Origin of the sequence: Nocardia sp. NPDC050408 (assembly GCF_044458905.1) — a bacterium.
Lineage (GTDB): Bacteria > Actinomycetota > Actinomycetes > Mycobacteriales > Mycobacteriaceae > Nocardia.
Genome location: NZ_JBITIL010000003.1, coordinates 355,159 through 470,501 on the forward strand (window position 1 = coordinate 355,159; position 115,343 = coordinate 470,501).

Here is a 115,343-nt window from a genome sequence, read left to right on the forward strand (position 1 = left end):
CCGACGGCCACTGGGTGGAGCAATATTCCAAGCTCACCCGTACCCGTATTGATCTGATCAACCCCGACGGCACGGTGATCGAGGCGGACGCTCCGCTCGATGAGGTCGTTCAGAAATTCCACGAAGCTACCGGGCTCTAGTGAGGTGATTTCACCGACTTTCAGTCGGTTCGGCGGTTTTCGAAATAGGTGAGGTCGAATGCGGCTACTGGACCAGCCACTGTCAGTCTGTCGTCGTGCCGGCGTCCAGACGGAGGTGGGCGGCGCGGAGGGTCAGGTAGTCGCGTTCGGGGGTACTGGTGGTGTGGTTGGCGGCGGAGGTGTAGCAGGTGATGGCGGCGGCGAAATCGCTTGCCATTTCGTATAGATGCCCGCGGACGGCGTCGAGGCGGTGGTTGCCCGCGAGTTGGTCTTCGAGGGTGTCGGCGAGTTCGAGTCCGGCGGCGGGGCCGTGCACCATGGCGGTGGCGACGGCGCGGTTGAGGGTGACCATCGGGTTCTTCGAGATGCGTTCGATCATGTTGTACAGGGCCAGGATTCGACGCCAGTCGGTGTCCTCGGCACGCAGCGCCTGCGCGTGCAGTACGGCGATCGTGGCCTGGATCTGGTAGGGGCCGGTGAGGCCCGAGGCGAGGGTGCTGGTCGTCAAGGTGATGCCCTCGGTGATCAGCTTGCGGTCCCACAGTGCGCGGTTCTGTTCGGCGAGCGGAATCAATTCACCGTGCGCTCCGGTGCGTGCGGCGCGCCGGGAGTCGGTGAGCAACATGAGCGCGAGCAGCCCGGTGACTTCGGTGTCGTCGGGCAGCAGTCGATGGATCGACTTGGTCAGGCGGATCGCCTCGTTCGAGAGGTCGGTCCGCTGTAGGTCGGGTCCCGCTGTGGTGGTGTGCCCCTCGTTGAAGATCAGGTACAGCACATGCAGCACCGCATCGAGCCGCTCATGCCATTGCGCATCACCGGGCCGGGCGAACGGGCGGTCGAGGGTGGCCAGTTTCTTCTTCGCACGCGTAATCCGTTGCGCCATGGTCGCTTCCGGCAGCAGGAAGGCATTGGCGATCTCTGCTGTGCCGAGCCCGCCGACCGCACGCAATGTCAGCGCGATGGCACTAGCGGAGGACAGGGCCGGATGGCAGCAGAGGAAGAACATGGCAAGCGTATCGTCACGATCGACGGCCTCGGCATCGGGCACATCGCGCTCGAAAACCGTTGTCTCCCTATGTCGCCGGGCCACCTCGGCGCGCACCACATCGGCCATTCGCCGCTGCGCGACCTGGGTCAACCACGCTCGCGGATTATCCGGCAACCCATCGGCGGGCCATTGGGTCGCCGCCGCGAGCATCGCCTCCTGTAGCGCGTCCTCGGCGGTGTCGAAATCGCCGAATCGGCGTACCAACGTGCCGAGGACCTGCGGCGCGAGTTCGCGCAACAGTTCCTCGATGGGCAGCGCTTCGTGCATGGGTAACTATTGTTCGGTCGCCGGGGCACCCATCACCGCGCGCACCTCGATGTACTCACCGATCGGCTTACCGCCGGGGCCGGGGCCCGCCGAAGCCTGTGCGGCGATCTCCAGCGCACGTTCCGGACTTTCCACATCGACAAGCCAATATCCGGCCAGGAATTCCTTGGTCTCCGGGAACGGTCCATCGGTGACAACCGGCGCCGATCGTCCGTCCGAACTGACCAGTCGTGCCTCGTCCGGCCCGGCCAGGCCCTGCGCATCGACCAGTTCACCGGTCTTGGCCAGCTCCGCGCCGAGCGCCCGCTGGAAGTCTATATGCGCCTTGATCTCCTCCGGCGTCCACTCGGTGATCGGGACGTCGCAGCTGGCGGCGGGCCCATAGGTCTTGAGCAGCATGTACTTCATTTCCGGTCTCCTAGCCTGCGGTGCGCCCGAGCGGCGCGCTCGCGATGAGGTCGGAGCTGGATGCGCCGATTCGACGCAACCTTGATAGTGATCTGCATCACAGCGATGTCGAGGTGTCGGCGAGCCGTTCCGGATCGACCTGCTGGCCGATCAACTCCTTGATCCGGTCGGTCACATCCCAGACGTTCACATTCATCCCCGCCAGCACCCGGTTCTCGGCATCGAGCCAGAACGCGACGAACTCGCGCTTCGCCATATCACCGCGCACGACCACCTGCGCGTACTCACCGGTGGCGGCATATCCGGTGTACTCCATGCCCAGGTCGTATTGGTCGGTGAAGAAGTACGGAAGGCGTTCGTAGGAAGCCGACTTGCCGAGCATGGTCTGCGCCGCGACGGCGGGCTGATTGAGCGCATTCGCCCAGTGCTCCACCCGAATTCGACGCCCGAGCACCGGATGCTGCGCGTCGGCGATATCGCCGACCGCCACGATGTCCGGGTCACTGGTGGCCAGGCTCGCGTCGACGAGTACGCCGCCGTCGGTCGCGAGACCTGCGTTGGCGGCCAGTTCGATATTCGGTCGCGCGCCGATCGCGACGAGTACCGCATCGCCCTCGATCACGGTGCCGTCGGCGAGTCGGACGCCGCTCGCCAGATCCACCCCGCCCTGACCAGCGGTGATTGCCCCGGCCTGATGAGTGGTGATCGCCTCGACCTGGGCTCCGAATCGCAGGTCGACGCCGTGGTCGCGGTGCAGATCCGCGAAGACCCGACCCATCTCGGGTCCGAGCGCCGCCAGCAGCGGCAGTTCGGCGGATTCGACAATGGTGACCTCGACCTGGGCGGCGCGCGCGGCCGAGGCGACCTCGAGCCCGATCCAGCCCGCCCCGATGATGACCAGCCGCCGGGCCGAGCCGAACAGCTCGATCAGACTGTCGGAGTCGCCGATGGTGCGCAGCGTGTACACCTCCCGCGCATCCATGCCCGGAATCGGCAGGCGGCGCGGTGTCGAGCCGGTCGCGAGTGCGAGCTTGTCGTAGCCGAGTGTCGAACCATCGGGCAGCGTCACGGTTTTCGCGCTCGGATCGATCGCGCCGACTTCGGTGCCGAGCCGGACGTCGATATGGTGATCGCGGTACCACTGGCCCGGGTCGACGGTGAATTCCTCCAGCGATTTCTTACCGGCCAGATGTTCCTTGGACAACGGTGGTCGCTCGTAGGGCAGGTAGTTCTCGGCGCTGATCAGCGTGACGGTTCCGGGGAAATCGTTGGCGCGCAGTGCTTCCGCCAGTTTGGCCGCGGCCAACCCGCCGCCGACGATGACGAAATGCTGATCGGAGGTCATAACGGACTCCTTTTCGGGAGGGAACCGGACGCCTGCGTGTCACCCTACTGGGACCAGAGGCCACCTTTGGAGAAAATCGGGCCTCCGGTCCGGGAACGAATCGCGCGCCCGTGTGGTTGGCCACGGATAGTGGCGCGGCGAATCCGTGCGTTACGAGCGTGCGATGGAGAGGAACTGGTCTGTGAGCGAGACGACCACCAAGAACGTTGCCGATTTCTGGTTCGACCCGCTGTGCCCCTGGTGTTGGATCACCTCCCGCTGGATCCTCGAGGTCGAGCAGGTCCGCGATATAGAGGCCCGGTTCCACGTCATGAGCCTGTCGGTGCTGAACGAAGGCAAGGAGGGGCTGCCGCCGCAGTACGAGGAGCTGCTCGCTACCGGCTGGGGCCCGGTCCGGGTCGCCATCGCCGCCGCGAAGGAGCACGGTGACAAGGTGCTCTCCCCGCTCTACACCGCGATGGGCACCCGCATCCACAACCGTCGCGAGGAGTACTCGCGCGAGTCCCGCAAGGAATCCCTCGCCGCGGTGATCGCGGATTCGCTCGCCGAGGTGGGCCTGCCCGCCGAACTCGCCGCGGCCGCCGAGGGCACCGAATTCGACGAGGCGCTGCGCAAGAGCCATCACGCCGGCATGGATAAGGTCGGTCCGGATGTCGGTACCCCGACCATCCATATCAATGGCAATGCCTTCTTCGGTCCGGTGCTGTCGCGGATTCCGCGCGGTGAGGAGGCCGGGAAGCTGTGGGATGCGGCGGTCACCTTGGCCGACTACCCGCACTTCTTCGAGTTGAAGCGGACCAGGACCGAGGATCCGTCCTTCGACTGAACGCGGACCTACGGCACGGGTTTCGGCGGCAATGCCGGAACCTCGCCGTAGCTGCTCGGATACGGACCGGCCGGTGGCGCACCGGCCGGTCGGCGCGGTCGCCAGAACAGCTTGCCGTGCCTGCTGCGGTCCCGCAGTGCCCACATCCGCCAGGTCAGCACTGGATGCGAGGACATGGCATTGCTGATCCAGACGAAGAAGCCCTTCTCCACCGCGGCCCGGTCGGCCATTTCGTCGAAGCCGACGAGTTTGTTCAGATACTTACCCGCGGCGAGGGTGCCCATGGCCCTAGGTGCGCCGCCATGCCGGTTGCAGTAGCCGTGGTTGTCGGCGGTGTACTCCTGGGACCGGATCAGCGAGCTGCCGATGATCGGCAGTGACGGCGCCACGAACATGCCGAGCTGACGCCAGTACGAGGTGTGCCCGGCCGCGATATGTCCGACCTCGTGACCGATGATGAAGGCGAGCGCCTCGGGTTCGCGTGCGGCGCCGCCGATTTCGAATAGATCACTGTAGACCGCGACATAGCGCCGAAACCCGTGACCGGAGGCGAAGGCATTGATCTGGCCGTTGCCGAGCACGACGTAGGCATCCGGCACTTTGGCCATCCCGAATCGGGCCGCCGCCTCGACCACCAGCTGGTAGCCCTCCGGAAACTGGGTCGGCGACATCTTGACGCCATTGACTCGCATGGACGCGTAGCTCATACCGCGCAGGAACCACACCACGATCGGCGCGAAGACCAGGATGACCAGGTAGATATTCGGCTGCTTCCCATCCAGCACGAGATCGATGCACGCCGCCAGCGCGATCAGCATCGCGAGCGTGGTGATCACACAGACCACGACGAGCAGCGGAATCTCCCATGGGTGCCGTGCGGGCATGCCGTACGGGGACAGGCCGCGCGGCTGCCGCTGCGGGGGCGTACCGGGTGGGACCGGAGCCACACCGTAGGGACCTTGGGCGTATGTCGTCGGACCGTATTGGGGTGTCGGGTAGGGCGAACCGGGATAGGGCTGGGGTGTCGTTGGGTACTGGGGTGTCGACGGGTACTGCGATGTCGATGGGTACTGGGGCGAATCGTGCTGGGCGGAAACGTGCCCGGCCGAGGTGGCGGTCGCGTCCTGAGCCTGCGCCCACCCGCCCAATGCGGGATAGGGGTCGGCGGGTTGGCCCGCCTGCTGGGGCGGCTTGGATTCGGGCGGCTGCATGCTGAGAACTCTATTCATTTGCCGGGGACGGGGTTCGGCGCCGTTGGCGTTGCGGACACCAGGGGTGGCGCATCTGTCGATTCGCCGCGGCCCCTAACAGTGTTAATCGCGGTGGCGCGGCGTCGCATGTCCCCTCTCGCGGCACTGCGAAACACGCCTGACACAATCGCAGCCATGCGCGTATACCTGGGTGCCGACCATGCCGGTTTCGAACTGAAGAATCACGTCAAGGCCCATCTGGAGCAGGCGGGCCACGAGGTCGTCGACTGCGGCGCCCTCGAATACGACGCACTCGACGACTACCCCGCTTTCTGCATCGAGGCGGCCCGTCGCACCGTCGCCGATCCGGGCAGCCTGGGGCTGGTCTTCGGCGGCAGCGGCAACGGTGAGCAGATCGCCGCGAACAAGGTGCCCGGCGCCCGCTGCGCGCTGGCCTGGAGCGTGGAGACCGCGCAGCTGGCCCGCGAGCACAACAATGCCCAGCTGATCGGCATCGGCGGCCGCATGCACTCCACCGAGGAGGCGCTGGCGATCGTGGACGCGTTCGTCTCGACCAAATGGTCCGAGGAGCCGCGCCACCAGCGCCGCATCGACATCCTGGCCGAGTACGAGAAGACCGGTGTGGCACCGGCGGTTCCGGCCAACTGAGCGCGTAATCCGTCGTCGCGCAAGGTAGGCCGAGCGGCGATGCGAGGCAGACCGGATAGGATCTCTACTTTCGATGCCTGAGGGCTATGCGCTGCACCGGCTTGCGCGGCTGTGGCAATCGCGCTTCGCGAGCAGTGTGGTGTGCGTTTCGAACTCGCGGCAGGGGGTCGCCGCCCCTGCCGCGCGCATCGGCGGACCGGAGAGGATTTCGAGCTTCGATGCCTGAAGGGCACACGCTGCATCGGCTCGCCCGACTACATCAGCGGCGCTTCGGCGGGGGTGTGGTGCGGGTTTCCAGCCCGCAGGGCAAGTTCGCCGCCGGGGCCGCGCGGGTCGACGGTCAGGTGCTCATCAAGACCGAGGCATGGGGCAAACACCTTCTGCACCACTACGAGTCGGGTCTGGTCGTACATGTGCACCTCAGCCTGTACGGGGTGTTCACCGAGGTGCCGCTGCCGATGGGGGAGCCGGTCGGGCAGGTGCGGATGCGGATCGTCGGTGACGCGTCGGCCGATGATCGCCTGTACGGCACCGATTTACGCGGCCCGACCGCCTGCGAGGTGTACACCCGTGCGGAGGTGGCGGCGCTGACCGAGCGGCTCGGCCCGGATCCGCTGCGCCGCGGCGCCGATCCCGAACGGGCCTGGCGCAGAATTCATCGCTCGCGCAGGCCCATCGGCGCACTACTGATGGACCAGCAGGTGCTCGCCGGTGTCGGCAATGTGTATCGCGCGGAACTACTATTCCGGCACGGCATTTCGCCACACCGACCGGGCACCGCGCTGACCGCCGACGAGTGGGACGCGATGTGGACCGACCTGGTCGCGCTGATGCGGGTGGGCGTGCGGGTCGGCAAGATGGTGGTCGTCCGCCCCGAACACGACCACGGCGAACCGTCCTACGCGGCCGACCGCCCACGCACCTATGTCTACCGCCGCGCCGGCGCGCCCTGCCGCCTCTGCGGCACGTCGGTCGCACACAGCGTGCTGGAGGGCCGAAACCTCTTCTGGTGCCCCACCTGCCAGGCCAGCTGACAGGTCTGCTCTACCGGAAGTAGCGGTGCACCATCTGGGCGATGCATACCGGTTTGTCGGCGCCTTCGCGTTCCATGACCGCGTCGACGGTGACTTGGACCGCGCCGTCGCCGAGGTCGGTGGCGTCGGCGAGGGTGGCGCTGAGGCGGACCTTCGAGCCCGCGGGGACGGGGGATGGGAAGCGGACCTTGTTGAGGCCGTAATTGATTGCCATCCCACGGTTTTCGATGACGAGGATTTCCGACCAGAGTGGAATGAGTAGCGACAGGGTCAGGTAGCCGTGGGCGATGGTGCTGCCGAAGGGGCCGGTTTTCGAGCGTTCGACATCGACGTGGATCCACTGCTCGTCGTGGGTCGCTTCGGCGAACATGTCGATATCGCGTTGTGGGATCTCGAGCCAGTCGCTGGTGCCCAGGTCGGTGCCGATGAGGTCGAGTAGGTCGGTGGGGTTGTCGACGGTGGTCGCCATGTGGCGCGCTCCTTCGGTTGTTGCGGATTTACGGTGTCGGCCTGCGCATTTGGCGAGCGTCGTCGCGGAGCAGTAGGCGTTGGAGCTTGCCGAGGGCGTTGCGCGGCAGCTGCTCGCGGAAGATGAAATATTTCGGGATTTTGTATCGGGCGAGGTTTGCCTCGAGATGGGTGCGAATCGCGTCTTCATCGATGACGTGACCGGCGCGGACGACAATGTACGCCAATCCGACCTCACCCCAACGCTCGTCCGGCACGGCGACCACAGCGCAGTCGTCGACGCCCTCCAGACCCGCGATGGCTGCTTCGACCTCGGCGGGGTAGATGTTCTCGCCACCGGAGATGATCATGTCTTTGACGCGGTCGACAATGTGCGACCAGCCGTCATCGTCGATGCGGACGATATCGCCGGTGCGGAACCAGCCGTCGATGAATGCCTCTTCGGTGGCGTCGGGTCGATTCCAGTATCCGGCAAAGACATTGGGGCCCTTGACGAGTAGTTCGCCCTGGCCGGGTCCTTCGATGATCTCGCCGGACGGGGTGAGCAGCGCGACATCGGTGAAAAAGTGCGGAACACCCGCGGATACCGGATGCGCGTCGGCGCCGTGGCGCAGTGCCATGAGCACGCCGGGCGCCGCCTCGGTCATGCCGTAGCCCTGTAGGGCCTGGATGCCGCGGGCCAGCCACGCCTTGGCTACATGTTCGAGGACGGGGGAGCCACCGAAGGCGATACAGCGGACGCTCGACAGATCGGTGGTCTCCCATTCCGGCGCTTCGCACAGCATTTTCAACATGGTCGGGGCGAGCGGGAAAACCGTGGCCCGGCAGCGCTCGATGGTGGCGAGGAACTCACTGGGATCGAATTTCGGTATGACAACGACGGTTCCGCCCGCGTACAGGGTGGGCAGTGTGATCTGCCCCAGGCCGAGTACGTGGAACAGCGGCGCGGAACACAAGCTGACATCGTCGCGGCCGAGACTGAAATGAGCGAACTGGTTGAGGGTGTTCCAGACGATATTGCTGTGAGTGAGCACAGCGCCCTTGGGGCGGCCGGTGGTGCCGGAGGTGTAGAGGATCAATGCGGGATCGTCGAGTCCGACCGCGTTGGCGGGCGGTGTTCGGCCGGTGTGCTCGATGATCGCGTTCTCGTACTGCTCGCCCAGGTGCAGCAGTTGGGCATTGGCGGAGCTTCGTGCGAGCGCATCGATGCCGGTGTCGGCACCGGTGACGAACACCGTGGGGTCGGCATCGTCGAGCAGACCGGCGATCTCAGCCGCCGCCAGCCGAGTATTGAGTGCGACGAAGATGGCTCCGAGATGCATTGTGGCGAAAAGCGTTTCGAAGGTCGCGATATCGTTGTGCCCGAGGTAGGCGACCCGGTCGCCCGGCCCGACGCCGAAGTCGGCGAAGGCTGCGGCGAGAGCATCCACGCGATCGGCGAGGGTGGCGTAGTCGACGCGGCGGTCCTCCTGGATCAAAGCGATGGCATGGGGCTCCATCCGGGCGCGCCGACGCGGCCACGAGCCTATTCCCTGATCCATCATCTCGACCTCAATCCCAGTGCGGTGATGGCGTTCTCACGCAGGATCAGCGGCCGGACCTCGTCCTTGATATCGAGTTGCTCGAAGTCCTTCATCCACCGATCCGGTGAGATGAGCGGAAAGTCCGAGCCGAACAACACCTTTCGTTTGAGCAGGCTGTTGGCGTACTTGACCAGTTGCGGCGGAAAGTATTTCGGTGACCACCCGGACAGATCGATATAGACATTGGGTTTGTGGGTGGCCACGGCCAACGCTTCGTCCTGCCAGGGAAACGACGGGTGCGCGATGATGATCGTCAGATCCGGAAAGTCGACGGCCACATCGTCGAGCAGCATCGGATTGGAGTATTTGAGCCGGATGCCGCCGCCACCGGGGAGCCCCGATCCGATTCCGGTCTGGCCGGAGTGGAACAGGGCGGGCACCCCGAGTTCGCTGATGGTCTCGTAGAGCGGGTAGACCGCACGATCGTCGGGCCGGAAAGCCTGCACGCTCGGATGGAATTTGAAGCCGCGGACCCCGTGCTCGACGACCAGTCGCCGGGCTTCGGCCAGCCCCGCCTTTCCTCTGGCCGGATCGATACTGGCGAACGGGATGAGGACGTCGCTGTGTGCGGCGGCAGCGGTGGCGATGTCTTCATTGCTGATCCGCCGGTGGCCCAGTGCGGCTTCGGCGTCGACGGTGAATACCACCGCGGCCATGCGGCGCTGCCGATAGTAGGCGGCCATCTCGTCGATGGTGGGCGGTCCCGACTCGGCGCCGAAGTAGGCGTCGGCACCCGCCCGGAGCTGGTCCGGTAGCGAATAGTGGCCGCAGCCATCGGTTTCGGCGTGTGTGTGCACGTCGATCGCGACGAGTTGGTCGAGATCCAGACTCATGACAGCTGCGGCGCGGTGGTCGGGATCTTCGGCAGCGGGATGCCGTAGGTTTCGAGCTGCTCACCGATCGAGGAGTCGAATGCCTCGGCGATCGCGTCGGCGGTCCAGCCGCCGTCGAGGAAGGCACTGCGGATTTCGCTCGGATGCGACCAGAGCGACAGCCGGTCGCCGCCGATGCCTACGCATTGGCCGGTGATATGGGCGGACGCCTCGGAGGCCAGGAAAACCACCAGTCCGGCGACGTCCTCCGGAGTGCCGAAGGAGGCGGCGCGGCGCACTACCGACGGGATCGGCTCCCCATTCTTCATTCCCTCGACGTAGGGAGCGAGGAAAGGAATGGTTTCGGTCATCGCGGTCGCCGCATTCGGGATGATCGCGTTTACCGTGACTCCCGCCTTCGCACATTCCATCGCCCACGTACGCGCCATTGCCGCGATACCGGCTTTGGCTGCCGCATAGTTGGTTTGACCGAAATTGCCGCGTTGACCGGCCGGGGATCCGGCGAGCACGACCCGCCCGCCGTGACCGGCCTGACGGAAGTGCTTGACCGCTTCCCGAACACAGGTGAAGGTGCCGCGCAGATGGACGTGGATGACGGCGTCGAAGTCGTCGTCGGACATATTCCACAGCACTTTGTCGCGCAGGATGCCCGCATTGGTCACCATCGCATCCAGTCGCCCGAACGCGTCGACGGCCGCCGCGACGAGTGTTTGCGCGGCCTCGGTGGTGCCGACCGCGACCGGTACCCCGAGTGCTCGACCGCCCGCTTCGGCGATTTCGGCGGCGGCCTTCTCAGCGCGGTCGGCGGCCACGTCGTTGACCACGACCGCCGCGCCCGCGGCGGCCAAAGCCTTGGCGTAGGCGAGGCCGAGACCTTGGCCGCTGCCGGTGACGATGGCGACTTTGCCGGTGAGATCCATATGCAGTGCTCCTTATCGGTGAGCGTCAGAAGATGAGGACGGGTTTGATCGTCTTGCCGGAGGTCATATCCGCCACGGCTTGCCCGATATCGTCGAACAGGTACCGGGTGATCAGCCTGTCGATCGGGAGCCGCCCGTTGCGCACCAGCGACACCAAAGCCGGTATGACAGTGTGAGTTTCGTTGTCGCCCAGGGTGAGTCCGACGACCCTTCGGCCTGGCAGCATGGCGTTGACGTCGAGCGCCACCTCGGCACCGAACGGTGGGGCGCCGACAATGACCAGCGTGCCGCGTGCGGCAAGGACATCCGCGCCGGTGCGCAGTACGGCGGTACTGCCGGTGGTTTCCACAACGGCGTCCGCGCCACCGGTGATCTCGGTGATCGCCGCGGCGACATCGGTCGTCGTCGCATCGATGATGTGCGTGGCGCCGAGTTCCCAGGCCAGTTCGAGGCGTTCGGCGACCTGGTCGACGGCGATGATCGTCGTGGCCGGTGACAGCGTGGCCGCCATGATCGCGGACAATCCGACCGCACCGGCACCGAGTACGACAATGCTCGATCCCGGGCGCGGCTGCACGACATTCCAGATCGCGCCGACACCGGTCTGGACGCCGCACCCGAGCGGGGCAATCGTTTCCAGCGGTACGTCGGGGTCGACGACGATCATGCTGCGCTCGTCGACGAGCGCGAGTCGGCTGAACGACGACTGCCCGAAGAAATGCCCGCCCAGGGGTGTGTCATTGCGGGTGATGGTGTGGCTGTCGTCCGCTCGCGCACCGCCGATCAGGTTGAGCGGCAACCAGGTTGCGCAATAGGCAGGGTGTCCGTCGCGACAGTTCGCGCATGCTCCGCACGACGTGAACGACAGCAGTACGTGATCGCCGGGTACGACGCCGGTGACATCGGATCCGACGCGTTCGACAATGCCCGCGCCTTCGTGACCGAGGACGCCGGGGAGCGGAAACGGCAGCCCACCGCTGGCGACGCCGAGGTCGGTGTGGCAGACACCGGCAGCGACCATGCGCACGATCGCCTCGTGCGGTCGTGGTTCATCGAGTTCGATCGGGGTGAGGGTGAAAGGCGCACCGCCGGATTCGACGACGGCTGCCCGAGTGGTGGTGGTCATGATGGGGGTCCTTGCGGATTCAATCGAGGGCGATGACAACGGATTTGACCTTGGTGTAGGACGCAAGGGCCTCCGGTCCGTATTCGCGTCCGAAGCCGGAGTCCTTGACACCGCCGAACGGCATGGCCGGGTCGAGCATGGCCCAGTCGTTGACCCAGACGATTCCGGCCTGCAATTTGTCGGCGACGCGGTGCGCGCGGGCGAGATCGCTGGTGTGCAGGCCGGACGCGAGTCCGTAGCGCGTGCCGTTGGCCAGCGCGACCGCTTCGTCCTCGGTATCGAATGCCTGCACCGTGAGCACCGGTCCGAAGATTTCTTCCTGCACTACCCGGGAATCGTTGGCGAGGTCCGCGATCACGGTTGGCTTGTAGTAATACCCGCCGTCCAGCTCGAGGCGTTCGCCGCCGCACACCACCCGGCCGCCCTCCCGGCGGGCCAGCGCGACATATTCCTCGACCTTCGTGACATGCCGTCGCGCGGCCATCGGTCCCACCACGGTCGCCGGATCACGGGGGTCGCCGACAGGTACGCCCGCGACGGCTTCGGCGAGGATGCCGACGATGGTCTCGTAGAGTGGCCGCGCGACCAGCAGTCGGGGACCGCCCATGCAGAACTGCCCGGTATTGAAGACGAAACCCTTGATGATCGCGCCGATTGCCTTCTCGATATCGGCGTCGGCGAACACGATGTGCGCGGCATTGCCGCCGAGTTCCATGGTCACCGGCTTCAAGGCCGCACCCGCCGCGCTCGCCGCGCGCCGACCGATCTCGGTGGATCCGGTGAACGCGATCTTGTCGACACCTGGGTGCTCGAGCAGTGCCGCACCGACGACCGGCCCTGGGCCGGTGATCACATTGACCACCCCCGATGGCACACCGGCCCGTTCGAACAGTGTCGCCATGAACAGCGCGCTGAGCGGCGTTTCCTCGGCCGGTTTGTGGACGATGGAATTGCCCGCGGCGAGCGCGGGCGCGATTTTGGAGGTCGACAGGATCAGCGGAAAGTTGAACGGAGTAATGGCGGCGACCACACCGAGTGGGTCGCGGCGGGTGTAGGCGAAGGCGGGCAGCGGCGTGCGGCGGGTGGCGCCGTCGATGGTCTGGGCGAGCGCGGCGCAGTACTCGTATTGTTCGATGGTGGTCGCGACGTCCACCGATCGGCACAGGGTGACGGGCTTGCCGACATCGAGACTTTCCAGTCGGACCAGCTCGTCGGCGTTTTCGCGCACCAGCTCGGCGATCCGGAGCAGGATGCGCGCCCGTTCCCGACCGCTGCGGGCCGCCCATTCGGCACCGGTGAATGCCGCGCGCGCGGCGTTCACCGCGTCGTCGACATCGCTGCGGTCGGCCTCGGCGACGGTGCCGATGACCTGACCGGTCGACGGGTCGTCGACATCGCTGCGGCCACCCGATGCGGAGTTGCGCCATTTGCCGTCGATGAACAGCTGTCCGTCGATTTTGTCGTTCGTGCTCATGCTTCCTTGGTCCCGTCCCGACGATTCGGCCGCTCGGCCGAGATGCGCCTGCTCTTATCAACAGGAAACCTGATGGTTTAAGTGATGTCAGCCACTATTCGCCACTAACAGGATTCCTGTCAATGGTCTATCCTCGATTTCGCCGAACATCTCGGTTCGGCGCCCGTGACGACGCAGCGGTGAGGAGAATGCTGGTGACGATTTCGGAGGCGAAGCCGACCGTAAGCCGACTGCCGGGCAGTCAGACCTCGCTGCTGTACGCGGTGAAAAGGGTCGAGCTGGCGGTGCGGGCGCGCTTGGACGAGCTGTTGCGCCCGATCGGGATCACCACATTGCAGTACACCGCGCTGACCGTGCTCGAGCGGCACGATGGCTTACCGGCCGCGCAGCTGGCGCGGGATTCGTTCGTCACGGCACAGTCGGTCGCGGATGTGGTCCGCGCGCTGGAAAGTCGTGGACTCATTGCGCGCGAACGCAACTCACGCAATCGGCGCGAGCTGCTGATCCACCTCACCGAGGCGGGGCGGCGGTTGCTTGCCGATGTCGCCGACGAGGTCGACGCGGTGGAACAGCAGATGATCAGCGGTATGACGGCCGAGCAGGCCGACGATTTCCGCTCGGCGTTGGTCCGGGCTTGGCATGCGCTGTCCTGACAGGCCTCCGCAATGACCCAGTCGTCGGTCCTGGCCCGCGCACTGGTTCTGCTGGAGGCGTTCGATAACGCCCACCCGGTGTTGAAGCTGTCGGAACTCGCCGAGCGCACCGGTCTTCCGCAGACGACGGTCTACCGCCACGTCGTCGATCTCGTGCAGTGGGGTGCGCTGGATCGCGCCGCGAGTGGCGGATATCAGATCGGTCTGCGCATGGTGGAGATCGCCTCCTACTGTCCGCGCGCCAGGCCGATCCGTGATGTCGCGCTGCCGTTCATGGAGGACCTGTACGAGGCGACGCACCAGAATGTGCAGCTGGCGGTCCGTGATGGCACCGAAGTGGTCTATGTCGAATTCCTCGCCGGCCGCGACGCCGTATTCGTGCGCACACGTGTGGGCGCACGCTGGCCGATGCACGCGACCGGCGTCGGGCTGGCCATCCTGGCCTACGCTCCCGCCGAGGTTGTGGCCAAGATCGCCGACCGGCCGCTGGCGGTATTCACCACGAAGACGATCAGTACGCCCGAGGTGCTGCGGCGGGCACTGGCCGAGGTGCGCCGCACCGGGGTCGCGATCAGCGATGGACAGGTGACCCTCGACGGATATTCCGTCGCCGCACCGATTTTCGGTTCGGACGGCCAGGTCGCGGCGGCGCTGTCGATTGTCGTACCGGCCGGGGATGCCCGCCGGGGCATGTGGGCTCCGGCGGTGCGCACCGCGGCCCACGGCATCACCCGGCAGTTGGGTGGCGGGCGCTGACTTCCGTTCGACGGAAGTGTGTCTTGGCTCACGCATCGCGCGGCCCACACGATGGACCGCACAGCCCGCCCGGGGGATCACATTCAGGAGCATTCCGATGAGCCCGACAACCGCAATTGTCCGCAACCAGTGGTATGTGGCCGCCTACGGTCAGGAGATCGGTCGCGACTTGTTCGCGCGCACCATCTGCAACGAGCCACTGGTGTTCTACCGGACCGAGGACGGCGCGGTGGCGGCACTATCCGACCGCTGCATCCACCGCCGCTACCCGCTGTCGCAGTCGCGGCTGGTCGGTGACCGTGTCGTCTGCGGCTATCACGGCTTCACCTACGACCGCACCGGCAGCTGTGTCGCGGTGCCCGCGCAGACCCGCATTCCCCGCAGCGCCCGAGTCGCCTCTTACCCTGTGGTGGAACAGGATTCGTTCGTCTGGGTGTGGATCGGCGACCGCGAGTCGGCCGACCCGGGGGCGATACCGCGCGCACCGTGGCTGGTACAGGACGGCTGGACCACTATCCGCGGCCTGGAGACCATCCGGGCCAGGCATGCGCTGCTGATGGACAATCTGATGGACCTGTCCCACGAAACCTATTTGCACGGCGGCTATATCGGCACCCCAGAGGTCGCGGAGACGCCGATCACCACCGAGGTCGACCAGGCCGCCGGTGTGGTGCGGGTGAGCCGGCACATGGACGATGCCGAATGCCCGCCTTTCTATGCCAATTCGACCGGCATCGCCGGGCGCATCACCCGCTGGCAGGACATCGAGTTCCAGCCACCGTGCCTGTACCGGCTGCACAGTCGCGTCGCGCCGCAGGGCCACTATCCACCCGACGGCTATCTGCCCGGTCACGGCGCCGACGCCGATCTCGGCGCGTTCCACACCGAAATCGTGTACGCCCTCACTCCGGAAACCGCGCATTCGGTACACGACTTCTGGATGGTGGCAAGGGATTTCGCGATCGACGACCAGGACGTGACCGATTACCTGCACAAGAGCAATCACACCGTGGTCATGCAGGACGTGGTGGCGCTGAACCTGGTCGAGGAGGTCATCGCCGCGGAGGAACGCGCCGGAGGCGCCTACCAGGAGCTGTCGATCAATATCGACACCGGCGCGCTGGCGGCACGTCGGCTCATCGCCGAGCTCGCCCGGACCGAAACGACCCGAGCATGACCGCCTGTCACCGCGTGCAGTGGTACCCGGGCAGCGATCAACTATTCGGTCGATGCCATTGCGGTGCAACCCATATCGCCGATGACCCGATCGAGATCTGGCAGTGGTTGCTCGCCCACCCCGACGGTCATCACACCCGCGTTGCCGATCCGCAGCCCATGACTCTGATCGGAACCGGAGCATGACCGCCGAACCGGAATTCGCCGTCACCGTCGCCGACCGCCGCACCCTCGCCGACGGCATCGTCGAACTCACCCTCTCCGTAACCGAGGGGCACGTCCCGAAATGGCAACCGGGCGCACACATCGACCTGATTCTGCGCCCGGACCTGGTGCGCCAGTATTCGCTGTGCGGCGATCCCGACGACCACGACCGATTGACGGTCGCGGTCCTACGTGAGCCGAACAGCCGTGGTGGATCGGCCTACGTCCACGACCGGCTGACCGTGGGCGAGCGCGTGCGAATCCGAAGCCCCCGCAACAACTTCCCGCTTCGAGACGCGCAGCGCTATCGGTTCATCGCCGGTGGTGTCGGTATCACACCGCTGCTGCCGATGATCCGCACTGTCGCGGCCCGCGGCGGCGAATGGAGCCTGCATTACGGCGGCCGTACCCGCGCGAGCATGGCCTACCTACCCGAACTGTCGGCGCTCGGGCCGATCGAGGTGTGGCCGCAGAGCGAGACCGGCCCGCTCGATCTCGACGCCATCCTGTCCAATCCGGATCCGGGAACCCTGGTGTATTGCTGCGGCCCGGAGTCACTGCTGTCGGCCGTCGAAAGCCGCTGTGCCGCAATCTGGCCCGCCGATGCCCTGCACCTCGAGCGGTTCGCACCGAAGCCGACCGAAGTTACTGTCGATTCCGCCTTCGATGTCGAATGCGCGCAATCCGGTGTCACCGTGCACATCCCGGCGAACACCTCCATCCTCGACGCTGTCGAACAGGCCGGCATCGCGGTCTTGTCCTCCTGTCGCGAAGGCACCTGCGGCACCTGCGAGACCGTTGTCCTGGACGGTATTCCGGACCATCGCGACAGCATCCTCACCCCACAGGACACCGACGTGATGATGATCTGCCGCTCACGCGCCCACACCCCGCTTCTCGTCCTGGACATCTAGTCCGACTATCGAAAGGTTCCCGTTATGCCCGTCGTCAGAGTCTCAGATACTGATGTCCACTACTCCGTGGCCGGTGCCGGACCAGCATTGGTCCTCGTCCATGGCACCAGCATGAGTGCCGAATCCAATTTCGGGCACCTCATCGCCGGGTTCAGCGACCGCAACACCGTTGTCACACCCGACTACGCGGGCAGCGGCGGTACCACTGCACCCGAGGGCCGACTGACCCTTGACCTGCTGGTCCAGCAGATCATCGCGGCCATCGAGGACTCCTCGACCGGCCAGGTCGACCTGGTGGGTTTCTCCCTCGGCGCGGTTGTCGCGGCAGCGGTCGCGGGACGGCGTCCAGATCTGGTGCGCAGCCTCGTCCTGGTGGCGGGTTGGGCGGTGACCGAGGATCCCCGGCAACTGCTCGTCTTGCACGGCTGGGCGGCGTCGCTGGAGGCCGGTCCGGAAATGGCCTCCGCATTCGGTCCGCTGCTGGCGTTCAGCCCGGCGTTCCTGAGCGGACTCGGCCACGCGGGTCTGGCGCAATTGCGCGCCACGAAACCCGAACCGGGAACGCTGCGGCAGATCGAGGTGAACCTCGAAGTGGACATCCGGGACGAGCTCAGTCGTATCGCCGCACCGACGTTGGTGATCGGATGCACCCAGGACCAGCTGGTGCCGGTCACCCATGCCCGCGACCTGCATGCCGCGATCCCGAACAGTCGATACGCCGAAATCGATAGCGGCCATGTGGTGTTCTTCGAGAAGCCAGCCGAACTCGTGTCGCTTGTACAAGGTTTCCTGCACCCGGCCAGCTGACTGGACCGGCCCTCTGGGGGTGACCAGAGGGCCGGTATCGGATCAGCCTGCGACGGCCTTGATTTCGGGTTTATCGGAGTCGGCGAGGGCGAAGCGGCGTCCGCCCGCGGTCTTCGCCGAATACATCGCGCGATCGGCGCTACGCAGCAGATCGGTGAAATCACAGGAGTCGCCCGGCGGACAGTAGGCGGTGCCGACACTGGCCGAGACCGGCACCGGACCGGCCGTCGTCCACACCGGATCCTTCAGCGCGGCCACGATCTGACCTGCGATTTCGCCGACGGTCTTGTGCAACGGGTTGGTGGCGAGCACGAATTCGTCACCGCCGTAACGGCAAATGACCGTATCCGGCGGGCAGATCTCGCGCAGTCTGCGGGCCAGTTCGACGAGCACCTCGTCGCCGACGGCATGTCCGTAGTTGTCGTTGATCTGCTTGAACCGGTCCAGGTCGATCAGCAGCAGGCCGACGCCGCGGTTCGGGTCGGCCGTCATCAGCCGCACCTTGTCCTGCAGCAGCGTCCGGTTGGCCAGATCGGTCAGCGCGTCATGGGTGGCTTCGTGCCGCAGCCGATGCTGCAGCGCGGCGATCTCCTGCACCCGCAACGACACCGCGGCCGAAATGTGTTGCTCCTGCTGGGCCAGCGCCCGCTCCTGCAGCGCCTGGGCATAGCTGTCGATGGCCTGACTGGCCACCAGCGGCCAGCGCGTGGCGACCAGCGACCCGGGCGCCCCCGCCGGGAAGCCGAGCAGCCAGCGGGTGGCCTGGGCCAGCATTCTGGTCCGTTCGAACGGAGCCTCGACCAGCCGCGCCCCCAAATCCCGCGCCGCGGGCACCGGGAAGGGCTCGGACCTGGCCAGCAAAAGTAGCCGCCCGATGATCTCGACCAATACCGGCTGCAACTGTTGTGGTGACGCGTGTGATCCCGGTTCCGCGCAGACCGCACGCGCCCACGCGCCTGCCATCTGCGCTACCGGTGGTTCGACATCCGCAGACATCGCACTCACCCGCCACGGGTGATGTCGGTACCCGGGTGCCCTGTTCCCACACAGGTGCCGGCGTCACCCCGATCGTTCCCACTGCTACGCGGTTGTGTCCACCTCACTTGGTGCACGCTCACCGCCCCCTTTCCAGATACCCCCGTCCGGCAAAAAGGATCCTAGCAAGCCACTCGGCACTGAAAAACGCCGTTTTATAACGAGTTATCGGTCCCTCGCGAATGGCGATCGGGTATGTCATCGCTGTCGCACCGCCGGCGTTACACATCAATTTTGTTCGCCGGGAAGTCGCGGACCGACACGCCGACAGCATGCCGAAAGGGATGTTTCCGGCTCAGTGATAGCGATCGGCTACCGTCGACGGCGGGGATTCGGCGGACAGCGGCCGCGCTGAGCGCTTTAATGGGGGCTGATTGGCGTTTCCGCCGCCCGATTCGGTACAGTCGGTTCGCACACGACATCGTGGCGATCCCATCAGATGTCGTATGCCTGCGGGTGTAGTTCAATGGTAGAACCTCAGCCTTCCAAGCTGATGGTGCGGGTTCGATTCCCGTCACCCGCTCCACGCAGGATTCATCCTCGTCGGCACCGTCTTTCGCCGCGAGGCCACGGGGTGTAGCGCAGCTTGGTAGCGCATCCGCTTTGGGAGCGGAGGGTCGCAGGTTCAAATCCTGTCACCCCGACAAGAGTGCCAGTGTCCACGGACCGGGTTCGGTTGCGGTGGGCCACGTTCCGCGTTTCGCGTGTCACCCTCGGAGGTAGCTCGGCAAGGTGCTGGCGGGATGCGGCAAGGTAGCTGGCATCGCCGGTTCGGGGTGAAATTCCTACGATCCGATCGCTTCCCCGGCCCGTTGGGCGGTGCGGCATAGTGTGTAGCCGTGCCCGACCGTGACACGTCACCGGCCGCGACCGTTCTCGTGGTCGATGATGAGCCCAACATTCTGGACCTGCTCTCCGCCGCGCTGCGGATGAGCGGCTTCGATGTGCATACCGCCGGCAGCGGGTACGCGGCGCTCGCCGAAGCGGCGGCGCATCCGCCGGACATCGTGGTGCTGGACGTGATGCTTCCGGATCTGGACGGCTATGCGGTGGCGCGGCGGCTGCGGGAGACCGACAGTCGGGTACCGGTGCTGTTCCTGACGTCCCGGGACGCGGTCGAGGATCGGATCGCCGGGCTGGCCGCCGGTGGCGACGACTATGTGACCAAGCCGTTCAGCATCGAGGAGGTCCTGCTTCGGCTGCGCGCGATTCTGCGGCGCACCCTCGGCCCGGAGTCCGGCGACGATCGGGTGCTCAGGTACGCGGACCTGGAACTGGATGTCGATGCGCATGCGGCATATCGTGCGGGCACCGAGATCTGGCTGTCGGCCACCGAATTCAGCCTGCTGCAGTATCTGGTGGTCAACGCCGAGAAGGTGGTCAGCAAGCAGCAGATCATCGATCGGGTGTGGAGTGCGGAGACCGGCCGCGACGGACGTGTCGTGGAGACATTCATCAGCCAGCTCCGCCGCAAGGTCGATGCCCGGAATCCGCCGCTGATTCACACGATTCGCGGTGTCGGCTACACGCTGCGGCTCGGCGGCGGACGTTCGTGAGTGAGCGCGGCGAGCGAACAATCAACACTGCCGGGCATCGCTCGGTCATGGCGGAGCCGAGCGCCAGTGAGGCGCAGTCATGAACGAGCGGCGGGTGTGGAATCGGGCTCGCCGGTTGACCTTACGCACCCGGCTGCTGCTGGCCTTGGTCGCGATCGCCGGTATCGGAATGGCTGCCTTCGGCCTGCTCAGCGTGACCATGTTGGATCGCGCGCTGCTCGGCCGAGTAGACGACCAGCTGAATCACGTTGCCAGCGATATGACTTCGACCAAGCGGCCGCCGCCGCCCCCGCCATCCGGCCCGCCGGAGTACGAGCAGTTGCCGTCGGATTTCCGGCTGATGTTCTTCGATGTCGAAGGGCGTCAGATCGGCAAGCTCGGCGCACCGGCCCAGGTGAGCACCGTGCCCGGATTGCCCGCGATGGACGCGGCATCGGTACGCGCCCGCCCCAACAGTGCGTTCACGGTCGGTGACCAGAACAGCGATATCCGTTGGCGGGTGCGCACTGTCGTGCAGCCGGCGACCGAATGGCAGCCCGATGGGGGCACCGTCGCGATCGCGATGTCGCTGGCGACCACCGAGGCGACCACCGGCAACCTCCGCACGATCGAGTTGGTGGCGGGGGCCACGCTGCTGCTCGCCATCTGCGTGATCGCGGCGGTCCTGGTGCGAATCGGCCTGCGACCGCTGACCAGGATCGAGCACACGGCCGAGGCGATCGCGGGCGGGGATCTGGACCGCCGTGTCGCACAGACCGATCCGCATACCGAGGTCGGCAGGCTCGGCACCGCGTTCAATGTGATGGTCACCCGGCTGTCCACGGCACTACGTCAGCTCGCAGATTCCGAGCAGCGGATGCGGGCGTTCATCGCCGACGCCTCCCACGAACTGCGCACCCCGCTGACCTCGGTGCGCGGTTATGCCGAGCTGTATCGGCGCGGTGGTGCGTCGGACGAGGTTGGCGTGCGGGAGATGATGAGCCGGATCGAGGGCGAGGCGATCCGAATGGGTGTGCTCGTCGACGACCTGTTGCTGCTGGCCAAATCCGATCAGGAACGGGCGCTGGATCTGACGGAGGTCGATCTGGTGATGCTCGCGATGGAAGTGGTGCGCGATGCCGCCACCCGAGCTCCGGATCGGGATATCGGTCTGGAGAGTCCGGATGACCCGGTTCGGATCGTCGGTGACGAGCATCGGTTGCGGCAGGTCGTGACGAATCTGGTCACCAATGCGTTGGTGCATACGCCCGTCGAGGCGGCGATCACCGTCACCGTCGGGATCAGAGCCGCGACGGCGTTGATCGATCCGGTCGCCGCCGAAGCGGGTGCGGAACTGCCCGATGGGGCCGAATTCGCGGTACTCGATGTGCACGACGACGGACCCGGCATCGCGCCGGAGAACGCACCGCGCATCTTCGATCGCTTCTACCGGGCCGCCGAATCGCGTTCCCGCACCGGCGGTTCGGGACTCGGTCTCGCGATTGCGGATGCGATCCTGGGGGCGCACGGTGCGCGGATCCAGCTGTTGCGCACACCCGGCGCGGGTGCGACTTTCCGGATCCTTTTCGCCGTTTCCTGATCATCGGCGGGTTCGGCGCGAACGGGTTAAGTTAATGATTGTTCTGGTTTCGGGTAGGAGACGATGTCGTTGCACCGCACCGGCGGTCGCTGCCTGTGGAGGCGGTGTAAGACCAACCCGGCAGTCGTCGGGCGCGGCAGTCGCCGATGAAACTCAGTCGGCGATGAGGTGGTTCACGGGGCGGCCGAGGCGTGAGGTGCCGCATTCGCGTTGGCGGCGAATCACATAGCGCCCCGGAGCGATTGCGCTGGCACCGTGTTCGGGATGGATCAGGTAGGCGACCACGTGGGTGTCGAACCGAGTTGATCATCGGATCGGCAGAAATCGGCCGTGATCAGGTACGGGTTGTGCTTGGATCGGTCGCATGTCCGATCGGAAGGACCCGCGCGTCGACGCCTACATCGAGCCGCTCCCCCAGTGGCAGCAGGCGATCTGTCATGAGGTGCGCGAGTTGGTGCACGCCGCTGATCCCGAGGTCGTCGAGACCATCAAACGCACCGTCCAGCCGTACTTCGTGCTCGACGGCAATATCTGCGCCCTGCTCGCGGCCAAGACCCATGTGAATGTCTTCCTCTACGACGGCGGCATCGTGCCGGACCCCGAGGGCATCATCACCGGCGGCCACGAAAACAAGACCGGGCGCACCGTGGCCATCCACGAGGGCGAAAAGCTCAATGCCCCAGCTCTGCTCGCAATGTTCGAGCAGATCATCGCCAATAACCGCGCGGGTGGTTGGCGCAAGTTGAAACGCGAAAGCTGAACTTCCGCACCGATCATCGGTGCGGAAGCATCCGTCAATAGCCGATTGTGAAGCGCCGCTGGATGAATCGCGGTAGTTCGACCTCATCGAGTAGGGCGACAGCGGCGTCCTCGATGGAGATGCGGCTGTTGCCGTCGGTATCGCGGATCGGCTGGTCGCCGCCGACCCGGTAGCGGCCGGTGCGTTCGCCGGCTGCGATCAATTCGGCCGGGCTGAGGTAGGTCCAGAGTCGGTTCGAGGTGCGCAGGATATCGAGAGCGGCGCGGTGGCCGCGTACGGCTGCGGCGTATTCACGGGGCAGGCCGAGTCCATCGAGGGTATCGGCCAGGCGCCGGTCGTCATCGGCGGTGATCCGGCCGGGCTCGTACTCCAGGCTCCCCGCGCCGCCGACCACGATCAGCCGCGTGCGCGGGTGCGTATGCAGCGCATCGAGCAGTGAACGCGCGGCACTCGCGTAGACCGTCGGATCGGCGATGGAGCGTGCGACGGTGTCATCGAAATCGGCTGCCGCGTTTCCGGGTTGGTAGCAGCTGATAAGGACGTCCATGCCGGGGAGGGCCGCGGCAATGGCCGCGCTGTCGAAGATGTCGAGGCTGCGCCAGTTGACGTTCGGCTGGCTGGTGGTGATCTGGCCGGCGTCCCTGGTGAACGCCGTGACGTGGTGGCCGCGGGCGACCGCCTCGGTGAGTACTCGCTGGCCGATATTGCCGGTCGCGCCGACTACTCCGATGAACATGGTTCTCCTCCTACTGATTGATACGGTGTGTATAAACTATACGGCGTGAAGTTTTTGAGCAACGTCTAGTTTTCTCACGCCGCTGTAGAGTTGCCGCCGTGGGCACTGCGACGCCGAGCCGGCGGGAGTTACGACGCTCCGAGACGACAGCGGAGATCAAGCAGGTCGCGCTCCGGTTGATGGCCGAGGGCGGACCGGGCGCTATCACACTGCGGGCGATCGCGCGCGAAATGGGCATGACCGCCAACGCGGTCTACAGCTACTTCCCGACCCGCGACGACCTGATCACCGCGCTGATCAACGATGTGTACTCCGAACTGGCCGATGCGGTCGAGGCTGCCCGCGATGCCCGACCCGCCGCCGACGCTTCGGGGCGAATCCTCGCGTGGGCCTGTGCATTTCGCGATTGGTCCGTGGCGAATCCGGCTGGTTTCCGCCTCATCTACGGCGATCCCGTGCCCAACTACCAGGCTCCTGAGGGCGGTGCGGCCCCGGACGCGGAACACCGAGTGTGCGCCGGTCTGACCGGCTTGGCCGCAGGCGCGTGGCCGCACGCCGAAAACTTCTACGCGGACAATGGTTTCGAGTGGTCGGACTTCGAACCGAAACTCGTCGAAGAGGTCAAGGCGGAGTTCCCCGGCCTACCTCCCGCCGCCGTCGCGATCGCCCTGCGCATCTGGGGCCACCTGCACGGCCTGGTCTCCCTGGAAATCCTCGGACATCTGCGCTCCCAGACCACCGATCCGGAAAAGCTCTACCGCAACGAAATCCGCCACCTCATCCGTTCACTGGGATTGCGGCCACCCGAGCATTGAGCCCGGTCGTGGCTCCGGGCTGCTGGGCGCCGACACGGTTGTGCTGCCGTTTCTGGCGGCCTTCCTGATCGGCTCGCGCTGCCAGTCGGACATACGGACTGGACTATTCGGCCGACCGTTGCGTTCTGTGTTGTCGCGGTGGCCGCGGCGATCCGCGAGGTGTAGGCGCGTGGCTTCGCATCGGTGTCGAGCCCGCGGACCGATCGCCCGCGATCGCCGGCGCTCGCTGGTGCGGTATCAACTGGCGGCGCGAGTGCCGTTCAGCGTGTCGGCAGCCGGATCGCCGATGGCCACGCGGGCGGCGCGCTCGCTGAGCGCGGCGAGGAAGGGGAGGCGGGCGTCGCCGAGGGACATGGCGTGGTTGCCCAAATGGTTGGTGACGAAACCGATGCCCAGGCCGAGACCGGGATTGGCGATACCGCCAGAGCCGCCGATGCCGAAGTGACCGAGGGCTTGGCGGGTGAGGCGGGTTCCGACGATGGCGCGGTGGTAGCCGAGTGCGAAATGCGGTGGTGCGCCGAGGACGTAGTCGTAGCGGCTGTTCGGCGGCATTTCCGCGATGCGCCGCGTGGTTTCGGGACGGAGCAGGCGGCGGTGGCCGACCAAGCCGTCATTGGCGATTGCGCCGTACATCTTGGCGATGGCACGGGCGGTGAACACGCCGTTCCAGCCCGGCATCATCGCATCGTAGGGTCGCATGCCGAGGGTCATATCGGCCCAGCCGTCGTAGACCGCGCCGCGGGCGGAGTTCATCATCTTCACTGGGGCGAACGGTGCGATGAGCGTGTCGAACGGGACCCTGGCGATGCCGAGGCGAGGCGAGAGCCGAGCAAGTCGCTGCCGCTGATTCTCGGGTACGCCGAACCAGAAATCATTGTCGCCCAGTGGATCTCGAAGTTCGCTGCGGACGAGGTCGATGAAGTCGCGGCCGGTGGCGCGCTGCGCGATTTCCGCGACCAGGGTGCCGAAGGTCAGGCCGTGATATCCGGAAGCCCGCAGCCGCAATGGATCCGGCGCGGATGCGGCCATCGCGGTGGCCACGGCATCGTGGTCGAGCAGATCGTCCGAATCGGCGACCAGACCGCGGGTGCGCTGCATTCCGGCGCGATGGTTCAGCACCTCGCGGATCGTAATATTGCCCTTGCCCTGCGCCGCGAATGCCGGCCAATAGTCCGCCACCGCCGCGTCCAACTCGAGCACACCACGCTCGATCAGCCGATGCGCGACTGTCGCGGTGACACCCTTACCGGTCGAATAGGACAGTGCCATGGAATCGGCTCGCCACCGCCGGTCGCTATCTGCCCACCCTGCCCAGATATCGAGCACCGGCTCTCCGTGGAGGTACACCGCCAGCGCGCCGCCGCCCTGGCTCTTCCGCCGGAACATCGAAAGGAACTTGGCCGCGACGGTGGTGAATCGATCGTCGACCAGCATGTGGCCGGGCACGCCCGCGCCATCGGTGCTCGCAGCTGGCATGGTCAGACTCCTTTGTCTGTCAGATAACGCCACACAGGCTGCTGCTAACAGTTGCAAGCAGCCTGCTAACTTACTGTAACCAGCGTTACGCGATAGATGCAATGGCACGCACCGGTGGGCGGAATAGCGCGCGGCCCGACGAGGTTTGGCTGACCCGTGAAGATTGTTGTGATCGGTGCTACCGGAACCATCGGCTCGGCCCTCGTCGACGCCCTCGAGGCGAACCCGGATCATCAGGTTGTTCGCGCTTCGCGGCGCGGACCGGTCCAGATCGACCTGGCCGATCCGGTGTCGATCGCCGCGTTGTTCGATGCGGTGGACAATATCGACGCGGTCGTCGCCGTAGCCGCCAGCGGCCAACTCGCAGAACTCGCCGACTCGACCGACAACGAGTACTTCCTCGGCCTGGAAGGCAAATTCCTAGGCCAAATTCACCTGGTCCGCCACGCTATCCGGCACCTCAATGACTCCGGATCCATCACGCTGACCAATGGCATCTCGACCTTCTCCGAGCCGGGCCTGTCCTTCGCGGCTGCGGTCAATGCGGGTCTCGGCGGCTTCGTGCCCGCGGCGGCGCTGGAACTGCCGCGCGGAATCCGCTTGAATTCGGTGAGTCCGGGCTGGATCTCGGAGACCCTCACCGCACTCGGGCGTAACGGTTCTGCGGGCACTCCGGTGGCCGATGTTGTCCGGGCCTATGTGGAGCTGATCGAGGGATCTGCCCACGGCCGGGTGGTCGAGCCATGACCAGGTACCGGCCGCGGGGGTGATCCTTCACAGGCGTGGGTCGACCGGCTCCGATTCGAGGGCGAGGACCGCGAACACCGCTTCGTGCACGCGCCACAGCGGTTCACCTGCGACGAAACGGTCCAGCGCTTCCAGGCCCAGCGCATACTCGCGCAGCGCCATTGAGCGCTTGCGGCCCAGACCGCGGGTGCGCAACCTGTGTAGGTTGTTGTCGCGCAGGTACTCCGGGCCGTAAATGATCCGGAGGTATTCGGGGCCTCGGCATTTCACGCCCGGCTGAACCAGGTGGTCGCCTTCGTTACGGACCATCGCGGCGTACGGCTTCACCACCATGCCCTCGCCGCCCGCCGTGGTCAGCTCGGTCCACCAGCTGGTGGCGGCGGCTTCGCTGTCCGGATCGGTCAGATCGACGATCGTTCGGCCGGTCGGGGTGAACAGGTCGGGATCGGCGGCGACCAGCCGGTCGGCCGTCGATAAATGCCAATCATGATCGCGCACTGCGTAATTGATTCCCGAGCCCGCCAGGATCTGGAACGGTGCGATGCGCAGACCGGCCAAGCCGTCGACTTGCCAGCAGTAGCGGCCGTAGGCGGTGGTGAAGGCCACCGCGTCGGTCTTGCGCGCGGCGGTGCGGTTCGCGAGATCGGTTACATCCAAGCCGCGAGCTGCGACGTCGGCAAGCAGATCGGTCGCGGTGCCGAGTGCCGCACGGGCGGCCGCACCGACGGCGGCGTACTGATTGCGCAGCAAGCCAACGGCTTTGGCCGACCACGGCATCAGCTCGGTATCGAGCAGCAGCCATTCGGTGTTCAGTTCATCGAACAGGCCCGCCGTTTCGGCCGCGGTACGAACCCGGGCGAGCAGCTCCTCGGTCTGCGCGGTGTCGTCGAAGAACGGACGCCCGGTGCGGGTGTAGAGCGCGCCGGTACTGCCGTCATCGACACCGAACCGATCGGCCGCGGCCTGCGCTGAGCGTGTCACGAGGACGATTGCGCGCGAGCCCATATGCTTCTCCTCGCACACCACGCGCCGCACACCTTCGGACCGGTAGTAGTCGAAGGCTTCGGCGGGATGTTCGAGGTAGCCGTCCAGCTGGGTGGTCGCACAAGGCGCCATGGTCGGCGGTAGGTACACCAGCCAGCGCGGGTCGACGGCGAAGCGGCTCATCACTTCCAATGCGGCCCCGGCGTTTTCCTCCTGCACGCCGACGCGGCCGTGCTGCCGGGTTTCCACGACGCGGCGGCCCATCACATCGTCCAGATCGAGCACGCCGGGATCGCGATGCACCACACCGTCGGGCGTCGCGATGGTAGTGGCCTGCAGCGGACGTACCGGTTCGTACCAAACCCGTTCGGCCGGAACCGAAACCGGCACGCGCTCCGGATACCGCAGAGCCGAGAGCTTGCCACCGAAGACGACCCCGGTATCCAGGCACAGAGTGTTGTTCACCCAGCGCAGATCGGTGACCGGCGTGTGGCCGTACAGCACGGTGGCGCGACCGCGATAATCCTCGGCCCATGGATAACGCACCGGCAGACCGTATTCGTCTGTCTCCCCGGTGGATTCGCCGTACATCGCGAAGGCGCGAACCCGCCCCGAAGCGCGCCCGTGGTACTCCTGCTTGAGCCCGGCGTGCGCGACCACCAGTCGGCCGTCGTCGAGCACATAGTGGCTGATCAGGCCACGGCAGAAGTCCAGCGCCGCCTTGCGAAAATCCTCGTCCTCGGCCTCCAATTGGGCCAGTGATTCCGCGAGTCCGTGCGCGATACGCACCTTCTGGCCGTCGAGTGCGCGCACCAGCTTGTTCTCATGATTTCCGGTGACGCACAACGCAGTTCCCGCGCGCACCATCCCCATGACGAGTCGGAGCACACCCGGCGTATCCGGCCCGCGATCGACCAGATCGCCGACGAATACCGCGGTTCGCCCGGCCGGGTGACTCGCGCCGACGGCCCGGCCGGCGTCGTCACGCGCTAGGTCGTAGCCGAGTTCGCCCAGCAGCGTTTCCAATTCGGTGCGGCAGCCGTGTACGTCGCCGATCACATCGAACGGCCCCGTGAGCTCACGCTTGTCGTTCCATGCCTTTTCGTCGACGATGGTCGCCGAGTCGATCTCCTCGACACCGCGCAGTATGTACACCTTCCGGAAGCCCTCGCGTTCCAGACCGCGCATGCCCCGGCGCAGTTCGCGCTGCTGCCGGGACACCACGTGCCTGGGCAGGTGCGACCGGTCGGGACGTTGCGTATTGCGTTCGAAGCACACGCCATCCGGGACGTCGAGCACGATCGCTACCGGCAGCACATCGTGCGCTCGCGCCACCGCGATCAGCTCCTGACGCGCCTTGGGCTGCACATTGGTGGCGTCGATAACGGTGCGTAGGCCGCGCCGCAGCCGGATACCGGCGATGTGGTGCAGCAATGCGAAGGCGTCCGGCGTCGACGACTGATCGTTCTCGTCATCGCTGACAGTCCCGCGACACGCATCCGAGGACACGATCGCGGTCTGCCGAAAGTGCTTGCGTGCGAACGTCGATTTGCCCGATCCGGTACTGCCGATCAGCACGACGAGGGAGAGCTCCGGGACGGATAGCTCGGTCATTACGCGGCTCCTCTCGTACTGCTATCGGTCGCGGCCTTCGTGAACAGGGCCAGCTGGGTGGGCGGGCCGAATTCGGGATGTTCGACACCGACGGGCACCAAGCGCACCGTGTACCCGTACCGTTCGGCCACGCGAGACCCCCAGTCCGCGAATTCCGCACGGGTCCACTCGAATCGGTGATCGGAGTGCCGGAATTTGCCCGCGGGCAGCGTCTCGTACACCACATTGTGCTCCGCATTCGGCGTCGTTACTACCACGGAACCCGGTGCGGCCGAACCGAATACGGAGGATTCGAGCGCACCCAACCGCGGCTCGTCGATGTGCTCGACGACCTCCATCAGTACGGCAGCGTCATAGCCGCGCAGGCGCGCATCGGTATACGTCAACGCCCCCTGCAGCAACGTCAACCGCTGCGCCACCCGCTCCGGCATCCGATCCAGCCGCAACCGCCGCTTGGTGATATTCAACGCTCGCATCGATACGTCGACACCGACGACTTCGGTAAAGGCCTTGTCGACCAGTAGTTCTCGCAACAATGCCCCCTCGCCGCAGCCCAGATCGAGCACCCGATGTGCCCCGACCTCCCGCAGCGCGGCCAGGACCGCCGCCCGCCGCATCACCGCCAACGACGGTGCACGCTCTTCGCTATCGGCTACCGGCGCAGCCTCCGTCGACGCGGGGGATTCCACGGCGATCTCGGTTGCTACGGCCGCGCCATTTTCAGCGGGCTCGTCCGCCCCGTCGACCCCCTCCTCGACCGCATCGAGCTCCTCGGCCTCGACATCGTCCACCTCGGCCAACCGCGCCAGCGCGGTCCGCACCAGCGACTGACGGCGCGCTAAGTACCGCCGCGTGATCCAGCTCCGTTCCGGATGCTCGGCCAACCACCCGGCCCCCGCGCGAATCAGCTTGTCGACCTCGTCTGCGGCCAGCCAGTAGTGCTTGGCCCCATCGAGCACCGGCAGCAGGACATACAGGTGCGCGAGTGCGTCGGCAAGGCGGATGGTTCCGGTGAGTTCCAGTCGTACGTAATGCGAATCGCCCCACTCCGGAAAGGCCGGATCGAGGGGGAGTGGTTCAGCGATCACGGTCCAGCCCAGCGGTGCGAAGATCCGCTCGGCCGCTTCCGGGCCGCCCTTGCACGGCACCGCGGGCAATGCGATCCGCAACGGCAGCGCGGTCTGCGCCAATCCCGGCCGTTGATCGCAGCGTCCGTGCAGTGCGGTGCGGAATACCGCGCCGAGCGCCACCGACAGCAGCGACGACGCCGCATACGGCCGATCGTTGACATACTGTCCGAGACTGAAATCCGGTGTGCTGCGCGAGCGCCCGCGCACCAATCGGATCGGATCCACCTCCAAGAGCAGCGCCGCGGTACAGCGCGCCGCGGTCGCCTCCGAGTACATCACATGCGCGGTGCCGTAGGACTGCTCGAACGCCTGCACTCGGTCCGGGTTCTTATGCAGCAAGAAGCCCAGATCGGTCGCGGGCCAAGCCGCGCCTTCCGGCGGTGTGCAGGTGATCGTCAACAGCATCTTGCGATCGTCGCCGAGCCGCACACCGCACGCAAGGAAGTTTCGCGGGCCTTATCAGAGACTGAGGTTCGGCCAGGTCCAGTTCGCGACCGCCGGAATGTCCTCGCCGTGTTCTCGAGTCCAGGCACGGGCATTCCAGCGTGCGTCGACCATCTCCTGCCGCAGTCCCGCCGCCTTCTCCCGCAGGGTCGGCACCCGATCGATCACATCCATGACCAGGTGGTATCGGTCCAGATCGTTGAGCATTACCATATCGAAAGGTGTTGTCGTGGTGCCCTTTTCTTTGTATCCGCGCACATGCAGCTCACTGTGGTTGGTGCGCCGGTAGGTGAGTCGATGGATCAACCACGGGTATCCGTGGAATGCGAAGATCACCGGTCGGTCCCGGGTGAACAGCGAGTCGAACTCGCTGTCGGACAGGCCGTGCGGATGTTCGTCGGATGGTTGCAGCCGCATCAGGTCGACCACATTCACCACTCGCATACGCAGTTCCGGCAGACGCGCACGCAGAATCGCCGCCGCCGCGAGCGTTTCCAGCGTCGGTACATCCCCGGCACAGGCGAGCACGACATCGGGCGTGGTGCCCGGATCGTCGTTCTGTCCGGCCCAGCCCCAGATTCCGGCGCCGCGCGCGCAGTGCACGGCGGCATCGGAAACCGAAAGCCAGTCCGCTTGTGGCTGTTTCCCGGCGACCACCACATTGACGTAGTGCCGTGAACGCAGACAGTGATCGTAGGTCGACAGCAGCGTATTCGCGTCCGGCGGCAGATACACTCGCACGATCGATGGCTTCTTGTTCAGCACCACATCGAGGAATCCGGGATCCTGATGGGTGAATCCATTGTGGTCCTGTCGCCAAACATGTGATGACAGAAGGTAATTCAAGCTCGCGATGGGTCGCCGCCACGGTACCGCCGCACTCGCGTCCAACCATTTGGCATGCTGGTTGAACATCGCGTCGATGATGTGGATGAATGCCTCGTAGCAGGTGAACACCCCGTGCCTGCCGGTCAGCAGATAGCCCTCGAGCAGCCCTTGGCACATATGCTCGGACAGCACCTCGATCACCCGTCCAATGCGGTCGAGATCCACATCGAAGTCGCCGATTTCGGCCTGCCAGTTACGGCCGGTGACCTGCAGAATGTCCTGCAGTCGATTGCTCGCCAATTCGTCGGGGGCGAAGGTCAGGAAGTTGTTCGTATTGCGCGCGGTGACGTCGCGCAGCCAGGCGCCGAGCACCCGGGTCGCCTCGTGCTGGGTCGCTCCCGGCTCGCGCACCTCGACGCCGTAGGACCGCCAATCGGGCAGCCGCAGATCCCGAACGAGCATGCCCCCGTTGGCAATTGGATTCGCGCTCAGGCGTCGATCGCCGTCCGGCACCAGGTCGAGCAGCTCCGTGACCGGCCTGCCCGACTCATCGAAGAGCTGCTCCGGCTGATAGGACCGCAACCACTGTTCGAGCACGGCCCGATGCGCATCATCGGTGCGCGCACCCGCCAATGGCACCTGATGTGCCCGGAAAGTCCCCTCGACCGGATCGCCGTCGACCACCGGCGGGCAGGTCCACCCCTTCGGTGTGCGCAGCACGATCATCGGCCAGCTCGGGCGCACCCCATCGGTCCCTGTGCGTGCGGCCCGCTGAATCTCGGTGATGCGATCCAGGGCGGTGTCCACGGCAGTGGCCATCTCCTGATGGACGGCCGCGGGGTCGCTGCCCGAGACGACGATCGGCTCGTAGCCGTATCCGCGCATCAGCGACAGCAATTCGGATTCCGGAATGCGCGCAAGGATGGTCGGATTGGCGATCTTGTACTGATTCAACGCGAGAATCGGCAGCACCGCGCCGTCGCGCATCGGGTTGAGGAATTTATTGGCGTGCCAGCTGGTGGCCAGCGGTCCTGTCTCCGCCTCACCGTCGCCGACCACACAGAACACCGTCAGATCCGGATTGTCCAGCGCCGCCCCGAACGCGTGCAACAGCGAATAACCGAGCTCGCCGCCCTCGTGGAAGGAACCCGGCGTCTCCGGCGCACAGTGACTCGGCACTCCGCCGGGGAAGGAGAACTGTGCGAACAGCGCGCCCATCCCCGGCTCGTCCTGCGGCACATGGCTGTACAGCTCGGAGTACGTCCCCTCCAACCAGGCGCAGGCATTCGGTCCCGGCCCGCCGTGACCTGGCCCGGCCACGAAGACCGCGTCGAGATCGCGCTGCCGAATCGCCCGATTGGCGTGCACCCAGACCAGATTCAGGCCGGGCACGGTGCCGAAATGTCCGAGCAACCGCGGTTTGATGTGCTCGGCCCGCAGCGGTTCGCGCAGCAGCGGATTGCTCATCAGATAGATCTGGCCCACCGCCAGATAGTTCGCGGCCCGCCACCACGCGTCGAGCGTTTCCAGTTCCGCGCGCTCGAGCGGCCCTGGCACTTCCGCGAGCCGATACGGTTGCGGCGCGACGGTCGCACCGCCGCCGCTTTCGACATTGTCGGCCGAGGTATCGCCCCCGACACTGGCCATCTGGGTCATGCGCCGACTCTCCTCACTCGGGCATCGGCGGCGGCACCTGGAGGGACCGCCGGTTACCGGGTCCTGCACGGTTGCCGACGTTGGATTGATAACGCCGGATGGAGAATTCACAGCCAGCCTACCCACGTGTGTCCGTGTCAATCGGTTCTCACGGTCTCGCGTCGAGGCGGGGGGCGTCTGGTGCCGGAAGTCACCTGATCGGATGCCATCGGTCGTCGCACTATCGGCGGGTGGCTGGGTGGGGCGAGCAGCGGTGGATTATGGTCCGCCGCATGCAAACACTGCGCAGGATCATCGGTATCGGCACCATCGCCGCCGCGACATTCGCGCTGGCCGCCTGTGGCTCGGACGACGACAAGGGCTCGAGCACCACCACGTCTGCGGCCACGTCATCGGCCGCGGCGTCGGCGCAGCCCACCTTCGGTCAGCTGCCCGCGCAGAACACCGGCGCCGAATGCACCGCCGACGACATCGTGGTGGTCGGCGGTTTCGGCGCCACGCCGAAGATCACCATCCCGGACACTTGCACCCCGCCGACCCAGCTCGTCGTCAAGGATCTGGTCCCCGGCACCGGGCCCGGCGCGGTCGCCGGTCAGCCGCTGACCATGAACTACACGCTGATCACCTGGTCGGATAAGAAGAAGCTGGACAGCTCGTTCGACCGCGGCAAGCCGTTTCAGCTGACCCTTGGTGCCGGAAAGGTCATTCCGGGTTGGGAGCAGGGCCTGGTCGGCGTGCAGGCGGGCGCGCGGCGGCTGCTGATCATCCCGCCGAACCTCGGTTACGGCGCGGGTGGCAATGGCATCAAGCCCAACGAAACGCTGGTCTTCGTCACCGACGCGGTCGCCGTCGGCAAGTAATCTCGCCGCGGCGGTGCTGCCTGCAGCCCGTCGCGACGGGTCAACTAACCTGGTCGAGATACGCACGTTAAGCCGTGCGGCGATTTCGCTCGTGATAACCCCAAGCAAGTCGGCCACAAGCAAGTCGACCAGGACCAACGAACAAGGAGCATGTCCGTGAAGAGCACCGTCGAGCAGCTGAGCCCGACCCGGGTCCGGATCAACGTCGAGGTGCCTTTCGAGGAGCTGAAGCCGGACTTCGACAAGGCCTACAAGGCGCTGGCGAACCAGGTGCGCATCCCCGGCTTCCGTCCGGGTAAGGCCCCGGCCAAGCTCATCGAGGCCCGCCTGGGCCGCGGCGCGATCCTCGAGCAGGTCGTCAACGATGTGCTGCCCGGCCGCTACAGCGAGGCCGTCACCACCTCCGAAGTCAAGGTCATCGGCCAGCCCGAGATCGAGATCACCAAGATCGAGGACGGCCAGGAGCTGGCCTTCACGGCCGAGGTCGACGTGCGCCCGGAGATCGCCCTGCCCGCCTACGACGGCATCGAGGTGACCGTCGACTCGTTCACCATCGGCGACGAGGACATCGAGGAGCAGCTGCAGTCGCTGCGCCAGCGCTTCGGCACCCTGACCGGTGTCGAGCGTCCGGTCCAGGAAGGCGACTTCGTCTCCATCGATCTCTCGGCCACCGTCGACGGCGAGGACGTGCCCGAGGCGGCCACCACCGGCCTGTCCCACGAGGTCGGCTCCGGCCAGCTGATCGAGGGCCTGGACGAGGCGCTTATCGGCCTTTCGGTGGACGAGTCCAAGGAGTTCACCTCGACCCTGGTCGCCGGTGAGCACGCGGGCAAGGAAGCGGTCATCACCGTCACCGTGCGCTCGGTCAAGGAGCGCGAGCTGCCCGAGGCCGATGACGAGTTCGCCCAGCTGGCCAGCGAATTCGACACCCTCGACGAGCTGAAGGAAGACCTGCGCAACCGGGTCGAGCGCGTCAAGAAGGTCGAGCAGGCCGGTCAGATCCGCGACAAGGTGCTCGAGACCCTGCTCGAGCAGGTCGAGGTGCCGCTGCCGGAGGCGGTCGTGCAGGCCGAGATCGACGCCGTGGTGCACGATGCCGTGCACGGCTTCGACCACGACGAGGCCAAGCTCGCCGAGGCGCTCGAGGCCCAGGGCTCGAGCCGCGAGGAATTCGACAAGGACACCAAGGAGTCCGCCGAGAAGTCGGTGAAGACCCAGCTGCTGCTGGATGCCATCGCCGAGGCGGACAACACCCAGGTCGGCCAGGAGGAGCTCACCGAGCGGATCCTGTTCCAGGCGCAGCGCTACGGCCTCTCGCCCGAACAGTTCATCCAGCAGGTGCAGCAGGCGGGCCAGCTCGGCGCGGTCTTCGCGGACGTGCGTCGCGGTAAGGCGCTGGCCGGTGTGGTCGGCAAGGTGAAGGTCACCGACTCCGACGGCAACGCCGTCGACACCGCCGAAATGTTCGGTGCCCCTGAGGGTTCCGAGTCCGACGGCAACGAAGAGACCGCCGCCGCGAGCGCCGAATAATTCCATGGAAGGACAGCGCGATCGACTGCCGTGTGGTTGTGTGATTGCGCTGTGAAGGAGCGTAGCGAGTGAACCAGAAGCACAGCGCGCTCTCGCGCACAGCGCAATCGAGCGTCAGCGAGATTGCGCTGTGAGCGAAGACGGGCGGTACCGGGAGTTCGGTGCCGCCCGGCTTCGTTAATGTTTGTGACAGCGAACCAGTGATGGCTGTGTAGCAATCAGAGCCGGTGAGAAGAGAAGGCAGGTATCCGTGACAATGAACAAGGCAGGGGTCGTCATGAGTTCCCCCACTGCTGGTCTCAACCTCAGTGATTCGGTATACGAGCGCCTGCTGCGTGAGCGCATCATCTTCCTCGGCACCCAGGTCGACGACGACATCGCCAACAAGCTGTGCGCGCAGATCCTGCTGCTGTCGGCGGAGGATCCGACCAAGGACATCTCGCTCTACATCAACTCGCCCGGTGGTTCGGTCACCGCGGGTATGGCCATCTACGACACGATGCAGTTCGCCGAGTGCGATATCGCCACCTACGGCATGGGTCTGGCCGCATCGATGGGCCAGTTCCTGCTCACCGCGGGCACCAAGGGCAAGCGGTACGCCCTGCCGCACGCGCGCATCATGATGCACCAGCCGTCGGCGGGCATCGGTGGTTCCGCGGCCGATATCGCGATTATGGCCGAACAGTTCGCACACACCAAGCGGGAGCTGAACGAGCTGCAGGCGATGCACACCGGTAAATCCATCGAGCAGGTGACCGTCGACGCTGACCGCGACCGCTGGTTCACGGCGAAGCAGGCCCTCGAGTACGGCTTCATCGACCACGTGATCAGCCACGCGGATCAGGCCAACGGCGCGAAGTAAGTCGGCGCCGCAGACCGCTCACCCACCCAGACTTTGGAGACGAAGATGGCCAATCTGTTCGACCCGCGCGCCGGTCTCGGCGGCACCGCCCCGGCGAGCCCGCAGTCGCGCTATATCCTGCCCTCGTTCATCGAGCACTCGAGCTTCGGTGTCAAGGAGTCCAACCCGTACAACAAGCTGTTCGAGGAGCGCATCATCTTCCTCGGCGTGCAGGTCGACGATGCCTCGGCGAACGACGTCATGGCGCAGCTGCTGGTGCTGGAGTCGCTGGATCCCGATCGCGACATCACCATGTACATCAACTCGCCCGGTGGTTCGTTCACCTCGTTGATGGCGATCTACGACACCATGCAGTACGTGCGCGCCGATGTGGCCACCGTCTGCCTGGGGCAGGCCGCTTCCGCCGCGGCCGTGCTGCTCGCCGCCGGTACCCCCGGCAAGCGCGCGTGCCTGCCCAATGCCCGCGTGCTGATCCACCAGCCGTCGCTGGAGGGTGGCATTCAGGGGCAGGTTTCGGACCTGGAGATCCAGGCCGCCGAGATCGAGCGGATGCGTCGCCTGATGGAGACCACGCTGGCGCGCCACACCGGTAGGGATGCCGACACCATCCGCAAGGACACCGACCGCGACAAGATCCTGACGGCCGAGGAGGCCAAGGAATACGGGATTATCGACACGGTCTTCGATTACCGCAAGCTCAGCGCCCAGAAGTAGTGCGCCCAGAAGTAGTGCGGACAGAAGTAGGGCGGACGCGCCGGACGCGGCGCGTTGATCGCTCGTAAGTTGCTCTATGTCAGGAAAATCCGGCCGGGCCGCATGCCGCTCGGCATGTGCCCCGGCCGGACTGCTTCAGGGGAGCCGACCGGCCGGAAGGGTGTCGGGCGGAAGGGTTTCCGAGGCGGGCGGCCAGGAGTGTCGGATGGCCGTCGATCGGGGTGAACGTGTTCCATAGTGGTAAGAACTCGGACGACCCCCGTGAGAAACATGCTCGAGTTGTCGACCTCCGTCGCACACACCGGGTACGGTCGACCTAGGGACCTTTGCTCCCGGTTGACGGCAGTGCTCGAACCGTCGGAATCGCTCGAGGTGTTCGTGAATACACCCGAGGGTGGCGGATTGCTGGCAACCTGGATAGACGGTTGCAGGCGGACAAGGAAGTAGGGACCCACGAGATGGCGCGCATCGGAGATGGCGGCGATCTGCTGAAGTGCTCGTTCTGCGGAAAGAGCCAGAAGCAGGTCAAGAAGCTCATTGCGGGACCAGGGGTGTACATCTGCGACGAGTGCATCGATCTATGCAACGAGATCATCGAGGAAGAGCTGGCCGAGTCCAGTGAGGTCAAACTCGATGAGCTGCCCAAGCCCGCCGAGATCCGGGACTTCCTGGAGAACTACGTGATCGGGCAGGACACCGCCAAGCGCACCCTCGCGGTGGCCGTCTACAACCACTACAAGCGCATCCAGGCGGGTGACAAGGGTCGCGACAGCCGCGGCGAGACCGTCGAACTGGCCAAGTCCAATATCCTCATGCTCGGCCCCACCGGCTGCGGCAAGACCTACCTGGCGCAGACGCTGGCCAAGATGCTCAACGTCCCGTTCGCCATCGCCGACGCGACGGCGCTGACCGAGGCCGGATATGTCGGTGAGGATGTCGAGAACATCCTGCTGAAGCTGATCCAGGCCGCGGACTACGACGTCAAGCGCGCCGAGACCGGGATCATCTACATCGATGAGGTCGACAAGATCGCCCGCAAGAGCGAGAACCCGTCGATCACCCGCGATGTCTCCGGTGAGGGTGTGCAGCAGGCGCTGTTGAAGATCCTGGAGGGTACGCAGGCGAGTGTGCCGCCGCAGGGCGGGCGCAAGCATCCGCACCAGGAATTCATCCAAATCGACACCACCAACGTGCTTTTCATCGTTGCGGGTGCGTTCGCGGGGCTGGAGAAGATCATCTCCGATCGCACCGGCCACCGCGGCATCGGCTTCGGCGCAGAGGTGCGCTCCAAGGCCGATATCGATACCGATGACCACTTCGCTGAGGTAATGCCGGAGGATCTGATCAAATTCGGTCTGATCCCCGAATTCATCGGCCGCCTCCCGGTCGTCGCCTCGGTGACGAATCTGGACAAGGATTCGTTGGTCAAGATTCTCTCCGAGCCGAAGAACGCATTGGTGAAGCAGTACGTACGGCTGTTCGAGATGGACGGCGTCGACCTGGAATTCACCGATGACGCGCTGGAGGCGATCGCCGATCAGGCGATCCTGCGCGGCACCGGCGCCCGCGGTCTGCGCGCCATCATGGAGGAGGTCCTGCAGCTGGCGATGTTCGACATCCCCAGCCGTGACGACGTCGCCAAGGTGGTCGTGAACGCCGACACCGTCAACGACAATGTGCTGCCGACCATCGTGCCGCGCAAGGCACAGCGCGCCGAGCGCCGGGAGAAGTCGGCGTAGCACCGCAGTACGCATACCTCGCGAGTGGGCCGGAGAAATTTCCGGCCCACTCGATGTGTATCGGGCCGGCGGTTTGGGTATCCGTAGGGCACGGTTGAGTAACCAGCCCAGTCCTGGTCCTGGATGATCGGGGCGAAAAGTTTCCCGCCGCAAGGTGTCTGCCCGGCGGATTCGACGGACCGAGGTCCTCATGTCGACAGTTCTAGTTTCTTCAGATCAAAGTATCGCTGCCGCAGACGGATCCGGACCCCAGCGGTCTGCCGACCGTCTGTGCGTAGTCGTGTCACCGCCGGTGGATTCGGTCACCTTGTGTGCCGTCGGCGGCGAAATGGATTACCTGACGGCCGAGACCTTTCGGCAGTCCCTGCTGGAAGCGTTACCTACGGCGGGCGCGGTGGTCGTTATCGATCTATCGCAGGTGACGTTCTTCGGCGTTGCCGGGCTGCGGGCGTTGATGGAGGCCCGATCCTGGCTCGGCCACAGCGGCCGGCAACTCCAGTTGATCACGGGTCCGCGCTGCGTGGATCGGCTACTCGAGGTCGCGGGGCATGCCGCGGTCTTCGATGTCATCCCGAGCCTGGCCGCGGTTGCGCGGCCGAAACCGCTGGAGTTGGCTCGCGCGAGCGCCTGATACCGAAAACGCGGGTGCGGCAGTCGAATTCGGCTGCCGCACCCGCGGTCTGTATGGACCCGTGCGGTGGCTTCAGGACGCTTCGTTGCGCATATCGTCCTGGCTCCAGTAGGCGCGCATGGCGACGATTTTGCCCTCGTCGTCGAAGTCCATCGCATCGATGGGCGAGAGTGTGAAGCGCTGATCGCCGAACTTGGTGACGAGAGTGAACATGAAGGCGGCGTGGTTGCCCGCGATTCGAACCGAATCCGCGTGCAGCTGCGTTTCCCGATCGAGGTTTCCGAGCACCTCGTAGAACTCGCGAATGGCGTCGTGGCCGCGCTTGGGTTCGGTGCCGATCGGATCTTCCACCACCGCATCGGGTGCGTAGAGGTCGACGATCGCCTCGGTCGGGCCGGAACCGACCAGCTTGACGTACTGTTCGATCACATCGCGGATCTTGGCTGCCATGGAAACCTCTCACGAATTGAAACGTGTTCTAATTCGGAGCGTAGCAGTGTCCGGTGATCGCGTGGCATGGAATCCCGTTGGGCGGGGCAGACGTACTGGCGCAGATGGCCCCCCGCGCCAGTACTCGTCGATCGATACCCCTCGGATATCTTGTTGGCGCGCTAGTGATGTGGGATACGGTGACGGTCGGATTCCGCATCACTGAGGTTGCCGATCGCGCCCGGACTCGGAGTCCCCATTGACTCCCTGGTTCGCCGTTGAACCTTCTGTCCCGCACTTGTGCGTCTGCTTTTGGTGTCGCTATTCACCCTCCATGTGTTACCGCGCCGCCGCCTTTTTCTGTGCCCGAAGGCGGTGCGCTCGGTCCGGTCCGATCACTGTTGGTGAAGCCTCAGGGGCCGACGGCGGCCTCGCTGAATGCCGCCGCGGGGTTCATGACCGGATTCATTTTGTCCTTTTCGCCTGGTCCGGGTGGGTCTGGAGCCTGGTGGGGCCCGGGTGGTTCAGAAAACTTGTCGCCATTTCTCGCTGTCGGAACCCGGTGTGTCGAGCTTGTGTGGTGCTCGTCGTGCTGTTTACTCGGTCCGGTCAACCAGATGTTCGAGTGACGAGTGAAAGCGGAGGAGACATGGCACTGCCTACCATGACCGCGGAACAGCGCACTGAGGCGTTGGCCAAGGCGGCTGCGGTCCGCAAGGCGCGCTCCGAACTGATCGGCAAGGTGAAGGCCGGCAAGGTTTCGGTGGCCGACCTGTTGAAGAAGGCGGACAGCGACGACCTGGTCAAGAAGACCAAGGTCGCTGCCGTGATCAAGGCGCTGCCCGGTGTCGGACCGGTCAAGGCGGCCAAGCTGATGGACCAGGCGGAAATTCCCGAGGACCGCCGCATCGGTGGACTCGGCGCGCGCCAGCGTGCGGCGTTGCTCGAAGCGCTGAAGGACTGACACGTCGTCCGTAGCGATTGCTTGCAGGTCGCTCGAAAGGGTCAGCAGGACCATGCTCAGGAAACGAACGCTCACGTCGGTGGCGTGGCTGTGCGTCGAGAACGGCCGCTTGCTCGCGGTCCGGACCGAGGGACGCGACGCCTTCTATCTGCCGGGCGGCAAGCCCGAACCCGGAGAAACCCTGGCGGGAGCGCTCGTTCGGGAGGTTCGCGAGGAAGTCGGCGTCGAATTGGAGGCGCACCGGATAACGCCCGTGGTGACCATTACGGCCCCAGCCCACGGGCGTCCCGGAACGCTGGTCGAGATGCACTGCTTCCGCGCACCCGGTCACGGCGCGCCGGCTCCGGCGGCGGAGATCGCCGAGATGGCGTGGCTCGGGCCGGACGACGGACACCTGTGCGCGCCGGCCGTTGTGCAGGCCCTCAACCATTTGACCGAGGTTGGTGGGTGGCACGCGGCCTGAACGCTCACTTCGCACGGAGAACGCCCCACAGCATGCGCTGTGGGGCGTTACTGTTTCGGCGGTCTAGCGGTTCGTACGGCGGCGGGGGCGTTGGAAGTTGATCGGGGCGGGATCGCGCAACTGCGGCCCACGCGGGGTGACCAGGATCAGGGCCAAGCCGAGGGCGACGATCAATGCCGCACCGATGACGCTGAGGGTGAAACTGCCCCCACCCATGTCGGCGGGTTTGTGAAAGGCGTGATAGATCAGGTGTGGCACGCCGAAGACCAGCCAGCCGAGGCCCGCGACCTGGGCAAGTGCGCTGCCGCCGAGGAATAGCGCGGCCAGTGTCACCGCGGTCAGCGCCAGGAAGAACGAGCCGACATCGGAGGCGAGATGGTGGTTGTACGGGCCGTCCGCGCCGATCCACTGCATACCGAAACCCGGGAAGCTGGTGTACCAGGAGTGCGGCGCGAAGACCGCCCACAGTCCGACGACCGCGCCCTGAAATGCCAACACCCCCAATATGATTCGCACGGCGAGCCAGCGATTGCGCTGCTGTTGGAACCGCATCCGCACACGTAGCCCGCCGGATTTGCCATCTACCGTGATCCGCATCGGTCTCTCCGTTCATCGCCGAACCAGGGATCTGGTGCTGCAACCGTAAGTCGGACCTCGGGTCACGATCAATAGGCGGCGACCTCGTCGCTGACGGTCAGCCGGTCGGAGCGGGAATAGATGTTCATGGTGTCCCCGCGCAGGAAGCCGACCAGGGTGAGGCCGGATTCGGCGGCCAGATCGATGGCCAACGAGCTGGGGGCCGAGACGGCGCCGAGCATCGGGATGCCCGCCATCACGGCCTTCTGAACCAGCTCGAAGGAGGCCCGGCCGCTGACAATGAGCACGAGATCGTTTGCGGGGATACGGTTTTCGAGTACCGCCCAGCCGAGCACCTTGTCGACAGCGTTGTGTCGTCCGATGTCCTCGCGCACAGCGAGTGCGGTGCCGTCGGGGGTGAACAGTCCCGCAGCGTGCAGACCGCCGGTGGCGTCGAAAACCGTTTGACGGGTGCGCAATTGGTCCGGCATGGCGGCGAGGGTCTCGGTGTCGACCGTGATCGAGGTTGTCGGCAGCGGGAATCTGGTGCGGGTGCGGACCTCGTCGAGCGCAGTCTTACCGCAGAGTCCGCATGCGCCGGTGGTGAGGAAGTTGCGGCCGTGCACCGGGATAGGGGTGCGCAGTTGGACATCCAGCACGTTGTAGGTGTTCTGGCCGTTCTCGTCGGCGCCCGCGCAATAGCGGGCGCTCACCACATCCTCGGCGGCTTGAATGATGCCCTCGCCCAAGAGGAAGCCGTGCACCAGTTCGATATCGCTGCCCGGGGTGCGCATGGTGACGGTGAGTGATTGTCCGTCCAGGCGCAGCTCCAATGGTTCTTCTACCGCAACGGAATCCGGGCGTTCGATCACGCCGTTCGGTGAGATGCGGCGTGTCTTGCGGCGCGCGGTCACTCTGCTCACGACCGCGCCTCGCTGGCGCTCGGGTCCTGCCCCACATGAACGTGCGGCTCCAACCGGATGGTCACAGCCTTGGAAACTGGTGTATTCGACCGTGCCGCAACGTGATCGAGCGGAACGAGGGGATTGGTCTCCGGATAGTAGGCGGCGGCATTGCCGCGCGGGGTCGAGTATTCGACGATGCGGAAACCGGTCACCTTGCGTTCGGTGCCGTCGGTCCATTCGGAGACCAGATCCACCAGATCGCCGTCTACGAAACCGAATTCGGTGATGTCGTCGATATTCATCAGGACAACTTTGCGGCCGCCATGCACCCCGCGATAGCGGTCGTCCAGGCCGTAGATGGTGGTGTTGTATTGGTCGTGGCTGCGCAGGGTCTGCAGGATCAACCGTCCCGCGGGGACTGGTGTCCAGGTCAATTCGTTCACCGCGAAATTGGCTTTGCCGGTGGCAGTGCGGAATTCGCGGGAGTCGCGCGGTGGATGCGGCAGTACGAAGCCGTTGCGATCACGCACCCGCTTGTTGTAGTCGTCGCAGCCGGGCACCACACGGGCGATCGCATCGCGGATCTTGTCGTAGTCGAGTTGATACTGCGCCCACGGCACCGGATGATCCGCGCCGAGCAGCGTCTGCGCGAGTTCGCAGACGATGGCGACTTCACTGCGCAAATGCTCGCTCACCGGCTTCAGCCGACCGGTTGATAGATGCACCATCGACATCGAATCCTCCACCGAAACTTGCTGTTTCGCACCATTCTGTAGGTCGAGATCGGTGCGGCCGAGGGTGGGCAGGATGAGCGCGGTCGTGCCGTGCACGACGTGGCTGCGGTTGAGCTTGGTGGAGACCTGCACGGTCAGCGCGCAACTGCGCAGCGCGGCCTCGGTCACCCCGGTATCAGGGGTGGCGGAGACGAAATTGCCGCCCATGCCGAAGAACACCCGCGCCGCGCCCGCGCGCATGGCGCGGATCGCATCAACGGTGTCGTAGCCGTGTTTGCGCGGGCTGGCGATGCCGAGTTCGCGGTCGAGTGCGTCGAGGAAGGTATCGGGCATCTTCTCCCAGATGCCCATGGTGCGGTCGCCCTGCACGTTGGAGTGGCCGCGCACCGGGCACACGCCCGCGCCGGGCTTGCCGATCATGCCGCGCAGCAATAGCAGATTGGTCGCTTCCTCGATGGTGGCGACGCCGTGCTTCTGCTGGGTCAGGCCCATTGCCCAGCAGATGATGATGTTCTTGGATTCGGCCAAAAGTGTTGCGGTGCGGTACAAATCGTCGTCGGTGAGTCCGGTTGCCGCGCGCACCGTGCCGAGATCGACCGCGCGCACATTCTTTTCGTACTCCGCGAAGCCAGCGCAGTGCGCATCGACGAACTCGCGGTCGACCACCGTGCCCGGTGCGCGGTCCTCGGCCTCGAAAAGCAGTTTGCCCAACCCCTGGAACAGCGCCATATCGCCGCCGAGCCGGATCTGCAGGAAGTCGTCGGCAATGGCGACACCGCTGGTGAAACCCGTGAGCGTCTGTGGGTCGCGGAAGCCGAGCAGTCCGGTCTCCGGCAGCGGGTTGACCGCGATGACCTTGGCGCCGTTAGCCTTCGCGCCCGCCAGCGCGCTGAGCATGCGCGGATGATTGGTGCCCGGATTCTGGCCCGCGACAATGATCAGATCGGCCTTGCCGAAGTCGTCGATCGAGACCGAACCTTTGCCGATGCCGATGGAACTGGTCAGTGCGGCGCCGGAGGATTCGTGGCACATATTCGAACAGTCCGGCAGATTGTTCGTGCCGAAGCTGCGGACCAGCAGCTGGTAGAGGAATGCGGTCTCGTTGGCGGTGCGGCCCGATGTGTAGAACACCGCTTCGTCGGGGGATTCCAGCGCGCGCAGGTGCTCGACGATGAGCTGGTAGGCCTCGTCCCACTCGATGGGCAAGTAATGGGTCGCGCCTGGGCGCAGCACCATCGGATGGGTCAGCCGACCCTGCTGGCCGAGCCAATAACCGGATTTGCTCGCCAGTTCCTCGATCGAATGCTGCGCGAAGAATTCGGGGGTCACGGTGCGCAGCGTCGCCTCCTCGGCGACGGCCTTGGCGCCGTTCTCACAGAATTCGGCCGGTCGGCGATGCCCCGTCGGCTCCGGCCAGGCACAGCCCGGGCAGTCGAAGCCGTGCACCTGGTTGAGGCGGGCCAGCGTGCGCGCGGTGCGCAGCACACCCATCTCCTCGACCCCGCGTTTGAGCGCAACGGCAACGGCCGTCACACCCGCGGCCTGCTCCTTCGGCTGGGTGACGGTCAATTCGGACTCGTCGATGTCCTGTGTCGGCCCATTGCGGTGCATGCCCGATATTGTCCTCTCCCCGCGAAGTTTGTCGCGGACCTACCCGTTTGTCCTGATTCCGGACGCTCCCGTCGCGGTGGTGGGGTCCCTGCCCGAGGGGTGCCATCCGGTTCGGATCGTATGCACTCGTGGCCGGTTCGGCAGGGTTTGCGCATTGCCGGGTACAGCGGTGACGCTACCTGGTAGCCGGCGGTTTTAGCTGGGTTCGAGCTCAGCCAGAAGGCTCCGCGTCGGCGGCTGTCGGCTTACCATAACTACTGATCAAATCGCTGATCTGAGGCATGTGCGATGGGGACGCTGGCGGCTATTCCGACGCGTGCCGGCGGGGAGCGTCGACACGCGACGTCTCGGCGTGTGCGGTGGGGGATTCTCTGTTCCGCCGCGCTATTGGTCGCGGCGGCGCCGGTCGGGTTCGGCAGGGTAGCGGCTTTCGGGGTTCCGGCGTCGGAAGAGCCGACTTCGTCGGTGGTTTCGCCGGCACCCGCGCCCGGACACCACGGGCCGGGGACGCGGGATGGGGCCGGGGCACAGACCAGCACGGCGGTGCCGAATGACAATTCGGACGGTGGTGGGACGCGTGACGGTACCGGGACGCACGACGGCACCGGGACGCAGACGACGACCAGTCCGGTGCCGACTGATCCGTGCGCCGGACGGACGTCGGATGGGTGCTCCGGACCGACTTCCACTCCCGAACAACCGCGGCTGCCCGATATTGTGCTGCCGCCGATCACCATCACCTTGCCGCCGAATCCACAGCCGCCGATCCCGGCGGACCCACCTGCGAATTCGTCCACGGTGCCGCCGCAGCAGCAGATACCGGCGGATCCACGGCCACCGGAAAATCCGTCGAAGAGGCAGCCCACGGTGGTTGTGCCGACCGTTCGGCCTGCGGATCCGCCGACGCCCGCCGCTACGGCACCGGCGCCCTCGATTGCGCCGCAACCCGCCGCGCTCGAGCTCACGCCCACAGCGATCGGACTCGGTGGCGATGTCACCGCGGCCGGATCGGGGTGTGATCCGCAGTCACAGGTCAGCTTGCTGGTCGGGCAGACGCCGGTGGGTAATGCCGTCGCCGGGGCCGATGGTGGTTTTCGGGCACCGCTGGCGTTGACGTCGATCGAAGTCGGGCGATATGAGGTGACGGCGCGCTGCGGGCGCACGCTGACCGCGCCGTTGGATGTTGTGCTGGTCAGCCGGATCAGTTCCGCCACTTCGACATTGACGCTGATTCTGTTCTTCTTGTTGATCGGTGCCTGGTTCTACGGGCATCGGCTCGTCTCGCACCTACCCGCGCGGAGGGAACCATGATGCGAGTCCGTGTCTCGGCGGCGACGCGAATTATCCTGCTGCCCAGTGTGTTCGCGCTTGTGCTCGTCGGGCTGTCGGTGGCACCGGCAGCGGCCGAACCGCAGGGTGTCGATATGTCGGCGACCATCGACGATCGCGATATCGCCGAAACCTCCGCCACCGAACCGCTACGGCTGCAACCGAACAGCATCATTCGGGTGGCTATCGCGTTGACCAACAACAGCGATGGGGCGTTGCATATTCGGCAGGTCGACCTGGCCGGGCATGTGCTCGGACTGACCTTCTTCTCGTACTCGACCGCCGTCGAATTGACCATCGCACCAGGAAAATCCGAGGCACTGAAGTATCGGCTCGATCTGACCGGACTCGAAGGTCAGGCGACCGGACTGATCGTCGCGGATTTGGCGGTGATCGGCGAGGATGGCGCGCAGGTCGCCTCGATACCGATGGACACCGATGTGCGCGGCTCGTTGTATTCGGTATACGGACTGTTCGGGATTGCGCTGGCGGTGCTGACCATGCTCGCCATTGCCGACGCGACGTTGGCCATTGCCCGGCACCGGCTGTCCACTAACCGGTGGCAGCGCGGCTTGCGGTTACTGGCGCCGGGTATCGGCATCGGCTTGATATTCGGGTTCACCGCGTCGGCACTGCGGTGGTGGGTTCCGGATACCGGGCTGTGGCTCACGGTTGCCGGTGTGGCGGCGTCGGTCGGCTTCCTACTCGGATACTGTTCGCCGACACCGGAAGTCGGGGATCTGCCGCCGACCGAGGAGGTCGACGAAGTCGCCGATGTGGAAACCGTGCGCTTCCCGGATGGGGCGACATCTTGACATCTGAAACCGGCCGAATGCGGGCCGTGCTGCCCGCGTATGACATCGGTGCGCAGGTCGGCAGGGGCGGATGCGGTGTGGTGCTCGCGGGTACGCACCGTCAGTTGGGGCGGCCGGTTGCCATCAAACAGATTCCACCGCAGTTCGCGCATGACGAGCAGGTGCGGCGTCGGTTCGTCGCCGAGGCGCGGTTGCTTGCGGCAATCGATCATCCACACGTGGTGCGGGTTTTCGACTACATCGAGGCCGATGAGCTGTGTCTGTTGGTTATGGAGTATCTGCCCGGTGGGACCGTTGGGAGTCGGTTCGCGACCGAGGGATACGACGCGGCTACCGCGGTCGCGGTCGGGCTGGCCTGTGCCGCGGGGCTGGAAGCGGCACACCGGCACAAGATTCTGCACCGCGACGTCAAGCCGTCGAACCTCATGTTCGGTACCGGCGGTGCGATAAAGCTGACCGATTTCGGGATCGCCAAGATCGTCGGTGGCGATGAGACATTGGTTACCAGGACCGGTGAGATCGTCGGGACTCCGTCCTATATAGCGCCGGAACAAGCACGCGGACAGCCGCTTTCGCCCGCCACCGATGTCTACGCGCTGGCGACCATGCTGTATCAGCTGTTGTCCGGGGTACTGCCGTTTCCGCCGAATGAGGACCATTTGGCAACGCTTTTCGCACACGCCTTCGGTACTCCGATACCGCTCGTCGAGGTCGCGCCGGGCGTGCCGGAGCCGATCGCCGACGTGGTGATGCGCGGTCTGGCGACCGATCCCGCCGATCGTTTCGATACCGCCGAACTCTTCGGGATTGCTCTCGCCGAACTCGCCGCCTCGTGCTGGGGTGGCGATTGGCTTACGCCCGTGGGTATTCCGGTCATCGGCGCGGACACTATTGTCGCCGCCGCGACCGGGAGCAGTCGCGCCGCCGGGCGATCCGGTGTTCAGACGCCGAGAGCGAAGAGTGGGCTCGAGCAGTCCGCTGTCAGGCACCGGACAGGCGTGCTTGCCGCGGGCTTCGAATCTCGCGCGCCGGTAACAGCTGTCCCCACCCAGCCTCCGACCGGTGCCTCACCGCCACGACCCGGCCCCGCTGCGGTAGCGTTCCCTTCGTCGGCTCCGACCGAAATCTCGTCGATGCCGGACATAGTGGGTTCGGATCCGGCTCCGAGTGCGCCGTTATCGCCGGTGCCACCAGCGCGTGGTGATATCACGGGTGGTTCCGAGCAGTTCGGCGCGGCGGCACGCGGCGCGCCAGGGGCTCCAGGGGCGCCAGCGCCGGAGTGGTCCACGTCGGAGCCGCGCGCATCCGGGTCGCCCGGGGCGCAGCCGCCAGCGCCGGAGCTGTCAGGGGCGAGGAGGTCCGCGCCGGGCACGGATGCGTCGGGAGATGCGACGTCAAGGCCGCGGCCCGTGCCGGGGTCGCCTACCTCGGGAGATGCGCCAGCAGGACCGCCTTTTTATGGAGCCGGGCAGGGTTCCTCGGGGTATGGCGGGTCGGCACGACAGGTGTCGTCGTCCGGAAGGTCGTGGCCTGGGCCTTTCAGGGCGGAGCCCTTCCGGCCGCCGATGGTTCGCGTGCGTCCGGTGCATAGGGCGCAGGACAATGGAGTTCGGTTGGCTGATGTCGATCGCCGAGATCTGGTGCCGATCCGCGATGTTGTCAGCTTTGCTTCGCCGTGGCCGATGTTCGGGGTTGGCGCGTTGCTTGCGGTGGCTGCTTGTGCGGTTGCGGTGATCGGGGTGGGCGCGCCGACCGCCGGAGGGGATCTGGTACCCGGGACTGTCACCGTTGCCGGTGTCGATGCGACGGGTCCGAATCCGATCGAGGTCGATCTGTCGGAGCCGATTCCATTGCAGGTCAACGGAATCGACGTCGACTCGGCTGCGCTCACGGTGGAGGTATTCGGTGTGCGGTTGGGTGGGGATCCGGTGCCGCTGCGGCCCGGCGGCGCGGCCACCCTGCCCGATCCGGTCAACGCACATGTGCTGGCCGGGAAATTCGACGGCGAGCTGACCCTGCTGCGCAGCGGAACGGAAATCGCCACGCAGCGAATCGAATTCCGCAGCACCCAGCGCCCGACACGCACCGCCGCAGCGGCCGCGATCGTGGTCCTCGCCCTGTTCGCCGTTGCCTACCTCGAGTCCAACACCCGCACCTTACGCCGTGCCCACGGTGGACTGGCCAACATCATCGGCCTGTCCGCGAGTTCAGCCATCCTCGCGGTCGCCGTGGCCGGTGGCGCCTGGATTCTCCACGACACTCCGCCCACCATCAGCACCCTTGCCATCACCGCCGTACTCGCCGCCGGAGCTGGCCTCGCCGCCGCATCGTCCGCACGCCGAATCGGCAAGCGCCACAGCTTGCTCCGCCGCGCACGGCGCGATAAACGTTGAAGCAGTAGCCCTGGAACGGAGGCCGGAGGCTTTTCGGTGGCGGTGTGAGCTGCTCAGGAACGGCGCCGTTTGCTGGTTGCCTCGGTTGGGTGCTTCGGGTGGGCCTCGGTGCGGTAGGTGAGGATGCGTTGGCCGATGCGGAGGCTCCATCCCGGGTGCAGTTCGGTGGGCGTTGTGCCGATACGGGTCCATTCGTCGGCGCCAGGGGCGGCGATGAATGTGCCTGCGGGGGTTGCGGCGTCACGGACGTAGACCTTCCCGCGGTCGACCGAGACGTAGGCGTGCACCCGCGAGACGTGGCGATCGCGCGGGACCGCGAGGGGTGTGGCAGTGGCGGCACGCACTGTCTCGTCGATCATTGGGCTGCGGCCGACGACATACGGTCGGTCCAGCGGAAACGCGGAGCCATCCGCCAGAACCAGCGCGCCTACGGGCGGTCGCGCCCCGGAGTTCTCCTGATTATTCGCCTCGCCTACTGGTCGTAGCGGCCGCGGTCGTACCCCTTGCAACGCCGGAATCTTGTGCAATGCAATCTGTTCCGGCCGCGCTGCCGAACCCGCCCGCGTTCCAGCGGCGTCCTCTCGTTCCCGGGCGGGCATGGCTTGGGTGCCGATTTCCTCCGGCGCATCTGCCTGCCCGGATGCACGCGACGGTGCCGAACCACTCGGCCGCGCCTCCGATGATGCTGCGCCGAGTCGAGCAGCGGACGTCGATCTCGCGGGCCCGACCTTATCGGCCGACGCGCCGAATCCCACGCTCTGCGCCGCCGATCCCCTCGCGGACCGGACAGAGTCCACCGATCCGGTGGGTCCTGCCTTTTCGGTTGGCTTGTCGTGTGCGGTGGACTTGGTAGTGGATCGCTGTGCGGATTGGCCAGAGTCCACCGATCCGGTGGTTCCCGCCCTCTCGGTTGGCCCGTCGTACTCGGTGGCGGATCCTGCGGAGCGCCCCTGCTCGTTGGGGGCGGTCGACCGCGCAGCGGGGTCTCGGCTGGACTCCCCTGTCGGACGGGCAGATCCAGCCTCGCGTGTGACGCCTGCGCTTTGGGCGGAGCCTGCGGCTGGTGTCGATTCGGTCGCGGATTTTGCGGTCGGCTCGCGCAGGGCTTCGAATCCGGCCGGAGCGGTGGGCGGGGGTTCGGCGGGGGAGGGGTTAGCGGTGGTGCGGGCTCGGGTGTTCGCCGATTTTCCGGTGCGGCGGGTGGCTATGCGCAGGACGAAGCCGCTGCCGGCGACGATGCCGGCGCGCAGGTCGGTGCGTGGGAGTTCGTGGATCGGGAAGGCGATGTCCGCGCCGACCGCGATCCGGCGCACCGGTTCTCGCACGATTTCGTCTACCCAGGTGAACGCGCGGGCTCCGGAGAGTCGGCGGGATCCTTCCGCGCCTTGGATCTCCGCGCTGACCTGTCCGCGCAGCAGAATGACGGTGCCATCAGCAGTCGGTGCGATAACTCCGAACGGTGGCGCCTCGGAATTTCCGCCGAAAACCACTGCGGCCAGCCGCTGCGCGATCGCGGCCCCGGGATGGCGCGCATCCGCGACGGCCTCGATCGCACCGAGTATCCGGTCGGTCGAAGGGGTCTCGTCCGCGAGATAGACGACAACCGCGCCGAAGCGTGCGATCAGACCATCACCCGGCGCAATCCCCACCGTCGACGCGTCATTCCGCACTCGCGCCTCCTTCCCGGCCCACTACCGGCGTCCAGCATAGAACGTGCCCAGCACCCGAAACCGGCCGCCGAAGAACCGCAAGCGCGCACACGCTGTGATTCTTACCGGCCTTGATCGACGAGGTGTCGTGCACCACTGAATATCAAAGACTCCATCCCGCAGATGCGGTCTTCTGCGAGCGGCAAACCGCTGCGCGCGGACACTGCGCGAACGACCGGCGGTACGGCGGGATTCATACTGCCGGGTCGGTGCGCGATGAGCCCGGACAGGTGTCAGCCGGTGAACTCGGATGCGTGGTCTTCGAGCCAGGTGGTGAATGGCCGGGCGGGGTGGTCGGTCAGGATGGAGACGGCGTCGGTGATCGGAGTGGGGACGCCGTCGCAGCGTCGCCAATAGTCGAGCAGGCCGTCGGCGTAGCGGCCAGGGATGAATTCGGCCATCTCTTGCTTCCACGCGTCGGGGGTGACGTGGGCGATGGTTGCGGTGCGGCCGGTGACCTCGGCGATCAGGTCGATCTGCGCGGTGAACGTCAAGGTCTGCGGACCGGTGAGGGTATAGATACCGCCACGGTGGTCGGGTTTCGTGAGCAGCGCATGTGCGCACTCGGCGACGTCGAGTTCGTGGATCGGATCGGTGTAGGCATTGGGGTAGGGGAGGCTGACGGGGCGTTCGGCCTTGATCGCGAACGACCAGCCGCGGGCATTGCCGGCGAAGGCGCCGGGACGCAACACGGAGACGGTCATCGGTGCGTCGGCCAGTCCGAGTTCGGCGTCGAGGTGGGACTTCGCGACCGGATTGGTGGTCGCAGCCGGATCGAGCACCGCGGACGAGGACAGCAGCACGATGTGATCGACTCCGGCTTCGGTTGCGGCGGAGACGAATTCGGTGATGCATTCGGGTTCGGCATACAGGAATACCGAGGTGACGCCGTCGAGTGCGGCGGCGAAGGTGGCCGGGTTGCGCAGGTCGCAGGTGATGGCGGGTACTCCCGCGGGAAGCTGCTCGGGCCGGCCGGAACCGACGCGGACAGGGTGGCCGTCGGCGCGCAGCAGGGACAGGAGCTTGGTGGCGACCGCGCCGCGGCCTCCGGTAATGAGAATCATGAGAAGTCCTCGAGTCGAGAGTGATTCAGTGCTGTGGCTCGGCCTGGGCATGTCGCGGCAGCAGCCGCACCAGACCGAGGCTGATCAGCGTGATGGCCGTGACGAATACGAGGCTGGCCGTGAGTGCGTGCGCCGCACCGGAGCCGACCGTGTGGAAGTACACCGTGGTGATGGCGGCGGCGCCGATCGCATTGGCGAGTTGCTGTACGGCGGAAAGGGATCCGCTACCGCTGCCGGTCTCGGACGGGTCGATATCGCCGATGGTGACAACGAAGATGCTGCCGAAGCAAGTGCCCATACCGAGGCCGAGCACGAGGATCGCCACGGCGAGAGCCCAAGGGGCATTAGTGATTGTGGTGGTGAGTGCGAGAATCAGTAGCAGGCTCGTGCCGAAAAGGGTGATCAATAGGCCGATCAGGATGAGATTGCGACCGAGTTCAGCCAATAGTCGGTGCGCGGCAATCGACGCGATGATTATGCCGACGGCCAGCGGCGCCAGGCCGAGCGCGGCTTCGGTCGGGCGATAACCGAGGCCGTTCTGCATGAACAGCGACAGCACGTACAACAGCCCGGAGACCGCGGCGAAGAAGACGAGTCCGAGGATCAGACCCGAGGTGAAGCCCCGGTTCCGCAGTAACGTCGGCTCGATCAGCGCAGCGACCGCGGTGACCTGCCGACGGGCGAACAGCGCGAAGGCCGCGACTCCCGCCGCTATCGACGCGAACGATGAAGCGGTCCAGCTGTGGGCCGAGCCGTCGATCAGACCGAATAGTGTGCCGAGCATCGCTGCGGCGAGCAGAACAGCGCCGAGTGCATCGATGGTGACGGTGCGATCGCCCTGTTCGGTTGGCAGTAGGCGATAGGCGGCGGCGAATGCAAGCCCGCCGAGCCCGATATTGATCAGGAACATGGCACGCCAGCCGAGGCCGAATAGATCGGCATCGACGAGAAATCCGGCCAGGATCGGTCCGCATACTCCGGACAGGCCGAGGGCCGGGCCGAAAACGCTGAATGCCCTGCCGCGCTGTTCACGGGGAAAGACGCTGGTCAGGATGCCGAAACCCTGCGGGATCAGCATCGCGCCGAAGGCGCCCTGTACGAGTCGCGCGGAGATCAGCGTGGTCGGATCGACGGCGAGGCCGCAGGCGATCGAGGCGAGGGTGAACCCGGCCAAGCCGATCAGGAACAACCTGCGTTTGCCGAAGCGGTCGCCGAGTCTGCCGCCGACGACGAGCAGAACGCCGAGGGAGAGGGCGTATCCGGCACCGAGCCACTGGATCAGCGCTGGTCCGCCGTGCAGATCCCGCGCGATGGTCGGCGCGGCGATATTGGTGATAGTCGAATCGAGTAGGTCGAGGATGTCAGCCGCCAGAATGACGGCCAATATCGCCCACATTCGGGGGCTGACCTTGGTATCTGGTGGCGCCGCTTGCTGTGTTGGGGTGGTCATGTCCAGCTCTCGAGGAAGATGTGTCGGCAGCGAACAATGGTCGTTACGAACAGCGTTCGATGTGGTTGAACCCTATGCGGCGAACGTCGTTCGTGTCAAACGCTGTTCGTCGAGGCGTATGCTCCGAAATATGAGCGCCGCACCCGTCAGCCGCCGGGCCCGTCCCGCGAAGGCACCCCTCAGTCGTGACGTCATCATCGATACCGGCCTGCGGATTCTCGACCGCGACGGCTTGGCCGCCCTCACCATGCGCCGCGTCGCGCAGGACCTCGATACCGGCGCGGCCTCGCTCTATGTCTATGTCGCCAACCGTGACGACCTGATGGCCGCCATGCTCGACCAGGTGCTCGGTACGGTGCCCGAGCCCACGGGCGACACCTGGCGCGACCGCCTGACGACGCTGGTCGAAACGACCGTCGACGCGATGTCGAAACACGAGGGACTCGCACTGGTCGCGCTCGGCTCGATCCCGACGAGCCCGAACGCGCTGCTGATCGTGGAGCGGCTACTCGCCCTGCTCGCCGAGGGCGGCGTGGACCCGCAGACCAATTCCTGGGCCGTCGACCTGATCTACCTGCACATATCAGCGCAGGCCGTGGAGCAGAGCACGTACAACACCAAGGACACCAACGAGCAGGACTATGTCGCCGAGGTCGCCCGTCATTTCGCCCAACTACCGGCCGACCGCTATCCGACACTGGTGGCCATGCGCGAACAGATGCTGGCGGGCGGCGGCGACGATCGGTCGCGCTGGGCGCTGCGTGCGCTGGTCAACGGCATCCTGGCGACTCCGGTCGAATGAATGCCGTGGGAGAATCGTCTATGCGGATGATTCGACCGGCGGTCGAGGACGACCTGCCGATACTGCAAGATATCGAGCGCGTGGCGGGCAAACCATTCGCCGACATCGGCATGATGGCCGTTGCCGATGACGATCCGCCGTCACTGGATACGCTGCGGGAATTCCAGCACGCGGGCCGCGCCTGGATCTTTCCCGATGCCGCTGGCCGCCCGATCGGCTATCTGATCCTCGGGATCGTCGACGGTAACGCCCATATCGACCAGGTTTCGGTGGATCCGGATCACGCGGGCAAGCGGATCGGCAAACGGCTCATCGACCATGCCGTGCGCTGGGCGAAAGCCCAAGGGATGCAGGCGATCACGTTGACAACCTTCATTGATGTGGCCTGGAACGGCCCGTACTACGAACGCCTCGGCTTCCGCTTTCTGACCGCCGCCGAGGAGACCGCGGAATTACGCGAAATCCGGGCCGCCGAGGCCGCGCACGGCCTCGACCTCTGGCCGCGCGCCGCCATGCGCGCCGAACTCGACACCTGGCAAATGGACTGAGCTAATACTGCCGCGCGAAGGCGGCCTCCGCTGCGGGCAGGGCCGCCGCGCGGTCCTCGGGGACGAGACCGATCCGGGTGCGGCGGTCCAGCAGGTCATCGGTGTCGAGGGCGCCTTCGTGGGTGATCGCGAAGGCGAATTCGGCTGCGGTGACGTCGATTCCGGGCGCGACCTGTTCGGCCAAGGCGGGATTCCGATCGGCAAGTTGGAGTACGGACGCGGACTCGCTACCGTATCGCTCGACCAGCACGGTCGGGGCGTTGATGCGATCGCGGGCCGCACCGGAGACCGCGCCGACCAACGGAAGTCGCTTGGTTCGGCACGGACCGGCGGTGAGGTTGCCGTGCGCGATCGCCGCATCGAGAGCGTCCTCGGCCATCCGGCGGTAGGTGGTGAGTTTGCCACCGACAATCGTGATGACGCCGGTGGGGGAGTGCAGGACCGCGTGCTGACGGGAGATATCGGCGGTGCTGTTGTCGGCCGTCCGCAGCAGCGGGCGCAGTCCGGCGTATGTGCCGCGAACATCATTGCGGGTCAATGGCTCTCGGAGTGCGGTGTTGATGGTGTCGAGCAGGAAATCGATTTCGGCGTCGGTGGGCTTCGGCTCGTCGGGAACCGGGCCGGGGGCATCCTCATCGGTGAGACCGAGATAGACCCGGCCGTGCGCGGCGGGCAAGGCGAAGACGAAACGGCTGGTACTGCCGGGGACGGGGACGGTAAGCGAAGCGGTCAGTCCGCCGAATGATTCGGCATCGAAAACGAGATGGGTGCCGCGGCTCGGACGCAGTTCGATACTCGGGTCGACCTGATCGGCCCAGACGCCGGTGGCATTGATGACCGTGCGGGACCGTACGGTCATGGCTTCGCCGGTCAGGGTGTCGCGCAGGGTGGCCGAATCGCCGGTCACGTCGAGGGCTTCCAGGCGGGTGAGGATCATCGCGCCTTGTGCGGCGGCCGTGCGAGCCAGCGCGACTACCAGCCGCGCATCGTCCACCAGCTGTCCATCCCAGGCTTGCAGGCCGCCGCGCAACCCGTCGCGACGCACGATCGGTGCCAACCGCAGCGCCTCGGCGGTGGATACCCGACGCGAACGTGGCAGTGTCGCAGGCGAAGTGCCGGCACTGCGGCGCAGTACGTCACCGGCGACAAAGCCGGCGCGGATCAAAGTGCGTTGTGCGATACCGATTTCCGGGAGCAGCGGTACCAGCTGCGGCAGGGGGCGAACGAGATGCGGTGCGGTGGTGGTGATCAGAATCCCGCGCTCGACCGCGCTTTCGTGTGCAATGGCGACCTGCCCGCTGGCCAGATATCGGAGCCCGCCATGCACCAGCTTCGAACTCCAGCGGCTAGTGCCGAATGCCAGATCGTGGCGCTCCACCAGCACGGTTCGCAGCCCGCGCGCAGCGGCATCGAGCGCCGCACCGGCTCCGGTCACGCCGCCGCCGATCACCAACACGTCGATTTCGCCGCCGTCGCCGAGCAGCGTCAGTTCACGGTTGCGGCGTGCGGCATTCAGCGCGGAATTGCCGTGGGGATCAGCCGAATTCGTAGTCATTACAATCCTTTTCGACGGCGGGCAATCGCCGGTGCTGAGGTATTCGGGCCTTTGTCATTGCGCCTTCTCGACGGGGGTCAGATAACCGTCGATCGCACGGGCCAACTCGGTGTCCAGCGCCGCACCGGCCAGCAACGGCGCGACCGTACCGGCCGACTGCACCGCCGACTGCGCGATGAGCAGCAGCATGGTCGCCATCTGTTCCGGGTCGCCCGCGCGAATCGTGCCGTCCCGGTGGCCTTCTCGAATGCTCGTACTGAACAGGTCGATCAGAGCGCGCTGGTTGCGCCCGAGGCGGCCGAAGACATATGTCAGCATCAGATCGGTATCGGTGCGGAAGATCTTGCCGAACAACGGATTCGAGCGAATCGTCGCCGCACCCGCGACCACCCCCGCGACCAGCCGCGTGCGCGCATCTCCCGCGGCAGGCATGGTGTCGGCGACGATCGCGTGCAATTCGCGCACCAGCAGTTCGGCCACCAGCGATCCGGTATCCGGCCAGCGGCGGTAGACGGTGGGCCTACTGACACCGGCGCGGCGGGCGACTTCGGTAAGTGTGGTGCGGCGCACCCCGAACTCCTCGACGCAGGCCCTGGCCGCGTCGAGGATCGCGAGATCGGTGGCCGAGAGCGCGTCATCGGGGGTGGACGCTGCGGAGGTCATCGGGTATCACCACCGGGTGTCGGCGGCACCGAAGTGCCGGAAAACGGATGCCTGATCATTACTGCTTGACAGTCTATGTCAAACTGTAACGCATGGTCGAGACGCAACAGCACACCGACGAAATCGGACAGTCCGAGACCGGTGCGGCTGCCGCAAACCTGGGCGAGCCCACGTATGCGGCGGGTATGGTTTGGGACGCCTGGGGCATCCCCGCCGGACACAAGCCGCTCTCGGCTTCGATTCGGGACCTGTTGACGCAGGTATTCGGAGTGTCCGGTGACCCGGTGGCGCGCCGCGATGAGGGCGATGTGCCGCTACGCGAGTCGACGCTGACGCCGACTCAACGGGACGGGTTGGTCGCGGTGGTCGGCGTGGGCAGCATTTCGGTCGACCACCACGATCGGCTGCTGCACGCGGGCGGTAAGAGCACCCCGGACCTGTTGCGTCGTCGCGCCGATGGTCCGCAGGACGCACCCGATGCTGTCGTCTTCCCCGCCGATCACGAGCAGGTACTCGCGGTGCTCGGTTACTGCGCCGACAATGCCATCGCGGTCGTACCCTTCGGCGGCGGCACCAGCGTGGTGGGCGGCGTCGATCCGGTCCGCGGTCGCTTCGACACCGTCATCGCGCTGGATCTGCGCCGCCTGGACGGTATTTCGGAGATCGACCCGGTCAGTGGCACCGCCACGCTCGGCGCGGGACTCACCGGACCCAAGGCTGAGGAACTCCTCGCCGCACATGGACTTTCGCTCGGTCACTTCCCGCAGAGCTTCGAATTCGCCAGTATCGGCGGATTCGCCGCAACCCGGTCCTCCGGTCAGGCATCGGCGGGCTACGGCCGCTTCGACGACATGGTCCAGCATCTCAAGGTCGCAACACCCAGCGGAACCATCGAACTCGGCCGCGCACCCGCCTCCGCCGCAGGCCCGGACCTGCGTGAATTGTTCGTCGGGTCGGAGGGTGCGCTGGGTGTGATCACCGAGGTGACGCTGCGGGTGCATCCGGCCCCGGAAACCATCGGCTACCAGGCCTGGTCGTTTCCGGATTTCGAAACTGGCGCCGCCGCACTGCGTTCAGTGGTGCAGGCGGGTGCCGCGCCCACGGTGCTGCGGTTGTCCGATGAGGTCGAGACCGGAGTGAACCTGGCGCGCTCCGCCGATATCGGCGGCGAGGCGGTGGCCGGTTGTCTGGCCGTCACCACCTTCGAAGGCACCCAGGCGCATGTCGCGGCCCGCGGCGCCGAGGCGGGCGCATTGCTCGCGGCGGGGGGCGGGACTTCGCTGGGACAGACCCCGGCTCAGGAATGGGAGCACGGACGTTTCGCCGCACCCTATATGCGCGATGCACTGCTCGATCACGGTGTGCTGTGCGAAACCCTCGAAACCGCGACCACCTGGTCGAATCTGGCCCAGCTCAAGGCGAAGGTGACTGCGGCACTAACGGATTCACTTGCTGGACAGGGCACCCCGCCGCTGGTCATGTGCCACATCTCGCACACCTATCCGACCGGAGCGTCGCTGTACTTCACCGTCATCGCCAAGCAGTTGGACGATCCGATCGCCCAGTGGCATATCGCGAAACGTGCGGTCGGTGACGCGATCGTGGCCGTGGGCGGCACCATCACCCACCATCACGCGGTCGGCACCGACCACCGCCCCTGGATTCCGGAGGAGATCGGCGATCTCGGCGTGCGCGTACTGCGCGCGGTGAAGCGGGAATTGGACCCCGCGGGCATCCTCAACCCGGGAAAGCTGGTCCCGTGACACAGGCTTCGCGTCCGATGCGTGCGATCACTGTTGTGACCAACCCGCAGTCCGGTGTCGGCAGAGGACACGAGGTGGCCACGGCCGCGCTGGCGCGTTTCGCCGCTCGGGGGGTCGAGGTCACCGAGGTCCGCGCGGCATCGGCCGCCGAATCCGTACGCCAGGTGCGGGATGCGATTACCGGCAGCGCCACGCCGGATGCGGTGGTCTGCATCGGTGGCGACGGATTGATGAATGTCGTGCTGGAAGCCATTGCGCAGACCGGCGTAGCGCTGGGCCTGATACCCGCGGGCACCGGCAATGATCTCGCGCGCGAAATCGGTGTGCCCACTGACGATCCCGTCGCAGCAGCAGACCTGATCCTCGGCGGCCGCACCCGCACCATCGACCTCGGTCGCATCGAATCGCCCTCGCCCGGATTCACTCCCAAGTGGTTCGCCACCGTTACCGGCACCGGATTCGATGCGCGAGTCACCCTGCGCGCCAACGATATGCGCTGGCCCAAGGGTCCACTCCGCTACACCTTCGCCGCACTGGCCGAGATCTCCGGGCGCTTCACCGTGCCGTACCGAATCGAGCTGTCCGGTGTCGTGCCCGGCGCACTCGACAATCCCGATACCGACACTGTCATCGAGACCGATGCCGTCATGGTGGCCATCGGCAATACCCGCACCTACGGCGGAGGCATGCGGGTCTGCCCGGATGCGGTAATGGACGACGGGCTACTGGATCTGACTGTCGTAGGCGCGGTTTCCCGCCTGGATATGCTCCGCATGCTGCCAGCCCTGTCGGCCGGTAAGCGAATCGATCATCCGAAGTCGAAGCAGTATCGCGTCGCCCAGGTGACTCTCACCGCTCCCGGCGCTCCCGCTACCGCCGACGGCGAACCTGCGGGCACTCTTCCCGTAACCCTCCGCGCGGTGCCCGGCGCGCTTACCGTGCTCGTCCCCTGATTCGGCAAGCCGCGAAACCGACCGGGCGTAGGCGGTCGATGGTGGTTCGGCCGAGGACAGCGGTCGACTCCGGTGCGGCAGGGGTGTAACCCCCTCATCGGCCAGCGCGAGCGTCCGGCTGTCTGGGCAGCAGACGCGCCGTCAGGGGCGGAAAAGGTGCCATTGCGGCAGCCGCATATTGAACTCGTCGAGAAGCTGAGAATTGGTTGTGGATTCCGAGCTCGGGCCCGTTTCGGCGGTAAGCTCCACCTGTGGGCGGAGTCTTCGGTGTCCCTCATCCACCGAAGACCCCGCCTTTTCTATGCGCTAGCCCTTTTAGGAGCTCAGCGGGCATCCCACTAGAATGCCGGGGTGACCAGCGCAACCCCTGACAACCCGCGTAATCGTGCCGATGCCCTCCCCAAGAGCTGGGTTCCCAGCGAGGTGGAGGCCGAGATGTACGAGCGCTGGGTAGCGGCTGGTTACTTCGCCGCCGATCCCGCCAGCGATAAGCCCGGTTACTCGATCGTGCTGCCCCCGCCGAACGTCACCGGCAGCCTGCACATGGGCCACGCACTCGACCACACCCTGATGGACACCCTCTCGCGCCGCAAGCGCATGCAGGGTTACGAGGTGCTGTGGCTGCCGGGTATGGACCACGCGGGCATCGCCACCCAGACCATCGTGGAGAAGCAACTCGCGGTGGACGGCAAGACCAAGGAAGACTTCGGCCGCGAGCTGTTCATCGACAAGGTCTGGGACTGGAAGCGCGAATCCGGCGGACAGATCCAGTGGCAGATGCGCGCGCTCGGCGACGGCGTCGACTGGAGCCGCGACCGCTTCACCATGGACGACGGGCTTTCCCGTGCCGTGCAGACCATCTTCAAGCGCCTATACGACGCGGGCCTGATCTACCGGGCCGAGCGCCTGGTCAACTGGTCGCCGGAACTGCGCACCGCCATCTCCGATATCGAGGTCAAATTCGAGGATGTCGAGGGCGAACTGGTTTCGCTGCGCTACGGCTCGCTGAAAGACGATGAGCCGCATGTGATCGTCGCCACCACCCGGGTGGAGACCATGCTCGGCGATACCGCGGTGGCGGTGCATCCGGAGGATCCGCGCTATAAGGATCTGATCGGCAGCACCCTCGAGCATCCGATCACCGGACGCCAGATCCCGATCATCGCCGATGATTACGTCGATCCCGAATTCGGCACCGGCGCAGTGAAGATCACGCCCGCGCATGACCCCAATGACTTCGAGATGGGCCTGCGGCACAACCTGCCGATGCCGAACATCATGGACGAGCGCGCCCGGATTACCGGCACCGGAACCGAATTCGACGGTATGGACCGGTTCGAGGCGCGGGTCAAGGTGCGTGAGCGGCTCGCCGCCGAGGGCCGGATCGCCGCCGAGAAGCGGCCCTATCTGCACAGCGTCGGACATTCCGAGCGCAGCGGCGAGGCGATCGAGCCGCGGCTTTCGATGCAGTGGTGGGTCAAGGTGGAATCGCTGGCCAAGGCCGCCGGTGACGCGGTTCGCAACGGCGACACCGTGATTCACCCGACCAGCCAGGAACCGCGCTGGTTCGAATGGGTCGACAATATGCACGACTGGTGCATCTCGCGGCAGCTGTGGTGGGGCCACCGCATCCCGATCTGGTACGGCCCCGACGGCGAGGTGGTCTGCGTCGGTCCGGACGAGACCGCGCCCGAGGGCTGGGTGCAGGACCCGGATGTGCTCGACACCTGGTTCTCCTCCGGCCTGTGGCCCTTCTCCACCATGGGCTGGCCCGATTCCACCGAGGAGCTCCAGAAGTTCTATCCGACAAGCGTTCTCGTCACCGGTTACGACATCCTGTTCTTCTGGGTGGCCCGAATGATGATGTTCGGCACCTTCGTCTCCGACGATCACGTGCTCACCGCGGGCAAGGGCGGTGCGAAGCAGGTGCCGTTCAAGGATGTGTTCCTGCACGGCCTGATTCGCGATCAGCACGGCAAGAAGATGTCCAAATCCCGCGGTAACGGCATCGACCCGCTGGACTGGATCAACTCCTACGGCGCCGACGCGCTGCGCTTCACCCTGGCGCGCGGTGCGCAGCCCGGCGGTGACCTCTCGGTCGGCGAATCGCATGCCCTCGCCTCACGCAGCTTCGTGACGAAGCTGTTCAACGCCACCAAGTTCGCGCTCATGAACGGTGCGCAGCAGGGCACGCTGCCCGATCGCGCCGAACTCACCGACGCCGACCGCTGGATCGTCGATCGGCTCGAACAGGTTCGCGCCGAGGTGGATTCGGCCTTCGACGCCTACGAATTCGGCAAGGCGTGTGAGGCGCTGTACCACTTCGCCTGGGACGAGCTGTGCGACTGGTATCTGGAACTGTCCAAGGTGCAGTTCGCCGCCGGTGGTTCGCGCGCCGAGTCGACCAGTATCGTGCTCGGCAATGTGCTCGACGCGGTGCTGCGGCTGCTGCATCCGGTTATCCCGTTCGTCACCGAATCGCTGTGGCGGGCGCTGACCAGCGGCGAATCCGTCGTCATCGCCACTTGGCCGCAGGCCACCGGTGTGGCCACGGATGTGACCGCCGCACAACGTATTTCGGATGCGCAGCGCTTGATCACCGAGATCCGTCGCTTCCGCAGCGATCAGGGTCTGGCCGATAAGCAGAAGGTGGCGGCCAAGCTGATCGGCCTGGATACCGCGGGCCTCACCGAACTGCACGATTCGGTGACCAACCTGGCCCGGCTCACCGAGCCCGGCGCCGAATTCGCCGTGACCGCCTCGGTCGAGGTGCGCCTCAGTGTCTCGACCGTGACGGTCGAACTCGACACCTCCGGCGCGGTCGACCTGGATGCCGAACGCCGCCGCCTGGAGAAGGACCTCGCCGCGGCCGAGAAGGAATTGGCAACCACCACAGCCAAACTCGGTAACGAGGCCTTCCTGGCCAAAGCGCCGGACCAGGTGGTCGACAAGATCAAGGGACGTCGCGATGTCGCCGAGGCCGAGGTCGCGCGCATCGGCGCCCGGCTCGCGGAACTGAGCGGCAAATGAACGACGAACCAGAACCCCAGTACGCCGACGACGAAGATCGGAAGCGACGACTCGGATCCGGGCCGTCCCCGGTGGATCTGGCTGAAATGGCGTTGGTCGAGGCGGAATTGGATCGGCGCTGGCCGGAAACCAAGATCGAACCATCGCTGAGCCGCATCGCGACGCTGATGGATCTGCTGGGCTCACCTCAGCAGAGCTATCCGGCCATCCACATCGCGGGCACCAATGGCAAGACCTCGGTGACCCGGATGATCGATGCGCTGCTGACCGCACTGCACCGGCGCACCGGCCGGATCACCAGTCCGCATCTGCAGCTGGCCACCGAGCGGATCAGCATCGATAATGCGCCGATCAGCCCGGCCGAGTACGTGCAGACCTACCGCGAACTGCTGCCCTATATCGAAATGATCGATAAGCAGTCCGCCGCCGCCGACGGTCCGGCGATGAGCAAGTTCGAGGTGCTCACGGGCATGGCCTACGCCGCCTTCGCCGAGGCCCCGGTGGATGTCGCGGTCGTCGAGACCGGTATGGGCGGCCGCTGGGACGCGACCAATGTCATCGACGGACAGGTCGCGGTGATCACCCCGATCGGTCTGGACCACACCGATTTCCTCGGTGACGATCTCGCATCCATCGCGGGGGAGAAGGCCGGGATCATCAAACGGGCTCCGGAGAGCCTGGTGCCGCGCGATACCGTCGCCGTCATCGCCGAGCAGGAACCCGAAGCCATGGATGTGCTGCTGCGCCGGGCGGTCGAGGTCGATGCCGCGGTGGCGCGCGAGGGATCGGAGTTCCGGGTACTGGCCCGCCAGATAGCGGTCGGCGGCCAGCAGCTCGAATTGCAGGGCCTCGGTGGGATTTACGACGAAATCTTCCTGCCGCTGCACGGTGAGCACCAGGCGCGCAATGCGGTGCTCGCGCTGGCGGCTGTCGAGGCGTTCTTCGGCGCGGGTGCTGATCGGCAGCTCGATGTCGAGGCGGTGCGTGCTGGTTTTGCGAGCGTCACGAGTCCCGGCCGGATGGAGCGCATGCGCAATGCCCCGACCATCTTCATCGACGCCGCGCACAATCCGGCGGGCGCGCGCGCACTGGCCGCGACGCTGACCGCGGAATTCGACTTCCGCAAGCTGGTCGGTGTCGTCGCGGTGCTCGGCGACAAGGACGTGGCGGGCATATTGGACGCGCTGGAGCCGATATTCGACGAGATCGTGGTCACCAACAATGGTTCGCCGCGCGCCATGGATGTCGAACGCCTCGCCGACCTCGCCGTGCAGCGCTTCGGTGACGAACGGGTGGTCACCGCCGAGACGCTGCCCGACGCGTTGGAAACGGCCATCGCAATCGCCGAGGAGGTCGGTGATGCGGGCGAGATGGTTTCCGGTGCGGGCGTCGTGGTGACCGGCTCCGTGGTCACTGCCGGTGCGGCGCGCGCCCTATTCGGAAAGGACCCGGCATGAGCCGCACGGTCCGAATGCGGCAGCATGCGTAAGCACGTGGGACCCGCGAATGCCGACAAGGAGACAGCGTGACTGAGCCAACCGGCGACGCCGCCGAGCCCGACCGGGCCGACGGCGAGCCGCGGGTCCCTCAACCCGCCACCGACCCGTGGAAGGGTCTGCGCGGCGTCATGGCCGGCACGCTGATCCTCGAGGCGATCACGGTGCTGCTCGCACTGCCCGTGGTCGGGTCCGTCGGCGGCGGTATCGGCTGGTTCTCCGGCGGCTACCTGGTCGTCCTCGCGCTGGTGATGATCCTCGGCGCCGGATTGCAACGCCGCCCGTGGGCCATCCCGTTCAATCTCGGGCTGCAGGTCCTGTTGATCCTGGGCGTCTTCGTGCACCTGTCCATCGGCGTCATGGGCGTCTTCTTCGCCGTCGTCTGGGGATTCATCCTGGTGCTGCGCGCCGACGTCAAGCGCCGAATGGAACTCGGCCTGCTGCCCAGCCAACGCATCCAGGGCTCTTCCTAGCCGCCGGTTCGGTAACCGGCGGTATCGCCCATTAGGCTGAGCGCCGTGACTGAGCAGACGTTGGTACTCATCAAGCCGGACGGTGTGGCCCGTGGCCTCGTCGGTGAGGTGCTGGCCCGGATCGAGCGCAAGGGCCTGAAGATCGCCGCCCTGGAGCTGAAGCAGGTATCCGACGAGTTGGCGCGTGGCCACTACGCCGAACATGCCGAGAAGCCGTTCTTCGGTTCCTTGATCGAGTTCATCACCTCCGGCCCGGTCGTCGCGGCCATCCTGGAGGGGCCGCGCGCCATTGCGGCCTTCCGTCAGATCGCCGGCGGCACCGATCCGGTCGAGAAGGCCGTCCCGGGCAGCATTCGCGGCGACTTCGCACTGGAGACCCAGGAGAACCTGGTGCACGGCTCCGATTCGCCAGAATCGGCCAAGCGGGAAATCGCGCTCTGGTTTCCCGAGTTCCCCGCCTGATACGAGGCCCTGAGGCGTGAGCTGCGCGAACAGACAGCACAGCCGGCGTCGCCGCGGGACCTAGTCGCGCACCAGCGAGGCTAAGTCGTGCGGCGCTGGCGAGACGTCGCCGCACTGTGTGGGATACTGGGAGTGGTTGCTCACGATACCGACTGTTCGCGCAGGTACGCGGACGATCGGTGCCGGACGGTAACCGGATGACACTGCGGTTCGATGCCGATCATCGCTGCTACGAACAGCTGGCCGCTTGCTGGGGCCGGAGGTTCGCGTCGGCACGCTGGATGAGCGCTCGCGCCGTGGAGTTCAGCCAATAGCCAGGCGCCGCGTGACCAGTTAGCCCGATGACGAACATAATGGTGTTAACCGGGCATGCGGGGCGAGACCACTTGACCTTGCGCCAACCGCGTGAGGTGAACGGACAGTGCCCCCGCGTCGGCCGCGTCACTCCTGCCAGGAGGGACGCGCCCGGGGACCCGAGGAGACTTCGTGGCCGAACAAGAGCCGCTGACAACAACATCACAGGATGCCGAACAATTGCCGGAGCGAATCCGAGTTCACGCGCTTGCCAAGCGGCTGGGAGTAACCAGCAAACGCATCCTGGCCAAGCTCGCCGAGTTGGGTGCCGACGCACGTAGTGCGCAATCGAATGTCGATCGAGCGGTAGCGGAATCTGTCCGCGAAGCGCTCGGCACGGTGGAATCCGAGGCCGTCGAGCCGGATGCCGCCGCGCAAGAACCGGTTGCGGCCGAGCCGGTGGCGCCCGAGCCCGAGCCGGTTGCCGCCGCGCCCGAGGCGGCCGTGCGTGAGCCGGGGCCCATCTTCTCCGCGCCGGACGAAGTGATCGACCAGTCCGGATCGCTGCCAACTGGGGAGCAGCCCGCGGCGCATCAGCCGTCGGTGCAGTTGTTCACCCATTCGGTTCCGCGGGAGCCGCATGTCACGACGCCGGTCGTCTTCGAGGCCGCGGCCGAGGTCGCCGCACCGCTGTTCCTGCCGCCGGACGCCGCGGCCGCCGAGGCGGCGCGTCGGCAGCGTCGGGCCGAGCGCGATAGCCGTCGCGCCGAGGAGACCGCGGTCGAAACCGTCGAGGAAGAGACCGAAACCGCCGAGGACGAGTCGACCGAACAGCAGGGCGACGCGGATCAGCCGCGTCGTCGTCGACGTGGCCGTCGAGGGCGGGGTCGGGGCCGGGGTGAGCAGCACACCGACACCGAAATCGATGGTGAGGACACCGAAGCCACCGACGAGAGCGCCGAGGACGAGCCGGCCGCCGCCAAGAGCGAGGCCGAAGCCGAGCCCAGCGACGACACCGAGACCGAGGACGACGAATCCGGTGTGCCGGAGGGTTCGAGCCGTCGTCGCCGTCGTCGTCGTCGCCGCAAGGTGGCGGGGGACGGCGCCGATAGCGACAGCGCCTCCGATGACGATCCACCGAATACCGTCGTGCACGAGCGTGAGCCGCGCAATAAGAGCCGCAGCCGCGCCACCGTCGACGAGGTGCAGGGCATCACCGGCTCCACCCGGCTCGAGGCCAAGCGGCAGCGGCGGCGCGACGGCCGCGAGGCCGGTCGCCGTCGCCCGCCGATCCTGACCGAGTCGGAGTTCCTGGCCCGCCGCGAGGCGGTGGACCGGGTCATGGTCGTGCGCGAGAAGACCTTCCCGCTCCCGAGCGAAGCGAGGGACAATTCAGCGCAGCATACGACCGCGACCCAGGTCGCGGTGCTCGAGGACAACATCCTCGTCGAGCACTTCGTCACCAATACCGGCTCGGCGTCGATGGTCGGCAATGTCTACCTCGGCAAGGTGCAGAATGTGCTGCCCTCGATGGAGGCGGCCTTCGTCGATATCGGCCGCGGCCGCAACGGTGTGCTCTACGCCGGTGAGGTGAACTGGGAGGCCGCCGGTCTCGGCGGTAAGGAGCGCAAGATCGAGCAGGCGCTCAAGCCCGGCGATCAGGTGCTGGTCCAGGTCTCCAAGGATCCGGTCGGGCACAAGGGCGCCCGGCTGACCACCCAGATCAGCTTGGCCGGACGCTTCCTGGTGTACGTGCCGGGCGGTTCGTCCACCGGTATCAGCCGCAAGCTGCCCGATACCGAGCGCAAGCGACTCAAGGAGATCCTGCGCGATATCGTGCCCGCCGACGCCGGGGTGATCATCCGCACCGCGTCGGAGGGTGTCAGCGAAACCGAACTGGCGCGCGATGTGGAGCGGCTGCAGGCGACCTGGCGCACCATCGAGAAGGCCGCCGAGGTCAAGGACAACGGCTCGCCCAAGACGCTGTACGAAGAGCCGGACCTGTTGGTCAAGGTCATCCGCGACCTGTTCAATGAGGACTTCTCCAAGCTGGTCATCGAGGGTGAGCGGTCTTGGAGCACCGTCGAGAACTACATCCGCACGGTCGCGCCGGACATGCTCGCCCGGGTCGCCCGGCACGAGAACAATGGTGTCGACGTCTTCGAGACCTACCGGATCGATGAGCAACTCGCCAAGGCGCTCGATCGTAAGGTGTGGCTGCCCTCGGGCGGCACCCTGGTGATCGACCGGACCGAGGCGATGACCGTCATCGACGTCAATACCGGCAAGTTCACCGGTGCGGGCGGCAGCAATCTGGAAGAGACGGTCACCAGGAACAACCTGGAGGCGGCCGAGGAGATCGTGCGCCAGATGCGGCTGCGCGATATCGGCGGCATGATCGTTGTCGACTTCATCGATATGGTCCTGGAGTCGAACCGGGATCTGGTGTTGCGCAGGCTGACCGAGGCATTGGGCCGTGACCGCACCCGCCACCAGGTCTCCGAGGTGACCTCGCTCGGCCTGGTGCAGATGACCCGCAAGAAGCTGGGCACCGGCCTGGTCGAGGCGTTCTCGTCGAACTGTGAGCACTGCCACGGTCGGGGCATCATCGTGCACACCTACCCGGTGGAGCTCACCGGCGCCGAGGACAGTGCGCGCGGTGGCCGCGAGACCGGGTCGCGGCGGCGGCGTGGCCGGGACAAGGGTGCGGCACCGAGTGCACCCGCTGCGGCCAGCAATGGCACCGCGCATGTTGTCGAAGACGAGGCGGAGATCGCCGTCAAGCGGGCGCATCCGGTGGCGTTGGCGATGGCGGCGCATCAGTCGGAGGATGCGGCGCACCCGGAGGACGTTGCGGTCGCGGAAGCCGTTGCGGATGTCGTCGCCGCAAGCGATGAGGCGCCGGTCGATGAGGTCGTGGTCTCCGAGTCCGTTGCCGCGGTCGCTGAGGAAGTCGCGGAGGCGGTAGCCGAGGAAGTCGCGGAGGCGGTCGCCGGGGAAGCCGCGGACGCGGAGGTGATGGCCGAGGAGGCCGCTGCGGCTGTATCCGAGGAGTTCGCTGCGTTCGCTGCTCCGATCGATGCTCGGAATTCAGAGTCGACCGCGGTGGCGGATGAAGCGGCTGAGCCCGCGAAAGAGCCGGTCGTGGCATCGGCCAACGGTGTGCCCGAATCCGCACCCCGTTCGACCGGCCGCAGACGTCGCGTCGCGCGTTCGGCCGCCGCACCGGCCGCCGACAGCACCGGCGCGGTGTTCGTGCTGCCGACGGCCGATCAGGGGTCCGCGGGGCCCGTGGTCGACTACACGGCGGATGTGCCGGTCGTGGTGCCGACGCGCAAGCCACGCCGCCGGGCCGTCGGTCGTCCTGCCGGGCCACCGGTGGACGACGTGAACTGATTGCCACGATCCGAAAACCTGGGACCCCCGCCGCATTCCGCGACGGGGGTTCCTGCCTTTCGCGGGCACCGGTTTGGTCGGGGTGGTATCCGTCCTGTAATCTTGGACAGTCGCTGCCCGGCGACAGCGCTTATCTGCGCTGTGTTTGTGACTCGGCTCGAAGCCGAGAGCCATCAGGTTGCTGTGGCGGCGGTGACTACCAGACCAGAGTGCTGTGGTTTCCAGCCGGAGTCATCCGGGCGGGAGCACGCAGCCGCGCGAGCACGAGCCGCGCGCTTTACAGGAAGAAGGGCAGCCGACCGATGGCAACGTACGCGATCGTCAAGACCGGCGGAAAGCAGTACAAGGTCGCGGTCGGTGACCTGGTGAAGGTCGAGAAGATCGAAGGTGCGCCGGGTTCGTCCGTGGCGCTGGCCCCGGTCCTCGTGGTGAACGGCGCCGAGCTGACCACCGATGCGGACAAGCTGGCCAAGGTTTCGGTGGCGGCCGAGGTCGTCGAGCACACCAAGGGCCCGAAGATCCGCATCCACAAGTTCAAGAACAAGACCGGCTACCACAAGCGTCAGGGTCACCGTCAGCCGCTGACGGTCCTCAAGGTCACCGGCATCAAGTAAGCCTCCGCGCTTTCTCGAATTACTTCACAGGAGTTCAGAAATGGCACATAAGAAGGGTGCATCCAGCTCCCGCAACGGTCGCGACTCGAACGCACAGCGACTCGGCGTCAAGCGTTTCGGTGGCCAGGCCGTTTCGGCGGGCGAGATCCTGGTTCGCCAGCGTGGCACGCACTTCCACCCTGGTGTGCTCGTCGGCCGTGGCGGCGACGACACCCTGTTCGCCCTGGCGGCGGGCAAGGTCGAGTTCGGCACCAAGCGTGGCCGCAAGACCGTCAACATCGTGGTTCCGGAGCCGGTCGAGGCCTGACCGCCTCTGCCGATTCCGGAAAAGCTGAGCGGGTCAGGGTGCATTCCCTGGCCCGCTTTTCGCGTTCTCGAACGATCGCGTTCCCATAAAGCAGGTTCTTACGAGCGACCTGCGAGCAGTCGCTACGGCTACCACCGAGGAGGATGATTCGGACATGTCCAAATTCATCGACCGTGTCGTATTGCACGTGCGTGCGGGCAAGGGTGGTCACGGCTGCGCCTCCGTGCGCCGCGAGAAGTTCATGCCGCTCGGCGGACCGGACGGCGGCAATGGCGGACGCGGCGGGGATGTGATCCTCGAGGTCGACCCGAATGTGCACACCCTGCTGGACTTCCATTTCCACCCGCACGCCAAGGCGAGCAACGGCAAGCCGGGCGAGGGCAGTAACCGCGACGGCAAGCAGGGCACCGATCTGGTGCTGAAGGTGCCCGACGGCACCGTGGTGCTCGACGACGACGGCAAGGTGGTCGTCGATCTGGTCGGTTCGGGCAATAAGTTCATCGTGGCCCGTGGCGGACGCGGTGGACTCGGCAATGCCGCGCTGGCCTCCAAGGCGCGCAAGGCGCCCGGTTTCGCGCTGCTCGGCGAGGACGGTGATGAAGGCGATCTCGTCCTCGAGTTGAAGTCCGTCGCCGATGTGGGGCTGGTCGGGTTCCCGTCGGCGGGTAAGTCCTCGCTGGTGTCGGTGCTCTCGGCCGCCAAGCCGAAGATCGCGGATTACCCGTTCACCACGCTGGTGCCCAATCTCGGTGTGGTCTCCAGCGGTGACACCACCTTCACCATTGCCGATGTGCCCGGGCTGATTCCGGGCGCGAGCGAGGGGCGTGGGCTCGGGCTGGATTTCCTGCGGCATCTGGAACGCTGCGCGGTCCTCGCGCATGTTGTGGATTGCGCGACGCTGGAGCCGGGACGCGATCCGGTCTCCGATGTCGATGCGCTCGAGGCCGAACTCGCCGCCTACCAACCGGCTCTGGATGCCGATACCGGGCTCGGTGATCTGGCCGATCGGCCGCGCGTGGTGATCCTGAACAAGGTCGACGTGCCCGACGCCGCCGAGCTGGCGGAAATGGTCACGCCCGAATTCACCGCTCGCGGCTGGCGGGTCTTCGAGATTTCGGCGGTGAGCCGAGCTGGCCTGCGTCCCTTGACCTTTGCGCTCGCCGAGCTGGTCGAGCAGTATCGGAGCGCGCATCCGAAGGCCGCGCCGAAGCGTCCGGTGATCCGCCCGATCGCGGTGAACGAGTCCGGCTTCAGTGTGATCGCCGATCCCGAGGAGCCGGGCGGCTTCATCGTGCGCGGGCCGCAACCGGAGCGCTGGGTGCGCCAGACCCAGTTCGATAACGACGAAGCCGTCGGTTACCTCGCCGACCGCCTGGCCCGCCTCGGTGTCGAAGACGAACTCGTGAAGCAGGGCGCTGAGCCCGGTGCGCCGGTCACGATCGGCGATGTCACCTTCGAGTGGGAGCCGCAGATCTCCGCGGGCATCGATATGGTGCCCACCGGCCGCGGCACCGACATCCGTCTGGAGCACAACGACCGGATCAGCGCCGCCGAACGCAAACACGCCTCCCGAGTGCGCCGCGGTCTGGTCAAGGACGACGAGGAATAACGTGGACGCCGTGGGCTTGTGGTGTGCGCCGGGGTCTGGCACGGCGTTTCGGCGAGCGCTGCGGCTCGGGTCGCCCGTTCAGCGCGCGTCGGAATTCAGTGCGGGCCAGTGCGTTCGGGCAGTATCGCTCCCGGCGGGTTCCGTTGGCCTGGATGGTGCGGCGAGTTCGATCGAGTCGGTTGGTGCAGTGAGCTCGGTTGGTCCGGGCCTGGTTCGGTCTGTTGATGCGGCGGCTGGCTCGGCGGTGGCGGCTTGTGCCTTGCGGTCGGCCGGTGCGCCCAGGCCAGTTCGGGCGATCGACTTCGTGGGTTCTGTTGTGGTACAGGGAGTTCGGTTGCGATGCAGGTGAGTTCGGGGATGGCCGAGGTGATGTCGCAGTCCGGGCTGAGTGAAGCCAGGACGGCGATTGCATCGGCGCGCAGTGTGGTGGTGAAGATCGGGTCTTCGGCGCTGACCAGCCTTAAGGGCGGACTCGACATGTCGCGCCTGGATCGGCTTGCCGATGCGGTGGAGGCGCGGATGCAGGCCGGATCCGATGTGGTCGTGGTTTCGTCCGGTGCGATCGGTGCGGGTATCGCTCCGCTCGGATTGACAACTCGCCCAAGGGATTTAGCTACCAAGCAGGCTGCGGCAAGTGTCGGTCAGTTGGCATTGGCGCATGCGTGGGGCACCTCGTTCGCGCGGTTCGGGCGCACGGTCGGGCAGGTGCTGTTGAGCGCCGACGACTTCTCGCGCCGGGAACATCACCGCAATGCCCAGCGCACCCTGGACCGGTTGCGCTCGCTCGGTGCGGTCGCCGTCGTGAACGAAAACGATACCGTCGCAACGGAAGAGATTCGCTTCGGCGATAACGACCGCCTAGCCGCGCTGGTCGCGCATCTGGTCGGCGCCGACGCGCTGGTGCTGCTCTCCGATGTCGAGGGCCTGTATGACGGCGATCCGCGCAAGGGTGCCGCCAACTTCATCCCCGAGGTCCGCAGCAGCGCCGACCTCGACGGCGTCATCGCGGGCAGCGGCGGCGCACTGGGCACCGGCGGCATGGCCTCCAAACTCTCCGCGGCCCGGCTGGCCGCCGACGCGGGCGTGCCTGTCCTGCTGGCCGCCGCCACCGAGGCCGAAATCGCGCTCAGCGCGGGCACCGTCGGCACCGCCTTCGCCGCCCGCCCGGTTCGCCTCTCCGCCCGCAAATTCTGGGTCCGCCACGCCGCCGATAGCCGCGGCGCCATCCTCATCGATGAGGGTGCCGTCCAAGCCGTCGCCGACCGCCGTCGCTCACTGCTCGCCGCAGGCATAACCGGCGTCCGTGGCCGCTTCCACGGCGGCGACGTAGTCGACCTCATCGCCCCCGACAACCGCATAGTCGCCCGCGGCGTAGTCGAATACGACAGCACCGAACTCTCCGGCATGCTCGGCCGCTCCACCACGGAACTCCCGGACACCATGCAACGTCCGGTAATCCACGCCGACGACCTGGTCAAGGTTTAGCGTCTGTTTCCTGCGGCAACCGGAACGTAGTGATGTACCGCGACGAGCGATGACGACGGCCTCGGTCAAAGTTTCGCCGGTTTGCGCCGCCAGCTCCCGCGCCAGCCGATCGGCTTCCGGATGCTCAGAGCCATATCATGATTCTCGACGAATAGGCGGAATCTGGACACCGATCTGATTTGTCGAGACCAGTCGGATTCGTGCTTTTCGGGAGCTACTCATCGCTGACCGCTGTCTGGGGTTGGGATGACGCCAGGTTGGTTGCTGGTTGGTGGGGGTTGGGAGGGGCCGGTTCGGTCGGGGATGGGGCCGGTGATGCCTGGTTGGCCGCCGGGGTCGGGGAGGGAAGGGGTTGGTGCCGACGGGCCGGGGGCCGGGGGCGCGGGTGGAGGCGCCTGTTGAGTTGGGGGTGCTGGTGCGGGTTCCGGAGGTTGTGGCTCCTGCGTTGGGGGCGGGGCCTGTTGGGGTGGGGCCGGAGGGGGTGCTTGTTGGGTTGATGGTTCCGGCTGTGGGGCCGGAGTGGGCTGTGGCGCCTGGGATTCCGATGTCGGAGGTGCTGGGTTTGGTTGCGGCGCTGGAGATTCCGGCGTGGCAGGTACCGGTGAGTCTGGGGCGGGTTGAGGGGGCGGAGCCGGGGTGGGCTGTGGTGCCTGTGACTCCGGGATTCCAGGGGCGGGGGTGGTGGGTGCTGGTGTCGTTGGGTCCGGAGTTGGTTGCGGTGCTGGGGATTCCGGCGTGGCGGGAATTGGTGCGGGTTCCGGAGAGCTGGGTGCCGGGGTGGTGGGTGCTGGTGTCGTTGGGCCCGGAGTTCGTTGCGGTGCTGGGGATTCCGGTGTAGAAGGGCCCGGGGGGCTGGGTTCCGGGGTTGGTTGCGGTGCTTGGGATTCTGGCGTGGAAGGTGCTGGTGTGCCCGGGGTCGGGGTGGGTTGTGGTGCTTCGGGCTCCGGGGTGGGGGTTGGCTGTGGTGTTTGGGAATGCGGGGTGGAGGGCTCGGTTTCGGGGATCTGCGCGCCGGGCTGGCTTGGTTCGCGAGTGGGCGAGTGCCGGGGTGCCAACGTCGCGTCCGGAGTGCCCGGCAAGGAGGGCGGGCTGGGGAGGGCCGGGACGGCGGTGCCTGCCATTTGGTAGGCGGGTTTGTAGATCATGTTCATGGCGAGGACGGCTTCTTGGCGCAGTGCTTCCTGCGCCATTTGCGCATTGATCACATGGGCGGCTTCGAGCAGTCGGGCTATGGCGCCGATCGGACCCGAATTGCCCGGTGGGACAACGGCGATCTTCACCGCTTCGGCGGCCGCGGCCACCGCGCCGAGGCGGGTGCCGACCTGTCCCATGATCGCGGCGAGTTCATCGACGGAGTCGGCGTAGCTACGGGCGCAGGCGTAGGCGGCTTCGGCGGCGACGCCCTCCCAGGCCATCGAATTCATTACCCGATCCGAGCCGGCTCTGGTCAGTGGAAACGAACTCGCCAGTGTCCCTGCGACTTCCAGCCAGGTGACCGATGCGTTGAGGATCTGCGCGGCGTCGATCTGCTGGGTCTCGGCGTAGATCTCCTCATGCTTCATCGACTCGAAATGCTCCATCGAGCTGATGTAATCGGGATCATTACCGCTCATCGTCGCGCCTCGCTGACGTTCGACCGCGTCTTGCGCGTGGCGTGGTGTGTCTTGTTTTGCTGATCGGGTGGCTGATAGCCGTTCTGCGCGGAATCACAGCTCATCGCGGTACCCGCGTTTCGATCGCCCGCAATGCCGCGGCATTCGCCGCATCGGCCTCCTCGAACAGCCCGCCGCTGATCAGGAAGGCCTCCTTCATGCGGTAGGCGGCTTCGATGTAGTGGTCGAGCAGGGTGGCGGCGTCGCGGGCCTTGTGCGCGAATCCGGCCTGTAATTGCTGTGCGGAGATGAATCCGCCGAAGCCGCCCAGTTCGCCCGCCGATTCGAGGCGTCGGCGTAGATAGATGAGCCGGTCGGCTTGGTTGTCGTACATTTCGGCGCAACGTCGCGCCGCATCCGGGTCGAACTTGACGGTGCCCGCCTGTGCCTCCTGTTTGAAGCGGGCAATATCGGCTCGGCTGCTCTCGATCGTCATGCACCACACCCCCGGGGATCGGTCGGTCCGCCTCAGACTAACCGTTAGCCATGCCTCCGGATGAAATAGTTCCGGTCGGTTACGGCTTATCAGGCCGGCGCGGGAATACGTTTCTGCAGCTGGGTCGCGAGTTGCTCGGCCGAGGCGGGCACGATGTGCACGGTATCGCCCGCTTTGATCAGATAGCGCCCGTCGCCCTTGACGTCGATCCAGGTGTAGTGGATCGGCGGCTGCGGGGAGGGTTGGTCCAGTCGCCCTTCGATCCGGATGTGTCCCTCGGCGGTATGCGGCTTGAGCAGCAGCCGCCGTATCGACGGCACCGCCCGCTGCGCTACGACCACCGTCTCGTCGTCGCGGATCGCTTCGGCGGATGCCGCCCGCGCCGGTTCGTGTCCGGCCGGGACCGCGGGCAGCAATGCGGCGATCCGAGCACCGAGTTTGGCACTGAGGCCGATCGAAAGTCGTACGCGCCCACCGAAATCCGGTCCGGAACCAGGTTCCTGGATGGCCAGGACGGCACGGTCGTAGATCGCACAGGCCAGCAGCCGGATCTCGGTGCCGGGACCGTGCCCGCCACCGATCGCCACGATCCTGGTCTGAGGTGCGGCCATGATCCGCAGGCACGCCGATAGGTCCGGATCGCTGCGCGGCGGTAGTCGCTCCTCCAGCTGTGCGCGCAATTTGTCGGCTTCGGTCTCGGTTCGTGGTGTCTCGAGAATGCGCAGCGGATACGGGTGACGGTCCACTTCGGTTTCGCGCCAGATATGGGCGAACTCGTCCGGGGTGAAGGTCCAACCCACGCCGAATCACTCCTAACAACCCACGAACGTCATCGCGCCGCTAGCGACTGCTTGCAGGTCGCTCGAAAGGGTCAGCTTACTGGTGCCTCGAGCCGTTCGAACCAAGTCTTTGCCAAGCAGTACCCAAGGTTTGCGGGCTAACGTCGAAAGCAAATCTCGGATATATCCAGACAGCCCCTTCGGTTTTGCGCTGCCTTGTGGTGCCGGAGCGCCTGCTCCGGTGCGGTGAATGGGGTGATGGGAGAAAAGTCTTGCAGCTACTCGGACCGTGGACCGACTCGACGACATTTGCCGCGCTAGGCGGGGGTAAAGCGGGTGGGTTGTACACCTTGCACAATGGTGGCTTCCGCGTTCCCGACTGGGCGGTGCTCGGCACCGACGTCTTCAACCGGTTCCTTATCGAGACCAACACCGACGTCGATTTGGCGGCTATTGTGTTGAATGTCACATCATCGGACGACCTCGATTCGGCGCTGGCCGCCGGTGCGGAACTACGCGCCGCGATCGTCGATGCGCCGCTGCCGCAGCCGGTCCTCGAACTGATCGACAATGCTTACAGCCGCCTGGGGGCGGGCGCGATCGCGGTCCGATCGTCGGCGGTCGTCGAGGACGGTCCCGGCCATTCCTATGCGGGCCAGTTCGATTCGTTCCTCAATGTCAACGGCGTCGATGCGGTCGCGGCGCGCGTGCGTGACTGTTGGGCCTCGGCCTTTTCCGAACGGTCCATCCGCTATGCCTTCGCGCACGGACAGCCGCGCGCCGATGCCATAGCCGTTGTCCTACAACGCCTTATCGATGCGCGGTCCAGCGGCGTGATGTTCACCGCGAACCCGATCAACGGCGCCGCGGACGAATTGGTTGTCAGTGCGGTGTACGGGCTCGGCGAGGGACTGGTGTCGGGTGCGGTGGACGCCGATTCGGTCGTGGTCGACAAAACCTCCGGCACCGTGCTGGAAACGACTGTGGGGGACAAGGATCGCAGCTATGCGCCCGCGGGAGCGCAGGGCTGTGCGGTGCTCGAGGTCGAGCAGCAGCGCCGCGAGAGCGCTGTGCTCGCCGATGCCGAACTGGCCGAATTGGTGGAGTGGGGACGCAAGCTGGAGGCCGATTTCGGTGCGCCGCAGGACATCGAGTGGGCCATCGGTGCCGACGGCCTCTGGTTCCTGCAGTCGCGTCCGATCACCACGGCGGTCACCGACGGCGCGGCGCGCGGTGCGGCACTGCGCGGGGCCGGTGAGGTGCTCGCCGACGGCGAAGAGCGAATCTGGGACAACTCCAACATCATCGAAAGTTTCAGCGGTATCACGTCCCCGCTGACCTACACGACCGCCGCCGACATTTACGGCCGCGTCTACCACGGTTACGCGAAGTCGCTGCGGGTGCCCGATGCGCAACTGCGCCAGACCGATCGATGGACTCCGGTGCTACTCGGCTACTTTCACGGCCGGGTCTACTACAACCTGCTGCACTGGTACCGGATGGTGGGCATCGCGCCCGGGTATCCGTTGAACAGGAAGGTGCTGGAGGCCGCGCTCGGCGTCGACGAACCGTTGCCCGACGAGATCGCGAAGACCTTGCGCCCGTTCACCTTCCGTACACGGCCGGCCCGACTGCGGTCGCGTGCGATTACCACGGTGACCTATGTGCGGCGACTGTTCGGCATCGACGATATGGTCGAGCGCTTCATGACCGACTTCTACCGCGTCTACGACGAATACGACGCACTCGACTACTCGACGCTGACCGGCGCACAGGCCTACGCGGCCTATCGCAAGGTCGACCGGGACCTGGTCGAGCGCTGGGGTCCGCTGATGGTCCTGGACGCAATCTTGTTGACCTGCACCGGTCTGATGTATCTGCTCACCAAACTGCTGCTGCCGAAGGCGCCGGAGTGGTTCCTGTACGCCGTCGTCGGGCCCGGCGCGGATGTCGAATCCGCCGAACCGGCGCGCGCTATGACCGAGCTCGCGAAGTTTGTCCGCGAGGATTCCGAGCTGGTGGCGTTGATCAATTCGACTGCGGCGGAGCAGATTTACGACGACATCGGTGACCGCACCGAATTCCTGGCCAGGGTCGAGGACTACATCGATCGCTACGGCTACCGCAGCCTGGACGAGCTGAAGCTGGAAACCCCGGATCTGCGTGAGGATCCCGCGAGCTTGTTCATCATGCTGCGCAGTGCGATCGGCCGCGTCGGCGAGGCGGCACAGCACAGCCGCAGTGCGGAGGCGGACGAATACCTCGACGCCAACCTGCACGGCTTCCGTCGGCGGATCTATGAGCGCCTGCGCGGCAAGGTGAATCGGTGCGCCGCGCATCGGGAGCGGCTGCGGTTCTGCCGGACCAGGGCCTTCGGCATGGTCAAGCGGATGATCCGGGTAATGGGCCGAGATCTGGTGGCGCGCGGCGTCATCGACGAATTCGACGATGTCTTCGCACTGACCGTCCAGGAACTGCGCGGCTGCTACGAGGGCGCCGACACAGACAACCTGCGCGATCTGGTCGCCACACGGAAAGCCCAGCGCGCCAGGGACGCCGAGTTGGTCGCTCCGGCCCGCTTCGTCACCGCAGGGCCGACATTCGGGCGCGCGGAACTCGCGCGCCAGGGCTGGGTGCCGGTCACCGACACTCCGGCGGCAACCGTCGGCACGGTCCTGCCCGGCACGCCCTCGGCATCAGGCATCGTCGAGGGCACTGCGGTGGTCGTCGACGAGCCACGCGACGTGGCAGGCGGCATTCTGGTGGCATACCGCACCGATCCCGGTTGGGTGGCCGCGCTGCCCTCGGCATCGGCGTTGGTGATCGAGCGCGGCAGCCCCCTCACTCATGTCGCGATCGTGGCACGGGAGTTGGGAGTTCCGACCGTGGTCCAAGTCAAGGACCTGACCAAGAAGATACGTTCTGGTATGGGAATACGGGTCGATGGCACGAACGGTACCGTGACTGTGCTGTCGGGAGGAGAGCCGCGCGATGATGCCGGATAAAGACGTTGCCGCAGTGCGTAATTGGCTTGCCGATCCGGCGCGTGACGCCGGGATCCACCTGGCCGACGAGGCCGACGGCTGGGAATACCGCAGCTATCACGATCTGGCGGAGCTGAGCTGGTCGATCGCGGCGCGCATGCGTGCACACGGTATGGGCAGCGGCGACGGCGCATGTGTGATCATGCCGACCGGATTCCCCTGTGCCGCCGCATTTTACGCGGTATGGGCCTGTGGTGGCGTCTTCACCCCGGTCGCGCCGCCGATGTTCGGCGACCTCGACCAGATCATCGCCCATATCGCGGCGATTCTGGAGCAGGCCCAGCCGCGTTTGGTGGTGACCTCGACCGAGTTCGAGCAGTTGGTGCGCAAAGCGGCGGAGGCGGCGGGACGCACCGATGAGCCGCTGGTGATCGATGCCGCGAATCTGGGTCCCGCGCCGGCGGAGCGCGAGTTCGGCGAGCCCGACGAATGCGCGCTGCTGCAATTCACCTCCGGATCCACCGGCACGCCGCGCGGAGTGCGGGTCAGCTGGCACAACCTGGCCAATAACATCGCGATGATCTCGTCGCTGATCGACTGGCGGCACGGCGAAACCATGGTCTCCTGGCTGCCGCTCTATCACGATATGGGCCTGGTCGGCGCATTTCTGACCACCGTGACCAATCAGGGCGAGTTGTATCTGATGCGCCCGGACCAGTTCGTCCGCGATCCGGCCCGCTGGTTGCGGGCCATGTCGCACGCACAGCACACGCCCTCGCCGTCGTTCGCCCTCGGTTATGTGGCCCACCGCGTCGCGCCGGAGGAGATCACGGATCTGGATTTGTCCGGCTGGCGCACACTGGCCGTGGGTTCCGAGCCGGTCGAGGTGGCCGATCTCCAGTCTTTCGCGGGACTGGCTGGCCGACAAGGCTTTTCGACCAACGCCTACACCCTTGCCTATGGTCTGGCGGAGGCGACGTTGATGGTGACTTCTTCGGCACGCAACCGACCCATCACCGCGCTGCGGCTGGACAATCCGAATCTGCGCTTCGGCCAACCGATTACGATCCTTGCCGAGGAATTGCTCGACGATACCCACCGTGTCGAAGGCTCCGGTTGGATCACCGGACTCGGCTATTCGACGCCCGAATCGACCGTGCGCGTGGTCGATGAAGACGGCCGGGAGCTGCCCGATGACACCCTCGGCGAGATGATCGTCGTCGGAGATTCGGTCGCGCTGGGTTACTCCGGCGAGCCCGACATCGGTTCGTCAACGCGGATCGTCGAGCGTGTGCTGTTCACCGGCGATGCCGGATTCCTGCACAACGGCGAGGTTTTCGTACTCGGCCGGATGGGGTCGAGTCTGAAGGTCCGCGGCCGGTCGGTGTTCATGGAGGACATCGAATCCCGAGTCGCACAGGAAACCGGAATCACCAAGGGCAAGCTCGCCGCCGTCGCGATCACCGAGGCCGGTGCCCAGGGCATCGCACTGTTCGCCGAATCGGCACCGGGCGGCTGGATTGCCGAGGCGCGCAGGATCATTCGCGGTGAACTCGGGCCCGCACAGACGGTGCATATCGTGACCGGCCCGCGCGGCATCATCCGCCGCACCTCGAGCGGCAAACCGCGGCGTCGGTATATGTGGCAGCTTTTCGCGGACGGTGCGTTGGCGGGCGCGGTGGTGCACGCGACCGAGGACGCTACAGAATCGGAGCTGCGCACCGACAGCCCGGCCACCGACGATGTTGTACCCGAGCCTGCCCTGCCTGCCGAACGAGTGCGACAGTTGCTCGATCGTGCATTGGAAAGTGTTGCGGTACCGCGAAATTCGACTGTGCTGTTCGAGGGGTCGCTGGCGGAAGGGTTCGGCAATGCCGGATCCGATGTCGACTTCCTGGTTGTCGCACCCGGTGACGAGGACCTGCCGACGCTGCCGACGGTGCTGTTCATCGATGGCCGTCGCGTCGAGGTGCGGACCAGGTGCGAGGCGCAGCTGCGCAATCAGCTGGAACTGGCGGCGAGTGGTTCGGACAAGATCGACGAGGATCTGCTCAACCGGTGTCAGCGATTCTTGCGCGCGACCGTGGTACAGGCCGGGGAACCGAATGTCGCGGAATTGCGTGCACTGCTGCCGCATTCGCACTTCACCGCCCTGATAGCCGACTGGTGGACCCGGCGTGCAACGCAGGCGCTGCGCTATGCGGTCGCGCTGCGGGGGCTACACGCCGACGCCGAAGCCGCCGACTGGGCGCGCGACGGACTGCTCCAGGCAATGAAGGGCTGGTCCGCCCGCAAGGGCGAGAGCTACCTGGAAACCAAGTGGCTGCCGCAACAGCTCGACCGTATCGGAACCGACGCGCTCATCGATCGCTACCACGACCTCACCAAGTCGACCGAGGTCGCATGGGAACACGTCTGGCAGTTGGCGGCGGCGCTCGGTGTCCCCGAGATCGCCGATGATCCGCACCAGATTCTGTTCGCGCGGCGCCCAGGAGTCACCACCTGGACGATCGGCGGTCGCATCCACGTGATCCGCGACGACCGCGACGTCTTCGCACTCTCGGACAGCGCGGCCCGCGCCTGGCGTTCTGTGGTGTTCCGGCATTCGTTGCGCGATGTCCTCGGCCGCGCCGATCACGACATCGCCGAGGATCTGCTCGAGTTCCTCGGGCTCGGTCTGGTCGGATTGCAGTGGCGCGGCGGGGAACTCATCGAACCCGCGCTGGCCATGTGTAAGCCGGTCAAGCCGTATACTCCGGTGCCCTACGCGGCCGCACCCGCCCTGGGGCTGACCGGTGCCGCACGCGACGATGTGATCGCGACGCTGTCACCCCTGCCCGCAACCAGATTCACCGAATGCGCGCTGAATTTGGTGTGGTCCAATGTCGTCCTGGAGAACGCCAGGGAGGATCTGGCGGGTGCGGTCAAGAACTCGCAGGGCGCGGTCGCCGATATCGCCGCACACCGGCTCATCGCCATGGCGGTCCGTGTCCTGTTGTCCGCATTCGGGATTCACCCGTTACCTGCCGATGTCGCGCCCGCACAGACCCTGCGACGACTGTTGCCGGGCCACGCCCTGCGTCGTGATGATCTGCTGGCACAGCTGGAATCGGCACGGCGGGTCCGTTTCTCGGAGATAATCGGAACAGGCGGAGATACTTTCGCGGGTTTCGCGGTGCTGGACGATTTCGTCACACTGGTCCGATCGATCGCGGCGGGGGCAGAGACGACAGCGGGGTTCCCGGCCTCCTTCGATTCGCGTGAGCAGTGGCGGCGCACCCTGGCGATCGGTTACGACTGGCTGCGCATCGCCGGGTACCTGAATACCGACCTACCTCTGGACGAGGCCCGCGATCTGCTGACCTCCGGTGGCCAACAACCGCATCTGCGGGAAGGAGAGTCATGACTGCGGATAAGGTGCGCCGGATCGTCCTGGCCATGGCCCCGCAACCGCCCGCCGAATTGTCCGACGAGCACCGCCTCGTGGAGGATCTCGGGTTCGATTCACTGCGTCTGATGGAACTCACTGTTGTCCTGGAGCGGGCGTTCGAACTGCCGCGCTACCGGCCAGAGGAGCTGGTGGGCGTGCGCCGGGTCGATGCGGTGATCGCCCTGGTCGCGGGCAGTTCGGCGGCTGGCGAGGTGCCACTATGAGCTCCGGCGATACCGTGCTGGTGACCGGTGCGGCCGGATTGGTCGGCGCCGAGGTAGTGGCCAGGCTCGCGGCCGCGAGTCGGCCGATCGCCGCTGTGCTGCACAGCAATTCGACTATCGTGCGCAATGACGGCACGCTGATCGAGCCGGGTACGGCAGTCGCGGGCGACGTGCGCATGCCCGGATTCGGTCTCTCCGAGCGCGATACCGAAGACCTCGCCGAGCGAGTCGGCATCATCGTGCACTGTGCGGCGACCACGGCATTCGATGCATCGGCCGCGGACTACGAGGAACTCAATGTGGTCGGCACCGCGAATGCTATCGCGCTCGCACGTGAGTGGGAGGTGCCGCTGGTGCATGTCAGCACCGCATATGTGTGCGGTATGCGCGGCGGCACCATCGCCGAGGATGAACTCGATGCCGGTCAAACTTTCGGAAATGGGTACGAGGACAGCAAGTTTCGCGCCGAAAAGCTGGTGCGAGCGGCCGGGGAGCAGGGCCTGTCGTGGGTGATCGTGCGCCCCGGCATCGTTACCGGGGCCAGCGATACCGGCACGATCCGGGAGTACAAGAACCTCTACACCGTGGTGAAACTCATGGTCGAGGGCAAGTTGCGCGCACTGCCCGGCCGCTACGACGCGACGCTGTCGCTCGCGCCGGTCGATCATGTCGCCGATGTAATCGCCGCAGCCGTATTGGATTTCGACTCCGCGCGCAATCGTACGCTGCACGCGCTCGGCCGCGACACTCTTTCGCTGCGCGAGGTCTCCGATGTGCTCGCCGAATATCCGTCCTTCGAGGTCGCCACCTTCGTGCCGGCGGCGACCTTCGCCGAGGACGATCTCGAGCCGATCGAGCGGGAGTACTACCGCCGCATCGGTTCGCTCTACACCAGCTACTTCCGGCGACGGCTGGTATTCGACACCGCCCGTGCCGACGTGCTGCTCGGCAAGCCGTCCCCGGCCAGCGGCAAGGAGTATCTGCGGGTGCTGCTGGACTACTGCCTGGAATCGGGATACCTGGGCATGCCGCTGCCTTCGATAGCGGACATCCTGGCCGGCAACGACTTCGACGGAGCCGCCCCATGAGTGCGATGACGCCCGAGTCGCTGCGGGAACTGCTGAGCACGCTGACGCCATCACCGCAGAAGGTCGACGCCTATGTCGCCGACACCTATGTCCAGGAATCGGTCGACCAGCTCGATCGACTCGGCCTCGACGTGGCCGAATTCGCCAGGGAGCATTCGCTACTGCTGCTCAAGCCGGATGCGATCGTCGCTCGTTCCGTCGAGCCGACGCTGAACTGGCTAGCCGACAACGGGTTTCGGATCGTCAGCGCATTCCGCGTCCCGGTGGACCGGCATCTGGCGCGCGCGCTGTGGTATTTCGCGTGGAATATCGCCTCCCCCGAACGCCGCCGTCTGGCCGATCTGCTGGTCGCCATCTCGGATGTGCTCGTACTCGTCGTGCACGCCCCAGACGGTGAACTGCCCGTACCGGTGCGGCTCACCGAGGCGAAGGGCGCTACCGATCCGCGCAAGCGCCGCCCCGGCGAGCTGCGGTATCTGCTCGGCCGCCACAACTATCTGCTCAACCTGGTGCATTCGCCCGACGATCCCGCCGACGTGCTGCGGGAACTCGCCATCTACCTGGACGAATGGAGTCGGGCAACAGTGATCGCACAGGCCTGCACCGGAGCGGACCGCACAGCGGACGCGGTCGCGGTCGCCGAGGAACTCTATGCGCGCACACCCGCGCGCAGCTTCGATCGGGCGGACGCGCTCGACCGGGTGCTGCACGATTCGGCAGGGGGCGGTAAGGCGGCCCCGCCCGGCTTCGATCCGGCCTCGGATGCGGACTGCGCGCAGTTGCTGTATCAGTCCTGGGCCGATGGCCGGGAGCTGGATCCGTGGTCGGTGATCGTACTCGGATCCTATGTACTTCCCATGCGGACCGGCACCGCGTCGCAGACGTTGCGGCCGGTGTCCGCCGAAGAATGGTTGGAGGGTCGAACGTGACCACAGATGCGGCCGCCGTGCAGACGGCGAGCCATACCCGCACGATCTCCCGGGAACTCGCACACCGATGCGCGGTCTCGGAGGTGTTCGTCACCTCATTGGACGCCGTGGGCGAGCACACCTTCGTCGCCGGAGCTCAACTACCCAGGATGCACGCGTATTACGGCGATCATGCCGGGTCGCTTGCGGTGCGCCATGATCCGCTTGTGGTCATGGAGGCGGCCCGGCAGGCGGCCATCGCATTGACGCACAAGTTCTACGGCGTGCCGAACGAAATGGCCTTCGTGGTGCGCACTTTCAACGGCACCGGATCCGACACCGCCGCCTGGGAGGTGCGTACCGCGCCCGCCGATCTGGTGATGCATGTGCGAGTTCCGCAGCGTCACCAGCGCGGTGGCGCGCTGCAGGGCGTCGATATGGTGCTCGAGATCGAATCCGACGGCGAGCCGATGCTGACGGTCGACGGGTCCTTCTCCTGGGTGACCGCGCGACAGTGGTCGGCACTGCGTAGCGGATTCCGGGAAAGCCTGGGGCTCGGTGCGTTTCGCGGTGCCTCGGCACTGACCGAGCGCGCCGCACCCGCCTCGGTGGGCCGGGAGAACTGGCGCAATGTGGTGATCGGCCCGCCGGTACGCGACGGCGCGATCGCACGGGCGAGGTTGGTGCCCGATCTCGGCCATCCCTTCCTGTTCGACCACCAGCTCGACCATGTGCCCGGCAGCCTGCTCATCGAGGCCTGCCGCCAGACCGCATTGTCGATGGTCGTGCGAGATATGCCCCAACTCGAGTGTGTGGCAAGTACTTTCGACCGGTTCGTAGAACTGGACCTGCCCGTGGAATGCATCGCCGAGATCACCGATGAAGGGGCGGGCAGTACCGTGATCCATTGCGAGATCCACCAGGCCGATGCCGTGGCCGCTCGGATAGATCTCGAATTCGCCGAGGATGCACTGGTTTCCGAGGCCGATTCCGAAGGAGTCTGATGGGCGAGGAGTTCACGGGCACCGACCTGCTGACCACCACCCGCGCCTTCCGCCGCCGCCTCGACCTGACCCGTCCGGTCGCGCGCCAGGATCTACTGGACTGCCTGGATATCGCGGTGCATGCGCCGAGTGGCACCAATCGTCAGCCGTGGCGCTTTTTGGTCGTCGAGGATTCGGCGACCAAACAGCAGATCGCCGAGTATTACCGAAAGGGTTTCGCCGCTTACCTTTCCGCGCGCACGCCCCGTCCGGACCAACTAGGTGATCTGGCCTCCGGGCAGCACCTCGCGGCGCATCTACACGAGGTGCCCGCCCTGGTCATCGTGTGCTCTCTCGGTCGTCCACCCGCGAATGCGTCGGCGCTGCTGCTGGCCAGTTTCTACGGCTCGATCTATCCGGCGGTCTGGAACTTCATGCTCGCGCTGCACGAACGTGGGCTCGGCTGCACCATGACGACCGCGCATCTGGCCTATGAGCGTGATATCGCCGATCTGCTCGGGATTCCGTTCCAGCAGGTCACTCAGGTCGCCATGTTGCCGGTCGCTCATCTGCTGCCCGGCACCCAGGGCCCGGGACTGCGGCGCACGCCTGCCGCGGAGGTGACCATGTGGGACCGGTGGACGCAAGCGTGAGCGAGCGAATGTTGTCGCAGCGTGTACTGAAGCCGAGCGCCGGCGAGGCGCAGGCATGAGCGAGGTCGCTGGCACGTCGTCCTCGGGTGTCCTCGATTCCGTCGTTCGTATCGGGCGCTTCACCGCGGTCATGTACAAACCGCACTACGTTCTGTACGGCGTGCTGTGGGTGCTGGCGTTGGAGGGCACCGCAGCCCTTGTGTCACAACCGGATTCGGGCTGGCATCCGACGGGTTCCACCGCTTTGCGCATCGTCGTCGTCGCGTTCGTCCTGCTGTATCTGCGCATGGTCGACGAGCAGAAGGACCTGGACTACGACCGTGTGCACAACCCGGACCGTCCCTTGGTCACCGGCGCGATCTCGGCCGCCGAACTGCGTGCCGCCATGGCCGCGATCGCCATCGGTGCGATCGCCGCCAGCCTGACGCTCTCGGTAATCTCCGCGCTCATGATCGCCGCAGTCCTCGCCTACGGCCTGGCACTGTGGGGTCTCGAGCGGTTATCGGCGACCATCCGAACCGATATTCTGGCGAATCTGGCCGTCACCTATCCGGTTCAACTACTGGTCACCGCCTATGTCGTCCTCTCTGCCGCTGACACCGGCGAGGTCCGCGCAATCTGGAAGACCGCGGCAGTTGCCCTGATCTTCGCGGGCGCATTCCTGCAATTCGAATTCGCCCGCAAGACATCTCGCACGCCACGCCCCGACGAGCACTTCTACTCCAATGCGCTCGGTGCGACCGGCAGCACGGCCTTCGGGCTGCTGTGCGCCGCCGTCGCCGCCGCTACCGACATCGTCCTGGTCCAGCCATGGACGAAAACGGCGGTCGTCGACTGGATTCCGTTGGCGCTCTTACTGCTTCCCATTTGGGGTGCGGTGAAGTTCGTACGCGGCAGCAAGCCGGATTATCCAGTAGTCCCGGCCGTCCTGTTCATCCTGACGCTGTACATAGCGCTGATCATCCAGGCGATCACTCTGACGTAAGTCCGAGCGCAGCAGATTTCAGCCGATCGGCAAGCACGCCGACCCGAGATCGACGCCCGTTCCGACGCGCACCACAACTGAGCCCTCCGACTCGGGCGTGTAATTTCCGCCCACGTACTTCGCCCGCAACGTGTGATTACCGGTCGTTGCGGGCTTCCAATCGACCTGGGCCGTCAAGGAGACACCATTCGACGGCGTCGCCTTGTTCACCGTCGGTGTGACACTGCCGAGAAACGTCGCGTCATCCCAGAACTCCACCGGCGGAATATAATTCCCGAGCCCGAGCGCCGAACTCCCCGCCACCGTTGCCTTCAGCTGCGCCGTGCACCCGGTGGCCGCCTGCCCGGATAGCGTCACCGCGGTGGTGACATCCCCTGGTGCGCCGACGGCGGTCCCGGCGGCCAGCAACGACGCACCTCCCAACGCAACGACTGCGGCGAGAACCGCGAATCCGGACGAGATACGACGAACAGCTGTGATGGCCATGTTGGCTCCTGCACTCGCGATAATCCGACCGAACCAGTGTCGGCACAGCCTCGTCCCACCGCAAGATCTGAAAGGCCTCAGCCGCCGTAGAGCCGGATGAAATCCTGGGTGGGTTCGAGCGACGCCATGACCGCACCCTCCCGAATTGTGCTACCTACGAGGCTAGCGACGCTCTCACCACGGGAACGCGAAGTCGCGGCCCGCGTCGCCGCCGGTAAGAGCAACCGCGAGATCGCGACCACGCTGGTGTTATCCGAGCGCACCGCGCAGAACCACGTGCAACACATCCTGACCAAGCTCGGATTCGCCAACCGTAGCCAGATCGCGGCCTGGGTAAGCATGAACCTCCACCGCTGACCCACCAGGACCTGCGAAGATGCTTCATCGCGTGGCCGAAGTAACGGTTGTGTTGCCATGGGCTCATATGGCGTTGATTCCGCCGGAATTGGGAATTCTTGGTGACACGTCCCGTGAGCGGAATGAGGTGCCACATGAACACAGTGGTATGCGGCGACTGCTGGCGTCGCGAAAACTTGACGTTCGCACAGCGACTGGACCCGGCATTCATCCGGCCCGGATTTGCCCATCTTTGCCCGGAGCACCGTGCCTGTCGAGCCGAAACGCTCGGTCGGCCCGAGGCCGGACAATCGGCGGCGTGAATCCCCGAAATCAACGCGCCTCCCAGCGAATTTCGCTGGCGATCAAGGCGCGTCGGGCTATGAACCGGTACGTCCGCGTTCGCGCTCCGCGGCGGTGGCGAGGTAATCGCCCAACTCGCGCCGCAGCGTGACATCGAGCGACCGGGCAAGGGTGGCGTGCACCGAGGCGACGGCCAGTTCGCGCATTTTGTTGAGCATCGTTGTGGTGTCGGCGATTTCGCTGCTGGTCTCCGGCATCCAGCCGGCCCCGTGTTCGTCGACGATGTGCTGTTTGGCGGCCGTGATCATGATGTGGGTGATGTCATCGATGTGGTCGGCCACCTTGGCGTAGATCTCGATGAGCGTGCGCAGTTCCAGGCCGTATTCGTGCAATTCGGCGAATGAGGTGAGCAGTGCGGTATCGGTGAAGGCGACGGTATCGCCCTCGATCCGTACCAGCTTCATCTCCGCGAGCCGGTCGACGAGTTCGTCGGTATCGGTGCCGAGGATCGTCCCGATCAGTTCGCGGGGCACCTCGAAGGTTTCGTCCTTGGCCCAGCTGGCGGTCACCGCGTGTTGCAGACCGAGGACCTCGGTGAGATCTTTGCCGGTTTCCCAGCTGGTGATGAAATCGGCGATATGGGCGGTGGTGAAGCCGCGCTGCAGCAGCGCATCGATGAGTCGCAGTCGCTCCAGATGCGAATCGTCGTAGATGCTGGCGCGTCCGTCCTTGCCGATCGGCGGCGGTAGCAGCCCGCGTTCCTGGTAGGCGCGCACATTCCGGCTCGTGGTGCCCGCGGCGCGGGCCAGATCATCGATCCGGTACTCCGGCACCGATATCACCTCCCATAGCGACTAGGGCACGCTGCACCGGCGGCCAGAATGCGGTCGAGGGGAGTCTAGCGTCCCGGCCACCGGTGCCCGTCACTCAGGAAATCGCCGCGATCCGCTGCTGCGTCGTGCGCGCTGCGGGTACGACGTGATAGTCATCGAGGTCTACGGTCCGCAGCTGGCCCACGTACTGGGTGGCGAAACCCGGGTACATGGTCGCGTTGAAACCGTCCTCCGTGAGATACCAACTGCGGCAGCCGGAGTTCCACGTGGTGCTGCCGAGGCGCCGCTGGATCGCCGCGTTGTACCGATCCTGCCGGTCCAGGCGCACATCGAGCATGCGCAGATTACGGTCCAGGATGGTGCCGATCGCGCTCACCAGATAGTCGATCTGGGCCTGCATGTACACAAGCGCCGAATTGTGTCCCGGTCCCGAATTCGGCCCGAAGGTGAAGAACAGATTCGGGTACCCGGATACCGCGATGCTCTTGTAGGCATACGCGCCGCGGCGCCACTCCTCGGCGAGTACCCGCCCGTCCCGGCCGACGACCGGGATGGGCGTGCCGGTCTTGGAGACATCGAATCCGGTGGCGAAGACGATGCAATCGGCCTGGTGCTCAATACCTTCCGCAGTGCGAATGCCGTATTCGGCGATGCGGGCGATCGGCCAGGTGATCAGCTTGCAATTCTCGCGCTGCAGCGCCGGATAGTAATCGTCGGTCATCAGCAGCCGCTTGCATCCGGCACGGAAGTCCGGGGTGAGCTGGCGGCGCAGCCACGGATCCTTGACCTGCCTGCGCAGCTGAGCCCGCCCGACGAGTTCGACCACCCTGGTCAGCGGGGTATTCCAGACCACACCGAGCGCGACGGATTCGTGCCCGTAGAACCAGGCCAGGCGCGAGAGGGATTCGGCCGCGGGCACCCGGCGGTAGAGCTGCTTGGTCAGCGGGGTGGTGCGCCGATTGACCCGGGGCAGTACCCAGCCCGGCGTCCGCTGGAACACTTTGACCGAGGCCGCCTGCTCCACCAGTTCCGGAATGATCTGCACCGCACTGGCTCCGGTGCCGACGACCGCTACCTTCTTACCGGTGAAGTCGTAGTCGTGATCCCAACGGGCACTGTGGATCTTGTGGCCCCGGTAGTCCTCGATGCCGGGGATGTTCGGCAGACTCGCATTGGCCAGTGGGCCAGAGGCCAACACCACTGCTCTGGCGCGGACGGTCTCCGCGCGGTCTTCGATCGCGATGTCCCAGCACCCGGCGTCCTCGTCGAACGCGATCCCGGTGACGTTGTGACTGAAGCGGAAGTGCTTGTGCAGTCCGAACTTTGCGGCCATCGACTCGATATAGCCGAGGATTTCTCTACTACCCGAGTAGGTGTGCGACCAATTCGGGTTCGGGGCGAAACTGTAGGAGTACAGCCGCGACGGAATATCGCATGCCGCACCCGGATAGGTGTTGTCACGCCAGGTTCCGCCGATCTCGGTGCCACGTTCGAAGATCGCGAAATCACCGATTCCCTTTTGTTTCAGGCGAATCGCGGCACCGATACCGGCGAAACCGCCGCCGATAACGGCGACATCCAGGGTATGCCCCTCGCCCCTCATCGAATCGCTGCGCGATGCCATATCCATCTGTTCCTTGTTCATGCCGCGGGCTCGTAGGTGAGTTCCTTGGACCAGGTCGGCTGCGGGCGCAACAACCGCTCGGGCACCCGGGCGGTGATCTTGACCAGTGCGTCGGCCAGCAGGTGATAGGGGTGGCCGCGATTGACCACCCAGAAGGCGTGCCTCTTCACGATCTGATACATCGGCAGCCTGCGCGCGAACTCGCTGCGCTCGCCGACATTCGCGTAGCGCTTCATCGCCGCGTACAGCTTCTCCTCGTCGACGCCCATTTCGACAATGTTGTCGCGCATCTTGTTCAGCAGCGGCACATAGCTCAGCACGCCGATGATGAGCGACGGCTTGGTCCAGCCGCCGACCAGATCAATGAGCAGCTTGCGCATCTGCCCGTGCCCCAGCAGATCCATTACCGCGAAATCCACGGCCAGATGCCGGGATTCATCGGCATTGATCTTCTTGAAGGCCTCCTGACAGATCGGATCCTCGATCTCGTCCATGATGAACTTGATCAGCGCACCGTCCAGCGCCACCTCCAGCATCGGGATCACCGTGCCGAGGAACGACAGCGACATATCGTCGGAGTACTGGTCCAGGAAGTCGATGACCAGTTTGACGTTGACATTCGGCTGCGGAATCTCGTCGCCGTCGAGCATGCCCCAGCGCCGCATGAGCGCGAGTTCGGCGTTGGCGTGCTTTTGCTCCTCGGCATGGAAATAGCGGTAGATCTCGCGCAGCGTCTCATTGGGCGCCTTCTTCGCCATGGCGGCGAAGCCGCGCGCACCGACATTCTCGATCCACATCAGATCGGCCATGAACGGTTTGAGTTTGGCGTGCAGATCGGGTGAAATCGTTTCCGCGCCGGGCGCATCCCAGTCGATATCGGCCAGCGCCCACTGGCGATCCTTGATCTTGCGGAGCATATCGTCGAAATCCATAGCGTGGCGATCGCTTGCGGTTCGCTCGAAACGGTCAGCGTTGGCCATGATCAGACTCCCGTCTTATCGGAGACCGAAGACCGGTCCGTGATGGTCGAGTCCTCCTGTGGCAGTAGCCGATCCAGGAGACCGAGGGCAAAGGTGTACTGGGCGGGGAAATAGCGCTTGAGCCGCCAGATGAGGTGCGCGTCCAGTTGCGGTAGCACATACAGTTGGCCGCGGTCGTGGGCGTCGAGGGTGGTGCGTGCGACGCTGTCGGGGGAGAAGCCGGTCAGGCGCATGAGGGTGTCGGCCAGTCGGGCCGATTGCGGCGTAATGCGGCCGTCGCGAGCGACATTCGTCTTGACGAAGGTCGGACATAGCACGGTGACCGCGACTCCGGTGCCGCTCATTTCGGCGGCCATGGTCTCCGAAAGCGACAGCACCGCGGCCTTGGACGCGTTGTAGACCGCCATTGATGGTGCGGCGGCGAAGGCGGCCGCCGAGGCGACATTGATGATTCCGCCGCTGTGTTGATGGGGGCGCCCGCGCGAGCTACCGCCGCCGGGCCCGTCGCTCCCGCCACCACAGGCGGCGCGCAGTTGCGGTGCGAAGATCTCGCATCCGTGCACCACACCCCACAGGTTTATGCCGAGTGCCCACTCCCAGTCGTCGAAACCGATTTCGCCGACCGGCTTTCCGCCGATGCCGACACCGGCATTGTTGACCACCAGCGTGACCGGGCGCTCGAAGAGCGTTTCGGCAAAGCGCGCAAGGACTTCCACGTCTTCACGTCGCGAAACATCGCAGCGGAACGCATGCGCGGCACCGGGATGGTCGCGCTCGATGAGGGCGACGGTCTCGTCGGCGCGGGATTCATCGATATCGGCGCAGATCACCTGTCCACCTCGCTCGGCGATTTCGAGTGCGAAGGCCCGGCCGATACCGCTGCCCGCTCCGGTAACCACCGCGCGGGCGCCATAGCTGCGGCGCGGTCGGATCCCCACGGGGATGAGCCTTTCCAGTCCGAACATGTCAGCTCACCTTCTTCGTGACGGTCTGGGAAATCAGTGCGGTACGCAGGAATTCGGCGGCCCGATCCAATGCCTTGTCCGCCTCCGGCACCAGCAGCGGCAGCGCCTGGAAGACGTGCACCTGGCCCGGCCAGATCTCGAGTGCGCAGTCGCCGCCCGCATCGCGCACCATCGCGTGCAGATGTCGGGCGTCGGCAACGAGCATTTCGGCCCCGCCCGCCTGGATCAGCAGCGGCGGCATGGCCATACCTGGCGGAATTTGTAGCCGCAGGCGCGGTTCGTCGGCAGGTAGGTCGCGAGTGTAAGCATGGGGAAGTCGGCTGGCCGCGCGGGCTGAGATCACCGGATCTCGTTGCCGCCGTTCCTGTTCGGTGGCCAAACCGAAGGTGAGATCGATCAGCGGGGAGAACATCGCGACGGCGGCGGGTTGCGGCCGGGCGTGGCGGTCGTTCTCGATCAGCAGATCCAGTGCCAGATGCCCGCCCGCCGAATCGCAGGCGATCACCAGGTCTTGTGCCGCGAAACCGCGGTCGAGCAGCCAGCGGTATCCGGCCTCGACATCATCGGCGGCGGCCGGAAACCGATGCTCCGGCGCGAGCCGGTAGTCGGTGAGGAAGACCGGCAGTCCGGTCTTCTCGGACAGTTGTGCGGCCAGGCCGCGGTGGGTGCGAGCCGAGCAGAGGACGTAGCCGCTGCCGTGGATGTAGTAGATGGCGCGCTGTCCGAAATCCACGCCGGGTGCGCGGACCCATTCACCGCGGACAGCTCCGGACCTGACCTGGACGACGGATATGCCACGCGGCGGCGGACCCGCCGTGGCCATGATCGTCGCGATCAGTTTGCGTGCGAACCACACTCCCGGCGCGTTCAGAGGTACCGCATTGTTCAGCGGCCGCAGCCCGATCTCGCATGCCGCGGCAGCGAGTCTGGACCGTGCCGAGGGCACCGTCGCAACGTCGGGGACCGAGGTCCTCGTTGACCTTGTCATGAGCTAAGCGTCAGGCATGACTGTGCCAGTTGTCAATGGCACATTTAAGGCAGGCTTCTTCTCGCTGCGTGGCAGTTGTCTCCTGAAGATCCACACCAAGGGCTCACTGGCGGCATGGCGTTTCGCCCATCAACGCTGCCGCGATGGGGCGGGGATCAGCGGGAGCCGCGCCGCGGCTCACCAGTGCTGTCGCCGAAGCCGACACCGATCGGCTCCGATCCGCAATGGTCAGTAACCTCGTTCGGTATCGATCGGCGCGAGCAGAGCGCGTCCGGTGGTGAAGCGCTGCACATTCGCGCCGACATGGTCCGCGAAAGCCGCGAGCCGCAGCTGCGGTGGATTCGAATCATGTGGTGTGACAATGGCATTCGGCAGCACCCAGAGCGGGTGACCGTCCGGCAGCGGTTCGGGATCGGTGACATCGAGACCGGCGCCGCCGATCGCGCCGGAGGCCAGTGCGGCCACCAGTGCGTCGGTATCGATGAGGCTGCCGCGCGCCACATTGATCACCCAGGACGATGGCTTCAATCGGGCCAGTTCCTCGGCTCCGACCAGGTGTTTCGTCTCGGGCGTCGCGGGGGCGGCGATCACTACATGATCGGTGCGCGGCCAGATGCGCGCGAGATGTTCGGCCGGAAGTGTTTCGACGGTATCTGGAATTCCGGGCCCGGTCACCTGGCGGCCGGAGCGGTTGACGGCGACGATGTGCGCGCCGAGCGGGACGAGCATGGGAATCAGTGCGCGCCCGATTCCGCCCGCACCGACGATGGTCACCGTCTTACCGTGCAGTGTGCCGACATGCGGGAAGAAATCGTATTGTCGCCAACTGCCTGCCCGCAGGTGTTCCGGCAGGTACCGGACCCCGGCGAGCAGCAACATCAGCGCGTGTTCGGCCACACTCGCGGCGAAAGCGCCTGCGGCGGAAGTGAATCGAACCTCCGGATGCCGCGCGAGAATGCCCGCGGTGAACCAGTCCTCGACACCGGCCGCGGGCAACTGCACCCATTCGATGGACGCTGGCAACTCGTCCGGGAATTCACCGGGACCGCCCGCCCAGATCAAGGCCCTGGCCTGAGCTAGATCCGCGACGGTCGCGCCACCCTCGACCACCGCCTTGCGCAATAGCGTCGGCGCGGGCATCGACGGTCCGATCGCAACCGGCACCGGAACCTCGGCGGGGCTCATGGACGACCTCCTGTCCCGGGCAAAACCACTGGCACGGCGCCTGCGGATGCTCCTTAGCGAACCGTAACACCATGTGCCCGCCTGACCCGCGCACCCCGAGCTCGCAAACAGCCCTGTACACCGGATGTGTAGCCGCGACAAATGGTGTGTGGGCGGTCAGTCCTCGTCGAGATCGACGTCCAGATTGTCGCGGTCGGCCCACTCCAGCAGTTGGTCGATGCGGAACACCGCCTCGTCGATGCCCTCGTGCAGATCGCCGAATTCGGCGAAGCGCGTAGGGACCGTTTTCATGGTGAAGTCGCGCGGGTCGATGTCGGGTATCTCATCCCAGCGAATCGGCGTGGACACCGTCGCCTCCGGGACGCCACGGACCGAATAGGCCGCGGCGATGGTGTGGTCGCGAGCGTTCTGGTTGTAGTCGACGAACAGCATTTTCGGATCGCGATCCTTGCGCCACCAGGTAGTGGTCACATCGTCGGGTGCGCGGCGCTCGACCTCCTGCGCGAAGGCCAGTGCCGCCCGGCGTACCTCGGCGAAGCCCCACTCCGGCGCGAGGCGCACATAGATGTGCAAACCCTTGCCGCCGGAGGTTTTCGGCCAGCCGACCGCGCCCAACTCGTCGAGCACTTCCTGCGCGACGCCCGCGACTCGCTGCACCCGTGACCACGGGCAATCCGGCATCGGATCGAGGTCGATGCGCCATTCGTCGGGTCGCTCGGTGTCATCGCGCCGCGAGTTCCACGGATGGAACTCGACCGTGGACATCTGCACCGCCCAGATGACATCGGCCAGCTTGTCGACGCAGAGTTCGTCCGCGTGTCGGCCATAGCGCGGAAAGAAGACGCGCACGGTCGGGATCCAGTCCGGCGCGCCAGCGGGCAGCCGCTTTTGATGCACCTTGTCACCCGCCAGCCCCTTGGGGAACCGATGCAGCATGCAGGGCCGGTCCCGCAGCGCGCGGACGATGCCGTCGCCGACGCTCAGGTAGTACTGCACCAGGTCGAGCTTGGTCGCGCCGGACTCCGGGAAGTAGATCCGGTCCGGGTTGGAGATGCGGACGGTGCGGTCGCCGACATCGAGTTCGACAGCGGGCGACGCGGACTTACTGGCCACCCGTCCGACGATAACGGCTCGGTAGGTCCGGCGTGGGTATCCCGAGTGATATCCGGGGTGATATACAGCCAAACTATGCAGGTGGAACTGTACAGGTGAGACTGAATAAACTAGGGTCGATGACATGGACGAGAAGATTTCCGAATCGGCCGTCCGAGCCGCCAGTGAGGTGCGGATTGTCCTCGGCCGACTGTGGCGGCGCATGCGCGAACTGGCCGCCGATGACGACCTCACACCGTCGCAGACGGCGGTATTGAGTCGCTTGGATCGAGACGGTGCGGCATCCACCAGTGATCTGGCGGCGGCCGAACGGGTGCGGCCGCAGTCGATGGCAATCACCGTCGCGGCGCTGGATCGCTACGGATTCGTCGAGCGTCGTCCGGATCCCACGGACGGGCGCAGACAATTGCTGTCGTTGACCGATGCGGGCGTTGAGCGACTGAAGGGCGATCGACAGGTGCGTCAGGAGTGGTTGGCGCGCACACTGCACGAGCGGTATACCGAGGCGCAGCGGCGCACCATCCTCGAGGCCCTGGCACTGCTCGACGATGTGGCGCAATCATGACGGCTGTCGAAGAGCACTCCGAATCAGCCGCTGACGCAAAAGGATTCGATCACCGGCGGATCGAGCCGATGATCCTCGGCTCGATCCTGAATCCGATCAACTTCTCCATGCCCGCGGTGGCGCTGGTGCCGATCGGGCGTTCGGTGCGCCGCGGTCGGATACGAACGTAATTCAGCTCAGAAAGGGTTGCCCATGCCGGTTACTACGCTCGACGAACGCACCGCCCTGGTCGTCATCGACCTTCAGCACGGCATCGTCTCCGCACCGCGCCAACCACATTCTGCCGCCGCGGTAATCGAGAATTCCGCCGCGCTTGCCCACGCCTTCCGCGAGCACGGCCTGCCGGTCGTACTTGTTCGCGTCTCGTTCGCGCCCGATGGTGCCGATCAAGTCAAGGGGCGCAACGAATTTACGTTCCCTGGCGGAAATCCGCCCGCGGGTTGGGACCGGATCGTGGACGACCTCACCGGTCATCCGGAGGATATCCACGTCACCAAGCGCAACTGGGGTGCGTTCTACGGCACAGACCTCGATCTGCAACTGCGTCGACGCGGCATCACCCAGATCGTGCTCGCCGGAATCGCCACCAGCATCGGCGTCGAATCCACCGCCCGCGCTGCCCACGAGCACGGCTACCACGTCACCCTGGCCACCGACGCCATGACCGACTCCGATGCCGAGGCCCATCGGCACAGCGTCGGCAAGATCTTCCCGCGCCTCGGCGAAACCGGCAGTACCGCCGAGATCATCGAACTGCTCGCCGCGACCCGCTGATCCGCGGCTTCGCCGGTTGTGAACACCGATGCCATTCGGGGCGAACGGGCGCACACTGGCGAGATGATGACCAAGCTGATGCGAGCGATTCGGCGACTATTCGGTCGGGGCGCGGTGCCCGCGGGCGGTGGCCGGGGTCCGGGCGGGGCCGGTGGCGGCGCCGCGGGCGTCCGCGAGCCGCGCCGGCCCATACCGCCGGACGACCGACTGAGCGACACCAAACGGATCGAGCCGGACCCGCCCACGCTTCGACTACCGGACGCACGTCAGTAGGGCGCGGCCGGTGACCACCCACGCAGGCTCAGTCGGGCTCGCGCAGCTCCGGCATAGGTGGTAGCTCGATGGTGTCGGCTATCGGGTCGATGCGCAGGTTGTCCAAGGATTCGAAGAATGCCTCGGCCGAGCCGTACCGCGCTTTGACCTCTTCCAACAGCCTTTTTGCGGGCAGGTTCGAGTACATGGGCATATCGTGACCGATAATTCCGGTCCGAAACATCAGTTAGCTAAATATTCGCCAGTTTGTTAGTTGTCGATCGGCGAACACCACGCTCCCGGACGTAGCCGGTGCGAGGTACCAGTGCTGTCCAGATAGCTCCTGAGGTATCGAGATCCGTCGAGTGCAGTCACATGGCTGTGCCGCGGGGCGTGTCGTGCAGCGTTTCGACTGCGCTCGGCGAGCTAGCCGGACCGGAATGCGCGGCAACGTATCCGGAGGGGCACTAAGTCTGTGTGGCGAGTGCGAACGGCAAGACCGCCGGTGCACCCGCGTTGCGCAGTGCATGAGCGGCCACAGTCAGCGTCCAGCCGGTATCGGAGAGCGCGTCGACGAGCAGGATCGGACCGTCCGCCGAACCCAGATCCGGGATCAGCCAGGAGTCGAACAGCCCCGCTACCCGGTGGGCCGAGTTCGCGGCGGAGACCGGCGGCCGGGCCGGACGCAGTTGCAAGGTACCGAGGTCACGCAGGCGGCCGACCTCGGCGAGGCGGGCGGCGAGGGTGGCATTGAGCACCGGATAGCGATGTGATTCGAGGGCCATCACCGAGGTCGGGCGGGTCGTCCAATTCCATTCGCGCAGCACCGCGATGCAGGCGTCGAAGACCGCATCCGGAACCGGATCATCGGGCGCGTCCAGCAGGGCGCGCAGGCGCTGACCCCAGCCGAGATCGGTGAGCCGACCGAGCGCACGTCCGGTCTCGGCGCCGTTGGTAATCTTGCCGGACAACGGAATACCGAGTTTGGCCATCCCGGTGGGCCACTGCTTACGCGGGGCGAGATCGAGGCCGGGACGGTCGAGTCGGGCGCGGGTCGCGGCGATGGCCGAGGAGTCGATGGTGGTATCGAGGCGGGTGCCGGTGCAGTTGTCGCAGCGGCCGCAGCCGGGGGCGTTGGCCTCGAGTGCGGGCAAGCCGGGATCGTCGAGTTGGCGGCGCAGGAATTGCATCCGGCAGCCGGTGGTGCGCTGATAGTCGATCATCGCCTGCTGTTCGACCTCGCGGGCAGCCGCGAGACGTGCATAGCGCTCGGTGTCATAGACCCACGGCTGTCCGGTGGCGATCCAGCCGCCGCGGACCCGCCGCACGGCGCCGTCCACATCGAGCACCTTGAGCACCATTTCCAGTCGCGAGCGGTTCAGCTCCACCATGGGCTCTAGTGCGACGGTCGACATGGCCCGGTCGAAATCCAGTGCGTCGAGTACCGAGCGCACGATGTGTTCGCGCGGAAAGGCAACGGAGGCAAAGTAGCTCCAGATCCTGGCGTCCTCCGGACCGGGCAGCAGCACCACCTCGGCACGATCGGTGCCACGACCGGCGCGACCCACCTGCTGGTAGTAGGCGATGGGGGAGGACGGTGCGCCGACGTGCACCACGAAACCCAAATCGGGTTTATCGAAACCCATGCCGAGCGCCGAGGTCGCGATGAGTGCCTTCACCTCGTTGTTCAGCAGCGCCGCCTCCAGTGCCTCGCGTTCGGCGGTATCGGTTTGCCCGGTGTAGGCGGCGACATTATGTCCGTGCGAATTCAGCACATCGGCGAGGTCGTGCGCGGCGGCGACGGTGAGGGTGTAGACGATGCCGGAACCGGTCAGTTTGTCGAGGTGTCCGCTGAGCCATGCGGTGCGCTCGACGGCGTCGTCGAAGTGCACCACCGACAGGTGCAGTGATTCGCGATCCAGGGTGCCGCGCAGCACCAATGGGGGTGGTAGGCCGACGGAGTCGGCGGACGCAGAGTCGGTGCCGATCTGGGTGGCGACATCGGTGACCACCCGATCGTTGGCGGTCGCGGTGGTGGCGAGTACCGGCACATCGGAGCCGAGATCGGCGATCAGGGTGCGAATGCGGCGGTAATCGGGTCGGAAGTCGTGACCCCAGTCCGAGACGCAATGCGCCTCGTCGATCACGACCAGTCCGGCGTCGGCGGCCAGCTTGGGCAATACCTGGTCGCGGAAGTCCGGATTGTTCAGCCGCTCCGGGCTGACCAGCAGCACATCCACCTCGCCCGCGGCTACCCGATCGTGGATCTCATCCCATTCGGTGACATTGCCGGAGTTGATGGTCGCCGCGACGACGCCCGCTCGTTCGGCGGCCGCGACCTGGTTGCGCATCAGCGCCAGCAGCGGCGACACGATCACCGTCGGCCCGCGCCCCGCCCGCCGCAGCAACTTGGCCGCGATGAAATACACCGCCGACTTACCCCAGCCGGTGCGCTGTACCACCAGAGCCCGCCGCCGCTGCACGATCAGCGCCTCAATCGCCGTCCACTGATCCTCGCGCAGTTTCGCCTGGGGGCCAGCGAGGTCGCGCAGTAACTCCTCGGCCCGTTCCCGCAGGTCAGGTGCGGTGAGGTCGATCGCTGAAGTACCGGCCGCGGTGGTCATGCGCTCCATCGTGCCTGATGCCACCGACATCGACAGCAACGGCCGCGCCGCACGGTATCCGTTCGACGAAAGGCTCTACCGGTAGACACCTCCAGCGCCGCCAGGTCGGCGCACCGCACGGATTCGCGACGAAACGTGCCGACGGCGCGGCGAAACGCCCGTGATAGCCGTGGGCATACAGCTCACCGGTGACACCTGCGGGCACAGCGGCCGAAAAGACGAAATATCGCTGGGCAACGGGCAATCGGGTGAGACGATTGCTCCGCACCGTGGGACCCCGCAGGAGGTAGCGATGACCAACTACGATCCGCCGCCGGGTTGGTCTCCGCCCGGCGCCCAATTCCGCAGTACCGGTGGATTCGGGCGCACCGTTTTCGGCATTCTGGTCGGCCTGGTGGTGACGCCGGTCGGGATCGGACTCGCCGCGCACGCGGCGCTGGATACCCGGCAGTGGGTCATCCTCGGGTCCGCGGCAAATCGGGCCGGATCGACATTCCAGATCGTCGGTGGGTCGCTGTTGCTACTTCTGGTGGCCGCCCTTGCCGCGTACTCACCGGCCGGGACGGTGCTGGCCGGACTGGTCTGGGGTGTGGTGCCGGGCTTCGTGTATTTCCTATTCCCGGATGACACCTGGCGAATCATTCATGACGACCTACCGCTGTTGTCCGATGAGATGCGACAAGCGCTGATCACCTGGGTGACCAGCGGTTTCCCCTTCATCCTCGGCGTACTGCTACTCGGTGCGGGCGTCGCGGGCACGATGCGGCGGCGCTGAATACGTCCAGGCCGAATTACGGTAGTGCTCACCGCAATTCGGCCAGGTCTCAGCCCTTCACGCACAGCACCTGACGCAACGTCGCGACGATATCCACCAGATCACTCTGCGCGGCAATGATCTCGTCGATGTCCTTGTACGCGGCCGGGATCTCGTCGACCACACCCGCATCCTTGCGCGATTCCACGCCCTCGGTCTGCGCGATCAGATCCGCGACGGTGAACTGCCGCTTCGCCGCATTCCGGCTCATCCGCCGACCGGCACCGTGCGATGCGGACTGGAAAGAGGCGGGATTTCCCTTGCCGCGCACCACATATGAGCGCGTGCCCATCGAACCCGGAATCAACGCCAGATCACCTGCGCCCGCCCGCACCGCGCCCTTACGGGTCACCAGCATCGGCACGCCGTCGATCTCCTCCTCCGCCACATAGTTGTGGTGGCAACTGATCGGCTCGTCGAAACGCACCTCGCGTCCGGCGAATTCCGCGCGCACGGCACCGCATACCAGCGACAGCATGACCGCGCGGTTGCGTGCGGCGTATTCCTGCGCCCAGGTCAGATCGCGCCGGTAGGCTTCCATTTCCAGTGTGCCGGAAAGGAATACCGCCAGATCGCGATCGGGCAGGTCCTTGTTGTGCGGCAGTGCGCGCGCGACGGTCATATGCCGTTCGGCGAGTTCCTTGCCGATATTGCGGCTACCGGAGTGCAGCAGGATCCACACCGAATCGTGCTCGTCCAGACACACTTCGATGAAGTGATTGCCGCCGCCCAGCGAGCCGATCTGCTTGTGCGCCTTGGACTCCAGCGCCTGTACGCCCGGATTCAGTGAGCCGAACTCGGACCAGAAACGCCCCCAGCCGCTGACGTGCTTTGCCAGCTCGCCATGTGAGGCGGCGAACTGCGCGCCCAGCTTCGCGACATCGACCGCATCCTTATGCGCCTGGAACCCCACCGGCACCGCAGCCTCGATGTGTGAGCGCAGCGAATGCAGATTGTCCGGCAGGTCGGCGGCGGTGAGGTCGGTCTTCACGCTCTCCATGCCGCAGCCGATATCCACCCCGACGGCCGCGGGCGCGACCGCATCGCGCATAGCGATCACCGAGCCGACCGTCGCACCTTTGCCGAGGTGCACGTCGGGCATGACGCGGACGCCGTGGACCCATGGCAGTTGCGCGATATTCCGCAGCTGCCGCAGCGCGGCCTGCTCGATTTCGTGCTCGTTGGCCCACATGAGCGTCTGCGCCCTGGTGCCGCGCAGCTCGACGGGAAACATGGGAAGGTTCCTTTCTCGTTTCGGTCTGTTCCCCATCAACGCTAGATTCCCGCAGGTCCATGCGCACTTCATTATCGGTTGGCCATTACCGGACGAGGACGCCGCGCTCCACAACCGCTATCGTGCGGGGCGGAAAGTTCGACGAGTGAAAGCGTGGTGAAGCACGGTGAGCATCCCTCAGGGTGGATGGTCGGGTCCACCGCCGGCGTCGCGGTCCGGCAACCGCACTGTCGTCATTCTGGTGGTGGTCGCCGCATTGCTGTTCGTCGTCGTGGGCGTGGTCGGCGTGGTTACGGTGCAGAAGAGCGGCGTCATTACCGGTGTCGCGACAGCCGCCACCTCCGGGAATACCCCGGCGGGCGTGACCGCCGCCGGCACCGTGCGCGTCGGCGATTCGAATGCGAAGGTCGTCGTTCGCGTGGTCGCGGACCTGCAGTGCCCCGCATGTAAACAATTCGAGAAACGCAACGCCAAGACCCTCGAGGACGCCGCCGAGAACGGAACGGCGATCGTCGAATACGACGTCATCGCATTCTTGGACCGTGCGTCGAGCACCGAGTACTCCTCGCGCGCCGCGAACGCATCGTTTTGTGTCGCCGGACAAGACCATTCGAAGTATCAAGGCTGGTTCGCCGCGATGTTCGAACAGCAGCCCGCCGAGGGCGGCAGTGGCCTGTCCGACAGCAAGCTCGTCGAGATCGCCAAGAACGCGGGCTACACCGACCCGTCGGTCGCTCAGTGCATTACCGATCGCAATTACGACAGCTATGTCCATGACAAGACCGAGCGGGTGCTCAACGGCGATGTCAATGCCACCCCGACCGTCTTCGTCAACGGTAAGAAACTCGATTCCAGCCAGCTGTCGAACGGACTCGAGGCCGCCATCGCGGCCGCGCGCTAGGGGTAGGTGCGCGCGGCGTTTCCGTGGGCGATCGCTATGACCAGCCCTTCGGCATCAGCCAGAGTGATGGCGTCCTCAGCGATCCATTCGTCCAGCAGGCGGCCGAGGCCGCGCCGCCACAGCAGTGCGCCCAGGTAGTGCAGCTCGGGAAGTCCGTAGCCGTCGGAGGAGTAGAGCATCGACCGGAACGGTGCGAGTTCGAGCGCTTCGCCGAGTACCGCCGCGGCGCGTTGTCCCACGTAGGGAATTGTCAGGCCGAGGTCGAGGTGCACATGGTCGAAGGCGTGCGCGAGGTAGGCGGCGTTGCGGTGGAACGGCCAGCAGTGCAGCAGCATGACCGATAGTCCGGAGCCCGCGGTGGCGTGCAGGAAGTCGGTGAGCAGCAGCGGATCGGCGTGCTGGAGACGCAGATCGGTGTCGCCGAATCCGGTGTGGAACTGCAACGGCAGGCCGAGCTCCGCGCCGATGCGCGCGCCGAGTCCGACCAGCCAGCCGAGCGTTGCCGGATCGGTGAGGCGCAGTTCGTGGATGACCGTCGACGGCAGGGTATCGGTGACGGGAAAGTTCAGACCATAACGATAGGCCACGATTGTCTTGAGGCCGACGGCATTTCGGGCCCGACTACGCAATGTGGTTTCGATATCCTCGAAAGGCATTGCCACGGTGCTGACTTCGGTAATCACCTGTTCGGCTATCTGTTCGAGCCGGATGATCTCACGCACCTTACCAGGGGCGAGGGCGGCGAATTCCGCTCGGCCACCGCCGAATCCGGTATCGAGAAACCATCGGGTGGTGCCGGAGGCGCGCAGCAGTCGGGTGGTCGCTGCCCGCCAACCGAGCTCGGCCCTGCGGGAGATGTAACGCTCCGGATCGACATGCGGCTCCAGGTCGAGAACCGGTGCGCACCAACGCCTTACCGCAAGACCGATCGCCGAATCGAAGCTGCCGCGCTGCCCTTCACCGAGCAGTCGCTCGAAGCCAGGGCGGTCCAGATCCGCGGCGACGACGCCGTGACAATGGTGATCGGTCAGCGCGACACCATCGGTGAGCACGCTAGAACCGCCATCGGGTCATCTCGACCACCTTGGCCGGGCTGATATCCCGATAGCGTTCTGCCTCGGCGCGGCGCACGGTGAGCAGCGCATCGTGCAATTCGACGCCGAGTGCATCGGCGAGCACCTTGGATTCCGCGAGTGCGTCGGCGGCCTCCATCGAACTTGTCGGCAACCGCCGCACACCCGAGAGCATGAGTTGTTCGGCATCGAACCCCATTGGGTCGCCAGTGATTTCGGCGGGCAACCGCAGTTCTTCGGCGACACCGGCGAGTCCGGCGGCAATGACCGTACCGACGGTCAGATACGGATTACCGGTCGCGTCGAAACACTTGACCTCGGCATTGGCCGCCCAGTCCTCGGTGCCCCGCACGCCGGTGATGAAGCGCAGTGCCGCCTCCCGCGTCTCCCTACCCCAGCATTGCCAGATCCCTGCCCATCGCGAAGGTTGTAGCCGGAGGAAGCTCGCCGGATTGCCCGCGCCGACCGCGACCAGCGCGGGCAGTTCCCGCAGCACACCGGCCAGGAACGCCTCGCCAGCGCGGCGCATGCCATAGGGGCCCTCGCCCTGGGCCAACAGCGGTCCTTCGTCGTCGTGTAGCGAAAAATGCAGGTGCGCACCGGAACCCGCTCCACCCCGCTCGATACACGGCGCGAGCAGCGCGCGCCAACCGTATTGCGCGCTCACCTGCCGGATGGTGTGCCGGACCAGGATCGCGTCATCGGCCGCCGCGACCGGATCATTGGGTGCGACCGACAATTCCAGTTGCGAAAGTGCGTATTCCGGATGGAATTGATCGACGGCGACCTCCTGTCGCTCCAGGGCCGCGACGAGATCGCTGGCGTACTCGCCCACCTGGCTCAATCGGATCATGCTGTAGGCGGGCCCGTATATTACTGGGACGAAATCGTTTTCGATATCCCCGCGCCCGACCGACCACTCCGTCTCGAACGCCATCGACAGCCGCAGTCCGGCATTCTCGGCCGCCTGGGCCTGCCGAGTCGCGAAGGCGCGCTGACAGCCGACGAAGCGAGTGCCGTCCTGGCTGAACTTATCGGCGGGCGCCCAGGCCCACCCCGGCTGACAAGCGAGTTCGGTCAATCGCGTCAGATCGGGAATCAGCCGCAGATCACCATCGGGGCCGCCCAGATATCGCCCGACGGACATCAGATCGTCGAAGGTGAAGGTCTCGAAACAAGGCGAAACCCCGATCCCGAACCTGGCGGCCTGCGCCAACCGCGCCTTCGGGACCGTCTTCACCCTGGTTATCCCGGCATTATCCACAAAAGTCAGAGCAACCATATGGGCCTCGAGGTGCCCGATCAACGCATCATGGGCACCCTCGGCCGGTATCCGATCCGGCATGGTGGGCATGAGTCCCAAGATAATCCGCCCTCGCCCGCTTCGGGACGGACTCGGGCTAGCTCGTCGCTGCGCGGCCAGTTCGTTGGACGGCACACTGCTCTCGTCGTCGCGGCTTATGATCGACCTGTCGGGACCAGCTCGTTTTCGCCTCGAGAGGTAAATACATGAGTCGCTCGTGGTGCGGTCGGGATGGCAGGCCGCCGCAAACGCGCGAATTTCCGGGAAGTCTGCGCCGATGATCGGGTGAGCGGTCGGTGTCCGAGCGCAATTCCGAGGGGACGCAACGCGACCTGACTTTCGGTATCGCAGCGGAACTGGCTGCGGCCGGGTTCGCCGACGCCCAAGAGATCGGCCGAGGCACATTCGGCATCGTGTACCGGTGCACCGAGTCCGCAATCGAGCGGGACGTGGCGGTCAAGGTTCTGGGCTCCACGGTCGACGATGAGGACCGGACCCGATTCCTGCGCGAACAGCGGGCGCTGGGGAAGTTCTCGAACCACCCGAACATCGTCCAGGTGCTGACGACCGATGTCACCGCGACCGGGCGGCCGTTCATCGTGATGCCCCTGCACCCCAGAGGCTCGCTGGCCACCCGGATTCGCGCGGACGGGCCCTTGCCGTGGCAGGAGGTATTGGGTGTGGGCGTGAAGCTGGCGGGCGCACTGGCGACCGCCCACGCCTCAGGCGTCATCCATCGCGATGTCAATCCCGGCAACGTCTTGATCAGTGACTACGGTGAACCGCAGTTGGCGGACTTCGGTATCGCGCGGGTGGGCGGCGCGTTCGAGACGGCGCCAGGCACGGTCGCGGGTACTCCGGCCTACACGGCTCCGGAGGTGATCCGCGGCGAACCTCCGACGGTTCTCTCCGATATCTACGGGCTCGGCTCGACGCTGTTCACCGCTCTCACCGGCCACGCCGCGTTCGAGCGCCAAGCAGGGGAGTCGATGGTGGCGCAGTTCGTGCGCATCACCTCAGAACCCGTCCCGGACCTGCGATCCGCCGGTGTACCGGCAATGGTGTGCGCCGCCCTGGAAGCCGCGATGGCCACCGATCCGGCCGACCGCCCGGCATCAGCCAGGGACTTCGGTGAGCGGTTGCGTACCGCGCAGTTCTCCTGCGGGCTGCCGGTGGACACGATGGCCGCCCCGGCGCACGACGGATCCGGCGCAACGGGATCGGTCGCGGGCGTTCGGCCGCTCTCGCAGACAACCTCGAGCGCCGTATTGCCGCTGGAATCGGCCCCGAAGACCCGGTTCCGCCCACCGACTACGCTGCGTCGGCTGATCAACCGCCCGCGGTTGCTGGAGACTTTACGGGAGGGGCAATCCAGGCGACTGGTCCTCATTCACGGCCCGGCCGGTTTCGGCAAGAGCAGCCTGGCCGCACAGTGGGCGCACGCCCTCGCCGCGGAAGGCGTCCGGGTGGCCTGGTTGGCGATCGCGGAGGACGACAACAATGTGGTGTGGTTCCTGAGCCACTTGGTGGAGGCGATTCGGCAGGTTCGTCCCACGCTGGCCAGCGAACTGACGCAGATTCTCGAGGAGGGTTCCGCCGGCGCGGCGCAGCAGGTGATGGCGGCCCTGATCAACGAGATCCACGACAGCGCGGAGCCCGTCGCCGTCGTGATCGACGATTGGCACCAAGTGACCAGTCCGGCGACCCTCGCCGCGATGGAGTTCCTACTCGACAACGGGTCCGACCACCTGCGATTGATTGTGACCAGCCGCAGTCGCACCGGTCTTCCATTGGGGCGCATGAGCGTCCAGGACGAACTGGTGGAAATCGATCAGAGCGCACTGCGTTTCGATTCTGGGGAAACGACGAACTTCCTGGTCGGCGCGAAGAGATTGCACCTTTCCGACGCCGATGTCGACCGGCTGCGCGAGTCGACGGAGGGCTGGGTGGCGGCGCTGCAGCTCGCCTCACTGTCGCTGCGCGGCAAGGAGGATCCCGGGGGCTACCTGGACCAGATCACCGGGCAGCACTACGCCATCGGCGAATATTTGATGGAAAACGTCGTCGGCGCGCTCGAACCGACGATGCTCGACTTCGTCATTCGGACCGCGGTCACCGACACCATCTGCGGAGATCTCGCGGAGGCGCTGACCGGCGTGCTGTCAGGGCAGCAACAGCTCGAGGAGGTGCGGCGCCGAGATCTGTTCCTGCGCAGCATCGATGACGAGCTGCAATGGTTCCGCTATCACGCGCTCTTCGCGGACTTCTTGCGCCGCAGACTGGTCCGGCAGCATCCCGGCTTGCTCGAAGAGCTGCATCTGATCGCGTCGAACTGGTTCGCCGGGCACGAAATGCTCACCGAAGCCGTGGATCACGCACTCGCGGCCGGCGCCGCCGAGCAGGCGAAACAGCTGGTGCAAGAACACGCCGACACGCTGATCGAAGATTCCCGCATGGCCACCTTCCTGGGCCTGGTAAAGAAGCTGCCCGCCGCGATCGCGGTTACCGATCCACGGCTGCAACTGTCGGTGGCCTGGGCCAACATCTCGCTCCAGCGCCCTATCGCCACCCAGACCGCGCTGGATCGCGTGGACGCGGCACTGGCAACCGCCGCACCGGACGATCCCGGGACCGCGGACCTGCGCGTCCAGGCCGATGTGACGCGAGCCGCGGAATACCTTGTGACGGACCGGTTCAAGGATTTCCCGGATGCCGCCGAGGCATGGCTGCGGCAGCCGGTGCGGCCGTTCCTCGCCAGCGTCGCGGCCACCACCGCGGAAGCGGCCGCCTACTATCGTTTCGACTTCGCGGGTGCCCGTCGCTGGCACGCATGGGCCAAGCCCTACCGGACTCGCATCAACGGTCCGGCCGGCGTGGTGTACGGCGCCTGCATCGCCGGCGAAGCTGCCGCCGAACAACTCGATATCGCCGGAGCCGAGGAGCTCTTCCGCTCCGCGTTCACCCTCGCCCGGAGTACCGGCAGCCAATCCCACGCGATCCGGATGGCCAGCGGCCTGCTCGGCGAATTGCTTTACCAGAAAGGGGAATACGCCGAAGCCGCGGAGCTGCTGGCACTCGGCCCCGGCCTCACGACCGGCGCCGTGGAATTCCTGGTCGCTACCTACGGGACCGGTGCTAGGCTGGCGGCAGTGCGCGGCGACCTCGATGCCGCGCGACGACGGTTGGACGAGGGGCAAACGGTCGCGGAGCATATCGCCCTGCCACGGCTGACCGCCCGCATTGTGAACGAGCGGGTACGACTGGGTCTGCCGATCACCGACGAAGACCGGCAGACGCTGGAGCACCTGCCCAGCTACCAGCGGCAACCGAACCACCCGCTCGCGGTCACCGCCGAACTCACCCACGAGTCGGCCATTCGTCTCCTGCTTGCCCAACAGTCACCGTCCGCCACCGAGCGCGGCGTCGCCGCCGCCGAACAGATCGTCGCCGAGATCCGCACCCAGCCTCGCCCCCGCGCGCTTCTGCAGGCTCGATTGCTATACGGCGGTTGCCTTTCCGTCGCCGGACGTAGCGAACAGGCGATCGCCTGCCTGGCTCCGGCGCTTTCTCGGTGCGCCGAACTCGGTCTCGTCCGAGTGGCCGTGGACAGTGCCCCCGCGATCGCGCCCGTCGTGGAAACCCTGCTCGCCGCCCCGCAGGCACCCGACCGGCCTCCCCGGCCTTTCCTGCAACAGATCCTGAAAGAGATCGATGGAATCAGCGAGCGGACATATCACGAATAAGGCGTCGGCTTGTGACTATGGCGCTTTCACCTGCTTTCGGTCGATTCCGCGCGCTGCCGGAAGCTGCATTCGACTTCGCTTCCGCCACAGGGGATTTAGTTTGCTCACGCAGTGTGAGTCGACGGACCCGCGGGGTGGTCATTCGCTACGGTGATTCGGCATCTGCGGCTCTACTCGGCTTTTGCCGATCTCCCCGAAACCATTGCGGCACAACTTGTTCCACGGCTGCTCACGAACCAGGAACACGGCGCTGTCATTTCCTGGTTGTCCCCGACCGACATGGTCGGACGGATGCTTCGACCCATGTACAAGAAGCGCGGCCTGTTGGCGGCGTTCGATGCTCCGTCGGAGGACAGCGAGCGCGTCGGGAGCGGTGCCCGGGCTCGGCGAAGTCGTGATTCGGGCGTGACCTGAGGGGCGACCTTTCCGGAGCGATCGAAGCGTCTCTCGCAACTGCTCAGCGGTTTCCTTCCGATGCCAGTCACGTTATGCCGCAGCGTATCCGGTGAATTCCTGCGCGGTCACGGTGACCATGCGCCCACCCATTGCCTTCACCGCCGTGCGAAAGTTGGGTCTGCCACTGGGCGGTAACGGCATCGACCACGCGCTCGAACCGTCTCCAGCGTCGATCGCGTGCACGGTGGTGCCGTCGGTCAGGATGAGGTGGCGTGCGTCGGTTATGCCGTCGTAGCGGGCAGTGTTCGCGAACGGCGTCGGCTGCTGCCAGATCCGGTGTCCATCAGTGAGATCGAGGCCCGCCAGCTCTGATCCATCGAGCGATCGGACGATCACAGTGTTATCGACTACTCCTTCTACGGCGGTCATACGTCCTGTGTGCTCGTCGATACCGATCTGCGCATTGGTCCAGAGGACTCGGCCGGTCGTTCGCTCGTAGGCACTTTCTCCGGTGAGGATCGGCGGCGGCGTCGTGGTCGCGGTCGGGTACCACTCGAGGAGGAAGCTCGCGTTGCTGACCTCGGTGATCGAGTGGCCATTGCGATCGAGAAGCGTGACTCGTCCCGCGCTCCAGCCGCGGTCGAACACCTGCGAAGCGACAATGCCGCCGTCGAACGTATAGCCAACGGGGGCGGTGAATAGCAACTCGCCGGTGGACAGATCGTAGACGCGAACGCCATGGTCGTGCCCGTCCATGAAGTAGTCCTGCACGATCCTGGGCCTGACCGGGTCGCCGGGAACGGGCGTCGGATACGTCCGCCGCCAGATGGCGTCGATAGCGGAAACGGTCCCTCGCGTGACGACGGCGGTCATCCAGTCCGCGGTTCGGCCGGTTACCGAAACGACGCCGTCGTGCACCGCCACGTCCATGACCTCGAAGTCCGTCGCATGGTCTTCGAGTACCGAGCCCGTGGCAGCCTCGACGATCAACACCCGATTCGTGCCGTGGCAGGCGATCTTTCCGTCGAACACCTGCTCACGGCAGCCGAGGAGTTCGCCGACATCGGTCGTCCATCGCACCTGGCCGGTGTCCGGATCGATGCCGTGCATCCGCACTGGACCGACGGTTAACCCAGCACTTTCGCCCGGCGCAGCCCCGCCGGGCACCGCGGTTGCCGCGACGATCATCGTCCCGGTGTCCATCGGCGAGCCATAACCGTAGTAGCGACTCAGGGTCTGCGGCGCGGCCAGCAAAACCGCACCGGGCTCCTCGGACAAGTCGGCCGCGCGCAATGTCCACTGCGGCACCGGAGTGGAGTCGAGCCGGGGCGAAATCCGGAACCGGCCACCGGCAGCCGTGGATACCTCCTGCGGCCGTACCGGCGATCGGTTCACCCACACGACCACAGCGATACCCGCCACCACAGCCACGACCAGCACCGTGATCCAGATCCTCCGCTGATCGATGAGCCATTTTGCAGCGTTGTTCACTCGGAGGTCTCCTTCATGGATCCATCGGGACCAGGCACTGGACGGCCCGATCTGCAAGGTATCGGCTTGTCAAAGCTGAGAATTCAGACCGGACTGAGGCCGATGTGCCGGTTCAGCATGCGGCGTGGATCCGGGAAGACGCGTTGGGGCAGTGTCAGTGCGTATGCGGCGTCGACTGCTGTCCGTCGAACCAGCGCACTACGCCGGGATTCGCCGGATCCGGATACCACCCCGGTGTCATCGATTGCGCGGGGTGGCTCGGTCTGCGAGATCCGGACTGCACGATGAGCAGGACGAGCCCGACGCCCACTCCGACGACCACCAGTGCCACGATCAAGAGCAGCAGGAGCTCCGTGCGGCAAGTATTGAGAGGCCGCCGGTCCGGGCCGTGGCTGGAACCGCTTTCGCACCGGTCAGTAGGCTGTTACCCATGACGGCTGGAACCACGACCGAGCAGGATATCCGCGAGACGGTGCACGATGCCGCGCGCAAGGCTCGGGTCGCTTCGCGGGCGCTCGCACAGCTGACCACGGCGCAGAAGAACGAGGCGCTGCATGCGGCGGCCGACGCCTTACTAGCGGCGGCCGATACCGTGCTCGCCGCCAACGCCGAGGACATCGCGACCGCGCAGGCAGCGGGGACCGAGGAGTCACTGCTGGACCGGCTGCGGCTGACGAAGGCGCGCATCGACGGCATCGCGTCCGGGCTGCGCCAGGTGGCCGGCCTGCCCGATCCGGTCGGTGTGGTCGTGCGTGGGTCGACGTTGCCGAATGGGCTGGAGATCCGTCAGGTGCGGGTGCCGCTCGGCGTGGTGGGCATGGTCTACGAGGCCCGCCCGAATGTCACCGTCGACGCATTCGGCCTCACGCTCAAGTCCGGCAATGCGGCGCTGCTGCGCGGTTCCTCCTCGGCCGCGCACTCCAATGCTGCACTCGTCGCCGTGCTGCGGGAAGCCCTTGTCGCACTGGACATTCCGGCTGATGCGGTACAGCTGCTGCCCAGCCACGATCGCTCCAGCGTGACCCATCTGATCCAGGCCCGCGGCCTGGTCGACGTGGTCATCCCACGCGGCGGCGCGGGCCTGATCAATGCGGTGGTCCGCGATGCACGGGTGCCCACCATCGAGACCGGTACCGGCAACTGCCACGTCTACGTGCACGAAGCCGCCGATCTGGAGATGGCCGAGCAGATCCTGATCAACGCCAAAACCCGTCGTCCCAGCGTGTGCAATACCGCCGAGACGGTGCTCATCGATGACGCGATCGCCACCACCGCGGTGCCCCGGCTGATCGAGGCGCTGGAACGCAACGGCGTCACCGTGCACGGTGACCTGCCCGGACTGGTGCCCGCCAACGATCAGGATTGGGGCGAGGAGTACCTGACCCTCGATATCGCGCTCAAGGTCGTCAAGGATCTCGACGAGGCCGTCGAGCACATCAACACTTGGGGCACCGGCCACACCGAGGCCATCGTCACCGGTGAACTGGCCGCGGCCCGCGAATTCACCAACCGGGTCGATGCCGCCGCCGTCATGGTGAACGCGTCGACCGCCTTCACCGACGGTGAGCAGTTCGGCTTCGGGGCGGAGATCGGCATCTCCACCCAGAAGTTGCACGCCCGCGGTCCGATGGCGCTGCCGGAACTGACTTCGACCAAGTGGATCGTTTGGGGCGACGGCCAAATCCGGCCGGTCTAGATTTCGTTCGGTGTAAGAACCGCCGAGCGCTTGCTTCGGGCACTCCCGTAGCGTTAGGGGTGGGTTTCAATGGAAGGACGCTACGTGGGTACCGAAAGCGCAGTGCAGGAGCCGATCTTCACCTCGGTCGACGATGTGATCGAACGGCTGGCCACGACCGGGTACCTGGCCGATAAGGCGACGGCGACCTCGGTATTCCTGGCCGATCGGCTCGGCAAGCCGCTGCTGATCGAGGGCCCGGCCGGTGTCGGCAAGACCGAACTCGCCAGGGCGGTCGCGCAGACGGCGGATGCGGAGCTGGTGCGCCTGCAGTGCTACGAGGGCGTCGACGAGGCCCGCGCGCTGTACGAATGGAATCACGCCAAGCAGATTCTGCGGATCCAGGCCTCCAGCGAGAACGACTGGGAAGAGACCAAAGCCGACGTCTTCACCGAGGAATTCCTGCTGTCGCGCCCGCTGTTGACGGCGATCCGTCGCGCCGATCCGACCGTGCTGCTCATCGATGAGACCGATAAGGCCGATGTCGAGATCGAGGGTTTGCTGCTCGAGGTGCTCAGTGATTTCGCGGTCACGGTCCCGGAACTCGGCACGATTACCGCGAGCCGCAAGCCGTTCGTGGTGCTGACCTCCAATGCGACGCGCGAGCTCTCCGAAGCGCTCAAGCGCCGCTGCCTCTACCTGCACCTGGACTTCCCGGATGAGGAACTCGAGCGCCGCATCCTGGCCAGCCGGGTTCCGGAGCTGTCCGCCTCGGTCGCCGCCCAGTTGGTTCGGATCGTGCACGTGCTGCGCGGCATGCAGCTGAAGAAGCTGCCGAGCGTCGCGGAGTCGATCGACTGGGGACGCACCTTGCTCGCGCTGGGTCTGCAAGATCTCGACGACACGACCGTGCGCGCCACCCTCGGTGTCGTGCTCAAGCACCAAGCCGACCACCAACGTGCGCTGGCCGAGCTGAAGCTGGCCTGAGCCATGGCGGCCGGATCGCAGCCCACACTCGATGCGCCGCACGGGATTTCGGGACATCTCGTCGGTTTCGTCGAGGCATTGCGGGCGCGCGGCATCCCGGTCGGTCCCTCGGAGACGGTGGACGCGGGCCGTGTGATGTCCGTGCTGGATCTGATGGACCGTGACGTCGTGCGCGAAGGTCTGGCCTGTTCGCTACTGCGCCGCACCACTCATCGCAGCACCTTCGACGGCCTGTTCGACCTGTGGTTCCCGGCGGCCATCGGTGCGCGCAGCAGCACTCCGGATGATCTCGAACTTCCGCGCACGCCGTCCGGCGAGATCGATATTCCCGCGTTGCGCGGACTGCTCGCAGCCCTGCTGAGCAGGGAGGATTCGACGCAGCAGCAAGAAATGATCGCTGCGCAACTGGTCGAACAACTCGGGCAGTACGAATCCTCGCGCGGTCCGTCCTTCTCGGCGTACCGAACGTTGCGCGAGGTGCAGCCGGAAACGCTGCTGGCCAGGATCCTGCAGGGTTTGGCTGTCGGACCGGATACCAGCGAATTCGATGCCGAGGTCGCCCGTCGCACCGGTCGGCAGCGCATCGCCGGATTCCGCGCCATCGTGGAGGCAGAAACGCATAGGCGGGTGGCCGAGAATATCGGCAGGGAACGCGTCGCGAGCTATGCCGTCTCCCGGCAGGTCGAGGACGTCGACTTCTTGAGGGCCTCGGAAACCGAGCTCGCGGAGATGCGGCGCAGCACGCAGCGACTGGCCCGAATCCTGGCGTCCCGACTTGCCGTGCGGCGCAGGCACGCTCGTCGCGGTGAGATCGATCTGCGCAAGACACTGCGCAAATCCATGTCGACCGGCGGTGTGCCGATCGACCTTGTCAATCGCAAACCGCGACCGGGTCGCCCCGAACTGGTGCTGCTCTGCGATGTGTCCGGCTCAGTGGCCGGATTCAGCAACTTCACCCTCTTGCTCGTCAATTCGCTGCGCGAACAGTTCTCCCGGGTGCGGATATTCGCGTTCGTGGACCGGACCGATGAGGTGACTCGGTTCTTCGATCCGCACACCCAGCTGGACCAGTCCATGGCCCGCATCTTCACCGAGGGCAAGGTGGTCGGCCTGGACGGGCACTCCGACTACGGCCATGCGCTGTCGA

Annotated in this window: 101 protein-coding genes, 2 tRNA genes and 1 pseudogene (2 of these 104 only partly in view); 61 read left to right on the plus strand and 43 right to left on the minus strand. The window is 65.9% G+C overall.

Features of this window, described 5'->3' with window-relative positions:
- Positions 1–140, plus strand: the final stretch of a protein-coding gene (locus tag ACIBJI_RS11395) for a nuclear transport factor 2 family protein (protein WP_364338913.1). It extends 442 nt beyond the left edge of the window; the window shows 140 of its 582 coding nt (coding positions 443–582); the start codon falls outside the window, past its left edge; the stop codon is at positions 138–140.
- Between the two features lie 82 nt (positions 141–222).
- Here the strand turns inward: ACIBJI_RS11395 and ACIBJI_RS11400 are convergent, their stop codons facing one another.
- The 3 genes from ACIBJI_RS11400 to ACIBJI_RS11410 form a co-directional block, all read right to left on the minus strand.
- Positions 223–1,455, minus strand: coding sequence for a DUF6596 domain-containing protein (locus tag ACIBJI_RS11400; RefSeq protein WP_364338915.1), 1,233 nt, complete (start codon positions 1,453–1,455; stop codon positions 223–225).
- A gap of 6 nt (positions 1,456–1,461) precedes the next feature.
- Positions 1,462–1,863 carry a YciI family protein gene (locus tag ACIBJI_RS11405; RefSeq protein WP_364338917.1) on the minus strand — a complete coding sequence of 134 codons (402 nt, stop codon included), beginning with the start codon at positions 1,861–1,863 and terminating at the stop codon, positions 1,462–1,464.
- Between the two features lie 97 nt (positions 1,864–1,960).
- Positions 1,961–3,208 (minus strand): FAD-dependent oxidoreductase, encoded by a 1,248-nt coding sequence (locus tag ACIBJI_RS11410; RefSeq protein WP_364338919.1) that lies wholly within the window; start codon positions 3,206–3,208, stop codon positions 1,961–1,963.
- Positions 3,209–3,371: 163 nt separating this feature from the next.
- On the opposite strand from ACIBJI_RS11410, the gene ACIBJI_RS11415 reads away from it, so the two are divergent.
- Complete coding sequence (locus ACIBJI_RS11415) at positions 3,372–4,034, plus strand: DsbA family protein (RefSeq protein WP_364338921.1); 663 nt, start codon at positions 3,372–3,374, stop codon at positions 4,032–4,034.
- 8 nt (positions 4,035–4,042) lie between these two features.
- Here the strand turns inward: ACIBJI_RS11415 and ACIBJI_RS11420 are convergent, their stop codons facing one another.
- Positions 4,043–5,245 carry a M48 family metalloprotease gene (locus ACIBJI_RS11420; protein WP_364338923.1) on the minus strand — a complete coding sequence of 401 codons (1,203 nt, stop codon included), beginning with the start codon at positions 5,243–5,245 and terminating at the stop codon, positions 4,043–4,045.
- Between the two features lie 174 nt (positions 5,246–5,419).
- On the opposite strand from ACIBJI_RS11420, the gene ACIBJI_RS11425 reads away from it, so the two are divergent.
- On the plus strand, positions 5,420–5,893 hold the full coding sequence (locus ACIBJI_RS11425) for a ribose-5-phosphate isomerase (protein WP_364338925.1): 474 nt from the start codon (positions 5,420–5,422) through the stop codon (positions 5,891–5,893).
- A gap of 218 nt (positions 5,894–6,111) precedes the next feature.
- Complete coding sequence (locus ACIBJI_RS11430) at positions 6,112–6,927, plus strand: Fpg/Nei family DNA glycosylase (RefSeq protein WP_397083937.1); 816 nt, start codon at positions 6,112–6,114, stop codon at positions 6,925–6,927.
- Positions 6,928–6,937: 10 nt separating this feature from the next.
- Here ACIBJI_RS11430 and ACIBJI_RS11435 read toward each other — a convergent pair whose 3' ends face one another.
- The 6 genes from ACIBJI_RS11435 to ACIBJI_RS11460 are packed head-to-tail and all read right to left on the minus strand — an operon-like array spanning position 6,938 to position 13,331.
- Positions 6,938–7,396, minus strand: coding sequence for a MaoC family dehydratase (locus tag ACIBJI_RS11435; protein ID WP_364338929.1), 459 nt, complete (start codon positions 7,394–7,396; stop codon positions 6,938–6,940).
- A 28-nt stretch (positions 7,397–7,424) separates the two neighbouring features.
- A complete protein-coding gene (locus ACIBJI_RS11440) occupies positions 7,425–8,936 on the minus strand; it encodes a long-chain fatty acid--CoA ligase (RefSeq protein WP_364338931.1) in 1,512 nt (503 codons plus the stop codon).
- On the minus strand, positions 8,936–9,811 hold the full coding sequence (locus ACIBJI_RS11445; protein ID WP_397083939.1) for an amidohydrolase family protein: 876 nt from the start codon (positions 9,809–9,811) through the stop codon (positions 8,936–8,938). Before ACIBJI_RS11445 ends, ACIBJI_RS11440 begins: the two co-directional genes overlap by 1 nt.
- On the minus strand, positions 9,808–10,731 hold the full coding sequence (locus ACIBJI_RS11450) for an SDR family oxidoreductase (protein ID WP_397083941.1): 924 nt from the start codon (positions 10,729–10,731) through the stop codon (positions 9,808–9,810). The genes ACIBJI_RS11445 and ACIBJI_RS11450 overlap by 4 nt, the downstream gene beginning before the upstream one ends.
- Before the next feature lie 25 nt (positions 10,732–10,756).
- Positions 10,757–11,857, minus strand: a complete 1,101-nt coding sequence (locus ACIBJI_RS11455) for an NAD(P)-dependent alcohol dehydrogenase (protein ID WP_397083943.1) — start codon at positions 11,855–11,857, stop codon at positions 10,757–10,759.
- Positions 11,858–11,876: 19 nt separating this feature from the next.
- Positions 11,877–13,331: an aldehyde dehydrogenase family protein gene (locus ACIBJI_RS11460; RefSeq protein ID WP_397083945.1), complete on the minus strand. Its 1,455-nt coding sequence runs from the start codon at positions 13,329–13,331 to the stop codon at positions 11,877–11,879.
- A gap of 194 nt (positions 13,332–13,525) precedes the next feature.
- Here ACIBJI_RS11460 and ACIBJI_RS11465 point away from each other — a divergent pair, with 194 nt between their 5' ends.
- The 5 genes from ACIBJI_RS11465 to ACIBJI_RS11485 all read left to right on the plus strand — a co-directional run bounded on the left by ACIBJI_RS11465 (position 13,526) and on the right by ACIBJI_RS11485 (position 17,841).
- Complete coding sequence (locus ACIBJI_RS11465; RefSeq protein ID WP_364338941.1) at positions 13,526–13,984, plus strand: MarR family transcriptional regulator; 459 nt, start codon at positions 13,526–13,528, stop codon at positions 13,982–13,984.
- A gap of 12 nt (positions 13,985–13,996) precedes the next feature.
- Positions 13,997–14,740 carry an IclR family transcriptional regulator gene (locus ACIBJI_RS11470; protein WP_397083947.1) on the plus strand — a complete coding sequence of 248 codons (744 nt, stop codon included), beginning with the start codon at positions 13,997–13,999 and terminating at the stop codon, positions 14,738–14,740.
- A gap of 97 nt (positions 14,741–14,837) precedes the next feature.
- The gene (locus tag ACIBJI_RS11475; RefSeq protein ID WP_397083950.1) at positions 14,838–15,917 is read left to right on the plus strand and encodes a Rieske 2Fe-2S domain-containing protein; all 1,080 of its coding nucleotides are present in this window, start codon (positions 14,838–14,840) and stop codon (positions 15,915–15,917) included.
- Between the two features lie 181 nt (positions 15,918–16,098).
- Positions 16,099–17,034: a PDR/VanB family oxidoreductase gene (locus tag ACIBJI_RS11480; protein WP_397083952.1), complete on the plus strand. Its 936-nt coding sequence runs from the start codon at positions 16,099–16,101 to the stop codon at positions 17,032–17,034.
- Between the two features lie 24 nt (positions 17,035–17,058).
- A complete protein-coding gene (locus ACIBJI_RS11485; protein WP_397083954.1) occupies positions 17,059–17,841 on the plus strand; it encodes an alpha/beta fold hydrolase in 783 nt (260 codons plus the stop codon).
- Between the two features lie 42 nt (positions 17,842–17,883).
- On the opposite strand, the gene ACIBJI_RS11490 is transcribed toward ACIBJI_RS11485, so the two are convergent.
- Entirely contained in the window at positions 17,884–18,837 is a 954-nt protein-coding gene (locus ACIBJI_RS11490; protein WP_397083956.1) for a diguanylate cyclase domain-containing protein, read from the minus strand.
- A gap of 491 nt (positions 18,838–19,328) precedes the next feature.
- Here ACIBJI_RS11490 and ACIBJI_RS11495 point away from each other — a divergent pair.
- From ACIBJI_RS11495 to ACIBJI_RS11515, 5 genes are all read left to right on the plus strand, one after another.
- Positions 19,329–19,402, plus strand: a tRNA-Gly gene (locus tag ACIBJI_RS11495).
- Positions 19,403–19,446: 44 nt separating this feature from the next.
- A tRNA-Pro gene (locus ACIBJI_RS11500) sits at positions 19,447–19,520 on the plus strand.
- 195 nt (positions 19,521–19,715) lie between these two features.
- Positions 19,716–20,432: a response regulator transcription factor gene (locus ACIBJI_RS11505; RefSeq protein WP_364338953.1), complete on the plus strand. Its 717-nt coding sequence runs from the start codon at positions 19,716–19,718 to the stop codon at positions 20,430–20,432.
- A 79-nt stretch (positions 20,433–20,511) separates the two neighbouring features.
- Positions 20,512–22,011: an ATP-binding protein gene (locus tag ACIBJI_RS11510; protein ID WP_364338955.1), complete on the plus strand. Its 1,500-nt coding sequence runs from the start codon at positions 20,512–20,514 to the stop codon at positions 22,009–22,011.
- 364 nt (positions 22,012–22,375) lie between these two features.
- Positions 22,376–22,771, plus strand: a complete 396-nt coding sequence (locus ACIBJI_RS11515; RefSeq protein WP_364338957.1) for a DUF1801 domain-containing protein — start codon at positions 22,376–22,378, stop codon at positions 22,769–22,771.
- Between the two features lie 34 nt (positions 22,772–22,805).
- Here ACIBJI_RS11515 and ACIBJI_RS11520 read toward each other — a convergent pair whose 3' ends face one another.
- The gene (locus tag ACIBJI_RS11520; protein WP_364338959.1) at positions 22,806–23,507 is read right to left on the minus strand and encodes an NAD(P)H-binding protein; all 702 of its coding nucleotides are present in this window, start codon (positions 23,505–23,507) and stop codon (positions 22,806–22,808) included.
- A gap of 98 nt (positions 23,508–23,605) precedes the next feature.
- On the opposite strand from ACIBJI_RS11520, the gene ACIBJI_RS11525 reads away from it, so the two are divergent.
- Positions 23,606–24,322 carry a TetR/AcrR family transcriptional regulator gene (locus ACIBJI_RS11525; RefSeq protein WP_364338961.1) on the plus strand — a complete coding sequence of 239 codons (717 nt, stop codon included), beginning with the start codon at positions 23,606–23,608 and terminating at the stop codon, positions 24,320–24,322.
- Between the two features lie 237 nt (positions 24,323–24,559).
- Here the strand turns inward: ACIBJI_RS11525 and ACIBJI_RS11530 are convergent, their stop codons facing one another.
- The gene (locus tag ACIBJI_RS11530) at positions 24,560–25,798 is read right to left on the minus strand and encodes a serine hydrolase domain-containing protein (RefSeq protein WP_364338963.1); all 1,239 of its coding nucleotides are present in this window, start codon (positions 25,796–25,798) and stop codon (positions 24,560–24,562) included.
- Between the two features lie 156 nt (positions 25,799–25,954).
- On the opposite strand from ACIBJI_RS11530, the gene ACIBJI_RS11535 reads away from it, so the two are divergent.
- Positions 25,955–26,545: a short chain dehydrogenase gene (locus ACIBJI_RS11535; RefSeq protein WP_364338965.1), complete on the plus strand. Its 591-nt coding sequence runs from the start codon at positions 25,955–25,957 to the stop codon at positions 26,543–26,545.
- Positions 26,546–26,572: 27 nt separating this feature from the next.
- Here the strand turns inward: ACIBJI_RS11535 and ACIBJI_RS11540 are convergent, their stop codons facing one another.
- Genes ACIBJI_RS11540 through ACIBJI_RS11550 form a run of 3 tightly spaced genes read right to left on the minus strand, consistent with a single transcriptional unit; the run spans position 26,573 to position 33,201 of the window.
- A complete protein-coding gene (locus ACIBJI_RS11540) occupies positions 26,573–29,143 on the minus strand; it encodes a polynucleotide kinase-phosphatase (protein ID WP_397083960.1) in 2,571 nt (856 codons plus the stop codon).
- Positions 29,143–30,678, minus strand: a complete 1,536-nt coding sequence (locus tag ACIBJI_RS11545; RefSeq protein ID WP_397083962.1) for a 3' terminal RNA ribose 2'-O-methyltransferase Hen1 — start codon at positions 30,676–30,678, stop codon at positions 29,143–29,145. Before ACIBJI_RS11545 ends, ACIBJI_RS11540 begins: the two co-directional genes overlap by 1 nt.
- Positions 30,679–30,732: 54 nt before the next feature.
- Positions 30,733–33,201, minus strand: a complete 2,469-nt coding sequence (locus ACIBJI_RS11550) for a phosphoketolase family protein (protein ID WP_364338971.1) — start codon at positions 33,199–33,201, stop codon at positions 30,733–30,735.
- A gap of 272 nt (positions 33,202–33,473) precedes the next feature.
- On the opposite strand from ACIBJI_RS11550, the gene ACIBJI_RS11555 reads away from it, so the two are divergent.
- The 6 genes from ACIBJI_RS11555 (at position 33,474) to ACIBJI_RS11580 (ending at position 39,537) form a co-directional block, all read left to right on the plus strand.
- The gene (locus tag ACIBJI_RS11555) at positions 33,474–34,061 is read left to right on the plus strand and encodes an FKBP-type peptidyl-prolyl cis-trans isomerase (protein ID WP_364338973.1); all 588 of its coding nucleotides are present in this window, start codon (positions 33,474–33,476) and stop codon (positions 34,059–34,061) included.
- A 156-nt stretch (positions 34,062–34,217) separates the two neighbouring features.
- The gene (gene tig / locus ACIBJI_RS11560; RefSeq protein WP_364338975.1) at positions 34,218–35,591 is read left to right on the plus strand and encodes a trigger factor; all 1,374 of its coding nucleotides are present in this window, start codon (positions 34,218–34,220) and stop codon (positions 35,589–35,591) included.
- Positions 35,592–35,868: 277 nt separating this feature from the next.
- The gene (locus ACIBJI_RS11565) at positions 35,869–36,453 is read left to right on the plus strand and encodes an ATP-dependent Clp protease proteolytic subunit (protein ID WP_364338977.1); all 585 of its coding nucleotides are present in this window, start codon (positions 35,869–35,871) and stop codon (positions 36,451–36,453) included.
- 45 nt (positions 36,454–36,498) lie between these two features.
- Positions 36,499–37,167 carry an ATP-dependent Clp protease proteolytic subunit gene (locus ACIBJI_RS11570; protein ID WP_364338979.1) on the plus strand — a complete coding sequence of 223 codons (669 nt, stop codon included), beginning with the start codon at positions 36,499–36,501 and terminating at the stop codon, positions 37,165–37,167.
- Between the two features lie 458 nt (positions 37,168–37,625).
- On the plus strand, positions 37,626–38,906 hold the full coding sequence (gene clpX / locus ACIBJI_RS11575; RefSeq protein ID WP_364338981.1) for an ATP-dependent Clp protease ATP-binding subunit ClpX: 1,281 nt from the start codon (positions 37,626–37,628) through the stop codon (positions 38,904–38,906).
- Between the two features lie 292 nt (positions 38,907–39,198).
- Positions 39,199–39,537: an STAS domain-containing protein gene (locus ACIBJI_RS11580; RefSeq protein WP_396955758.1), complete on the plus strand. Its 339-nt coding sequence runs from the start codon at positions 39,199–39,201 to the stop codon at positions 39,535–39,537.
- A gap of 72 nt (positions 39,538–39,609) precedes the next feature.
- Here ACIBJI_RS11580 and ACIBJI_RS11585 read toward each other — a convergent pair whose 3' ends face one another.
- Positions 39,610–39,987, minus strand: coding sequence for a nuclear transport factor 2 family protein (locus tag ACIBJI_RS11585; RefSeq protein ID WP_364338985.1), 378 nt, complete (start codon positions 39,985–39,987; stop codon positions 39,610–39,612).
- A gap of 628 nt (positions 39,988–40,615) precedes the next feature.
- On the opposite strand from ACIBJI_RS11585, the gene mihF reads away from it, so the two are divergent.
- Together mihF and ACIBJI_RS11595 are read left to right on the plus strand one after the other, a co-directional pair.
- Positions 40,616–40,930: an integration host factor, actinobacterial type gene (mihF, locus tag ACIBJI_RS11590; protein WP_040687687.1), complete on the plus strand. Its 315-nt coding sequence runs from the start codon at positions 40,616–40,618 to the stop codon at positions 40,928–40,930.
- Positions 40,931–40,982: 52 nt separating this feature from the next.
- Positions 40,983–41,393: an NUDIX domain-containing protein gene (locus ACIBJI_RS11595; RefSeq protein ID WP_364338986.1), complete on the plus strand. Its 411-nt coding sequence runs from the start codon at positions 40,983–40,985 to the stop codon at positions 41,391–41,393.
- 63 nt (positions 41,394–41,456) lie between these two features.
- On the opposite strand, the gene ACIBJI_RS11600 is transcribed toward ACIBJI_RS11595, so the two are convergent.
- From ACIBJI_RS11600 to ACIBJI_RS11610, 3 genes are all read right to left on the minus strand, one after another.
- Positions 41,457–41,990 carry a hypothetical protein gene (locus ACIBJI_RS11600; protein WP_396955759.1) on the minus strand — a complete coding sequence of 178 codons (534 nt, stop codon included), beginning with the start codon at positions 41,988–41,990 and terminating at the stop codon, positions 41,457–41,459.
- 68 nt (positions 41,991–42,058) lie between these two features.
- Positions 42,059–42,892 carry a formate dehydrogenase accessory sulfurtransferase FdhD gene (fdhD, locus tag ACIBJI_RS11605; RefSeq protein WP_396955760.1) on the minus strand — a complete coding sequence of 278 codons (834 nt, stop codon included), beginning with the start codon at positions 42,890–42,892 and terminating at the stop codon, positions 42,059–42,061.
- A complete protein-coding gene (locus ACIBJI_RS11610; protein WP_396955761.1) occupies positions 42,889–45,219 on the minus strand; it encodes an FdhF/YdeP family oxidoreductase in 2,331 nt (776 codons plus the stop codon). Before ACIBJI_RS11610 ends, fdhD begins: the two co-directional genes overlap by 4 nt.
- Positions 45,220–45,762: 543 nt before the next feature.
- Here ACIBJI_RS11610 and ACIBJI_RS11615 point away from each other — a divergent pair.
- Genes ACIBJI_RS11615 through ACIBJI_RS11625 form a run of 3 tightly spaced genes read left to right on the plus strand, consistent with a single transcriptional unit; the run spans position 45,763 to position 49,756 of the window.
- The gene (locus ACIBJI_RS11615; RefSeq protein WP_397083965.1) at positions 45,763–46,530 is read left to right on the plus strand and encodes a hypothetical protein; all 768 of its coding nucleotides are present in this window, start codon (positions 45,763–45,765) and stop codon (positions 46,528–46,530) included.
- The gene (locus tag ACIBJI_RS11620; RefSeq protein WP_364338996.1) at positions 46,527–47,363 is read left to right on the plus strand and encodes a hypothetical protein; all 837 of its coding nucleotides are present in this window, start codon (positions 46,527–46,529) and stop codon (positions 47,361–47,363) included. The genes ACIBJI_RS11615 and ACIBJI_RS11620 overlap by 4 nt, the downstream gene beginning before the upstream one ends.
- Positions 47,360–49,756, plus strand: coding sequence for a protein kinase (locus tag ACIBJI_RS11625; protein ID WP_364338999.1), 2,397 nt, complete (start codon positions 47,360–47,362; stop codon positions 49,754–49,756). The genes ACIBJI_RS11620 and ACIBJI_RS11625 overlap by 4 nt, the downstream gene beginning before the upstream one ends.
- Before the next feature lie 53 nt (positions 49,757–49,809).
- Here ACIBJI_RS11625 and ACIBJI_RS11630 read toward each other — a convergent pair whose 3' ends face one another.
- The 3 genes from ACIBJI_RS11630 to ACIBJI_RS11640 form a co-directional block, all read right to left on the minus strand.
- Positions 49,810–51,426: an FHA domain-containing protein gene (locus tag ACIBJI_RS11630; RefSeq protein ID WP_397083968.1), complete on the minus strand. Its 1,617-nt coding sequence runs from the start codon at positions 51,424–51,426 to the stop codon at positions 49,810–49,812.
- Positions 51,427–51,698: 272 nt separating this feature from the next.
- Complete coding sequence (locus ACIBJI_RS11635) at positions 51,699–52,529, minus strand: NAD(P)H-binding protein (RefSeq protein WP_364339003.1); 831 nt, start codon at positions 52,527–52,529, stop codon at positions 51,699–51,701.
- A gap of 25 nt (positions 52,530–52,554) precedes the next feature.
- Entirely contained in the window at positions 52,555–53,979 is a 1,425-nt protein-coding gene (locus ACIBJI_RS11640) for an MFS transporter (RefSeq protein WP_397083970.1), read from the minus strand.
- A gap of 130 nt (positions 53,980–54,109) precedes the next feature.
- Between ACIBJI_RS11640 and ACIBJI_RS11645 the strand changes: the two genes are divergently transcribed.
- On the plus strand, positions 54,110–54,781 hold the full coding sequence (locus ACIBJI_RS11645) for a TetR/AcrR family transcriptional regulator C-terminal domain-containing protein (RefSeq protein ID WP_364339008.1): 672 nt from the start codon (positions 54,110–54,112) through the stop codon (positions 54,779–54,781).
- 20 nt (positions 54,782–54,801) lie between these two features.
- The gene (locus ACIBJI_RS11650) at positions 54,802–55,329 is read left to right on the plus strand and encodes a GNAT family N-acetyltransferase (protein WP_364339010.1); all 528 of its coding nucleotides are present in this window, start codon (positions 54,802–54,804) and stop codon (positions 55,327–55,329) included.
- A gap of 1 nt (position 55,330) precedes the next feature.
- Here the strand turns inward: ACIBJI_RS11650 and ACIBJI_RS11655 are convergent, their stop codons facing one another.
- Together ACIBJI_RS11655 and ACIBJI_RS11660 are read right to left on the minus strand one after the other, a co-directional pair.
- Positions 55,331–56,884, minus strand: coding sequence for a glycerol-3-phosphate dehydrogenase/oxidase (locus ACIBJI_RS11655; RefSeq protein ID WP_364339012.1), 1,554 nt, complete (start codon positions 56,882–56,884; stop codon positions 55,331–55,333).
- Positions 56,885–56,938: 54 nt separating this feature from the next.
- Positions 56,939–57,547, minus strand: a complete 609-nt coding sequence (locus ACIBJI_RS11660; RefSeq protein ID WP_364339014.1) for a helix-turn-helix domain-containing protein — start codon at positions 57,545–57,547, stop codon at positions 56,939–56,941.
- A gap of 185 nt (positions 57,548–57,732) precedes the next feature.
- On the opposite strand from ACIBJI_RS11660, the gene ACIBJI_RS11665 reads away from it, so the two are divergent.
- From ACIBJI_RS11665 to proB, 11 genes are all read left to right on the plus strand, one after another.
- A complete protein-coding gene (locus tag ACIBJI_RS11665) occupies positions 57,733–59,310 on the plus strand; it encodes an FAD-binding oxidoreductase (protein WP_364339758.1) in 1,578 nt (525 codons plus the stop codon).
- Positions 59,307–60,263: a YegS/Rv2252/BmrU family lipid kinase gene (locus ACIBJI_RS11670; protein ID WP_397083973.1), complete on the plus strand. Its 957-nt coding sequence runs from the start codon at positions 59,307–59,309 to the stop codon at positions 60,261–60,263. Before ACIBJI_RS11665 ends, ACIBJI_RS11670 begins: the two co-directional genes overlap by 4 nt.
- 351 nt (positions 60,264–60,614) lie before the next feature.
- A complete protein-coding gene (locus ACIBJI_RS11675; protein WP_397083975.1) occupies positions 60,615–63,293 on the plus strand; it encodes a valine--tRNA ligase in 2,679 nt (892 codons plus the stop codon).
- Positions 63,294–63,379: 86 nt separating this feature from the next.
- Positions 63,380–64,750: a folylpolyglutamate synthase/dihydrofolate synthase family protein gene (locus tag ACIBJI_RS11680; RefSeq protein ID WP_364339760.1), complete on the plus strand. Its 1,371-nt coding sequence runs from the start codon at positions 63,380–63,382 to the stop codon at positions 64,748–64,750.
- Between the two features lie 170 nt (positions 64,751–64,920).
- Positions 64,921–65,262: a DUF4233 domain-containing protein gene (locus ACIBJI_RS11685; protein WP_364339763.1), complete on the plus strand. Its 342-nt coding sequence runs from the start codon at positions 64,921–64,923 to the stop codon at positions 65,260–65,262.
- A gap of 45 nt (positions 65,263–65,307) precedes the next feature.
- Positions 65,308–65,724 (plus strand): nucleoside-diphosphate kinase, encoded by a 417-nt coding sequence (ndk, locus tag ACIBJI_RS11690; protein WP_040687718.1) that lies wholly within the window; start codon positions 65,308–65,310, stop codon positions 65,722–65,724.
- Between the two features lie 486 nt (positions 65,725–66,210).
- Complete coding sequence (locus ACIBJI_RS11695) at positions 66,211–69,414, plus strand: translation initiation factor IF-2 N-terminal domain-containing protein (protein ID WP_397083977.1); 3,204 nt, start codon at positions 66,211–66,213, stop codon at positions 69,412–69,414.
- A gap of 302 nt (positions 69,415–69,716) precedes the next feature.
- A complete protein-coding gene (rplU, locus tag ACIBJI_RS11700; RefSeq protein WP_040687720.1) occupies positions 69,717–70,028 on the plus strand; it encodes a 50S ribosomal protein L21 in 312 nt (103 codons plus the stop codon).
- Between the two features lie 40 nt (positions 70,029–70,068).
- On the plus strand, positions 70,069–70,335 hold the full coding sequence (gene rpmA, locus ACIBJI_RS11705) for a 50S ribosomal protein L27 (RefSeq protein ID WP_330253217.1): 267 nt from the start codon (positions 70,069–70,071) through the stop codon (positions 70,333–70,335).
- Positions 70,336–70,489: 154 nt separating this feature from the next.
- The gene (obgE, locus tag ACIBJI_RS11710) at positions 70,490–71,944 is read left to right on the plus strand and encodes a GTPase ObgE (RefSeq protein WP_397083979.1); all 1,455 of its coding nucleotides are present in this window, start codon (positions 70,490–70,492) and stop codon (positions 71,942–71,944) included.
- 369 nt (positions 71,945–72,313) lie between these two features.
- Positions 72,314–73,429 carry a glutamate 5-kinase gene (proB, locus tag ACIBJI_RS11715; protein ID WP_397084239.1) on the plus strand — a complete coding sequence of 372 codons (1,116 nt, stop codon included), beginning with the start codon at positions 72,314–72,316 and terminating at the stop codon, positions 73,427–73,429.
- A 38-nt stretch (positions 73,430–73,467) separates the two neighbouring features.
- Here the strand turns inward: proB and ACIBJI_RS11720 are convergent.
- Positions 73,468–73,534: pseudogene (locus ACIBJI_RS11720) on the minus strand (antitoxin); the annotation flags it as partial.
- Positions 73,535–73,973: 439 nt separating this feature from the next.
- Between ACIBJI_RS11720 and ACIBJI_RS11725 the strand changes: the two are divergent.
- Both ACIBJI_RS11725 and ACIBJI_RS11730 read left to right on the plus strand, forming a co-directional pair.
- Positions 73,974–74,267, plus strand: coding sequence for a hypothetical protein (locus ACIBJI_RS11725; RefSeq protein WP_397083981.1), 294 nt, complete (start codon positions 73,974–73,976; stop codon positions 74,265–74,267).
- Positions 74,268–74,595: 328 nt separating this feature from the next.
- On the plus strand, positions 74,596–75,105 hold the full coding sequence (locus tag ACIBJI_RS11730) for a hypothetical protein (protein ID WP_364339031.1): 510 nt from the start codon (positions 74,596–74,598) through the stop codon (positions 75,103–75,105).
- A gap of 37 nt (positions 75,106–75,142) precedes the next feature.
- Here ACIBJI_RS11730 and ACIBJI_RS11735 read toward each other — a convergent pair whose 3' ends face one another.
- Both ACIBJI_RS11735 and ACIBJI_RS11740 read right to left on the minus strand, forming a co-directional pair.
- Positions 75,143–75,517: a hypothetical protein gene (locus ACIBJI_RS11735; RefSeq protein WP_396955766.1), complete on the minus strand. Its 375-nt coding sequence runs from the start codon at positions 75,515–75,517 to the stop codon at positions 75,143–75,145.
- An 89-nt stretch (positions 75,518–75,606) separates the two neighbouring features.
- Entirely contained in the window at positions 75,607–76,317 is a 711-nt protein-coding gene (locus ACIBJI_RS11740) for an ESX secretion-associated protein EspG (protein WP_397083983.1), read from the minus strand.
- 251 nt (positions 76,318–76,568) lie between these two features.
- On the opposite strand from ACIBJI_RS11740, the gene ACIBJI_RS11745 reads away from it, so the two are divergent.
- From ACIBJI_RS11745 to ACIBJI_RS11780, 8 genes are read left to right on the plus strand one after another with little or no spacing between them, the layout of a single operon-like run.
- Positions 76,569–79,301, plus strand: a complete 2,733-nt coding sequence (locus ACIBJI_RS11745) for a phosphoenolpyruvate synthase (protein ID WP_397083985.1) — start codon at positions 76,569–76,571, stop codon at positions 79,299–79,301.
- Positions 79,288–82,686: an AMP-binding protein gene (locus tag ACIBJI_RS11750; protein ID WP_364339040.1), complete on the plus strand. Its 3,399-nt coding sequence runs from the start codon at positions 79,288–79,290 to the stop codon at positions 82,684–82,686. Before ACIBJI_RS11745 ends, ACIBJI_RS11750 begins: the two co-directional genes overlap by 14 nt.
- Positions 82,683–82,934: a phosphopantetheine-binding protein gene (locus ACIBJI_RS11755; RefSeq protein WP_364339042.1), complete on the plus strand. Its 252-nt coding sequence runs from the start codon at positions 82,683–82,685 to the stop codon at positions 82,932–82,934. The genes ACIBJI_RS11750 and ACIBJI_RS11755 overlap by 4 nt, the downstream gene beginning before the upstream one ends.
- Entirely contained in the window at positions 82,931–84,022 is a 1,092-nt protein-coding gene (locus ACIBJI_RS11760; RefSeq protein WP_364339044.1) for an SDR family oxidoreductase, read from the plus strand. Before ACIBJI_RS11755 ends, ACIBJI_RS11760 begins: the two co-directional genes overlap by 4 nt.
- A complete protein-coding gene (locus ACIBJI_RS11765) occupies positions 84,019–84,951 on the plus strand; it encodes a nucleoside-diphosphate kinase (protein WP_397083988.1) in 933 nt (310 codons plus the stop codon). The genes ACIBJI_RS11760 and ACIBJI_RS11765 overlap by 4 nt, the downstream gene beginning before the upstream one ends.
- Positions 84,948–85,934 (plus strand): ScbA/BarX family gamma-butyrolactone biosynthesis protein, encoded by a 987-nt coding sequence (locus tag ACIBJI_RS11770; protein ID WP_364339049.1) that lies wholly within the window; start codon positions 84,948–84,950, stop codon positions 85,932–85,934. The genes ACIBJI_RS11765 and ACIBJI_RS11770 overlap by 4 nt, the downstream gene beginning before the upstream one ends.
- Positions 85,934–86,566, plus strand: a complete 633-nt coding sequence (locus tag ACIBJI_RS11775) for a nitroreductase family protein (protein WP_364339052.1) — start codon at positions 85,934–85,936, stop codon at positions 86,564–86,566. Before ACIBJI_RS11770 ends, ACIBJI_RS11775 begins: the two co-directional genes overlap by 1 nt.
- Before the next feature lie 55 nt (positions 86,567–86,621).
- The gene (locus ACIBJI_RS11780; protein ID WP_397083991.1) at positions 86,622–87,551 is read left to right on the plus strand and encodes a hypothetical protein; all 930 of its coding nucleotides are present in this window, start codon (positions 86,622–86,624) and stop codon (positions 87,549–87,551) included.
- A gap of 18 nt (positions 87,552–87,569) precedes the next feature.
- On the opposite strand, the gene ACIBJI_RS11785 is transcribed toward ACIBJI_RS11780, so the two are convergent.
- Positions 87,570–88,037, minus strand: a complete 468-nt coding sequence (locus ACIBJI_RS11785) for a hypothetical protein (RefSeq protein WP_364339056.1) — start codon at positions 88,035–88,037, stop codon at positions 87,570–87,572.
- Between the two features lie 126 nt (positions 88,038–88,163).
- On the opposite strand from ACIBJI_RS11785, the gene ACIBJI_RS11790 reads away from it, so the two are divergent.
- Positions 88,164–88,394, plus strand: coding sequence for a response regulator transcription factor (locus tag ACIBJI_RS11790; protein WP_396955774.1), 231 nt, complete (start codon positions 88,164–88,166; stop codon positions 88,392–88,394).
- Positions 88,395–88,753: 359 nt separating this feature from the next.
- Here the strand turns inward: ACIBJI_RS11790 and ACIBJI_RS11795 are convergent, their stop codons facing one another.
- From ACIBJI_RS11795 to ligD, 7 genes are all read right to left on the minus strand, one after another.
- Positions 88,754–89,509 (minus strand): MerR family transcriptional regulator, encoded by a 756-nt coding sequence (locus ACIBJI_RS11795; protein ID WP_364339061.1) that lies wholly within the window; start codon positions 89,507–89,509, stop codon positions 88,754–88,756.
- 94 nt (positions 89,510–89,603) lie between these two features.
- A complete protein-coding gene (locus ACIBJI_RS11800) occupies positions 89,604–91,112 on the minus strand; it encodes a flavin-containing monooxygenase (protein WP_397084241.1) in 1,509 nt (502 codons plus the stop codon).
- Between the two features lie 38 nt (positions 91,113–91,150).
- Positions 91,151–92,113: a ferritin-like domain-containing protein gene (locus ACIBJI_RS11805; protein ID WP_364339063.1), complete on the minus strand. Its 963-nt coding sequence runs from the start codon at positions 92,111–92,113 to the stop codon at positions 91,151–91,153.
- Positions 92,114–92,115: 2 nt separating this feature from the next.
- Complete coding sequence (locus tag ACIBJI_RS11810) at positions 92,116–93,078, minus strand: SDR family NAD(P)-dependent oxidoreductase (RefSeq protein ID WP_397083993.1); 963 nt, start codon at positions 93,076–93,078, stop codon at positions 92,116–92,118.
- A 1-nt stretch (position 93,079) separates the two neighbouring features.
- A complete protein-coding gene (locus ACIBJI_RS11815; RefSeq protein WP_364339069.1) occupies positions 93,080–94,066 on the minus strand; it encodes an alpha/beta hydrolase in 987 nt (328 codons plus the stop codon).
- A 228-nt stretch (positions 94,067–94,294) separates the two neighbouring features.
- Positions 94,295–95,251, minus strand: coding sequence for a D-isomer specific 2-hydroxyacid dehydrogenase family protein (locus ACIBJI_RS11820; protein WP_364339071.1), 957 nt, complete (start codon positions 95,249–95,251; stop codon positions 94,295–94,297).
- Between the two features lie 156 nt (positions 95,252–95,407).
- Positions 95,408–96,364, minus strand: a complete 957-nt coding sequence (gene ligD, locus ACIBJI_RS11825; RefSeq protein WP_397083996.1) for a non-homologous end-joining DNA ligase — start codon at positions 96,362–96,364, stop codon at positions 95,408–95,410.
- 124 nt (positions 96,365–96,488) lie between these two features.
- Between ligD and ACIBJI_RS11830 the strand changes: the two genes are divergently transcribed.
- The 4 genes from ACIBJI_RS11830 (at position 96,489) to ACIBJI_RS11845 (ending at position 97,976) form a co-directional block, all read left to right on the plus strand.
- A complete protein-coding gene (locus ACIBJI_RS11830) occupies positions 96,489–96,929 on the plus strand; it encodes a MarR family transcriptional regulator (protein ID WP_364339076.1) in 441 nt (146 codons plus the stop codon).
- The gene (locus ACIBJI_RS11835; RefSeq protein ID WP_364339078.1) at positions 96,926–97,099 is read left to right on the plus strand and encodes a hypothetical protein; all 174 of its coding nucleotides are present in this window, start codon (positions 96,926–96,928) and stop codon (positions 97,097–97,099) included. Before ACIBJI_RS11830 ends, ACIBJI_RS11835 begins: the two co-directional genes overlap by 4 nt.
- Before the next feature lie 22 nt (positions 97,100–97,121).
- Positions 97,122–97,703: a hydrolase gene (locus tag ACIBJI_RS11840; protein WP_396955780.1), complete on the plus strand. Its 582-nt coding sequence runs from the start codon at positions 97,122–97,124 to the stop codon at positions 97,701–97,703.
- Between the two features lie 63 nt (positions 97,704–97,766).
- Complete coding sequence (locus ACIBJI_RS11845; protein WP_364339080.1) at positions 97,767–97,976, plus strand: hypothetical protein; 210 nt, start codon at positions 97,767–97,769, stop codon at positions 97,974–97,976.
- 28 nt (positions 97,977–98,004) lie between these two features.
- Here the strand turns inward: ACIBJI_RS11845 and ACIBJI_RS11850 are convergent, their stop codons facing one another.
- Both ACIBJI_RS11850 and ACIBJI_RS11855 read right to left on the minus strand, forming a co-directional pair.
- Complete coding sequence (locus ACIBJI_RS11850; RefSeq protein WP_364339082.1) at positions 98,005–98,163, minus strand: hypothetical protein; 159 nt, start codon at positions 98,161–98,163, stop codon at positions 98,005–98,007.
- Positions 98,164–98,422: 259 nt separating this feature from the next.
- Positions 98,423–100,579, minus strand: a complete 2,157-nt coding sequence (locus tag ACIBJI_RS11855; protein ID WP_397083999.1) for a RecQ family ATP-dependent DNA helicase — start codon at positions 100,577–100,579, stop codon at positions 98,423–98,425.
- 292 nt (positions 100,580–100,871) lie between these two features.
- Here ACIBJI_RS11855 and ACIBJI_RS11860 point away from each other — a divergent pair, with 292 nt between their 5' ends.
- Positions 100,872–101,354, plus strand: coding sequence for a hypothetical protein (locus ACIBJI_RS11860; RefSeq protein ID WP_397084001.1), 483 nt, complete (start codon positions 100,872–100,874; stop codon positions 101,352–101,354).
- A 49-nt stretch (positions 101,355–101,403) separates the two neighbouring features.
- On the opposite strand, the gene ACIBJI_RS11865 is transcribed toward ACIBJI_RS11860, so the two are convergent.
- A complete protein-coding gene (locus ACIBJI_RS11865) occupies positions 101,404–102,627 on the minus strand; it encodes an RtcB family protein (RefSeq protein ID WP_396955782.1) in 1,224 nt (407 codons plus the stop codon).
- Positions 102,628–102,793: 166 nt separating this feature from the next.
- Between ACIBJI_RS11865 and ACIBJI_RS11870 the strand changes: the two genes are divergently transcribed.
- Positions 102,794–103,528: a DsbA family protein gene (locus ACIBJI_RS11870; RefSeq protein ID WP_397084003.1), complete on the plus strand. Its 735-nt coding sequence runs from the start codon at positions 102,794–102,796 to the stop codon at positions 103,526–103,528.
- Here the strand turns inward: ACIBJI_RS11870 and ACIBJI_RS11875 are convergent.
- Both ACIBJI_RS11875 and ACIBJI_RS11880 read right to left on the minus strand, forming a co-directional pair.
- Entirely contained in the window at positions 103,525–104,580 is a 1,056-nt protein-coding gene (locus ACIBJI_RS11875) for an amidohydrolase family protein (RefSeq protein WP_364339094.1), read from the minus strand. The two genes, ACIBJI_RS11870 and ACIBJI_RS11875, sit on opposite strands and share 4 nt — an antisense overlap.
- A gap of 1 nt (position 104,581) precedes the next feature.
- On the minus strand, positions 104,582–105,955 hold the full coding sequence (locus ACIBJI_RS11880; RefSeq protein WP_364339096.1) for a glutamine synthetase family protein: 1,374 nt from the start codon (positions 105,953–105,955) through the stop codon (positions 104,582–104,584).
- Between the two features lie 245 nt (positions 105,956–106,200).
- Between ACIBJI_RS11880 and ACIBJI_RS11885 the strand changes: the two genes are divergently transcribed.
- A complete protein-coding gene (locus ACIBJI_RS11885) occupies positions 106,201–109,647 on the plus strand; it encodes a protein kinase (RefSeq protein ID WP_364339098.1) in 3,447 nt (1,148 codons plus the stop codon).
- 486 nt (positions 109,648–110,133) lie between these two features.
- On the opposite strand, the gene ACIBJI_RS11890 is transcribed toward ACIBJI_RS11885, so the two are convergent.
- Together ACIBJI_RS11890 and ACIBJI_RS11895 are read right to left on the minus strand one after the other, a co-directional pair.
- On the minus strand, positions 110,134–111,534 hold the full coding sequence (locus ACIBJI_RS11890) for a PQQ-binding-like beta-propeller repeat protein (RefSeq protein WP_364339105.1): 1,401 nt from the start codon (positions 111,532–111,534) through the stop codon (positions 110,134–110,136).
- 154 nt (positions 111,535–111,688) lie between these two features.
- Positions 111,689–111,865, minus strand: a complete 177-nt coding sequence (locus tag ACIBJI_RS11895) for a DUF2510 domain-containing protein (RefSeq protein ID WP_364339770.1) — start codon at positions 111,863–111,865, stop codon at positions 111,689–111,691.
- A 99-nt stretch (positions 111,866–111,964) separates the two neighbouring features.
- Between ACIBJI_RS11895 and ACIBJI_RS11900 the strand changes: the two genes are divergently transcribed.
- The 3 genes from ACIBJI_RS11900 to ACIBJI_RS11910 form a co-directional block, all read left to right on the plus strand.
- A complete protein-coding gene (locus ACIBJI_RS11900) occupies positions 111,965–113,230 on the plus strand; it encodes a glutamate-5-semialdehyde dehydrogenase (RefSeq protein ID WP_364339107.1) in 1,266 nt (421 codons plus the stop codon).
- 69 nt (positions 113,231–113,299) lie between these two features.
- Positions 113,300–114,196, plus strand: a complete 897-nt coding sequence (locus tag ACIBJI_RS11905) for a MoxR family ATPase (protein WP_051181768.1) — start codon at positions 113,300–113,302, stop codon at positions 114,194–114,196.
- Between the two features lie 3 nt (positions 114,197–114,199).
- Positions 114,200–115,343, plus strand: partial view of a VWA domain-containing protein gene (locus ACIBJI_RS11910; protein WP_364339110.1) — the 5' portion only. 272 nt of this gene lie beyond the right edge of the window; the window shows 1,144 of its 1,416 coding nt (coding positions 1–1,144); its start codon is at positions 114,200–114,202; the stop codon falls past the right edge of the window.

Coding starts and splice junctions, on each gene's coding strand:
- ACIBJI_RS11400 (WP_364338915.1), bottom strand. CDS start 1,455: ATGCACGAAGCGCTGCCCATCGAGGAACTGTTGCGCGAACTCGCGCCG.
- ACIBJI_RS11405 (WP_364338917.1), bottom strand. CDS start 1,863: ATGAAGTACATGCTGCTCAAGACCTATGGGCCCGCCGCCAGCTGCGAC.
- ACIBJI_RS11410 (WP_364338919.1), bottom strand. CDS start 3,208: ATGACCTCCGATCAGCATTTCGTCATCGTCGGCGGCGGGTTGGCCGCG.
- ACIBJI_RS11415 (WP_364338921.1), top strand. CDS start 3,372: ATGGAGAGGAACTGGTCTGTGAGCGAGACGACCACCAAGAACGTTGCC.
- ACIBJI_RS11420 (WP_364338923.1), bottom strand. CDS start 5,245: ATGCAGCCGCCCGAATCCAAGCCGCCCCAGCAGGCGGGCCAACCCGCC.
- ACIBJI_RS11425 (WP_364338925.1), top strand. CDS start 5,420: ATGCGCGTATACCTGGGTGCCGACCATGCCGGTTTCGAACTGAAGAAT.
- ACIBJI_RS11430 (WP_397083937.1), top strand. CDS start 6,112: ATGCCTGAAGGGCACACGCTGCATCGGCTCGCCCGACTACATCAGCGG.
- ACIBJI_RS11435 (WP_364338929.1), bottom strand. CDS start 7,396: ATGGCGACCACCGTCGACAACCCCACCGACCTACTCGACCTCATCGGC.
- ACIBJI_RS11440 (WP_364338931.1), bottom strand. CDS start 8,936: ATGGATCAGGGAATAGGCTCGTGGCCGCGTCGGCGCGCCCGGATGGAG.
- ACIBJI_RS11445 (WP_397083939.1), bottom strand. CDS start 9,811: ATGAGTCTGGATCTCGACCAACTCGTCGCGATCGACGTGCACACACAC.
- ACIBJI_RS11450 (WP_397083941.1), bottom strand. CDS start 10,731: ATGGATCTCACCGGCAAAGTCGCCATCGTCACCGGCAGCGGCCAAGGT.
- ACIBJI_RS11455 (WP_397083943.1), bottom strand. CDS start 11,857: ATGACCACCACCACTCGGGCAGCCGTCGTCGAATCCGGCGGTGCGCCT.
- ACIBJI_RS11460 (WP_397083945.1), bottom strand. CDS start 13,331: ATGAGCACGAACGACAAAATCGACGGACAGCTGTTCATCGACGGCAAA.
- ACIBJI_RS11470 (WP_397083947.1), top strand. CDS start 13,997: ATGACCCAGTCGTCGGTCCTGGCCCGCGCACTGGTTCTGCTGGAGGCG.
- ACIBJI_RS11475 (WP_397083950.1), top strand. CDS start 14,838: ATGAGCCCGACAACCGCAATTGTCCGCAACCAGTGGTATGTGGCCGCC.
- ACIBJI_RS11480 (WP_397083952.1), top strand. CDS start 16,099: ATGACCGCCGAACCGGAATTCGCCGTCACCGTCGCCGACCGCCGCACC.
- ACIBJI_RS11485 (WP_397083954.1), top strand. CDS start 17,059: ATGCCCGTCGTCAGAGTCTCAGATACTGATGTCCACTACTCCGTGGCC.
- ACIBJI_RS11490 (WP_397083956.1), bottom strand. CDS start 18,837: ATGTCTGCGGATGTCGAACCACCGGTAGCGCAGATGGCAGGCGCGTGG.
- ACIBJI_RS11510 (WP_364338955.1), top strand. CDS start 20,512: ATGAACGAGCGGCGGGTGTGGAATCGGGCTCGCCGGTTGACCTTACGC.
- ACIBJI_RS11515 (WP_364338957.1), top strand. CDS start 22,376: ATGTCCGATCGGAAGGACCCGCGCGTCGACGCCTACATCGAGCCGCTC.
- ACIBJI_RS11520 (WP_364338959.1), bottom strand. CDS start 23,507: ATGTTCATCGGAGTAGTCGGCGCGACCGGCAATATCGGCCAGCGAGTA.
- ACIBJI_RS11530 (WP_364338963.1), bottom strand. CDS start 25,798: ATGCCAGCTGCGAGCACCGATGGCGCGGGCGTGCCCGGCCACATGCTG.
- ACIBJI_RS11540 (WP_397083960.1), bottom strand. CDS start 29,143: ATGACCGAGCTATCCGTCCCGGAGCTCTCCCTCGTCGTGCTGATCGGC.
- ACIBJI_RS11545 (WP_397083962.1), bottom strand. CDS start 30,678: ATGCTGTTGACGATCACCTGCACACCGCCGGAAGGCGCGGCTTGGCCC.
- ACIBJI_RS11550 (WP_364338971.1), bottom strand. CDS start 33,201: ATGACCCAGATGGCCAGTGTCGGGGGCGATACCTCGGCCGACAATGTC.
- ACIBJI_RS11555 (WP_364338973.1), top strand. CDS start 33,474: ATGCAAACACTGCGCAGGATCATCGGTATCGGCACCATCGCCGCCGCG.
- ACIBJI_RS11565 (WP_364338977.1), top strand. CDS start 35,869: ATGAGTTCCCCCACTGCTGGTCTCAACCTCAGTGATTCGGTATACGAG.
- ACIBJI_RS11570 (WP_364338979.1), top strand. CDS start 36,499: ATGGCCAATCTGTTCGACCCGCGCGCCGGTCTCGGCGGCACCGCCCCG.
- clpX (WP_364338981.1), top strand. CDS start 37,626: ATGGCGCGCATCGGAGATGGCGGCGATCTGCTGAAGTGCTCGTTCTGC.
- ACIBJI_RS11585 (WP_364338985.1), bottom strand. CDS start 39,987: ATGGCAGCCAAGATCCGCGATGTGATCGAACAGTACGTCAAGCTGGTC.
- mihF (WP_040687687.1), top strand. CDS start 40,616: ATGGCACTGCCTACCATGACCGCGGAACAGCGCACTGAGGCGTTGGCC.
- ACIBJI_RS11595 (WP_364338986.1), top strand. CDS start 40,983: ATGCTCAGGAAACGAACGCTCACGTCGGTGGCGTGGCTGTGCGTCGAG.
- ACIBJI_RS11600 (WP_396955759.1), bottom strand. CDS start 41,990: ATGCGGATCACGGTAGATGGCAAATCCGGCGGGCTACGTGTGCGGATG.
- ACIBJI_RS11610 (WP_396955761.1), bottom strand. CDS start 45,219: ATGCACCGCAATGGGCCGACACAGGACATCGACGAGTCCGAATTGACC.
- ACIBJI_RS11620 (WP_364338996.1), top strand. CDS start 46,527: ATGATGCGAGTCCGTGTCTCGGCGGCGACGCGAATTATCCTGCTGCCC.
- ACIBJI_RS11635 (WP_364339003.1), bottom strand. CDS start 52,529: ATGATTCTCATTACCGGAGGCCGCGGCGCGGTCGCCACCAAGCTCCTG.
- ACIBJI_RS11640 (WP_397083970.1), bottom strand. CDS start 53,979: ATGACCACCCCAACACAGCAAGCGGCGCCACCAGATACCAAGGTCAGC.
- ACIBJI_RS11645 (WP_364339008.1), top strand. CDS start 54,110: ATGAGCGCCGCACCCGTCAGCCGCCGGGCCCGTCCCGCGAAGGCACCC.
- ACIBJI_RS11650 (WP_364339010.1), top strand. CDS start 54,802: ATGCGGATGATTCGACCGGCGGTCGAGGACGACCTGCCGATACTGCAA.
- ACIBJI_RS11655 (WP_364339012.1), bottom strand. CDS start 56,884: ATGACTACGAATTCGGCTGATCCCCACGGCAATTCCGCGCTGAATGCC.
- ACIBJI_RS11660 (WP_364339014.1), bottom strand. CDS start 57,547: ATGACCTCCGCAGCGTCCACCCCCGATGACGCGCTCTCGGCCACCGAT.
- ACIBJI_RS11665 (WP_364339758.1), top strand. CDS start 57,733: ATGGTTTGGGACGCCTGGGGCATCCCCGCCGGACACAAGCCGCTCTCG.
- ACIBJI_RS11680 (WP_364339760.1), top strand. CDS start 63,380: ATGGCGTTGGTCGAGGCGGAATTGGATCGGCGCTGGCCGGAAACCAAG.
- ACIBJI_RS11685 (WP_364339763.1), top strand. CDS start 64,921: ATGGCCGGCACGCTGATCCTCGAGGCGATCACGGTGCTGCTCGCACTG.
- rplU (WP_040687720.1), top strand. CDS start 69,717: ATGGCAACGTACGCGATCGTCAAGACCGGCGGAAAGCAGTACAAGGTC.
- rpmA (WP_330253217.1), top strand. CDS start 70,069: ATGGCACATAAGAAGGGTGCATCCAGCTCCCGCAACGGTCGCGACTCG.
- obgE (WP_397083979.1), top strand. CDS start 70,490: ATGTCCAAATTCATCGACCGTGTCGTATTGCACGTGCGTGCGGGCAAG.
- proB (WP_397084239.1), top strand. CDS start 72,314: ATGTCGCAGTCCGGGCTGAGTGAAGCCAGGACGGCGATTGCATCGGCG.
- ACIBJI_RS11725 (WP_397083981.1), top strand. CDS start 73,974: ATGTCGGAGGTGCTGGGTTTGGTTGCGGCGCTGGAGATTCCGGCGTGG.
- ACIBJI_RS11735 (WP_396955766.1), bottom strand. CDS start 75,517: ATGACGATCGAGAGCAGCCGAGCCGATATTGCCCGCTTCAAACAGGAG.
- ACIBJI_RS11750 (WP_364339040.1), top strand. CDS start 79,288: ATGATGCCGGATAAAGACGTTGCCGCAGTGCGTAATTGGCTTGCCGAT.
- ACIBJI_RS11755 (WP_364339042.1), top strand. CDS start 82,683: ATGACTGCGGATAAGGTGCGCCGGATCGTCCTGGCCATGGCCCCGCAA.
- ACIBJI_RS11760 (WP_364339044.1), top strand. CDS start 82,931: ATGAGCTCCGGCGATACCGTGCTGGTGACCGGTGCGGCCGGATTGGTC.
- ACIBJI_RS11765 (WP_397083988.1), top strand. CDS start 84,019: ATGAGTGCGATGACGCCCGAGTCGCTGCGGGAACTGCTGAGCACGCTG.
- ACIBJI_RS11775 (WP_364339052.1), top strand. CDS start 85,934: ATGGGCGAGGAGTTCACGGGCACCGACCTGCTGACCACCACCCGCGCC.
- ACIBJI_RS11780 (WP_397083991.1), top strand. CDS start 86,622: ATGAGCGAGGTCGCTGGCACGTCGTCCTCGGGTGTCCTCGATTCCGTC.
- ACIBJI_RS11785 (WP_364339056.1), bottom strand. CDS start 88,037: ATGGCCATCACAGCTGTTCGTCGTATCTCGTCCGGATTCGCGGTTCTC.
- ACIBJI_RS11790 (WP_396955774.1), top strand. CDS start 88,164: ATGACCGCACCCTCCCGAATTGTGCTACCTACGAGGCTAGCGACGCTC.
- ACIBJI_RS11800 (WP_397084241.1), bottom strand. CDS start 91,112: ATGAGGGGCGAGGGGCATACCCTGGATGTCGCCGTTATCGGCGGCGGT.
- ACIBJI_RS11805 (WP_364339063.1), bottom strand. CDS start 92,113: ATGGCCAACGCTGACCGTTTCGAGCGAACCGCAAGCGATCGCCACGCT.
- ACIBJI_RS11810 (WP_397083993.1), bottom strand. CDS start 93,078: ATGTTCGGACTGGAAAGGCTCATCCCCGTGGGGATCCGACCGCGCCGC.
- ACIBJI_RS11815 (WP_364339069.1), bottom strand. CDS start 94,066: ATGACAAGGTCAACGAGGACCTCGGTCCCCGACGTTGCGACGGTGCCC.
- ACIBJI_RS11820 (WP_364339071.1), bottom strand. CDS start 95,251: ATGAGCCCCGCCGAGGTTCCGGTGCCGGTTGCGATCGGACCGTCGATG.
- ACIBJI_RS11830 (WP_364339076.1), top strand. CDS start 96,489: ATGGACGAGAAGATTTCCGAATCGGCCGTCCGAGCCGCCAGTGAGGTG.
- ACIBJI_RS11835 (WP_364339078.1), top strand. CDS start 96,926: ATGACGGCTGTCGAAGAGCACTCCGAATCAGCCGCTGACGCAAAAGGA.
- ACIBJI_RS11840 (WP_396955780.1), top strand. CDS start 97,122: ATGCCGGTTACTACGCTCGACGAACGCACCGCCCTGGTCGTCATCGAC.
- ACIBJI_RS11845 (WP_364339080.1), top strand. CDS start 97,767: ATGATGACCAAGCTGATGCGAGCGATTCGGCGACTATTCGGTCGGGGC.
- ACIBJI_RS11850 (WP_364339082.1), bottom strand. CDS start 98,163: ATGTACTCGAACCTGCCCGCAAAAAGGCTGTTGGAAGAGGTCAAAGCG.
- ACIBJI_RS11855 (WP_397083999.1), bottom strand. CDS start 100,579: ATGACCACCGCGGCCGGTACTTCAGCGATCGACCTCACCGCACCTGAC.
- ACIBJI_RS11860 (WP_397084001.1), top strand. CDS start 100,872: ATGACCAACTACGATCCGCCGCCGGGTTGGTCTCCGCCCGGCGCCCAA.
- ACIBJI_RS11865 (WP_396955782.1), bottom strand. CDS start 102,627: ATGTTTCCCGTCGAGCTGCGCGGCACCAGGGCGCAGACGCTCATGTGG.
- ACIBJI_RS11880 (WP_364339096.1), bottom strand. CDS start 105,955: ATGCCCACCATGCCGGATCGGATACCGGCCGAGGGTGCCCATGATGCG.
- ACIBJI_RS11900 (WP_364339107.1), top strand. CDS start 111,965: ATGACGGCTGGAACCACGACCGAGCAGGATATCCGCGAGACGGTGCAC.
- ACIBJI_RS11905 (WP_051181768.1), top strand. CDS start 113,300: ATGGAAGGACGCTACGTGGGTACCGAAAGCGCAGTGCAGGAGCCGATC.